Below are 80,902 nucleotides of genomic sequence, written 5' to 3'. Positions count from 1 at the left end.
CGCCGGCGCGGCCGACCGCGACGGCGGCGGCGACGACGGCGACAGCGACGAGCAGGACCGTCCCGGCGGAGAGGCCCTCCGGCGGCGACCCGACCGCGACGACCGGCACGAGCGCGGCGACTCCGAACGCGCCGCCGACCCAGCGGAGCGTCGCTGCGAACCGCGGGAGGTCGGCGGCGGTGGATTCGGGATCGTCACCGCCGGCGACGAGTCCGGCGACGTACACGAGCCCGCCGTACGCCCCGAACAGGAGCACGAACTCCGCCGGGTCGACCGCCGACAGGAGGGTCACAGCGCCGAGGACCGACCCCGCGCCGCCGATCGGCCGGGAGTCGAGCCCGGCCGCGATCGCGACCGCGACCCCGGTCCACGTCACCAGGAGCCACGTTCGGACGGCCGGGACCTCGAGACCCGGCGTCAGCTCGGCGAGCCGGAAGAGGGTCACGCCGGTGAAGAGCGCAGCGAGCAGCCACAGTCCGTGTGCGGTCCGGGGCGCGCTCCCCCGGAGGCGTGCGCCACTGCCCCCGGCAGCGACGGGTATCCCCACGAGGAGCACGACCCGGGCGAGGACCGGGACCGACTCCCAGCGCTCGTAGAGGTACGCGCCGACGCCGACCGCGACGAGGACGCCGCCCATCAGCGCCAGCGCGACGACGATCCGGTTCTCCCCGAGGAGGGTACTACCGCCGCTGGCCGACTCCTCGTCGTCAGTCGGTTTCTCGTCGTCCGTCGTTTCGGGAGCCCCGTCCTCCCGGTTCCGCTCGAACTCGCGGATCCGGGTCGCGGTCTCCGCGTCGATCACTCCCGCGTCGGTCCATCGCTCGACGGCCGCGCGGAGGGAATCGCGGTCCATGTCCCGAGGGACCGAGGGACGACTCAAGTATCTTGTCGGGGATGGGTCCGGGAGCCCGTCCCCACGGAACCGGGGGAGGGCCCCTACAGGTCCGCCACGTCCTCGATGGCGTCGGTGAGTTCCTTCACGCTCTCGACGGTGTGTTCGCCCATGTGGCCGATCCGGAACGTCTCCTCGCCCAGCTGGGAGCCGTACCCGTTCGAGAAGACCATGTCGTACTCCTCGCGCACCGCCTCGATGGTCCCGGCCACGTCGATCCCCCGCGTGTTCTCGATACAGGCGACCGTCTGGGACTCGTAGCCCTCCTCGGGGAACATCGCGAAGTGCTCGTCCGCCCACTCGTGGACGTACTCGGTCATCTCGCGGTGGCGCTCGTCGCGGGCGTGGTGGCCCTCGGCGAGCATGTGTTTCATCTGCTTGTGGTACGCCAACATGATCGGGATGGCCGGCGTCGAGTGCGTCTGGCCCTTCCGGTCGTAGTAGTCGATGGTGCGGCGGAAGCCGCCGTACCACGAGGAGGTCCCCTTCTCGACCTCGCGCTCGTAGGCGTCGTCGCTGACGACACAGACCGCGAGCCCCGGCGGCATCGCGAACGCCTTCTGGCTGGACGCGAAGATCACGTCGATGTCGTGTTCGTCGATGTCGACGTAGTCGCCGCCCAGTGACGAGACCGCGTCGACGACGAAGTAGGTGCCCGGGTACTCCGCGACCACGTCGCCGATCGCCTCGATCGGGTTCCGGACCCCGGTCGAGGACTCGTTCATCACGGTCGCGACCACGTCGTAGTGCTCGTCGCTCGACTCCAGCGCCTCGCGAATGTCCTCGGGTTTGACGGCCTCGCCCCACTCGTACTCGAGGCGATCGACGTCCTTGCCGAGCCGCTCGGCGACGTTGGCGTGGCGCTCGCTGAAGCTCCCGCACGTGGGGACGAGGATGTTCTCGTCGACGAGGTTGAGCGTCGACGCCTCCCAGAACTCGGTGCCGGAGGCGGTGAGGATCACGACCTCGTTGTCGGTGCCGAGGAACTCTTTCGTGTCCTCGACGATGGTGGTGTACAGGTCCGTCATCCGGTCCATGCGGTGGCCGAACATCGGCTGAGCCATCGCCTCGATGACGTCCTCGCGGACCTCCGTGGGACCCGGGATGTACAGCGTCTCGTCGTCGTAGTCGTCTCGGTATTCGTGTTCGGTCGTCACTGAAGTCACCCGATATCGTACACCCAGTCGGGAGGCGGTATGGTACTTTTGATACGCGGTTTCGCCCCGTTCGGGCCGATCCACGATACGGGCAACACGTACCGGACCGAAGGTGTGTTAGTGCTCGGGGCCCTCCATCCGGTAATGGGAGTCCAAGAACAGTACCCGTTCGACGTGGCGGCGATCCGCGACGACTTCCCGATCCTCGATCGGTTGGTCGGCGGCGACCCCACGTCGCCCGGGCAGGACGAGGCGGACGACGTCGGCCTCGTGTACCTCGACAACGCGGCGACCTCACACACGCCCGACCCGGTCGTCGACACGATCGCCGACTACTACCGGAGCTACAACTCCAACGTCCACCGCGGGATCCACCAGCTGAGCCAGGAGGCGTCCGTGGCCTACGAGGAGGCCCACGACGTCGTCGCCGACTTCATCGGCGCGGACGGCCGCGAGGAGGTGGTCTTCACGAAGAACACGACGGAGGCGATGAACCTCGTCGCGTACGCGTGGGGGCTCGCGGAGCTCGGCCCCGGCGACAACGTCGTGCTCACGCAGATGGAACACCACGCCTCGCTCGTCACCTGGCAACAGATCGGTAAGAAGACGGGCGCGGAGGTCCGGTTCGTCGAGGTCACCGACGAGGGGAGACTCGACATGGCCGACGCCGAGGCGAAGATCGACGACGACACCGAGATGGTGTCCGCCGTCCACGTCTCGAACACGCTCGGGACCGTGAACCCGATCCGCGAGCTGGCCGACCTCGCACACGACCACGACGGACTGATCTTCGCGGACGCGGCCCAGTCGGTGCCGAACCGCCCGGTCGACGTCGCGGAGCTCGGCGTCGACTTCCTCGCCTTCTCCGGCCACAAGATGTGCGGGCCGACCGGGATCGGCGCGCTCTACGGCCGGCGGGAGCTGCTCGAGTCGATGGGGCCGTACCTCTACGGCGGCGAGATGATCCGGAAGGTGACCTACGAGGAGTCGACCTGGGAGGACCTCCCGTGGAAGTTCGAAGCCGGGACCCCCTCGATCGCCCAGGGGATCGGCCTCACGGCCGCGATCGAGTACCTCGAGGACGTGGGGATGGAGCGGATCGAGGAACACGAGAGCCTGCTCGCCGAGTACGCCCACGACCGGCTGACCGACCTCGGCGGTGTGGAGATCTACGGCCCGCCGGGCGACGAACGGGGCGGCCTCGTCGCGTTCAACGTCGAGGGCGTCCACGCCCACGACCTCTCGAGCGTCCTCAACGACTACGGCGTCGCGATCCGGGCGGGCGATCACTGTACCCAGCCGCTCCACGACACCCTCGGCGTCGCCGCCTCCGCGCGCGCCTCCTTCTACCTCTACAACACCGTCGAGGAGGTCGACGCCCTCGTCGACGCGGTCCGCGAGGCGCGCGACCTCTTCGCCTGAGCGGACCGCTGTTTCACTCGAGTTCCAGCGGCCTCACTCGAGTTCCAGCAGCCTCAGTCGAACTCCGGCGGGTACGCCCCGACCAGCAGGTGGACCCCGTCGACGTCGTCCTCGGGCTCGAACCCGAGCGCCTCCCCGTAGAACGCGAGTTCGGCCGCGTGTGCCCGGGCGATGTTGTCGGCGTCGCGGAAGCCGTGGCGTTCCTCGGGGAACTCGACGTAGGCGTACGGCGTCCCGCCCGCGACGAGCGCGTCGATCATCGCCTCGGCCTGCGCGGGCGGCACCACCTCGTCCTCGCCGCCCTGGAGCAGCAACAGCGGCGTGGAGATCCCCTCGGCGTGGTACAGCGGGGAGCGCTCGCGGTAGATCGCCTCGGCCCCCGGGAGCGGGCCGACCAGCCCGTCGAGGTACCGCGACTCGAACTTGTGGGTCTCCGCGGAGAGCGCCGCGAGGTCGGCGACGCCGTAGTAGCTCGCGCCGGCGTCGAAGGTGTCGTGGAACGCGAGCGCGCACAACACCGCGTATCCGCCGGCGCTCCCGCCCGAGATCGCGAGCCGGTCCGGGTCGGCGAGCCCCTCGGCGACGGCGTGGCGCGCGGCGTTGACGCAGTCCAGCGTGTCGCGCACCCCCCAGTGGCCGTCGAGGGCGTCGCGGTATGCCCGGCCGTACCCCGTCGATCCCCGGTAGTTCACGTCGAGGACGGCGATCCCGCGGGTGGTGAAAAACTGCGTCGACGCCGACAGCGACACCTCCGACCGGCTGGTGGGGCCGCCGTGGACGGTGACGACGAGCGGGGGCCGAGCCGGGTCGCCCGGCGGGCTCACGTCGGGGTTGTGCGGCGGGTAGTAGTGCGCGTACGCGACGGTCCCGTCCGCGCCGACCGCGTCGCCGGTCGGGAAGACGATCGGTTCCGGCGTCGAGACGTACGCCGGGTCGATCGGGTCGTCGGTCGACTCGCGGAGGTGGCGCGGGCCGGCACGGTCGGTTTCGGACGGATTCAGGTCGTCGCCCGCGGTCGAGGACGGGTCCGGGCCGTCGCCCTCGTCGCCGGGCGTCCACGCCACCACCGCGCTCGGCGCGTCGGGTCGGTGTCCCACGAACGCGACGCGTTCCCCGTCGGACCGGATCGACGCGGGGCGAAACGAGCTGTACGGCAGGCCGGGGTCTTCGAGGTCGCCGGTGGCGGGGTCGAGCAGGCGGAGGCTCGGCTCCCCGTCGGCCGTGTACAGCGTCGCGATCCGCCCGTCGTCGAGGAAGGCGTACGTCGAGAGCCCCAACCGCCACATGGGCGCCCCGAACTCCGCGTCGACGGGGTGGAGGTTCCGGAGGCCGCTCCCGTCGCCGTCCGCAACCGCCGTGTCGGCGTCGGCTTCGATCCGGTAGAGGTTCCACCAGCCCGTCCGGTCGGAGACCGCGTGGAGGGTCCCGTCGGGGGACCACGCCGGAGAGCAGACCGACTCCTCGGGCCCGCCGGCGACGACGCGACGGCTCCCCCCGACGGGCCCGCCGTCCCCGTCGAGGTCGACGACGACGAGTTCGGTCCCGTCCCACGGCATGTTCGGGTGATCCCAGCGGAGGTACGCGAGCCGGTCGCCGTCGGGTGCGGGTCGCGGAGCTGCATAGAAGTTACGGCCGGCCGCGATCACGGTCGGATCGGGAACCGGCCCCGCGTCGCCCCCCTCGTCGTCCTCGGCCGGGAACAGCGGTATCCGGACCACCTCGTTTTCGGGCTCGTCGTCGGTCCCGGGGCCGACGTGTCGTTCGCGGACCGCGTACGCGGCCCCCGCGTCGGGGTCGACGGTCACGTCCGCGTACCGGAGCGCGAGCGGCTCCGGCGGGTCGGGGGTGATCGGCGTCGGGGCAGTGCTCCCGTCGGCCGGCAGCCGGTAGAGCCGCTGGTCGTCCATGTTCACGGCGACGAGCGTCCCGTCGGCGACGGCGAAGTCGCCGCCGCCGTACTGGTGGACGAGCGTCCGGACGTCGAACCCCTCGGGGGTGAGGTCCTCGTGAACCGACGGTTCGTCGCTGTCCTCCCGTGTCCCGCCGGCCTCCTGTGTCCCGCCGGCCTCCTGTGTCCCGCCGGCCTCCTGTGTCTCGCCGGCCTCCTGCGTCTCGCCGCCCTCCCGCGCCCGGTCGAGCGGCGCGCGACGGAGGACGCCTTGACCCCCCTCCGCGGGCCGCCGTTCGAGCCAGTACGCGTGTTCGCCGTCGATCCGGACGCCGGCGAAGTCGCGACCGCCGGCCGCGACGTCCGCCGGAGCGATCGGCGAGGGCCACTCGCCGTATGGCGTCGACATACACGGGGGTCGACGCGGATCGGCTTAAACGTACGCGGGGCCTGCTGGCCGATCCCGGACGGTGGAAACACGGGTCGCACGATACGGTGGAAACACGGGTCGCACGATACGGTGGAAACACGGGCCACACGATACGGCCGGGCACGACTGTGCCCGTCGACGAGGCCGCGTTCGGCGGCGTGACGGTCCCGACGGAACGCTTTTGAACGCGACTGGCCTACCAGGATACAGTATGGGAACCGGCTCGGACATGTACCGACAGCAGATCCTCGACCACTACAAGAACCCGCGCAACTATGGGGAACTCGAGGACCCGGACTTCACACACGTCGGCGAGAATCCCTCCTGTGGCGACACGATCAAGGTCGAGGTCGCCCTCGACGACGACGGAGAGACGATCGAGACGGTCGCGTTCACCGGCGACGGCTGTGCCATCTCGATGGCCTCCGCGAGCATGCTCTCCGAGCGGCTCCGCGGGATGACCGTCGACGAACTCGACGCGCTCGACACCGACGACGTCACCGAGATGCTCGGCGTCGACATCTCGCCGATGCGGATCAAGTGCGCGGTGCTCGGCCGACAGGTCGCCCAGGACGGCGCGAGGATCCACCGCGGCGAACTCGACCCCGACGCCGACCGGACCCGCACCGAGGAGTGACGGGCGGGCCGGCGTGCGCGGGAACCCGGGACTCCCCCGACCGGATCGCCGCCGACCGGATCGCCGCCGACCGGATCGCCGCCGACCGGATCGCCGCCGACCGAGCCCACCGGACTTTTGCTCGTGAGTCACGTTCGACCACGCATGAGCGACGAGTTCGACAAGGAGGCCGAACGCGAGAAGCTCCGCGAGAAGTTCGCGGAGGACGAGAAGAAACGCGAGCACACCCAGCGGATGTCCGAGCTCCTCTTACAGGGGGCGACGATGACGAACCGCCACTGCGAGACGTGTGGCGACCCGATCTTCCGACACGACGGCCGGGAGTTCTGCCCGACGTGTCACGCGACCGAGGACGGGTACGAGGTGCCCGCTGAGGCGGCGGACGCGGCCGGCGACGAGCCCGAGGACGCGACCCCGGCGAACGGGACCACGCCCGGGGCGGGGAGCCCCGCGACCGCGGTCGACGACGCCGTGGCCGCGGACGACGAAGCCGGCCCGCCCGCCGCGGGCGAAGCGGCCGGACGAGCTCCCGCGGGGAACGCCGACCGCGACACCGAGGTCGGCGACGTGGCGGGGACGTCCCGCGACGCGGGCGTGACCGAGGAGGCGCCACGAGACGCGGGGGGGACGCCCAAAGACGCGGGGGGGACGGCCGAAAGCGCCGACGCCGGGTCGGTCGCCGCCGGAACGAGGCCGGCTCCCGCCCCTGGAGCCGACGCCCCCGCGGGCGTGGGTCCGGCCCGGGAGTCCCTGACGCGGACGCTGACGCGCTTCGCCCGCGCTGCGGAGGAGGTCGAGGACCCGCGACGCGCCCGCGAGCACCTGCGGGCCGCACGGGAGGCGGCGGAGGCGCTCTCGGCGCTCGAGCGCTGACGCGTTTTCTGTCCGCGAACCGGTCCTATCGGCCGCTCTCGACGGCGATCCGCATCTCCTCGGCCAGCCGTTCGGCGCGGTCGGCGTCGGCGGACTCGGCGTACACCCGGATCTTCGGCTCCGTCCCCGAGGGCCGGACGAGCACCCACGCGTCGCCGTAGTCGAGCCGGTAGCCGTCGGTCGTGTTCGGCGTCGCCTCGGACGTCTCGACGAACGCCCGCGCGGCCGACAGCATGTCCTCGCGCTCGTCGGTGTCCTCGTACTCGACGTTGACGCGCACGAAGTGGTAGTCGGTGTACGGGGCGATCGCCTCGCTCACGGGGGCGTCGGCGTCGGCGAGCAGCTCGAGGAAGCGCGCGCCGATGTACGCGCCGTCGCGCGAGAGCCGGTACGGGGGGAAGAACACCCCGCCGTTTCCCTCGCCGGCGATCGGGACGCGGACGCCCTCCTCCTTCAGCTCCCGCGTCCGCGTGATGATGTTGGTCGCGCCGATAGGGGTCAACTCGAGGTCGGCGTCGTTCCCGTCACAGACGTCGACGAGCCGCTGGGAGACGTTGACGGCGCTGACGACGGCCTCGCCCGGTCGGAGGGCGTCGTCGGCCAGCGCTGCGAAAGAGGTGTCGCCGTCGACGACCGCGCCGGTCTCGTCGACGAAGACCGCCCGGTCGGCGTCGCCGTCGTGGGCGATCCCCACGTCCGCGTCGGAGGTCGCGACGAGCCGCGAGAGCGCGGTCAGGTTCTCCGGCACCGGCTCGGAGTCCCTGCCGGGGAAGTGGCCGTCCGGCGTGGCGTTCACCGTCAGCACCTCACAGCCGAGCTCGCGGTAGATCCGCGGGGAACTCGTCGACGCGGCCCCGTGGCCGGGGTCGACCGCGACGGTGAGCCCCGCGTCGGCGATGGCCTCGCGGTCGACGGCGGCGACGAGCTGGTGGGCGTAGTCGTCGACGACGCCCTCGACGGTGGTCTCGTTCCCGGCGGTCCGCCAGTCGGCGTGGTCGTACTCGTCGTCGAGCACGCGGCGTTCGACGCGCTCCAACACGTCGACGGAGAGTTCGACGCCGTCGTCGCCGACGAGCTTGATCCCGTTGAACTCGGGGGGGTTGTGCGAGGCGGTGACGAGCACGCAGGGGACGCCGGCGGACTCACAGTAGTTGCCGACCGCGGGGGTGGGGACGACGCCGAGCCGGTCGACGTCACAGCCGACGGCGGCGAGCCCGCTCGCGGCGGCGTTGGCGAACAGCTCGCCGGTGGTACGGGTGTCGCGAGCGACGGCGACCCGGTCGGCGTCCCAGCTCGACCCGGCCGCCTTCGCGATGTCGAGGACGAGCTCCGGCGTGAGATACCGGAGCGCGACCCCGCGAATACCGCTGGATCCGAACAGCTCCATGGGCGGCCATGGGCCGGCCGACGGGAAAGCGGTTCCGAACGCGTCGCTCGCTCCGTCGACGACGCGCTCCCCGTCGATGACGCGCTCCCCGTCGATGACGCGCTCCCCGTCGCCGTCACTCGCGGGGTTGAAACGCGTCCCGGCCGTATCGCACGCATGATGCGATCACGGCGGAACCTGTTATGTCGAGCCGGCACGGTCGCCGTCGCGGTCGGCGCGACCGCGACGGCCGGCTGTCTCGACGCCACCGCGGGCGACGGCCCGCAGGGGCCCGAGGGGACGCCGGAGACGCTGTCGTGTCCCGACGAGGCGTTCGTTCGGCTCGAGGCTCCGTTCGAGGACCCCGTCGAGTCGCGGATCGTGGAGACGGACGGCGAGGGCGGCGGCGGGACGCGTCTGGAGCTCTCGGCGGAGGGCACCGCAGAGACGTACGGCCAGGCGATCCGGCTCGTGCTCCGGAACACCGGCGACGGACCGGCCGAGACGCACGGCGAGTACGCGTACTCGATACAACGCCGGACGGACGAGGGCTGGCTCGACGTGCGTGGGTCGACGAGCAGTGGACCCGTCGACCTCCCTCGCGAGGACGACACGCTCGAAGCGGGCGACACCTACGACTGGTCGATCGACCTCGAGGAGTCGGCCATCTCGGCTGCCGTGCCCGGTCGCGAGCTCACGGTCTGTCCCCCGCTCGGGGCGGGAGCTCACCGCTTCGTCTACTGGGGGGCCCTCGAGGCTCCGCCGATCGGGATGGAGTTCGAACTCGTCGGCTGAGGCGTACGGCTTCGGTCAGAACGATTCCCAGCCGGAGGGCTGTCCCATCCGGTCGCGGGCTCGGAACTGCCGTTCGCCGTCCTCGATGCGGGTCTCGACGACCAGATCGAACGGCTCGTACAGCGTGTGGATCACCTGGTCGTCGTGAGTCGTCGAGCCGACGACGCCCACGAACGGCCATCCCTGTCCGGAGGACTGCGAGGCCATCACGCGGGTGAACTGGTAGACCCGGTCGGGGTCCCAATACATCAGGAGTTCCGAGAGCGAGTAGATGCCGACCGCCCGCTCGCGACCGACCGAGGCCTCGACCACGTCGGTGAACTTGACCCCGATCTCCGTGAGATCGCCCGGACCGCTCACGTACTTCGTCGTCGGCGTGTCGGCGCGTTTGTCCCCCTGCTGGTGGGTGACACAGTCGATGACGACGAGGTCGTCGCCGCCGCTCCCGACGATCCGGTCGTGATCGGCGCGGACCTTCTCGGCCGTCCGGCCGGTCGAGACGACGACGGGCGCGTCCGACCACACTGCGAGCAGTCGGTTGAACAGGTCGTACTTCCCGCTCATCGGTGGTCCGCTGACGAGGACGCTGTCGGCGGAAACGACGGCGTCGGGAAGCGGACTCATGTCTCCCACATCGGGGCGACCCCGATAAAACCCTTCCGAGGGATCACTTTCGGAGGAACCTCGGCAGATCAAGCGAGGACGGTGGCCCGGTTCGCGGGGATCGGACGAGGGTCAGCTCACTGAGGGCTCCGGGGAGCGCCGACGGTAGCGGCGGTGACCGTGGTGTCCCCGCCGCGTCGACCAGCTCCGTCCAGACGGCCTCGGGCTCTTCGACCGGGGTCTCGAGCGCCCTCGTTCGCCCCTCGTCGTAGGCGAGTTCGACCATGCTCCGTTCGTACGCGCCGGGAAACGTCGCGAGGATCCGTTCGAGTTCCTCGGGGCGCTCCCTCCCGCAGCCGGCGGCCACCCCGAGCGCGAACGCCCGGTCGATGGCTGCCTCGTGGGTCAGCTCCGTCCCCTCCCAGTCCGTTCCGAAGGTCCGGTCGTACATCACCGGGTCACCGCCGTGGCCGAGCCGACGCGGATGCCCCCGTCGGTGAACTCGACGTCCTGGATGTCGGTGTTCACGTCGGTTCCCCGCATCTTCAGCACCTGTATTCCCCTGCGCATTCCCTCGTCCTCCAGGTAGTTGTGGAGGAAGACGACGCCGTGTGCGAGGTAGTGTTCCTCGGAGTACGCGTCGGGCTCGGTCATCTCGGAGATGAGCATCGTCGTCGCGTCCGTGCGCTTCAACGAGGAGAGAAGCTGGATCATCGTGTCCTCGTCGTCGTCGAGCAGGAACCGCAACAGCATCGTCGAGTCGAAGACGACCCGGTCGATGTCACGGGAGTTGACGAACCCCGTGAGCCGGTTCGTGACGCCCGAGCGGTCCCGCCGTTCGCCCGGGAGCCCGAAGAAGCGGCGGCCGTCCGCGGAGAAGGAGTCGAGGAAGGTCACCCGGTCGGTGTCGAGCGCACGGTCGAACCCGAAGTCGTACCCCCCCATGTCGCGGCGGATCCCCTCCTTCGTCTCGTGCATGCTGACGTACAGCACGTCGTCCCCGTTTCGGGCTCCCTGGGCCGCGAACTGCGAGCAGAACGTCGTCTTGCCGCTGCCGGGCGGGCCGCTCACCACGTACAGCCGGTCGGAGGGGAACCCCCCGTCGACGAGCTCGTCGAACCCGGGAACGCCGCTGGAGACTCGCATACGTCGACCACCCCAAGCGACCGGATAAGCGTTCGTACCCGTTTCTCAGCGGTGAGAACCCGAACCGTTCCGAGACGACCGACGACGCGGCGCTGGCTCGGATCGACGAACCGGCCCGAGCGTGCCCGTCCGTCACGCCTCGACTGACTCGTCCGACGGCGGGTCGCTTCCCGCTCCGTCGATCCCGACGTCGGCGTCGACGTCCGGGGCGACCCAGACGACGAAGCGATCGTCGGATTTGACGATCCCGTGGACCCCGCCGTCGTCGGCGGTGGTTCCCTCGTCGACGTCGTCGGCAGCGACGTCCCTGACTTGGAACACCTCGTCGACGATCCAGCCGACCGTCCCGCCCTCGGAGACCCGGTCGTCGTCGAACACGACGATCCGCTCGCGCGGGCCCGTCTCCTCGATCGAGAAGAGCGTCTTCGGATCGATTATCGTGGTCGTTCGCCCCCGGAGGTCCATCACTCCCTCGACGTGGTCGGGAGAGTTGGGGATCCGCGTGAGCTCGCCGGCGTCGACGATCTCGTCGATGACCCCGATGTCCAGGCAGTACGTCCCCTCGCCGAGACCGAACTCCAGCACCTTCGTGTGTTCGGCGTCCGCCTGCGTGGCTGGCATACTCCCATTCGTACCGAGCCGACGGATAACGGTATCCCCTGGATTATCACTGGTGATTCCTAGGTCCGTGGGTTTATGCTCGTTCTGGGACCGGTTTCGGACATGAGTAGGACGACGGATCGACGTGGCGGCCGAAGCGACGCCCCGCGGGTGGTCGTCGTCGACGACTCGGCGTTCATGCGTGGGCTTATCGGCGACCTCCTGACCGACGCGGGGGTGGCCGTCGTCGGCGAGGCCGGCGACGGGGCGGAGGCGCTGTCGGTGGTCGACGAGACGCGACCGGACGTGGTGACGATGGACGTCGAGATGCCCGGGATGGGCGGGCTCGAGGCCGTCGAGCGGCTGATGGCGGAGACGCCGACGCCCGTGTTGATGCTGTCGGCACACACCGCGGAGGGCGCCGAGGTGACGTTCGAGGCGCTCGAACGCGGCGCGGTTGACTTCTTCTCGAAGCCCGGCGGCGAGGTGTCCACCGGCGTCTCGCAGGAGGCCGACCGACTCGTCGAGGCGGTTCGGTCGGTCGCGGACGCGGACCTCGAGGCTGCGACCCGCGACAGGTACCCGCCGAACGGGGCCGACACGGGGTCGCCGTCGGCGGTCGACCTCGACAGCTCCCTGACCGCCGTCGTCGGCGCGTCGACCGGCGGCCCCAGGGCGGTCGAGCGCGTGCTCTCCGCGCTCCCGATGGCCGACTGTCGGGTGCTCGTCGTCCAGCACATGCCCGAGGCGTTCACTCCGCGGTTCGCCGAGCGGCTCGACTCGGCCTCCGCGTACGACGTCCGGGAAGCGACGGACGGCGCACGGATCGGGGCCGGCGAGGCGCTCGTCGCCCCCGGCAGTAGCCACATGCGGGTCGATAGCTACCGCGCGGGTCGTCTCCGCGTCAAACTCGTCGACGAACACGCCGTGGCTGGCGATCCGTCGGTGACGCCCGCCGTCGACGTGACGATGCGGTCGGCCGCGAGGACCGTTTCGGACCCGCTCGTCGGCGTGGTCCTCACGGGGATGGGCGACGACGGTGCCGTGGGTATCCGGGCGATGGCCGACGCCGGGGCACGGACGGTCGCCCAGAGCGAGGACACCTGCGTCGTCTACGGGATGCCGAAACGCGCGGTCGGAACCGGGGCCGTCGATTCGGTGTGCGACCTCGACGACGTCGCCGGCGCGATCCTCGGGGGTGAGGCGTGATGGACTCCCACCGTTCAGCGTTCGTCGCGGAGGCCGAAGAGGGGGTCACCGACCTCAACAACGCGCTGCTCGCGCTCGAGGCGGACCCCGAGGACGACACGGCGATGGACGACGTGTTCCGGGTCGCACACACCCTGAAGGGAAACGCCGCCGCGATGGGGTACGAGGACGTCTCCTCGTTCGGCCACGCCCTCGAGGACCTACTCGACGCGGTCCGTGACGGCGACCGGGAGGTCACGCCCGAACTGATGGACCTGCTCTTCGAGGGGGTCGACACCGTCGAGGCGATGGTCGCGGAGATCGGGGAGACGGGCGAGGTGTCGACGGACCCGTCCGCCCTCGAATCACGGCTTCGTGCCGTCGAGGAGCACGGAGCCGCCGATCCCGGCGTGGGGGCGGCTCCCGACGGCGACGGCGACGCCACCGGGGACGCGGATGCGGAGGTCGACGAGACCACCGACGTCGACGGCGATCCCGGTGTCGACGTCCCCGAACCGCCGGCTGTGGCGGCCGAGTTCGCGGACGCGGTCTACGCCGAGGTGACCGTGGGCGAGACGGCGATGCCGGGCGTCGACGCGGCGCTCGTCCTCCAGGCGCTCGAGGAGCGCTTCGGCGAGTACGCCACCCGGCCGGACGCGGAGGCGCTGGAGGCGGGCGAGTACGACGGGAGCTTCGACGCCTTCGTGGCCGACGCCGACCCGGCGGTCCTCACGGACGGCCTCGAGGCGCTCACGCAGGTGGCGGCGGTCCGGACCGCGTCCGTGACCGACGAGCCCGGGACCGAACCGGACGGCGAGTCCGAATCCGACGGTGTCGACGCTCCTCCCGATACCGACGCCGACGTGGACGACGACGAACCGGACGATCCCACCGCCGACACGGCGTCCTCCGAGTCGGACGATCGCGAGCAGATCAACTCGATCCGGGTCGACGTCGACCAGGTCGACGCGCTGTACGGGCTGGTCGAACAGCTCGTGACGAGCCGGATCAAGCTCCGGCGGGAGCTCGAGGAGACCGGGACGGAGCCCGATACGCTCGACGAGCTCGACAAGCTCGCCTCCAGCCTCCAGGACACCGCGATGGACATGCGGCTCATCCCGTTCTCACAGGTGTCCGACTCGTTCCCGCGGCTCGTCCGGGACATCGCCCGCGACCTCGACAAGCGCGTGTCCTTCGACATCGAGGGCGACGACGTCGAGCTCGACCGGACGATCCTCACGGAGATGCGCGACCCGCTCGTCCACGTGTTGCGGAACGCGATCGACCACGGGATCGAGCCCCCCGAAGAGCGCGAGGCTACCGGCAAGGACCCCGCGGGACACGTCGAACTCACGGCGGAGCGTGAGCGTGACCACGTCGTCATCGAGGTCGCCGACGACGGTGCCGGCCTCGACGCCGACCGGCTCCGCGACAAGGCGGTCGCGGAGGGGGTCGAGAGCCGCGAGACCGTGGAGGCGATGACCGACGGCGAGGCGTACGACCTGGTCTTCCACCCGGGCTTTTCCACCGCCGAGGAGGTCACCGACGTTTCCGGACGGGGTGTCGGGATGGACGTGGTGCGGACGACCGCCCGGGACCTCGACGGCTCGGTCTCCGTCGACAGCGAGCCCGGCGAGGGGACGACGGTGCGTTTCCGGCTCCCGGTCACCGTCGCCATCGTGAAGGTGATGTTCGTCGACGTGGACGGCACGGAGTACGGGATCCCGATCAAGTCGATCGCGGAGGTGTCCCGCGCGGACGACGTGGAGACGGTCCACGGCGACGAGGTGGTTCGCCACGAGGACGACCTCTACTCGGTCATCCGGCTCGCGGACCGACTCGGTGGCGATACGCGATCGGGACCGGGAACGGCCCATCCGCCGGACTCCGCGGCGACCGACGGCGGGTCCCTCGACGTCGACGACACCGCGGCGACCGCCGACGAGGGGATGCTCGTCCGGATCCGCGAGGGGACCCGGAAGGTGGCGCTCCACTGCGACGGGGTGTTGGACCAGGAGGAGGTGGTCGTGAAGCCGCTCGACGGCCCGCTGTCCGGAACGCCCGGACTCAGCGGGACGGCCGTGCTCGGCGACGGCGACGTCGTGGCCGTCCTCGACGTGGTGAGCCTATGACCGGCGAGACGACCTTCGAGGGCGTGCTCGAACAGATCGACGACTCGGTGCCGTTCGAGCCCGGCTACTACAACGAGTCGTACCTCGATCGACGGATCACCGCCCGGATGCGTCGACGCGGGACTGAGTCACACCGCGAGTACCGACGCCTGCTCCGCGAGGAGGCCGCCGAGCGTGAGGCGCTCATGGACGCGCTCACGATCAACGTGACGGAGTTCTTCCGGAACCCCGAGATGTGGGAGGTGATGCGGGACGTGTTGCGGGGACTCACCGACGAGAAGCGGCGCGTCCGCGTCTGGTCGGCGCCGTGTGCCGACGGGCGCGAAGTGTACTCGCTCGCGATGCTCGCGTGCGACGACGACGCGATAGACGAGTCACGGGTCGAGGTGCTCGGCTCTGACATCAGCGAAGAGGCGCTCGATCACGCCCGTACGGGAGTCTATCACACCACTCGGACGACGGACATCGCCGAGGAGCTCGAACTGCTCTCGGATCCGAACCGCTACGTCGACCGTGAAGGTGACGCGTTCCGCGTTCGCGAGGCGCCACGACAGCTCGTGACGTTCGACACCCACGACCTGATCAGCGACGGGTCACGGGGCCCCTTCGACGTGGTGCTGTGCCGGAACCTCCTCATCTACATCGACACGGACCACAAAGGGTCGCTCTTCGATACCCTCGAGGCATCGCTCGCGCCGCGCGGCGTCCTCGTCGTCGGGATGACCGAGAGCGTCCCTCCGGACCGCACCGACGGGTACGAACCGATCGACAAACGCCGTCGGGTGTTCCGGAGGAACTGATGTCGCTGTACCAGCACGCTCGTGAGGGGAACGTCGAGCGGCTCAGGGACGCGCTGGCGAGCGACAGCGTCGCCGTTCGGAAGCGTGCGGTAGAGCTCCTCGGCGAGCTCGCCGACGAGGACGACCAGCCGACGATCGACGGACTCTTGCGCACAGCGACGGCCGACGAGGACCCGGGAGTGCGCGGTGCCGCGGTCGACGCCCTGGACGAGGTCGGACAGGAGGCGCTCGAACAGTTGCTGACGGAACTCACCGGCGGGAGTGGATCGGAAGCCGAGTGGGTCACCGCCCGGAAGTTCGCTCGCGCGCTCGAGGCGGAACGCGCCGAACTCCGCATCGCGGCGGCGAACGCGCTCGCCCGCCTCGACGAGCCGAGCACGCTACCCGCGATCGTCGACGCTCTCTCGGATCCGGATCCACGGGTGCGGCTCCGCGCGTGTCACGCCTGCGGGACGTTCGCCGACCCCCAGGCGATCCCTGGCCTGACCAGGCGCCTCGACGACGAACCGCGCGTCCGTCGGGCGGCCGCGAACGCGCTCGGGGCCGTCGGGACCGACCGCGCGCTCGATCCCCTGATCGACCTGCTCGAGGACCCCGACGAGTCGCTTCGGCGGATCGCCGCGAGTGCGCTCGGGAACGCGAGCAATCCGAAGCCGGTGGAGCCGCTCGCGCGCGCACTCGGCGACGAGAGTGCGGTCGTCAGGAACGCGGCGGTGTATTCGGTCATCGAACTGCTCTCGAACGTCCCGACCGAACACAGCCACGCGGTCCGTGACCGTGTGGTCTCCGAACTGAAGGCGGCCGACGACGAGACGGTCGTCGAGCCCCTGGTCGAGATCCTCACCGAGGGCACACAGAGCCGACAGCGCCGGAACGCGGCGTGGATCCTCGGACGCGTCGCGGACCCCGACTCCGAGCCGGCCGTCGAGGCCCTCGCTGGCGCGCTCGACGACGAGGACCCGGGGACCGCCCAGTTCGCGGCGACGAGCCTCACGAACCTCGGCGGCCCGATCGTCGAGGACCGGTTGCTCGATCGGCTCGGCACAGAGCGTCCCGACGAGGTTCGTGCGAAGGCGGTGTTCGTGCTCGGTCAGATCGGCGGACAGGAGACGCTGGATCGCTTGGAAGACCTGACCGACGACGAGAGCTCCGCGGTCCGCAAGCGGGTGTTTTCGGCGGTCTCGAAGCTCCGGGCGGGTGGTGTCTAGATGCCGACCGGCGACGGCGAGTACAAGGTCACGGACACCCAGGCGCGGTTCGCGGTCGCCGTCCGCGAGGGGAGAGCCATCAACGACGTCTCCTGGACGCCCGGCCGGGTCTTGTTGTCGAACCGGCGACTGATACTCGCGGGCAACGACGGAAAACGGACGGTCCCGCTCTCGAGACTCGAGGGATTGGGTGGCCGTCACGACGCCAATCAGTCGATCGCTCGGGTCTCGAACTACGTGAGTTTCGACCTCGGCGAGCAGGTGTTGCTCGTCGCCGCCGCCGACCACGAGTCGTTCGAACGCGACGTGTATCGCGCACTGCTCGATCAGCGGATGCTACTGGCGAAACACCCGGCAGTCGAAGGCGGCGTCGTCCAGGACACCGGCTGGGAGCAGGCCCGGGTGAAGATCGACGAGAACGGTCTCGGTGCCGCGCTCGAGGGCGGCGCGTTCGTGGAGTTCGACCTCGACGACATCAGCGGGCTCGACGCCGCGAAACGAACCGTCGACGGGGAAAAGAAACCCGTGATCGAGGTGTCACACACCGACGACGAGGAGACGAGCATCGAGACGCACCTCGCCGGGACGCCGCGGCGGATGCGGTTCGTCGAGTCGTGGCTCCGGAAGGGCGAGGAGCGAAGCTCGACGAACGTCGACCTCTCGAGTCGGGACCGGGAGGTGTTGATGGCGCTGTACTCGGGCGTCTCGCCGTTCGAGATCCCCGCGTTCCTGGGCAGCGACGTCGACGAGGTCGAGGAGACGTTCGAGCGGCTGATCGAACTGGAGGTCGTCGAGGAGGTGCGGGTTCGCCGCGAGGTGGCGCTCAACTCACGCGGCCGAAACATCGCCAGCGAGGCGATGAACGAGCAGTGAGGTCGGGGCGTCTGCGGTAGTACGGTCGCCCCCGTCGACGGCACTACCGTTGTCCCGTCGGTGGACGGGAGGCGTGGTGGCGAACAGCCGGCTGGGACGTTTCCCGGTCGGGTCGCCGGACGCCCGCCTCGCCCGATCCGGGTCCGTGGTCAACGCACGGGTCGGTTGGCCGCGTTTTCGGCCTTAAACGTGCGGAGACGTCGGCTCCGAGATCGGATCCGTCCCCGCCGTTCCGCGGCCCGGCAGTTACTTGTTGTGGGCGAGACGCGTTTCGGTCGACATGACCAGCCCCACCGCGACCGACGTCCGAGAGCTCACGACCGACGCCGAGTTCGACGCGGCGTACCCGATACTTCGTGAGCTCCGGGATCACCTCGACCGCGCCGAGATGGAGACGGTCCACGAACGAATGCGCGAGGAGGGGTACCGCCTCTTCGGCCGGTACGACGGGTCGGAGCTCGTGGCGGTCGCCGGGGTCACCGTCGGTACGAACTTCTATCTGGGAAAACACGTCTTCGTCCACGACCTGGTGACGACCGAATCCAGACGGTCGGAGGGACACGGGTCAGCGCTGCTCTCGTTCCTTCACGGGTGGGCGGACGACCGCGGCTGTGAGACGGTCGAGCTCGAGTCGGGGCTCTGGCGGGAGGACGCCCACGAGTTCTACGAGGACGTCGGCTACGAGAAGTACTGCTACTCGTTCACGTACGACCTCGACGCCGGGGAGTAGGCCCGCCGACCGTCCTCCCCGAACCACGCTTAAGTCGCGGCCCCGCGAGGGTCGGACATGGAGTACGAAGCGGTTTGTTTCGACCTCGATAACACCCTCTACCCGTACGGCCCCTGTAACGAGGCGGGCAAGCGGGCGGCGCTGTCGGCGTTCCGCGAACGCGGCTACGACTTCGACCGCGGACGGTTCGACGAGCTGTACGCGAGGGCACGCGCGGACGCCAAACGCGAACTCCGCGGGACGGCCGCCTCCCACGACCGGTTCGTCTACTTCAAGCGGGCGCTCCGGATTCACGCCGACGTCCACGACGCCGCGGACGCGTTCGCGCTCGGCGAGGCGTACTGGGACGGATACGTGGCGGAGATGGAACTCTTCGATGGCGTCGAGGCGACGCTCGACGCGCTCCGTGAGAGCGGCCTCGCGATCGTCGTCGTGACGAACCTCACGACGCGGGTTCAGCTACGCAAGCTGGCCCGGCTCGGGGTCGACGACCGCGTCGACCGGCTCGTCACCTCGGAGGAGGTCGGCCGGGAGAAGCCGAGCGCCCTCCCGTTCACAGCGGCGCTCTCCGCGCTCGACGTCCGGCCGAGCGAGGCTGTCATGGTCGGTGATAACGTCGTCGCGGACGTGGAGGGGGGAAACGCCGTCGGCATGGAGACGGTCCTCTTCACGGGCGGGACGGGCGAGGACCCGACGGCGGACGACCTGGCCGGTCCCCGGCGACCCGACCACCGGATCGACGAGTTGGCGACGCTGCCGGAGGTGCTCGCGTGAGCTTCCGTCCCGAGCGCGAGGCGGTCGTGGCGTACGCGCCCGCGCTCGCGGAGCTGACGCCGGGGCGGACGGGAAACCTGAGCGTTCGAAACGGCGACGCCTTCGCCGTCACGCCAACCGGCGTGGCGTACGACGCCTTCGACGCGGCGGACGTGCCGGTCGTCGGCCTCGACGGCGAGCGCCGGGCGGGGCGGATGGCCCCCTCGAGCGAGGTACCGATGCACACGGGGATCTACGAGCACGCGCGACCCGGCGCGATCGTCCACACCCACTCGCCCTGGGCGACGACGCTGGCGACGCTCGGGCTGTCGCTCCCGCCGGTCCACTACATGATCGTCGCGGTGGGTCGGGAGGTGCCGCTGGCCGACTACGCGCCGTACGGGACGGAGGAACTCGCTGTCAACGTCGTCACAGCGATGGCCGACGCCGGCTCGGACGCCGCGATCCTCGCGAACCACGGGCTCGTGGTGACCGGTCCCGACCTCGAGACGGCGATCGAGAACACACACCACGTCGAGGACCTCTGTCGGCTCTACGTTCGGTCCTCCGCGATCGGCGAGCCGAACCTCCTCACGGACGAACAGCTCACAGCCGTCGAGGAGCGCTTCGAGAGTTACGGTCAGCAGCCGGACGACGCCTGAGACCGGGAGCGGGCCGAGCGGGGTTATATCCGTCCCGCGGGAAACGGTATCGACATGACCGACCACCGACTCGCCACCGACGTCGAGGAGACGTCCGCGGCGATCGCGTCGATGGAGATCCGCGGCGCGGCGACGATCGCGGCCGGCGCCGCGGAGGCGCTCGGCACGCAGGCGCGGGAGGTCGAGGCCGACTCGCCCGCGGCGTTCCGTGCGTCGATGCGTACAGCCGCCAGACGGCTCCGTGAGACGCGCCCGACGGCCGTCTCGTTGCCGAACGCGCTCCGGTACGTCCTGCGACGGATGGAGGGTCGGACCGTCGACGCCCTCAGAGAGAGCGTGACCGACGCGGTCGCGGAGTTCGTCGAACAGCTCGACCGCGCCCAGGAGGACCTCGGGAAGGTGGGCGCGAACCGCCTCGCCGACGGCGACACGGTGATGACCCACTGTCACTCGACGGACGCGCTCGCGTGTATCGAGGCGGCCGTCGAGGGGGGCAAGGAGATCGAGGCGATAGTCAAGGAGACGCGGCCACGAAATCAGGGGCACATCACCGCCGAACAGCTCCGGGAGGTGGGCGTCCCCGTCACGCTCATCGTCGACTCCGCGGCGCGGCGCTACCTGAACGAGGTGGACCACGTGCTCGTCGGGGCCGACTCGATCGCCGCCGACGGCGGCGTCATCAACAAGATCGGCACCTCCGGGTTGGCGGTCAACGCCCGCGAGCGCGGCGTCCCGGTCATGACCGCCGCACAGACGATCAAGCTCCACCCGGAGACGCTGACGGGCCACACCGTGGAGATAGAGATGCGCGACGAAGCGGAGGTGATCGCCCCGGAGACGCGCGAGGGGATCGGCGACATCGCGGTCGAGAACCCCGCCTTCGACGTGACGCCGCCGCGGTACATGGACGCCATCGTGACCGAACACGGGCAGTTCCCCCCGGAGAGCATCGTGACGCTGATGCGGGAGCTGTTCGGCGAGGGGGCCGCCGAGCCGTGGGCAGAGCCGTGAGCGGTGACGCCTCCGAGGAGCGTGCCATCCCCGACGCGGGCGAGGTCGAACCCACGGACGACCCGGACCTCGAACCGGCGTCGTCGGGCGGACCGCCGGCGGTGATCTCCGCGGGCCACATCAACTGGGACGTGACGATCCACGTCGACGAGTTGCCCGAACGCGACGGGGAGACCCGGATCGAACGGCTCGAACAGTCGGGCGGCGGCAGCGCCGCCAACGTCGCGGTCGGCGTCGTCGGCCTCGGCGGACGGTCGGTCGTCTTCGGGAGCGTCGGCGGCGACGAGTCCGGCGCGCTCGCGCTCCGCGAGCTCGCGAGCGCGGGCGTCGACCCCGGCCACGTGCTCGTCGCCGCCGCCGAGCCCACCTCGGTCACCTACGTGATCGTCGACGGGAACGGCGAGCTGTTGATGCTCGCCAACGACGGCGCGAACGAGACGTTCTCGGCGGGCGACCTCGACCGCGAGACGCTCGCGTCCGCCGACCACCTCCACCTGACGGGCCAGCGACCCGAGACCGCGGCTGCGCTGGCGACGACCGCCGCCGAACTCGGCCCGACGCGGAGCTTCGACCCCGGCCGCCGGGTGACCGACCGCGGGTACGACGCGGTGCTCCACGCCGCGGACCTGATCTTCGTGAACGACCGGGAGGCGGACGCGCTGGCGGACGCGACCGACATCGACCCTCGCACGCCCGAGGACCGCGTGGTGGCGGTCAAACACGGCGGGGACGGCGCGACGGTCCACACTCCCCAGGGGGACGTCTCGCATCCGGGGTTCAACGTCGACGCGGTCGACACGGCCGGCGCGGGCGACGCGTTCGCGGCGGGGTTCCTCGGTACAGCGCTCAGGGAGCCCGAGATAGCGGGCGGCGGGTTCACCCACGACCCGCGGGAGTACCAGGTGCCGCTCCTCGTCGCCAACGCCTGCGGCGCGATCGCGGCCGGGACCGTCACCGCCCGCGCGGACCTCTCGTGGGACCGCGTCCGGTCGGTCATGGGCGACTCGCCGGAGTCGGACCTGCTGATCGAGATACGCGCGTGAGCGGGCGACGTCGAGCGCCTCGTCGGCGTCGGGCCGGGACCCGTAGTCGGTCGGGTGGACCGGGTGTGGCATAGACGCACCGAACGTGCCCGGCGGCCGTGGGGAGAGGTCCCCCGCTGGCGAGGACGGCCGGTCACGCAACCCCTAAGGTCGTAACGCGCCCACGGATCCCATGGACATCGCGATACTCGGCGGCACCGGCGACATCGGGGAGGGGCTCGCGCTCCGCCTTACAGCCGACACGTCCCACGAGGTCCTGATCGGGTCGCGCGACGCCGAGAAGGCCGAGACGAAAGCCGGGGAGTACACCACGGAGCTCGACAGCCGCGGGCTCGACCGCGAGGTGACGGGCCACGAGAACGTCGCGGCCGTGGAGCGGGCCGACGTGGTCGTACTCGCGGTCCCGCCGTACCACGTCGGCGACACGGTCGAGGAGGTCGCGGACGCGCTCGACGACGGCGACATCCTCGTCTCGCCGGCGACCGGGATGAAACGCGACGAGGACGGCTTCCACTACCACAAACCCGGCGCGGGCTCGGTGACGCGGATCGTGGCCGACGCGGCCCCCGAGGGCGTCGCCGTCGTCGGCGCGTTCCACAACCTCGCAGCTGGCCGCCTCGCGAACCTCGACGCGGAGCTCGGGATCGACACGCTCGTGATCGGCGACGACGGGGACGCGAAGGGGATCGTGACGGATATCGCCGAAGGGATCGAGGGGCTCCGCGCGCTCGACGCCGGCGGGCTCGCGAACGCTCCCGAGATCGAGGGGCTCACGCCGCTCCTCATCAACGTCGCGAGCAACAACGCGGGGTTCCACGACCTCGGGATCCGGTTCCGGTAGGTCGGCGACTCGAGGACGCCGTGACGCCGGCGTGGCCTCAGCTCGAGATCCGATCCGCTTCCCGTCCGGCCGTTCCGTTAGGCCTTTGCGCGGCCGTCCCCTCCCTTCGGTAGATGGAGTACCTGGAGCGCCGGGTCGCGCTGGTCGAAGAACGGATCGAGGCGGTCATCGACCGCGTCGAGCCCGCCGAGCTGTCCGACGAGCTCGCACACGTCGTGCTCGCGGGCGGCAAGCGCGTGCGCCCGGCGGTGACGATCCTCGCCTGCGAGGCGTTCGACGGCGACGCCGACGACGCGGTCGACTTCGCGGCTGGCATCGAGTTCGTCCACAACGCCTCGCTCGTGATCGACGACATCATCGACCGCTCGGACGTCCGCCGCGGGACGCCCTCCGCGTGGGCCGAGTTCGGCTACGGTCCGGCGATGATCACGAGCGACGGGCTCCTCGGCGAGGCGTTCGCGCTCTTCTCGGCCGACGAGCGGGCGATGCGGACCGTCGCCGAGGCGATGGTCGAACTCGGCGAGGGGGAAGCGACGGAGCTCGCTGCCCGCCCGACCACGGAGGCCGAGTACATGGAGCTCGCCCGCCGGAAGACCGGCGCGCTGTTCCGTGCTGCCGCGGAGCTCGGCGCGGTCGCGGGCGGCGCGGAGCCGTCCGCGATCGAGTCCTTCGGCGAGTACGCCGAGCGCGTCGGCGTCGCCTTCCAGATGCGCGACGACGTGCTCGACGCCACCGCCGACGCCGACGACCTCGGGAAGCCGACCGGTCAGGACGCCGAGATGGACCGGCCGAGCGTCGTCCAGGTGACCTCGCTCTCGCCGGCGGAGGTCGACGAGCGGGCGCGCAGACAGTCCGAGCTCGCGCTCGCCGCGCTCGAGGAAGCGGACCCGCCCGAGACGGAAGCGCTCGAGTACCTCCGCGATCTGGCGGAGTTCGTCGTCGTCCGCGAGCGGTAGCCGACGCGGAGTGGCCCGTTCGTGGATACCCTCGCCCGGCTGAACTTCGATGTATTCATACTTGTGCGATCGCGATCATTGGCATGAACCGCGCAGAGAAGGCGGCCCTCCAGCTACAGGCGGTCGCCGTGTTGCGGACGCTGAAGGAGACGCGGACGTACGAGGAGCTGTCGACGCTCACGGGGTTGCCGGCGGGCGACCTCAACCGGTACGTGAACGGCCACGTGCTCCCCGGTGCCGACCGGGCGCGCGAGGTCGTCTCCGAGGTCGGCCGCGACGCACTCGCCGACGAACTCGTCGCCCGCGTCGCCTTCGACGACGAGGGATACGTCGACAATAGCGGCGTCGTCTTCGATCAGTCCTTCCTCGATCTGGTCGCGCCCGTCGCCGCCGAGACCTTCGAGTTCGCCTCGCCCGACGTGGTGCTCACCGCAGCGACCGACGGGATCACCCTGGGCGCGGCGATGGCCTCCTTCTTCGACGCCCGGCTGGCGTACGCCAAGAAGTCGAAGGAGACCGCGGTCGAGGAGTTCATCGAGTCGCGCCAGCGGCTCGCCTCCGGCATCGAGCTCACCTACTACCTGCCGAAACGCGCCATCGAGGCGGGCGACACCGTCCTCGTCGTCGACGACCTGATCCGGTCGGGCGAGACCCAGGAGCTCCTCCTCGACATCGCGCTTCAGGCCGACGCCGACGTCGTCGGCGTGTTCACGCTCATCGCCGTCGGCGACGAGGGGATGCGTCGGGCCCGCGAGATCACCGACGCGCCGGTGGGTGCGCTGACCACCTTCGAGTAGGGATCGAACCCGTCTCTGTGTCGTCTCGCACGCACGTTCGGCCAATTCTTGCCGTCGAGAGGACGGATCGCGCGGGGCACTACCCATACTTGTGTATATCTGCGCATTTCAGGTAGCAATGTTTATGTTTGACACCGGGAGTATCCACGAGTAACCAATGGGGATCGCAGACACGTTGGCGACGCGGTTCGACGTCGAAGGGCACGGGTCGGACTTCCGGACCGAGTTGGTGGCGGGGCTCACGACGTTCCTCGCGATGTCGTACATCATCGTGGTGAACCCGTTCATCCTCGCCGAGGCGATCCAGATCCCGGGCTACGAGTTCTTCGAGGTGGTCCAGATGATCGCGATCGCGACGATCCTCTCCTCGGCGCTCGCGACGCTCGTGATGGCGCTGTACGCCAACCGGCCGTTCGGGCTCGCCCCCGGGCTCGGGCTCAACGCCTTCTTCGCGTTCACGGTCGTGTTGGGCCTCGGGATCCCGTGGCAGACGGCGCTGGCGGCCGTCTTCGTCGAGGGCGTGCTGTTCATGGCCCTGACCGCTATCGGCGCCCGCGAGTACGTCATTCGGCTGTTCCCCGAACCCGTGAAGCGGTCGGTCGGCGCCGGGATCGGGCTGTTCCTGCTTTTCATCGGCTTCCAAGAGCTCCAGATCGTCGTCCCCGACGACGCGACGCTCGTCACGCTCGGCGGGATCTTCGGGAACCCGTGGGCGATCCTCGGCCTCGCCGGACTCGTGTTGACGTTCGCGTTGTGGGCGCGGAACGTCACCGGGAGCATCGTGATCGGCATCCTGGTCACGTCGGCTGCGGGGTGGGCGCTCACCCTCGGCGGGCTCTTCGACCGCGGGACGGTCACTCCCGAGACGCTGCCGTCCGCCCAGTACGACATCACGCCGCTCGCGGGCGCGTTCGTCGACGGGCTCGCCGGCGTCGACCCACTCACGTTCGCGCTGGTCGTGTTCACGTTCTTCTTCGTCGACTTCTTCGACACCGCCGGGACCCTCATCGGCGTCTCGCAGTTCGGCGACTTCCTCGACGACGAGGGTGACCTGCCGGAGATGGACAAGCCGCTGATGGCCGACGCGGTCGGCACCACCGCCGGCGCGGTGCTCGGCACCTCCACCGTGACGACGTTCATCGAGTCGTCGACCGGCGTCGAGGAGGGCGGTCGGACCGGCCTCACCGCGCTGGTCGTCGCGCTCCTGTTCCTCGCCTCGCTCGCCGTGATCCCGGTCGTGGCCGCCATCCCCTCGTACGCCTCCTTCATCGCGCTGATCGTCGTCGGCGTGATGATGCTCCAGGGACTCGTCGAGGTCGACTGGAACGACCCCGCGTGGGCCGTCTCCGCCGGCCTCACCGTCACCGTGATGCCGTTCGCCTACTCCATCGCCGACGGGCTCGCTGCGGGCATCGTCGCCTACCCGATCATCAAGGTCGCGACCGGCGAGTACGACGACGTCGACCTCGGCCAGTACGTCATCGCGGCCCTGCTCGCCGTCTACTACGTGCTCCAGACGCGCGACGTGATCCTGTAGCGCGGCCGTCGGTATCGTCGGGGGTGAACCGTCGCGGTACGTCCGTGCGCGCTGGGTACACCGACCGCCGAGGTTCTTTATCTCCCCGGCCCGTATCCACGAGCGATGACGGACCTGAAACTCTACGAACTGGAGAGTTGCCCGTACTGTGCGAAAGTCAGGGAGACGCTCGCCGAACTCGGCCTCGAGTACGAGTCGGTCGTGGTCCCGCGCGCACACGGGGACCGGACCGAAGTCGAGGAGGTGAGCGGCCAGACGGGCGTTCCCGTCCTCGTCGACGAGGCGAACGGGATCGACGGGATGCCCGAGAGCGACGACATCGTCGAGTACCTCCAGGAGACGTACGGGAGCGCGAGCTAGACGCGTCGAGGGGGAGGTTCCGAAGGCCAACGTTGATACGCCCCGAGGCGAATCTACGCGTATGGACTTCCCTCGCCTCCCGAGACAGCGATGGGCGAGGGCGACGCTCGGGCTCTCGCTACTCTTCGCGATCGGTTCGGTCGGTTATTTCACGACGATCGGCGCACCCTTTCAGGGCGTCGCGCTCGGCGTGCTGATTCTCGGCGCCGGCTACTGGGAGTACAAAAAGAAGCTCCACGAGAAGCGGGTGGCGAGACAGTACGAGGCCGAAGCCGAGGAGCAACGCCGCGAGAACGGTCGCTGAGCCGTGCGACGTCCTCCAGCCGGCAGCCGTTTCGGTTTCCCTCCGGTCGCCCGCCGTTTCGACTCCGCTCCCGGAAGTCACGGGTTTCATGTGTGAGAGCGGCGATCACTCGTTCATGAGTGATGAACGCGAGGACGTGTTGGATGCGATGGACTGGTTGCTCGACAGCCTCGAGTCCGACGACGCGGTGTCGTACGCGGAAGTGGGCGGCGTCTACCAGGAGAAGACCGATATCGTCGTCACCGACGACGGTCCCCGAAACCGGACGGCGTTCACCGAGACGGGCGTGTGGCTCCGTGTCTTCGCGGACGGTGCGGCCGACTACCGCTACACGAACTCGCTCGACGAGGAGGCGCTCCGCGACGAGGCCGACCGCGCGATCCGAAGCGGCCAGGTGCTCGCCCAGGATGAGCCGGGACGCTTCGACGCCTACACCACCCACCGGGGGACCCACGGCGGCTGGGCGAGCGAGGGGATACACGAACGCGACCTCGACGAGAAGGTCTCCGTGATCGAGGCGGGGCTCGCGGCAGCCGACGACCTCGACCTCGACCGACGATGGGCCAACTACAACGACGCCCACATCGAGGAGGCGGTCGGAACCACGACCGGTAGCGTCGTCCGAACGACGCTCGACCGGGCGCGGGTGAACTTCAGCCTCACCCTCGCCGACGGGCCGAAGGTGAGCCGATACGCCGGCTCCACCGAGGGGGCCGCCTTCCTCGAGGAAGTCACGGACGCCTTCGAGGTTGCCGCCGCCGACGCGCGGGCGCTCGCGAGCGCCGACCCGGTCGATACGTCGCCCGGCGAGACGACCGTCGCGTTGAGTCCGGAGGCGGCCGGCCAGCTGTTCCACTTCGTCTCCCACTATCTCGAATGCGACACCTGCTATATGGGACTGAGCCCCTACGCCGTCGGCGACCGGATCGGTCCGGCAGAGCTCGCGATCGAGGACACGGTCCACGCCGGCTCCTGGACGGCCCGCGCCTACGACGCCGAGGTCAAACCGACCACGCCGACGCGCCTGGTCTCGAACGGGCGGATCGAGCGACTACTCCACAACACGACCACCGCTGGGGAGGAAGACACGTATCCGACGGGCAACAGCGTGCCGAGCCTCGGGTTCTCCGAACCGCCGCGGATCCACGCCCGCCACCTGGAGGTCGCCGCCGGCGACGCGGACGCCACTGCGCTCCGCGCGAACGCCGACGTGTACGTCGAACGGTTCAAGCGGCCGTGGTTCCGCGACGAGTTCGAGCGCGTCCAGCGCTCCGGCGTCTTCCCGGCGAGCGCCCTCTACGCGAAGGACATCGACCGGAAGAGCATCGACAGTCCCGACCGCGGCTCCGCCGAGTTCCCGATCGCCGAGGCGTACCGGCTCGAAGACGGCGAGCGTGCCGGCCGAGTCGACGGCATGTCGCTCGAATACACCCCGGACGCGCTCCGGACCGTCTCCCGGATCGGCGACGTTCGGCGGACGGTGACCGGCGTCTGTGACAAACACAAGTCCCGGCTCCCGTTCGCGGTGACCGCTCCCGGCGTTCGAATGGAAGCGCCTCTCACGGAGCGAAACTAGCCCTCGTCGACGAAACTAGTCGTCGTCGGTGAACCTACCCCTCGTCGGCGAAGCCGTATCGTGTTGTCGACCGGGAACGACCCGGACGGTCGACGGGAGAAACTAGTCGTCCGCGGGCGTGGATTCGGGCTCCTCGCCCGTCTCCGCCGCGCTCGGGGTTCCGGTCATCTCCTCGTAGGGGTCGTATCCCTCCGCGCTGTCGTAGAGGTGACAGGCGACGTCCTGTTCGAAGTCAGTCTTCGCCTCCAGCGGCGGGATGACCTGGTCACACACGTCGCCGATGTACTCCGAACACCGGGCCTTGAACCGACACCCGGTCGGGATGTCGATGACGTCGCCGACCTCGCCCTGAAGCTCGACCCGCTCGCGGCCGACCGAGGGATCGGGAACTGGCACCGCGTTGATGAGCGACTGCGTGTACGGGTGCTGTGGGTTCTCGATGACCTGATCGGTCGGCCCCTTCTCGACGATCTTGCCCATGTACATGATCGCCAGCCGGTCACACATGTGCCGGAGTAGCGAGAGGTCGTGGCTGATGTAGACGACCGAGAGGCCGAACTCGTCGGTCATCCGGTCGAGGAGCGATAACACCCCGGCACGGAGGCTCACGTCCAGCATCGACACCGGCTCGTCGGCGACGATGAAGTCCGGGTCGAGCACGAGCGCGCGCGCGATGGCGACCCGCTGGCGCTGCCCGCCGGACAGCTCGTGGGGGTACTGATTGAAGTACTGCTCGGGCGGGAGCAGCTCCGCGAACTCCAGCGCGCGCTGGACCCGCGCCGTCTCGTTGCGGATGTTGTGGATCCGCAGCGGCTCGGCGACGGTGTCGTACACCGTCATCCGCGGGTTCAGGCTCTCGAAGGGGTCCTGGAAGATCATCTGCGCGTTCTGACGGAACTGCTTGACCTCCTCGTCGCTCGCCTCCGAGAGGCGCGTGCCGTCGTAGACGATGTCGCCGGCGGTCGGGTCGTGGAGCTTCACCAGCGACATGCCGGTGGTCGTCTTCCCACAGCCGGACTCGCCGGCGAGCCCGAGGGTCTCCCCCGCACGGAGCTCGAAGCTGACGCCGTCGACCGCGTGAACGTAGTCGGGCGATCCCCTGCCGAAGCTCTCGACCAGGCTGGCGATCCAGCCCTGGTTGACCTTGAAGTGTTTCTTCAGGTCGTCGACCTCGAGCAGGACTTCGTTTCGGCTCATTCCTCGAGACCCCCGTCGGTGGCGGCGGCGGTCTGTCTCCACGTCCCCGGGTCGTCCGCGTACGGCCGGAGCTCGGTGTCTATCTCGTCAGCGTAGTGGCAGTACGAGCGGAGCTCGTTGTTGTAGTGTGCCTCCGGCTCCTCCTCGCGGCACCTGTCGGTCGCCATCGGACACCGTTCGGCGAACCGGCACCCCTGCGGCGGGTCGATCAGCTCGGGCGGGTAGCCCGCGATCGAAAGCAGGTCCTGGTCGGTCTTCATGATGTTCGGGAACGCACGCTTCAACCCGATCGTGTACGGGTGATACGGCTGGCCGAATATCTCCTCGACGGGGCCCTCCTCCGCGACCTTCCCCGCGTACATCACGAGGACGCGGTCGCAGGTCTCGGCCACGACGCTCACGTCGTGGGTGATCACGAGCATGGAGGAGTTGATCTCCTCCTGGATCGAGCTCATCCGCTTGAGGATCTGGTCCTGCATGATCACGTCGAGCGCCGTGGTCGGCTCGTCCGCCAACATCAACGACGGCTCGAGCGCGAGCGCCATGGCGATCATGGCCCGCTGCCGCATCCCACCGGAGAACTGGTGGGGGTAGTCGTCGGCGCGGTCCGGGTCGAGGCCGACGAGTTCGAACATCTCGGTCACGATCTCGTCGGACTCGACGCGACCGGTTCCGGGGCGGTGCGTCTCGATGGCCTCCACGATCTGTTCGCGGATGGTGTACACCGGGTCCAGCGAGTTCATCGCCGACTGGGCGATCATGGAGATCTCCTCCCACTTGAGGCGACGCCGCTGGGCGGTGGTCATCTCCGTCAGGTCCTCACCCTTGAAGTTGATGCTCCCGCCGTTGATGTAGCCGGCGTCGGGGAGGATCCCGATGATCGCCTTCGCGAGCGTGGTCTTTCCACAGCCCGACTCTCCGACGACGCCGAGGTTCTCGCCCTCTTCGAGTTCGAAGGAGACGCCGTCGACCGCCTGTGCCGGCCCCTCCTCGGTTTCGTAGTAGACTTCGAGGTCTTCGACTTCCAGTTGACTCATTGTATCTTGGGGTTAGTGATCTCTTCGTAGCCACGGCCGATGAGGAAGCCGCTGATGACGAGCAGGCCGATACAGATCCCCGGCGGCACGAACCACCACCAGGCGCCGAACGAGAGCGCCGAGTAGGCCCGGGAGGCCTGTAGCATCGTTCCCCACGAGACCGTGTTGGGGTCGCCGAGGCCGATAAACGAGATGCCCGCCTCGGCGAGGATCGCCCACGCGATCCCGAACGATCCGTAGAGGAACGTCATCGGGAGCACGTTGGGCGCGAGGTGTCTGCTGATTATGTGCCAGTCGCCGGCGCCGGCGACCTCCGCGGCCTTCACGAACGGCCGCTCACGTAACGACAGCGACTGCGAACGGATGACGCGGGCGGTCGAGCGCCACTGGAGGATGATCAGCGCGAGGATGATGTTCCAGAGGTCGGGGCCGAGCACCGCGACGAGGACGATGACCGTCGGCAGAAGCGGCATCCCGTACAGGAAGTCGACGATCCGCATCAGCGCGTCGTCGACCTTCCCACCGTAGTAGCCCGCGACGAGCCCGACGAGCGTGCCGATGCCGGCGGTGAAGATCGCGGCGATGAGCCCGACCAACAGCGCGGCGCGCGTGCCGTACACGAGCTGGCTGAAGATGTCGAACCCCTCGGCGGTCGTTCCGAGGAGGTACTCGGTGTCCCCGCCGAGCAGCGAGGGTTCGGCCCACTTCGCCTGGATGATGCCGGCGTCACCCTGGTACTGGCGCTCGAGCGGCCTGTGGGTCGCGATGAACGGCGCGAAGACCGCGATGACCATGAACGCTGCCACGGTGAGCATCGAGAGCTTGACCGACAGCTCGTCGGTCAGCTTCGCCCAGTGTTCCTTCAGGGTCTCCCGCCAGAGGCGGGCCGTCCGCTCCCACTTGTTGATCTCTTCGTCGGAGCCGCTGTCGTCGAGGTCGGTGTATATCGACCCGGTCGATTGTTCTTCTTGGGCCATTGGTCTAGTCGTAAGTCACGCGTGGGTCGAGGTAGCCGTACGCGAGGTCGGCGATGAAGTTCAGGAAGATGATGGTCGACGCGAGCACGATGAACGTCCCCTGTGCGACGGGGAAGTCGCGCCGAAGGACCGCACGGACCATCTCCCGACCGATTCCCGGCCACGCGAACACGGTCTCGATGAGGACGCTCCCACCCACGGCGTATCCCAGGGCGATCGCGGCCGCCGTGATGATCGGCAAGAGCGCGTTGCGAGCGGCGTGTTTGAACATGATCGTCCGCTCCGTGAGCCCCTTGGCCCGGCAGACGTCGATGAAGTCCTCGGAGAGCACCTCGAGCATGCTGGTCCGCATGATCAAGAGCGGGTATCCCATGTAGTAGAACGCCAGCACGGCCGCCGGCGCCATGAGGTGTTTGAGGAAGTCGACCGTGAAGACCATATCGAAGAACCCGGTGCTCTGTCCGCCCGTCCCCAGGCTGGTCATGCCGCTCATCGGGATGACCCCCAGTTCGGCGCCGAAGATCCACAGAACGATGAGCCCGACGTAGAAGGTCGGCACGCTCCGGGCGGTCAGCGCGGTGATGACCGTGCTCCGCTCGAACCGGGAGCCGCGGTACCACCCCGAGAACACGCCGAGCGTGATGCCGAGGATGTACGCGATGACGAACGCCGTCAGCATCAACACGAGCGTGTTCGGCATGTACGTCGCGATGATGTCGGTGACGGGCTGGTTCGAGTGGAACGACTGGCCGAAGTTCAACACGACGAGGTTCTCGAGGAACCTGAAGTACTGGACGTACAGCGGGTCGTTGAGCCCGTAGCTCTCGATGAGCTTGTTCCGGGCCTCCTGGGTCATCCCCGAGGAAATGACGTACGACGTCGGATCGCCAGGCATGAGCCTGAACAGCCCGAACAGTACGGTTCCGACCGCCCACAACGTCACGACGAGTTGGAGCGTGCGTCTGACAACGAAGCTAGCTTTTCCCATGTTACTTAGTCACTGGTATCCTTGTGATTCGTTTAAAGATTGCGCCGTGAGGGTCCAAAACGGTGGTTCGTCCTATTCGGGTGCCTGGAGCGCGCCGTCCTCGTAGCTGTAGCCGGCCTCCTCGAGGCGGCTACGCCCGGCTTCGACGCTCTCCTCGTACTCCGTTACGTCTTCGGTGTGGAGCGGACCGAACGCCGGCGACACGATGTTGAAGCCGGGCTCCGGGAAGCCGAAGAGGATCTGGTCGACGATGGGCGTCCGCGGGATGGCCTCGTACAGCGCCCTGCGGAGCACGGGGTCGTCGAGTCCCTCCTCGCGCTCGTTCGCGGTGAAGTGCCAGAAGGTCGGGGCGAGCTCGGACTCGACGGTTATGACGTCCTCGTCCTGGTTCTCGTTGAGCTGGCGGTCGAGCCGGCCGAACGGCTCGTAGTTGAGTTCGCCCTCGAGGAGGTTGTCCCAGACGGTCGACGCCTCGGGGATGACGCGCCAGAAGCGTCGATCGAAGTCGACGGGCGCGAAGTGGTCCTCGAACTTCGTCATGCCGAACTCACTGCCCTCCTCCCAGTAGTCGAACATCATCGGACCGCTGCCGACCGGCTCCTCGATGTCCTGCTGGCTCGGGTTGTCGCGGTCGGCCCACTTGTGCTCGGGGATGATCGGGATGAGGTTCGCGATGCCGAGCTGGAACGGTCCGAAGGGCTCGGACATGTTGATCCGGACCGTCTCCTCGTCGACGACCTCTGCGCCCTCGAGGTACTGCGTCTGCGTGGAGTAGTACGGAACCTCGTTCTCGACGATGTAGTTGTACGAGAACGCGACGTCCTCGGCGGTGAGGTCCTCGCCGTCGTGCCACGAGTGGTCCGTCCGGATGGTGTACTCGACCGTGGTCTCGTCGACGCGGTCGATCTCCGTCGCGAGACTGACGTCCAGGGCCGGCTCGGCGTCGGCGTTGAGCTGGACCAGGTAGTCGTACATCATGTTGAACTGGTAGACGTGCTTGTTCTCGCCGTTGTGGCCGAGCACGTTCATCGTGGAGAGGGTCTCCGGCCAGTACCCCTTCAGGGTATCCTCGCCGCCCTCCATCTCCAGGTTGATCATCGTCCAGTAGGAGTTGAACCCGGTCGCGAGGTCCGGCTCCCAGTTGCTGCTCTGCTCGTTGTTGTAGACGCCGAGCATCGGCATGTGCGTGATCGGCATCATCGGCGCGTCGTCCACGATGCTCCGCTGGATCTCGTGGCACTGCTCGATCCGGGTGTCCGCGTCCGGCTCGGCCAGGTAGTTGCCCATCAGCTCGTCGAGCTCCTCGTTCTCGTAGCCGGAGTAGTTGCCGTCGCCCGATCCGGTGTTGCCGGAGTTGAGCAGGTTGTCCAGCTCGGTCACCGGCTCCGTGACGAAGAACGTGTGCCACGTCGCGAAGCTGTAGTCGTACTCCTCGGAGACGCGGCTGAACAGCGTCCCCCACTCGAGCACGTCGACCTCGATGTCGAGGCCCATCTCCTCGTCGAACTGGCTCGCGATGAGGTTGATCGCGTCGTGTCGCGGCGGGTTGTAGCTCTGTGCGTTGTTGGTGTAGGTGTACGTCGGGAGGTTGCTCTCGCCGCTGGACCCGTCGTCATCGCCGGAGCCGTCGTCGCCGGAGCCGTCGTCGCCGGAGCCGTCGTCGCCGGAGCCGTCGTCGCCGCCACCGCCGCCGCCGGAACAGCCGGCGAGGGCCGTGATGCCGACCGTTCCGCCGGCGGTAGTCGCTTTCAGGAAGTCGCGTCGTCTCATGTCCGCGTCTGACCTAACCATGGATCAATGCTCCGTTTCGCTAGGAAGTATATAAATATGTGGTTCATCCACTCCGTCAGTTGTCTATTACCAGATCATGAACGTGGAGGGTAATGATCTGTGCGTATATCCTCCTCTCATGGCTATTACTACTGATTTTCTTTCCATCATGGTCGTTACTGATGAATGATCGCGATCTGAAGCCCGCGTTCGATCCCACCGGTTCAATCCCAGAACGACTGCGTTCGCGCGTACTCGCGCTCCTGCCGTAACACGTCCCGGTAGAACTCGTCTTCGTCCTCGCGCAGTCGGTTGATGATCCGGGCGGCGTTGTGGGGGCCGACGCCGCGGGCGGCCATCGCGATCACCGCCCGTTTCCCGTGTGACTGGACCAGACTCGCTGCCCGATGTGCTCGCTCGGTGCGACGCACCTCCTCGTCGTCCTTGTCCGTCGCACGGACGGCGGCGACGGTCTCCTCGTCCCACGGGTTCAACGCCGCGACCCGTGTGGAGCCGCACTCGGGACACTCCGGCCGGTCCCCGACCCGACGGACCTTCGTGGTCCGCTCCCAGTCCGTACAGTGGAGACAGAGGAGGCGGACCCGGTCGTTCCGGATCCGTTCACGGACCGTCTCGATCACGTCGGCGTCGGCGTTCTCGGGTACGAGGAACTCCGTCCCGGCCGACCGGCCGGCGGTGCCGATCGGCGTCCGTTCGCGGGCGGTCTCGAGGGCGACCCGTCCGGACCGGATCCCCGCGAGGACGTCGGCCGTCTCCGCGACCGCGAGGTCGGCGTGGAACACCTCCCGGAGCGCCTCGTCGTAGACGGGCGTCCCCTCCAACGCGGCGAGCAGGCGGTCGCCGCCGAACTTCCCGCGTCCCTCCCGGTAGCGCTTGACCGAGCCGAACTTCGCGGCGACCTGCGCGAGCGTGAACTTCAGCGCGTCGGAGTTCTTCACGGCGATCTCGAGGTACGCCTCCAGACCCGCCGGGTCGGTCGTCTCGAGGACCTCCCGGAACGTCCCGGGACCGACCCCGCTCGGCACCTCGAACTCGACGCGGTAGGGGTCGACGTCGATCCCCACCGACGACCCCGCGCGCTGGCCGACGAGCGCGGCGAGCAGGCGCGCGAGCGTCTCGTTGACCTCGTGACCGAACGCCGCGTTCACGGCGACGGTTCGCGCACTTCCCTCGATCACGACCCGCTCGTCGGTCGGCACGGGGTGGCCCGCGTCGACGTGGTCGACGACCGGTTTCAGCGCGGCAGCGATCGTCCGCTCGTCGGCCGGGTATCGCCCGGCCAGCTCGCCCGCGACCGCCGCCGGCGTCGCCCCGGCCTCGAGCGCGCTCGCGACCTCGCCGCGCATCCGCCCGACCTCCTCGGCGACCGGCTTCGGCACGGGGATCTCCCGGCCGACCCACGAGGGCACCTCCCCGGCGGGATCGGCGATCGGCGCGACCTCGACGCGCTCCTCCTCGTCGTCGACCGCCGTGATCCGCCACATCTCGCCGCGCTGGACGAACGTCTCGCCCGGCCCGGCGAAGTTCACCACGAACCGCTCGTCGAGCGTCCCGATGCCGCGTCGCGACGACATGTCGTACACCTCGTAGGTCGACTCGTCGGGGATCATCGAGAGGTTCGCGTAGAAGTACTGCCAGGTGCCGCCGGACTTCTCGAGGGTGTCCGTCCCCTCGTCGAGCCACAACAGCCGGTTCCCGTCGAGCTCGCGGACGACCTCCTGAAACGTCGGCTCCGAGAGGTCCCGGAAGGGGTACGCGTTCGTGATCGTCTCGTAGACCCGCCGGGCGTGGACCTCGCCCTCGTCCATCACCACGCCGACGACCTGGTTCGCGACCGTGTCGAGGCTGCCGTGATGGATGCTCGCGGGCTCGACGAGCCCCTCGCCGGCCCGCCGGGCGATCGCCATCGCCTCCAGCGTGTCGTCGCCTCCCCGCGTCACCACGGTCCCCTCGGAGACTCGGTCCCGCCGGTGGCCCGCCCGCCCGACCCGCTGGAGCAGCCGGGCGACCTCGCGGGGGCTCCCGTACTGGACCACGTGGTCGACGCGGCCCACGTCGATGCCGAGCTCCATCGAGGACGTACAGACGAGCCCGTCGACCGCGCCGCTCTTGAAGCGGTCCTCGACGTCGACGCGGACCTCCTTCGAGAGCGAGCCGTGGTGGACCTCGATCGTCACCGCCTCGCAGGCGGGGTCCCTCCCGGCGAGCGTCTTGAACCGCGAGCCGAGCGCCTCCGCGGTCTGTCTCGTGTTGACGAAGATCAGCGTCGACTCGTGGTCGGCGACGACCTCGCGGATCGTCCTGACGTGGCTCGCCGTCGTCTCGTCGGTCGCGAGCTCGCCCGCGAGCTGTGAGTCGCGGTCGGTGATCTCGGGGTCGAGCACCCGCACGTCGGTCCGCGTCCCGGCTGTGACCTCGACCGTCTCGAACTCGCGGTCGCCCGGCCGGTCCGGGTCGCGCCGCCCGCACCCGACGAGGAACCGCCCGACCTCCTCGGGCGAGCCCACGGTCGCGGAGAGCCCGATCCGCTGGAACGGGCCGGCCACGCGCCGGAGCCGTTCGAGCCCGACGGTGAGCTGGGCGCCGCGTTTGGCCGACGCCAGCTCGTGGACCTCGTCGACCACGACGTGTTCCACGTCCTCCAGGGCCGTCCGCATCTTCGACCCGGTCAGGATCGCCTGGAGCGTCTCGGGCGTCGTGATCAGCACGTCCGGCGGGTCGTCGGCCTGCTTCGACCGCTCGTACCGGGTGGTGTCGCCGTGGCGCACCGCGACCGCGACGTCCAGCCGGTCGCCCCACCACTCCAGCCGGTCCATCATGTCGCGGTTGAGCGCGCGCAGCGGGGTCACGTACAGCGCCGAGATCCCCTCGCACTGCTCCTCGCCGGGCGCGTCGCGCGCACGGTGGATCGAATCGAGGACGGGCAACATCGCCGTCTCCGTCTTCCCCGTGCCCGTGGGGGCCAACACGAGCGCGTTTCTCCCCGCCGAGAGCGGCGGGATCGCCTTCCGCTGTGGCTCCGTCGGCGTCGAGAAGCCCCGCTCGGAGAGCGCCTCCCGGACGTCGCCTCCGAGGTGCGTGAACGCCTCCATCCCCGACGGTTCCGACATCACCGAACGTTGGGCGCTCGGCCGATTAAGGTCGTCGGCGTCCGGGCGTCGCTCGGTAGGCGTCGTCGGCGTCCGGGCGTCGCTCGGTAGGCGTCGTCGGCGTCCGACGCGGCGGCCCGCGTCACAGCTCCAGCGTCGCCGCGACCTCGCGGAACTCGGCGTCGTACAGGTCCAGCGCGTGGACCCGCCAGCGGACCGGACCGAACTCGTCTCCGGCGTCGACGAGGCGGCTCACAGCCGCCGGGTCGCCGCCGCGCGCCAGCGTGACGTGGGGGACGTACGCCGGACCCTCGACCCCCTCGATCGTGCCGTAGTCCGCACACAGCCGACGGTGGAGCCGGACGAGCGCGTCGCTCTCGACGTCGAGGTAGACGACGGGGCCGGACCCGGACGCCGGGGCCTCGAACGCGTCGATCCCGACGACCGCGACCGCGAAGGGATCGACCGACGCGAGGAGCGGTCGGAGTCGGTCGCGGAGGCGGTCGTGGGCGGCCGGCCGCGGCGGCGGGTCGCCCGCGTCCGCGGTCACGTCCGCGACGCCGAACCGCTTACAGACCAGGGTGTGCCGGTCGCGGACCCGATCGAATCCCGAGAGTTTCGGCTGGAGATCGTCCGCGAGACGCCCCACGGCGGGCGGGAGCGGGACGTTGAGGCTGAACACGGTCGGACGCGATCAGATCCGATCGGCGAGCCGTAAGGCGATCAGGACGACGATGACGAGGACGATGAGCGTCGGTAGCGCGTCGAGCAGTGCGAAGGTCAGGTCCAACACGGTCCCGAGGATCTCCAGGAGAAGCCACACGATCGCGAGCCCGAGGAGGACCTTCAGGAGGTCGTCGACGTCGAGCGCAGCACGGTCCATGCCGACGGGGACGGTCGGACCGGGCAAAAGCCCACCGGAGCGGGTGGCGGCCGTCGACCGAAGGGGCCGGCGACGCGGCTCGGGCGACGGGGACCGATCAGGCGGTTAAAGACCCCTGCCGGACCAACGACGGGCATGAGCCTGATCGCGTTCGACTTCGACGGCACGCTCTCCGACTCCGAGATGACGGTGTTGCTCGCGGAGCGGGCGGGAGTCGCCGACGAGGTGGCCGAGATCACGGAACGGGCGATGAACGACGAGATCAGCTACGCCGAGAGCCTCTACAGCCGCGCGGAGCTACTCGGCGGACTCCCCGAGACGGAGGTGGACGCCGCGTTCGACGCGGTCCGGCTCCGACCGGGCGCGGCGCGGCTGATCGAGCGGCTCCGGGCCGACGGCCATCACGTCGCGGTGCTCACCGGCGGCTTCGATCACGGGGTCGAGCGCGCGCTCGAACGCGAGGGCGTCGAGGCCGACACGATAGTCGCCAACCGGCTCCCGGTCGCGAACGGGACGCTCACCGGCGAAGCGGAGGGACCCCTGATCGAGGGCACCAAGGACCACGCGCTGGAGGACCTCGCTGCGGAGCTCGGCGTCCCCATGGCGTCGACGGTCGCGGTCGGCGACGGCGCGAACGACCTCCCGATGCTCGAGGTCGCGGGCCTCTCGGTCGGGTTCGTCCCGAAACCGGCCGTCAGACCGGTCTGTGACGCGGTGGTCGCCTCGATGTACCGCCTCGGGAAAGTGTTGGAGGCGCACGGCGTGCTCTCGGAAAACGCCTAAGCTTAATCGCTGTGGGGCCGAAGGGGTTGACATGGTCGTCGTTTCGTGGAGGCAACGGTGATCCCCACGCTGACGTACTTGCAGTTCCATCTCGTTTTCACCCTTCCGCTGGTCGCGGCCCTGTGGTACCTCACGCCGGAGTACGATCGCGTCCGTCGGCGACGCGCGACCGTCGGCATCACCGTACTCGTCGCCATCGCCTACGCGTACACGACGCCGTGGATCAGCTACATGATCCGGCGGGGCGCGTGGAGCTACGGCGAGGGTGCCGTGTTCGTCCGCGCGCTCTCGATCCCGCTCGGCGAGTACCTCTTTTTCGGGATCCAGACCGTGATCGCCGGGTTCGTCCTCCACCGGATCGGGTTCGATCCGGCGTTCCGGGAGGGCGACTTCGACCGCCGACCGCGAGTCGCCGGGGTGCTCGTCGGACTCTCGATGGTGGCGGGCGGCCTCTGGCTCGTCTCGCTCGACGACGCGTTCCTCTATCTCGGCGGCCTGATCGCGTGGGTGGGTCCCGTGCTCGCTCTCCAGTGGTCCGTCGGCGGGGGGTACCTCGCCCGGACGCCGCGGGTCTGGCTGACGGTGACGCTCGTCCCGGCCGTGTACTTCTGGATCGTCGACCGGATCGCGATCGGGATGGGGACGTGGGTCCTCTCGACGGAGTTGACGACGGGCGTCGCCGTCCTCGGCCTGCCGATAGAGGAGATGCTGTTCTTCGCGTCGGCCAACCTGATGACCGTGAACGGGCTCGTGTTGTTCGAGTGGGTACTCGACTGGAACGACCGCCGGACAGCTGTCGAGGGGTCGATCGCGACGGTCCCCGACGATGTCGGTCCCGGCAATGACTGACGCGGAGGCGCTCCGGCTCGCCGACAGGTGGTTCACACGGTACCCCGCGGTCGCGATGGCGGCGTTGGTGCCGTTCGGGGCCATCACCCCCTTGCTTCCGGTCGAGTTCGGCGTCGCGACGTTCGTGCTCGGCACGCTGGTCGTCGGGATGGCCCACGGCGCGGTCGATCACTTGGTTCCGTTGCGCACAGCCGGAGGGGACGGGGTGTCGCTCCGGCGGTCGGTCGCGGCCGTCTCGGTCACGTACGCGGTTCTCGGCAGTGCGGTCGTCGTCGCGTTCTTCGCCGCGCCCACAGCCGCGTTCGTCGGGTTCGTCTGTCTCACGTGGCTCCACTGGGGACAGGGCGACGTGGCTGTGCTCGTCCTCGCCGGCGTCGACCACCTCCCGACCCCCGGCGAGCGGGCGCTGACGCTTTTCGTCCGCGGCGGGCTGCCGATGGGCGTCCCGCTCCTGAGTCGTCCCGATGAGTACCGGCTGGTGGCCGAGTGGGTGGTCGGCCTGTTCGTCGCCGACGCGGCCGCCGCCGTCGCCCCGGTCTTCACCCCGTCGACGCGGCTGGCGGTCGGCGCGTCGATGGCGGGGGCGACGTTGCTGTCGGCGGGGCTCGGCTACGGTCGCGTCCGGGCCGGCGCGGACCGGCGGGGGTGGCTCCGGGACGCGGGCGAGACCGCCGTGCTGTGGGCGTGGTTCCTGCTCACTGCGCCCGTCCTCGCGATCGGCGTCTACTTCGCTGCCTGGCACTCGCTCCGGCACGTCGGGCGGCTGACGCTCGTCGACGCGGCCGCCGCGGAACGGCTCGCCGAGGGGGACGTCCGCGGCGCGCTCTCGCGGTTCGCTCGCGACGCCGCGCCGCTCACGCTCGGCGGGTTCCTCGTCGTGGGGGGCGTGGGGCTGGCGGTCCCGTCCGGCGTCGCGGCTCCCGGCGACGTCCTCGCCGTCTCGCTCGTCGCCATCGCGGCCCTGACGCTCCCGCACGTCGTCGTCGTCGCGTGGCTCGACGGGAGACAGGGGGTGTGGCGGCCGGACGGGTCCCGCTGACATGCCCGGCGCGGGCTCACGCGAGGTCGTCCCACCCCGGCGTCCCCGGCGCGCCGACGTCGTCCTCCACCCCGCGAACCAGCCGTTCGCGGGCGTCGTCGTCGAAGTCGACGACCTCCCCGTCGGCTCCCGCCCGCTCGTGCCAGTCGCGGATCGCGTCCCCGGCCCACGAGTCGGCGTCTCCGGCCCGCGACCGCGCGTCGGCCATCCGATCGGGGTCGACGGAGAGCGAGCCCGGACGCGAGCCGGCGGCGGCCCCGACGAACCGGGCACGGTCGTCGTCGGTCGCCTCCTCGTCGCGGAGCAGTGCTACCACGCCCTCGAGGTCGGCCGGGTCGGGGTACGCGAAGACGGTCGATCCGAGCGCCTGCGGGCCGAACGCCGGCGCGGGCAGGTCCGCGGGCGGGGTGTCGTCGAGGAGGCGCTCGCCGCCGCCGCCAGCCTCGACGCGTTCGCACTCGGTCTTCGCGTCGAGCGCGAGGTTGTGACCGGGATACGACGAGCACGTCCGGGGATAGACGTCGTCGCCGTGGATCCGACACTGTAGGGTGGTCGGGTCGAGGAAGACGCAGGCGTCGAGCCAGCGGACGGTCCCGGTACCGATCGGCGCGACGGGCTTCGGCGGCTTGCGGAGGCCGACGACGAAGACCGGCCGGCCCCCGACAGCCGCGAGGTCGATCCCGTCGATCCGGACGCGGTCGTCCCCCTCGGCGGGTTCGAAGAGCCGGGGAGTCATCACGTCGCCCAGTCCGCGGTCGAGGAAGGACACCACCTCGTCGCGGGTGAGCGGCGCGAGGCCGTAGACGTCGTCGAGCGGCGGCCGCCGGCCGCCTCGGCCGGAGCCGGCGGCCTCCGGAGCGAGCGGCCGCCAGTCGACACAGCAGCCGGCACACCCCTCACAGCGGAGCTCCATGGGTCACGTGTGTGGACGGTTCGCACGGCTAAAAGGGATCGGGCGAGGGGTGGGCCCGCGGGGCTGGGACGGAGACGGATCCGCCGGGGGACGGAGACGGATCCGCCGGGGGACGGAGGCGGGTCGGCCGGGAGCTGGGACGGAGACGGATCGGTCGACGAGCCTAGTGGATCCCTTCGGAGATCCGTACCGAGCCGTTGATGATCTCGACGACGATCGTCCGGTCCGGGTCGTCGGAGACGCGAACCGTCGCCGTTTCCGGCTCCGCATCGTCGACGGCGGCCGTGACGGCGTACTCGCCGGGCTGGAGGAGGTTCACCGAGCTGCCGGACTGGTCGGGGAGCAGCCGGTACTCCGCACGGTGGCAACGCTCGCCGTCACGGCGGATCGTCAGCCGGACGTCGTGTGCCGTTTCGGGGTCGTGGTTGCGGACGTGGAGGTCCTCGCTCTCCAGCCGCCAGCGGGTGGTGGCGTCGGTCGTCGCGGACGTCCGGAGGAGGCCGGACGGGGACAGTCTGACCATACGCGATCGTTCGGCGGGAGGGGACATGGGTGTCCCGGAGGCTGAAACGCGCGTTTGTGAGAGCCGGTGACAAACGGCGACCCGCGTCCCCGTGGCGCGCTAGAGTGCGCCCTTCGTGCTCGGCGTGTCGCTCCGTCGCCCGTCGATCCGCGTCGCGTCGTCGAGGGCGCGCGCGAGCGCCTTGAACAGCGCCTCGACCTCGTGGTGGGCGTTGTCGCCCGTCTCGACCGCAGTGTGGAGCGTGAGTCCGGCGTTGTGCGCGAGCGAGAGCGCGAAGTGGTCGGCCATGACGCTCGTGAACCCGCCGATCGACTCCTGGGAGAACTCGCCGGAGAAGTCGTAGTATGGCCGTCCCGAGACGTCGACGACGACGCTCGCGACCGCCTCGTCGAGCGGGACCCGCCGGTCGGCGTACCGCCGGATGCCGCGTTTGTCGCCGAGCGCCTCCTCGAACGCCTCGCCGAGGCAGATCGCCACGTCCTCGACGGTGTGGTGGTCGTCGATGTGGGTGTCGCCGTCACAGCGGACGGTGAGGTCGAAGAGGCCGTGTTTCGCGAACGCCTCGAGCATGTGGTCGTAAAAGCCGATCCCGGTGTCCACCTCGCTCTCCCCGTCGCCGTCGAGTACGAGTGTCAGGTCGATCGTCGTCTCCGCGGTCTCCCGGGAGACGGCCGCGGTCCGGTCGTGCTCGCCCATACCGGCCCGTCGGCGGCGGCTCTTAAGGCGGTTGCGGGTGGGACGACGATGGCTATTTGGCCCGCGCGGGAGTGGGTGTTCGCGGGATGGTTGCTCCAGACGGTTCCGAGGCCCGCGACGGCTCCTCAGCAGAGGTGGGGGGCCCGCCGACCGACCCCGCCGGCCCGGACGCGATCGCCGAGATCGTCGACGCCGACACCGGCGAGGGGGAGCTCGAACGGACGATCGGGCTCTCAGGCGGGCTCGCGATCGGGATCGGGACGATGATCGGCGCGGGGATCTTCGTGTTTCCCGGGATCGCGGCAGGGAACGCCGGACCGGCCGCGTCGCTGTCGTTCGCCATCGGCGCGGTCGTCGCACTGCTCGTGGCCCTGCCGACCTCCGAGCTCGCGACGGCGATGCCGCGCAGCGGCGGCGGCTACTTCTTCATCTCGCGGGGGCTCGGAACCGCGCCGGGCGCGATCGTCGGGATCGGGCTCTGGCTCGGGCTCGTGTTCGCGTCGGCGTTCTACCTCGTCGGCCTCGGGAGCTACGCCGGACAGGTGTTCCTGGAGGCGGGGATCGACCTGCCCGTCGACCCCGCGGTGCCTCTCGGGGTCGCGTTCGGAGCCGGCCTCACGGCGCTCAGCCTCTTCGGGACCGAGAACACCGCGTCGCTCCAGAACGGGATCGTGGCTGTCCTGCTCGTCATCCTCACGCTGTTCTTGAGCTACGGGAGCCTCGACGCGCTCGGCGTGTTCGGAACGGAGAGCACTCCGGAGCGGTTCTTCCCGCCCGGCGGACTGCTACCGGTGCTCCAGACGGCGGCGCTCGTGTTCACCTCGTACCTCGGCTTCGCACAGGTGGCGACCGTCGCGGGCGACATCGAGAACCCCTCGCGGAACCTCCCGCTGGCGATGGTCGCGTCCGTCCTCGTCGTCGGCGTCTTCTACGTCGTCACGGTCTTCGTCGCGACGAGCGCGTTCGGTAGCGCCCGTCTCGGCGAGTTCGGCGAGACAGCCATGGTCGAGGTCGCCCGCGAGTTCGTCGGGTTGCCGGGGGCGATCGCCATCGTCATCGCCGGCCTGTTGGCGACGTTCTCGAGCGCGAACGCGTCGATACTCAGCGCCTCGCGCGCGGTGTACGCCGTGAGCCGGGACGACCTCATCCCCGCGACCGCGAGCCGGATCAACCTCCAGTACGGGACGCCGCACGTCGCCTTGGGGCTGGCCGGCGGGCCGATCGTCGTCCTCACGGCGACCGGGCAGGTGGAGCTGCTCGCGGAGGTCGCCTCCTTCCTCCACCTCGTGATGTACGGACTGATCTGCGTCACGCTGGTCCGGCTCCGTCGCGAACGGCCCGACTGGTACACGCCGTCGTTCCGCTGTCCGGCCGGCCTCGCGGTCGCCGGCGTCGGGGCGCTCGCGAGCTTCGCGCTCATCGCGTTCATGCGTCCGGCCTCGATCGGCGTCGGAGTCGCCGTCATGGTTACAGCCTACGGCTGGTACCGGTACTACGCGACGGACGTCGAACTCGAGGGGAGATTCGAACATGACTGACACGACACGACCGGACGACCCGACAGGAACCGAGACCGACCGCCCCGCGGTGCTCGTCCCGCTGGAAGTGCTGGAGGGCGAGTCGCTCCCGACCGGCACTGCCGAGCTACTCGCGAACGCCCACGTCGTCCTGTTGGGGTACCACGTGCTCCCCGAACAGACGGCCACGGAGCAGGCGAGAGAGCAGTTCGGCGGGACCGCGATGTCGAAACTCGAGGAGTTCGCCGGCGCGCTGGCGGACGCCGGCGCCACCGTCGAGACGCGCCTCGTGTTCACTCACGACGAGCGGACGACGATCGATCGGCTCATCTACGAACACGGCTGCCTCGCCGTGCTCGTTCCGAACGGCACCGAGCGCGTCGAGTCCGTCCTCGTCGCCGTGCGCGGGACCGTCGGGATCGACCGAAACGCGCGGCTCGTCGCCGGCCTGTTCGCCGGCACCGACGTCGCGGTGACGCTCTACCACGTCCTCGCCGACGACGAGACCGTGGACGACGCCGAGACCCTGTTGAACGGGGTGAAGACGGAACTCGTCGAGCGCGGCATGGACCCCGACGGGATCGGGACCCTCGTCGAGGACGCCGAGGTACCGGTCGACGCGATCGCCCGCCACGGCGAGGCCCACGACGCGGTGGTCATGGGCGAGACTGACCCGTCGGTCACGACGTTCGTCTTCGGGATGCCCTCCGAACAGGTGGCGGAGCGGTTCCTCGGCCCGGTGCTGGTCGTTCAACGCGAGCGACCAGCGGACGCCGCCGGCGAGTGACGGGCCGACCGGATCGCCGTCGTCGCCCACGGATCGCCGTCGGCTTCCACGGGTCCCGGTCGACCTCGCACCCGACGCTCAGGCCTCGTCGGCGGCAGCCTGCGCCTCCCGCAGCGTGAACTCCCCCTCGTACAGCGCAGTCCCCACCACGACCGCCGCCGCGCCCGCCTCCTTCAGCGCGACTACGTCGTCGACGCTCGCGACGCCGCCCGAGGCGATCACGGGGACGTCTACCGCCTCGACCACGCTCTCGACCGCCTCGCGGTCGATCCCCTCGAGCTGGCCTTCGACGTCGACGTTCGTGAAGAGGATCGCGCCCGCGCCCAGCCCCTCGTAGCGCGCGGCGGCCTCGGCGGGGTCGAGGCCGGTTCCCTCGGTCCAGCCGCTCACGACGACCTCGCCCTCCTTCGCGTCGAGGCTGACGACGACGCTGCCCGGATGCGTGTCGTCGATCGTTGCGACGATCTCCGGGTTCTCGACCGCCGCAGTCCCGAGGATCACGCGGTCGATGCCCGTATCGAGGAGGCTGTGGGCGTCGTCGGCGGTTCGGATCCCGCCGCCGAGCTGGAGCCCGATCCCGTCGCCGACGGCGTCGATCACCGCCCCGATCGCGTCCGCGTTCGCTCGTTCGCCCTCGAACGCGCCGTCGAGGTCGACCAGGTGGAGCGTCCGTGCGCCCGCGTCGGTCCACCGCGCCGCCGCCTCGACCGGATCGCCGTAGCGTTTGCCCGTGCCACGCTCGCCCGCGACGAGCTGGACGACCTCGCCGTCCTGGACGTCGACTGCCGGGATCACCTCGAACTCGGAAAAGTGGGCTCGATCCATACGGGAACCCAGTCGCGGCCACCGATTAACGTTTGCGAGGCTGTGTCCTCTCCCGGGGGTATCGCGGTCCACGAGGCGTGCGGCTTCCCGCCGACAGCTTCTCGTCGCTCGTCATGTTATGGGATGTCATGGATGACGACGAACACGCGCCGGATCGCGATCTGCTCGTCGGACAGCTCCGACGGCGGCTCGACGTGTCGGAGGGGACGTTGTCGGCGATCGCGGCCGTCCCTCGCCACGAGTTCGTCCCCGAGGCCGAGCGCGACCACGCGTACGAGGACCGCCCGCTCCCGATCGGTCACGGCCAGACGATCAGCGCACCGCACATGGTGGCCGTCATGACCGACCTCCTCGAGGTCTCGGCCGGCGACCGGGTGTTCGAGGTCGGGACCGGTTGCGGGTACCACGCTGCGGTCGTCGCCGAGGTCGTCGGCGACGGGAACGTCTACAGCGTCGAGTACGTTCCGGAACTCGCCGAGGCTGCCCGGGAACGGCTGGACCGTCTGGGGTACGACGTGACCGTTCGGGCCGGCGACGGCCGGACCGCGTTCGCTGACCGGGCACCGTTCGACGCGGCGTACCTGACCTGTGCCGCTCCCGGGGGAGTCCCCGACGAGATCGTCGGGCGGGTGCGCGAGGGCGGCCGTGTCGTCGCCCCCGTCGAGGCCGGAGGTGGCGGGGGTGGGCTCCTCGGTGGCCGGATCGGCGGCGGACAGCGGCTCGTCCGGCTGACGGTCCGCGCGGACGGCGTCGACCGCGAGGACCACGGCGGGGTCAGGTTCGTCCCGATGAGGTGACGACGGGCCCGCACGGAGCGTGCGGTTTTAGACCACCGACCGCCGAGGACGGTCATGGACGAAGCGGCGCTCCGGGCGGACATGATCGAGGGGCTCGAACACCAGCTGGGCGAGCCCCTCGGTGCGTCGGTGCTCGCGTCCCTCCAGGCGGTTCCCCGCAGTGCGTTCGTCGACGACGCGCCGTACGCGAACGACACGCGCGAGGGCGCGGAGACGCGTGCGCTCGCTCCCGCCACGGTCGCGCGGATGCTCACGGCGCTCGACGCCGACGAGGGGGACGACGTGCTCGTCGTCGGCGCGGGGATCGGCTACACCAGCGCGGCGCTCGCGGAGATCGTCGGGGCGCGTCACGTCCACGCGGTCGACATCGACCGGCGTGCCGTCCAGCTCGCGCGGTCGAACCTCGGGGACGCGGGCTACGACGCCGTCCTCGTCGACCGCCGTGACGGGGCGCGCGGGCTCCCCGAGTACGCCCCGTACGACCGGGTCCTGATCGAGGCGGCGGTCGTCACGCCGCCGCGGGCGCTGTGTGACCAGCTCGCCGACGGCGGCCGGATAGTGTATCCCCGCGGCACGGCGGTCCAGACGGTCGTCGCCGTCGAGCCCGTCGGCGACGGTGACCCAACGCCCCATGACAACCCCGCCCCCGACAGCGACCCCGCCCTCGACAGCGACCCCGCCCCCGACAGCGACCCCGCCCCCGACGGTTTCCGCACGGTCGAGGAGCTCGGCCCCGCTCGGCTCCGGCCGATGCTCGTCGACGGCGAGCAGGGTTGGAGGGAGCGGAACCGGACGCGTCGGGAGGACGCCGAGTTCGCGGACCGGGGGTACTTCGCGACGTCGGGGTGGGAACAGGACTGGATCGACTGGGACGACCGGCTCTAGCCCGCGGCGGTCGGCCGGAATCGCCGGACGTCCAGCGTCACTCCGCGACGACGAGCACCTCGGTGTTTTCGCGCTCGTCGACGAAGTCGCTCCCGGCGGGCGGTTTGATGTCGACGGTGAGCGTCCCGTCGAGCTGGTTCGGCCCGAGCTCCGGGGATACGTCGACGTTCGCGACCCCGTCAGACCCGGATTTCGCGGTCGCGAGCCCGTCGATCTGCGCGGATCCGCTACGGACGATCACGGTCGCGTCGGAGACGCGGTTCCCGTCGGGGTCGACGACCGCGATCTCCAGCGTCTGTGACCCCGTGGTCGTCACCTCCGGTTCGGGCCGTGCGTCCACCTCCGTCGACGAGAGGCCGTCGATGTCGCCGATCATTCCCATCATCACGCTGAGGCTCGCGACGCCGACGACGAGGGCGATCACCAATCTGATCGGCAACCCTTCGATCGCACGGCTGTCCGCGAGAAACGCGCCGATACTCGTGTCCGACTTCGAGTCGAGCATACGACCGGTGGCCGCGGATTCGTATATAAGGAGTCGGACGGCATGGGGGCCACCTCGTCACATCCACACGTCGCGTCCTCACGCCGCACCGTGTGCGGTCGACCCGCCCTCCGACACCTTTTATCGGATATCGCGCCATCCCGCGTATGAACGTTCTCGGCCGTGTCGACGGGGAGGGCGGATCGGAGACTCGATCGCCGGCGACCGTCCACCTCGGCTCGTTCCTGGCGCGGGACGGGAGCGACGGGGCGACCGTCGGGATCGACGCGGACGAGCCGCACGCGGCCGTCGTCCTCGGGAAGCGCGGCACCGGAAAGTCGTACACGCTCGGCGTCCTCGCGGAGGGGCTTGCGGACGCGACCGGGGTGGCTCCGGTCGTGGTCGATCGGATGGGCGTGTTCGGCGGGCTGACCGAGGCCGGCGGGCGGGTCCTCGAGCCGGTCATCCGGCCGACCGCGATCCCGGCCGTGGTCTGGCCCGACCTCCTCGGCCTCGATCCCGCGGGCGGGCCCGGAAGCCTGCTGTGGCGGGTCGTCGCCGACGCGGTGGGGACGGCGGGAAGCGACGACGGCTCTCCGTCGATCGAATCGCTCCGGTGGGCCGTCGCCGAGGCCGACGCACCCGATCGAACGCGCCGAGCGGTCCGGAACCACCTCCGGTTGGCCGAGTCGTGGGGCGTCTTCGACGCCGCGGCCCCCCCGGTCGCGTCCCTCGTCGCGAGCGGCGCCCCGACGGTGCTCGACCTGTCCGGCGTTCCCGACGTCGCCGCCGGGGCGGTCGTCCGGGCGGTCGCCCGCGGGCTGTACGACGCGAGAGTGGCGGGAACCGTCGACCGGCTTCCCTGGCTACTCGTCGACGAGGCCCACGCGTTCTTCGACGGCGTCGCCGACCCGGCGCTGCGGACGTTGCTGACGCGAGGACGGGCGCCGGGAGTGTCGCTCGTCTGTGCGACCCAACGACCGAGCGCGCTCCCGGACGTCGCCGTCTCGCAGTCCGACCTCGTCGTGGCACACCGGCTCACGGCCGGTCCGGACGTCGACGCGCTGGCGACGGCGGAGGCGACGTATCTCGCCGGCGACCTCACCGATCGCCTGCCGACCGGAACCGGCGAGGCGCTCGTCGTCGACGACGCGAGCGAGACGGCCCACACGGTCCGTGTCCGGGAACGACGGACGCCACACGGCGGGGGGAACCCGCGCGCGGGCGACACGGAAGCCGCCCGGAACGAGCGGACGGCACGGGCCGACCGACCGGGTCCGTGACCGACGGACATCACAACACCCAACTCGATCCGTCCGGAGACACGGTCATGGAGCGAACGGCCCTCGGCGTCGGCCTCGTCGCGCTCGGTGGGTTCGTCGGCGCGCTGGCGCGGCACGGCGTCGACGTGCTCGCCGGCGACGTGACCGGGCTCGGCACGCTCGCCGTGAACGTCGCCGGGTCGTTCGCCCTCGGATTCCTGATCACGCGGTCGGTCGGCGCGCGGACGCGACTCCTCGTCGGGACCGGCGCGATCTCCTCGTTCACCACGTACAGCACGTTCACGGCCGACGCGGTCGCGCTCGGCACGCTCGGCGGGACGACCTACGTCGCCGTCACTTACGGGCTCGGGTTCGCGGCCGCGCTGTCCGGGCTCGCCGCCGGGAGGCGATCGTGACGCCGACGAACCCGCTCGTCGGAGCGCTCGCGGTCGGCCTCGGCGGCGCGGCGGGCGCGACGTGCCGCCACCTGGTCGGGCTCGCGGTTTCCGGCCGTCGCTCGCTCGTCGCCGTCAACGTCCTCGGGAGCCTCGCGCTCGGCGGCGTGCTCGCAGCACCGGTCGGCTCCGCGACCGCCCTGGCGCTCGGCGTCGGGTTCTGTGGCGCGTTCACGACGTTCTCGTCGTTCGCGGTCGAGACGGTCACCACTGCGGAGAGTGGGGAGTCGGACGTCGCCGCCACGTTCGCCCTCGGCGTCCTCCTCGCGTCGATCGGCGCCATCCTCGTCGGGTCGACGCTCGTGACCGCGTGGACGTAGGAGCGAGACACGGGACTACCGGCCACGACCCGGACGGAGCGACAGTTACAGGACGGCCGGGACCGTACGGCACGGCGTGAACGACGACGCAGCCGCATCGACGGGACCGCCGAGGGAGGACGGCGGGTCCGACGTCGCCGATCCGGCAGAGACGGACGCACCGAGGGACGCCGCCGATGTCGACTTCGCGGACCTGTCGCTACCACAGCGGCTGTTCGTCGCGGCCGTCCAGAACCCGACGCGGGGTATCGTGATCGCGGTGCTGTTCGCGTTCGGGTTCTCCTTTTACGTCGCGCTCTGGATGGCGTTCCCTCGAGTCAGTGCGCTGTTTTCGGCCGTCGGCGTCGTCGTCGTCCTCGTCCTGCTCGGGCTCTATTACCTGCTGGCTCGCCTCCTCGATTGATCCGGGGCGTCCGTAGTCGATCGAGGTCCCGTCCGCGATCTCAGGGGTGCGGTTCGTAGAACTCCCGGAGGTCCCTCCCGAACCGGTCGGCGAGCGTCGCCACGGCGTCGCCGACGAGGACGTCGCGGTCCGCGAACGCCGGCTCGATCCGGGCGCCGAGCGCGATGTCGCCGGCGGCGTCGCTCTCGAGGTACTCGCGGACCGTCGTGAACTCCCGTTCGCGCTCGACGACGTAGCGGTTGCCGTCGATGAACGGCCCGTACGTGTCGGGGTCGACGTCGTCGGCGTACGACTCGTAGAAGCGGTCGGCGTGTTTCCGTACGGCGACCGGCGGCCCCTCGTGGCGCTCGACCGCTGGCCGTCTCGGCGTCTCGACCTCGACGTACAGGACAGCCCGTTCCCGGTCGGTGCCGACCATCGCCCGCGCACGAAGCGTCTCGAACCCGCGGTCGTCCAGCCCGCGAACGGTCCCGTCGAGCGACCGGCGGAGCTGTGGCCACAGCTGGTCGTCGACGACGTCCGGGGCGTCGAAGACGACGGCGACCGGCGTCGTCTCACGTCTGTCGAGGTGGTCGCGAACGGCTCCCGCATCGAGCGGCTCGGTCGTCCCCGGTTCGAACAGCTCCTCGCGGGGGGTCGCGAGCAGGTCGCGGGCGTAGTGTTGAAACCGCGCCAGGTTCGCCGTCGACAACACCGCCGCGACGTTGCGCGTCGGGTCCGTCGGGTCGACGACGACGAGCGGGTCCTCGAACGTCCGTTCGGCGTGCCCCTCGGGGTCGAACTCCATCGGCGGGTGCCAGCTCCGGGCGGACTCGACGAGCGGACGGAACCCGCCGAGTTCGGCGACGAGTAGCTCGGTGAGGTATCCCGAGAAGCCCTCGGTCCGGAGGTCGCTGCCGTACGCGCCGATCCCCTTCAGAAACGCCTTCGCGACGACCACGTCGTCGGCGAGGTCGTCGTCGAGCCGCGCCGAGAGGTACGCGTCGTGGAAGGGGGTGCGGTCGACGGCGGAGATCAACTCACCCGCCTCCGCGACGTCGTGACAGGGGACCAGATCGACGTCGAAGCCGTCGTAGGTCCCCTTCACGTAGGGGTGTTCGGCGTACTCCTCGTGGCCGTCGGGAAGGACGGCGTGGCCCACCGCGAGCCCGTACTCCTCGAGTTGCTCGCGGTCGAGATCGGCCGGGAACCGTACGAAGAGGTCGATGTCGCGGTCGCCGGAGACCCACGTCCCGCGCGCGGTCGAGCCCACCTGGACCACGTCGGCCGTGACGGGGAGGTCGTCGATCGCTGTCCGCGTGCGCTCGGTCAGCTCGGCGGCCGTCGCTCGCAACCGTTCGCGTTCCGCCGCGTCCGGGAGGACGCGCTCGCGGACGCGCGACAACACCGCGTCGAGGTCGGCCATACGCCGGCTTCTCGCGGTCCGGCCGAAAGCGTGTCGGTCGGCGGGTGGGGTATCGGCGTTCCCGGACGGGGCGGGCGGAAACGAAAGCCCTATCAAATCCAGTCGAGTACCTCGAACCGAGCCGAAGTAGCTCAGTTGGTAGAGCGCCTCGCTGTTACGACGGTCGGCGGACGGTCCCCCCGAACGTCACAGTCACGAGGCGGTCCCAGGTTCGAGTCCTGGCTTCGGCGCCTTCTTCCGCGTTTCCGAACTCGACCATGCGTTTTGTACGATGACGACTCAGCCCGTAGTATGTCGCGTTTCGAGCAGTACGATCGACTCGAAGAACCACAGAAGCGGGGGCAGGCCACGGAAGCGATCGTGAAAGCGGAGTTGGTGACTCGCGGGGTGCCGGTTCTCGTGCTCGAATACGACAACGAACCGTACGACTTCGTGATGGAGATCGACGGCTGGTTTCATCGTGTACAGTCGAAGACGGCGTTCGAAGCGACCACGAGCGGCGCGGTACGGTTTCGGACCCGAAGCGTCCGAACGAAGAGTTCCGGATACGAACGAGAGGGGTACGAGGGGAAGATCGATCTCTTCGCGGTGTTTGCGCCGATCCGTGAGGAGATCTACCTGATCCCGATCGAGGACGTCGGTGAGACCCAGATGACGATCCGGTACGCGGCGGCCGGAAACGGGAACACGAAACGCGTCAACTGGTATGAAGAGTATCTGCTCGACGAAGTGCTTCCGTCGCTCGGTTGGAACCCGGTAGGCTAAAGGGCAAACAGGGGTTACCCGTCGAGCAGGGCCTTTAGCTTAGTCCGGCTCAAAGCGATTCGCTCATAACGAATTGATCGCCGGTTCAAATCCGGCAAGGCCCACTTCTCGCGGCGAGCGGTTTCGCGAGCCGCGAATGCGGAGTGGCGGATTTGAAGCAGGGAGTGGAGCGAAGCGGAACGACTGCGGTTCAAATCCGGCAAGGCCCACTTCTCGCGGCGCTATTCGAGGAGTGTCACCAGTCCGTTCACGTCCTCGAGGACCGCGTCGGCCCCCGCCTCGGTGAACGCTCGGGTCCCGTCTTCGCCGGTCAGTCCGCCCGTCAGGACGCCGATCGCGTAGTAGACCCGGGCGTCGTCCTCGCGGTCCGCGTTGCGGGCGGTCCGCACGTCGTCGAGGGTGTCGCCCGCGAACGCGACCCGTTCGGCGTCGAACCCCTCGGCGAGTTCGACGAGCGCCCGCGGGTGCGGTTTCCCCTCCTCCCAGTCGTCCATGGTGAACCGGTGGCGGTCGGGGACGTCGAGGCCGACGCGGTCGAGCGCGATCTCGGCCTCCGCGGCGGGCCGTCCCGTCAACACGCCCACGTCGAACCGGTCGGTCAGATCCGCGAGCGTCGCCGGCTCGACGAGCGTGGGTTCGTCGTGGATGTAGCCCGTCGTCGTCACCGGCGGGTCACTGCCCTCGAGCTCGCGGTACAGCTCCTCGCCGAGATACAGCGCTTGGAAGACGGCGTGGAGGCGGTCGGTGTCCCACTGGTCGCGGACCCGCGCCTGCGCGACGTTGGGGAGGTCGGCGACGACGCGTTTGGCCGCCTCGAGGCCGCCGCCGCCCGCGGCGATCCGGTCGGTGAACGCCCCGACGTCCATCCGGAGCCCCTCTCTGCGGGCCACCACGAACAGCGCGGCCGCGTACGTCAGCTCCCAGTCGTTGTTGAACCCGCCGGCGTTCTTGAACGACTGGATCGCCTCGTGGTCGATCGTCTTGCCACACACGCGGTCGACCGACTCGACGATCGCCCGGCGGTAGGAGTCCGCGACGTCGACCAACACCCCGTCGATATCGAGCACGACAGCGTCGACCTGCATACCCGTAGGCCGGCAGGGGGAGAAATGAACGTTCGGGTTCCCGCGGTCCGCCCCGCGACCGGCGAGCCTGCCAGGGAGCGCTCCGACCCACGGAAGCGGATCACGGGGATGGGGGCGTACTCGTGCGTGCGACGTAGAGCGTCGAGTCGGGGAGCGACCGGCGCTCGACGGGGACGACCGGCTCCTCGAACCCCAGCGTGGTGAACAGACAGGCTGCGTCGAGCCGGCGCGCCAGCTCGACGGTCGGCCGTTGAAGCTCCGCCGGGAGGCGGCGGGCGTACACCGCGTCGATCCCGCCGTCCGCGCCGATCGCGTCCGACGGGTCGTGTGCGTCCGCGAGCGCGATCACGTCGCCGTGGCGGGCGCGGAGCGATCCGGCGGACCCCCCGGTACCTCCGTCGTCGCCGTCGTCGACCGCGACGTCGATGGCGATCACGTCACGACCGCGGTCAGCGAGGGCTTCGGCGACGCCGAGACGGTCGCCGCTGCCGACCTCGAGGAGTCGATCGAACCGGTCGAGTTCGGCCACGAGCGCACGACGCGAAGGGGATTCCACGGCGGGGGGTTTATGACCGCGGCGGTCAAAAGCCGTTCCATGCTCGTGGACATCGTGCCCGTCGGGGAGGTTTCCCCGCGAGTGAAGCGGGAGGCCTCCGGTGTGTTACGGTCGGTCTACGACTGTGACGTAACGGTCCACGACGACCAGGACGTCCCGGAGACCGCCTACGACGCCGGACGGGGACAGTACCGCGCGGAGGAGCTCATCGAGGTCGTCAGCAGGGTCGGCGGCGGCGAGAAGAACATCGGGATCACGCCGCGCGACCTCTACTACCGGCGACGGAACTACGTGTTCGGGCTGGCGTACCTCAACGGTAGCGGCTCGGTGATCTCGACGCACCGCCTCCGAACCTCCTCGGACGGCGGCGTGTCGACGAAACCCGCGATCGACGTGTTCGCCGACCGCGTCCGCAAGGAGGTCGTCCACGAGGTCGGCCACACCCTCGGTCTGGAACACTGCGACAACAGCAAGTGCGTGATGTCGTTTTCGCCCACGGTCCGCGAGGTCGACGTGAAAGAGGAGAACCTCTGTGGGACCTGCTCGCGGTTCGTTCGCTGAGTCGGCCGCCAGGCGGTCGCAATCCCGGCAGTCAGTGAGTCGTCTCGACCCGTACCGCCGGTAGAGGTAAACCCCGTCCGATCCATATCCGGAGTATGGCCGCAAAGCCGGAGTACCGCGACCGACCCGACGTCCAGGTCGCGCTGCTCGACGCGCTGGTCGACCGCGGCGACGAGGGAATGACGGTGTTGGAGCTCCGGGCAGCCGTCGACGCCGACATCGACGCGGTCGAGGACGCGCTCTCCGCGCTGAAGGAGGACTCGCTCATCACCGTCGAGAGCGGCGACCGCGTCCGCGTCTATCCGCACGACCGGGTCGTTCCGGACCCCGATCCCGACACGGAGCGACCGACCGGTGGGCTCCTCGAGACCATCCGAAACCGCCTGGGACTGTAGCCGCTCGACGGCTCTTCCCCGAACCCACGAACCGCGGCCTTTTGACCGTGCCGCGACTCGGTACGGCCATGACGCTCGTCTCCGACGCCCACGCCGGTCACGGTGCGGTCTACCGCGATCGCGGGGGCAGACAGGTCGTCGACCACTACGGCAAGCCCGCCCGCGTCGGGAAGGCCGTCAGAAACGTCGTCGGTACGATAGAGATGGGTTACGGGGTGCTCTCGGTCACGGGCGACGACCGGGTGGAGTTCGTCGACAACGCCGTCAGCAACCGCGTCCCCGGGACGGACGGCCACGGGGTGTACGCGCTGTTGTGTGACCCGCAGGGTGGCATCGAGACGGACATGTACGTCTACAACGCCGACGAGCGCCTGCTCGTCTTCGTTCCCCCCGAGCGCGCGGCTCCCGTCCTCGAGGACTGGTCGGGGAAGGTCTTCATCCAGGACGTGGCGATCGCGGACGTCTCCGAGGAGTTCGGGGTGTTCGGCGTCCACGGTCCCAAATCGACCGAGAAAGTCGCCTCGGTGCTCGGCGGGCCGGGCGCGCCCGAGGAGCCGCTGACGTTCGTTCGGGGGTCGATGGTCGACGCCGGCGTCACCGTGATCGCGTCCGACTCGCCGCTCGGCGAGGAGGGGTACGAGGTGGTCTGTACGGCTGCCGACGCCCCCGACGTGTTCGACACGCTCGTCAACCGCGGGCTCAACGCCGCCCCGTTCGGCTACCGGACGTGGGACGCGCTCAGCCTCGAGGCGGGCACGCCGCTCTTCGAGCACGAACTGGAGGGAACGATCCCGAACGTCCTCGGGATCCGGAACGCCCTCGACTTCGAGAAGGGGTGTTACGTCGGTCAGGAGGTCGTCTCCCGCGTCGAGAACCAGGGTCGGCCCAGCCGGCGGCTCGTCGGGCTCGCCCTCGACGGCCTCGTCGACGCCCTCGCCGACGTCGACGGCGACGCGGACCCCGACGGCGTCACGGACCGCCTCCCGAGCCCCGGCGCGGCCGTCTTCGAGGGCGACTCAGCGGTCGGGGAAGTGACCCGCGCGGCGGTCGGCCCCGCGCTCGAGGAGCCGATCGCGTTCGCGCTCGTCGACTTCGACGCCGTCGCGGAGGCGGCCACCGTGCGCGTCGACGGCGCGGAGGTGGACGCGACCCGGGTCGACCTCCCGTTCGTGGAGGGGAGCGCTCGATCCGGACGGTTGCCGACGTACCCGGACGAGTGAGCGTCGATCCGGGGCGGTCGGCGCGCCTCCGAGCGCCCTGCCGGGCGCTCGGAGCCCGCGAGGGAGTCGGTGGTCCGACGCGAAGCGGAGGACCACCGACGAGGCTGGGGAGGCGTGAGGTGCGGTGCCGTACGATCGATGAGACTTCGGCCACGTTCCGATCGGCGCGCACGTCGACGGTTCGACGCGGCGTGACGACTCGGGAGTTCGGGAGACGGTCGAAGTGCGTCGTGCTCACAACACGAGCCGTACCGCGGAGTAGACGCCGAACCCGAGCACCAGCGACCCGACGAGCGACGCGACCCACGCGAGCACGGTGTAGCCCATCTTCGAGCGGCTCACGCCGGCGTCGCCGGCGGCGTACCCCGCGCCGACGATCGCCGAGACGATGATCTCGTTGAACGAGACGGGGATCCCGAACGCGACCGCGGCCTGGGCGATGGCGAACGACGGGATGAGCGCCGCGATCGACCGTCTCGGCCCCATCGAGGCGTAGTCCTGTGCGATCGCCTTGATCATCCGCGGCGCCCCGGTCCACGACCCGGCGAGCAGGCCGACGCCCCCGCCGACCAGTAGCGCCCAGAGCGGCACGCCCACGTCGGAGAAGATCGGCACGAGCGGCCCGATCGCGAGGCCGACCTGCGAGCCGCCGGCCGAGAACGCCACGAGCCCACCCATCGCGAGCAGGAACCGGCGTTGTGCGCCCGCACGGTCGCGTCCGACGTCCACGTAGACCACGGTGGCGACGATACCTGCCACGACGGCGGTCACGGCGACGACGCCGACGGAGCCGGAAACGCCGAGCGCGGTCCCCACTGCCTCGGCGATCGACGCCTGCTCGCCGTCGGGGGCGAGCAACGCGAACCCGACGTTGGCGACGATCACGCCCACCACGCCGGCCAGCGCGGCCGTGAGCGCGCGCTCCGGGAGGCGGTCGCCGATCAGCGTCCGGGCGACGCCGTAGGCGATCCCGCCGCCGACGAACGGGGTGAGCACCCACAGCGTGAGTATCTCGGTGTACTTCGGCCACGCGGGGTCCCCGCCCATCGCGAGGCCGACGCCGACGACCGCGCCCGTGACGGTGAACGCGGTCGCGATCGGGTAACCGGCGAAGACGCCGATGGCGACGAGCACCGCGGCGGTGACGAGCGCGACGATGGCGGCGCTGGCGGTGAGCGTGACCCCGCCGATCAGTTCGGTGCCGACCGCCTCTGTGACGTTCGCTCCCTGGAGGACCGCCCCGAGGAGCCCGAGAACGCCGACGACGAGGCCGGCGCGCATCACCGAGATGGCGTTGGCTCCGACGGCCGGGGCGAACGGCGTCGATCCCGAGGAGCCGGCGCCGATGGACCACGCCATGAAGAGGCTGGCGGCGCCGGCGACGAGGAGTGTGAGCGTCGTGGTGACGACCATCGCTATCGCCGCCCGTCCTCGTACCCTTCACGCAGTCCCATCAGGGTGCGCCGGACGAGGAGGAAGCCGAAGAAGAACAGCCCGAGGAGGCCGACTAAAACGAGCACGAACAGCGGCTCGACCGATATCATACACGGACATCCGTCGGAACCGAGTTAGGCGTTTCGACCCGCCGGCCGGTCCGGAACGGGACGGAACGGGAGGGAACTCGGAGATCCCGTCGGTCACTAAAACGCGTTTTTGTGTCTCGGACACCTATAATACGAGACCGCTCCGATACACGGATGCGACCCCCGCTTCGGCCCTCCGCCGAGTACCGATCGCGATCGGTACCCGGTCCCCGCAAGCGAGACCCACCCCGCCCTCCGTCCGTTCGGACGACCCCCCGTCTTCCGGGCGGTCGACGCCCCCGAGACGACGGTCGTTCCCCCGACGACCGTCCGACCGGGCCGAAGCGGGGAGTCGCGGCCGTCCGTCCCCACCCGTCCGACCGATCCCCCCCTCCGTCGAGACGCGGGACGGACGCGTGTGCGCTTCCTCCCGATACGGACTCGATTACGTCGTCCCGATACGGACTCGACTCCGTCGCTAGCGCTCGATCCGGAACCGCTCGAAGACCTCGCCGTCGGGCGTGACGAGTCGGCCGTCGAGCCCGCCGTCCGCCGACTCGAGTTCCGCGTGGGCCGGCCGGTTCCCCCGCGGCTGGGCGTGGCTTCCCGGGTTCAGGATCGGGACCGCGGTCGAGTCGTCGAAGCGCGGTCGGTGGGTGTGTCCGCAGATCACGGCGTCGGCGTCGCGGCCGCGAGCGAGCATGACGAGCCCGGTGTCGCCGCTCCGGTGTTTGTGTGTCACCGCGAACCGGACGCCGCCGAACTCGACGGTCCGGACCTCCGGCAGTCGGTCCCGGATCGTCACCCCGTCGTTGTTTCCGAACACGGCGCGGAGCGAGTCCGCAGTCCGTTCGAACTCGTCGAGGACGGGTTCACGATAGAAGTCGCCCGCGTGGACGACGAGGTCGGCACCCTCGACCGCCTCGCGGGTCCGTTCGCGGAGCTTCGTGTCGTCGGTGCTGTGGGTGTCGGAGAGGACGACGAGCATGGCGTCCGTTTCCGGCGCACGGCGGTTAAGCGTCGCGGGCGGGCCGAGCGATCGGACCGTCGAGTGCCGGGAGCGGGGACCCTCCTCACCGGATCGTCAACAGCCGGCGGAGGATGTCGCCGTACGCGGGACGCGTGACCAGCACGCCGATGAGCACGCCGAGGATGGTGAAGATGGCGAACCCGGAGAGGTCGCCGAGGCTCAACACCATCAGCGGCGACATGGCGACGATAGTCGTCGCCGCGGCCGCGCCGATCACCCAGAACGCCCGGCGGAACCGCGAGTCGAACACCGTCCGGGAGTTGACCTCGCCCTCGCTCATCACCTCGTCGGCGATGATCACGAGGTCGTCGACGCCCGTCCCGACCACGGCGATGAAGCCGGCGATGACCGCGAGCTCGAGCGGGTAGCCCACGAGCGCCGCGAAGCCGAGGAGCGCGTACACCTCCGCGAGCGCAGTGACGATCATCGGGAGCGCCACCTTCGGCTCGCGGTAGCGGAGGAACACCATGCCGGCGACCGCGAACACGGCGAAGACGCCGGTTATGGCCGAGTAGAGCCGGAAGTTCTCCCCCTGCGAGGCCGAGATGGTCGACGACGTCCCCTGCCCGCTGATGTCGAGTTCGGCCGGGAGCGCGCCCGCACGCAGGTTGATCGAGATGGTCTGCGCGTCGGAGAAGGAGGTGGTCGTCAGCCGGAAGTTGCCGCTGTCGGCCCAGCTCCCCTCCGCCATGCTGCGTGCGAGCCCGTCCTCCATCCCGAACGCGTTGACGACCTCGCCGTCGACGACGAGCAGGAGACAGGAGTCGCTGCCCTCGCCGAGCGCGTCGGCGTCCATGTCGTAGTCACAGCGCGCCCCGCCCGAGGCGCTCGCGACCTCGTACTCGACGGCCGCGTCCTGGAAGCGGTGGGCGGGCGACTGTTCGCCCTCGGGGGCCTCGTTGACGACGGAGACGGGGACGTACGCCCCCGGACCGCCCTCTTGCCTGCTCGCGGTGCCGATGTCCTCGAAGTCGTCCTGGATCAGGACGTTCTCTTCGACAGCGGTCCCGTCCTCGGCCGACGAGTCGGGGTACGCGATGGCGATCTGGACGGTCCCGCGCTCCTCGAGGAGGTCGATCACGTCCTGGCGGCCCTGTCCGGGCACCTCGATCAGGAGGAAGTACTCGCCGGTGACCGACTGGACCTGCTGGACGCTCCCGCCGGAGAGCCCCGCCTCGTTGATCTTGTCCTGGATGACCTGCTCGGCCGCGTCGCGGCTCTCCTGTGTCACGCCGCTTCTGATCCCGTCGTAGGCGTACCCCGAGGCGTCCATCGCAGCGCGGAACTCCTCCTCGCTGACCGAGGAGTCCGTGACCTCCACCTCGCCGCCCTCCTCGGTGGTTTGGACCGCGCTGACGTCACGCGCGGAGGTCTCGTCCAACTCGGCGGCGACGTCGCTCGCGACCTGCGACGGGTTCTCGCCGTCGAACTCCACGTTCGTCGCGGTGTAGCCGAGAAGCGGCGCTCGGACCCGCGTCCCGCCGGCCAGGTCGAGCCCGTACTGGAGGTTCGTGACGCCCTGTGTCGCGTCGCCCTGTGACTCGCCGGGCGCGGTCTGGGGGGCGAACTGCGGGGCGAAGAGCGCGACCGTCGCACCGAGCACGACCACGACGAGGAGCAGCACCCGCCAGTTCTCCTTTATCGGTTCGAACATCAGCGTTTCACCCCCTCGAACTTGTACCACCGCAGCAATGCCACGTTCAACAGGTACGTGTTCATCAGGTCCGCACAGAGCCCGATCGTGAGGATGATCCCGATGTCACGCAGAAGGCCGATCCCGAAGACCGTCGCGACGATCGCCATGACGACCATCGCGGCGATAGAGGTCACCGTCATCGTCACCCCGGTCCGCATCGCGCGGTTCACGGACTCGTAGAACTCGCCCGTTCGGCGCAACACGGAGTTGTTCAACAGGATGTCCGAGTCGACGCTGTACCCGATGATCATGAGGAGGGCCGCGACGATACCCAGCGTCATCTCGATGCCGAGCAGGTTCATCGCGGCGACGGGGATGACCAGGTCGGAGAACGCGGACGCGACGACCGCGATGGAGGGGACGAACGTCCGGAACAGCGCGAACACGAGCACGCTCATCCCGAGGAACGCGAGCCCGATCCCGAAGACCGCCGTCCGCGCGGTGTCGGTGGCGAAACTCGCCGACACCTGGTCTATCGCCTCCGTCTCGAGGTCCGCCGCGTCCGCCTGTTCTTCCAGGTCGCTCGCGAGCCCGTCCGGGTCGTCGTCGCCCGCCCGGAAGGTCACGACGTACACGTCGTCCGCGGGGATCGCGCGGATCGAGTCGGGTTCGCGGTCGAACGTCGTCTCGATCCGCTCCTCGACGTCCCCGCTACCGTCGTCGGCGATCCGGAGCTCGACGCCGCCGGTGAACTCAAGCCCGAGCGTCGCCGGCGCGCCCGTGACGGCGTACCACCCGCCGATCACGACGATCGCCAGCACGAGCACCGCGAGCGGCACGAGCACGAGCTGGCGGTTCGAGTACTCGGTGTAGTCGACCTCCGGTACCTCGATCGCTGTCATGGAACGGGTTCGTCCGTGAGCCCGAATAAGCCTTCTTATCTCCGGGATCGCTCGAAAACGACGCTCCGGCTCGATCCCGAGTTCAGGGCAGATACCGCACGCTGAGCACGCCCGGTTCCGCCCGGACCTCGACGCGGTTCACCCCGAGCTTGGCGGCCCGCGAGAGGGTGCCCTCGCGGTCCTCGAGCACGTCCACTGCCGCCTCCTCGGTCGCGTCCTCCGGCGGGGACAACACGTGGATCTCGCCGATCCCGGCCCGCGGTTCCCGGGTCAACTCGCCGGTCGGGAGGTCGGCGGCGAGTTCGCGTTCGTGGACCGTCGGGGGTTCCTCGCTCCGCTCGAGCGAGAGCGGCCGCCGGTCTTCGACCTCGACAACCCGGTAGGTGACCTCCATCGGCGGCTCCGGCGCGACCGTCGCCTCGACGGCGTCGAAGAGCGCCAACCCGGGGTTCGAGCTCAGGGTGTGGACCTGGCCGTCGTGGGCGTCCTTGAGCACCGCGGTGTCCGCCTCGACGTGGGTGACGAGGAACGTCCCCTCCTTTTCGTCGGTCATTATCGCCGCTAGGTCGTCGAGCCATTTCCGGGTTTCGAGCCGTCCTCGCCGCCGCTCCGGAGACGGTAGTGGGTCCAGAACACGACCGCCGCAGTGACGACGGGAAACAGCGCCCCGGCGGGGCGGGGGAGCGCGTACAGCGCCGAGAGCAGCACGGACTCGGTCGGATCGCGCAGGTCCGCGGGAGCGGTGACGATCAGGCCGAGGTACAACGAGGAGAGGAACAGGAACCCCGCGTACGCCAGTTTCCGGTCGTACCCCGCTGCGACGGGGAGGTTCCGTCGGTGCCGTCGCGCGACGAAGAGGAGCGGTGCCAGAAGCGGGGCGACCGCGGCGAACCCGAGGATCACGTACAGCGACCGCGTGAACAGGTACGTCCCGCTCGGGACGCCGGCGGTCTCGGCCATCCAGACGACGAGCGCGAGCGAGACGACGAGCGCGATGGCCGCGGCCGCCAGCGCGCCGACCACCCCGTAGACGCGCATCGTCCAGGAGTCGGTGGTGCGGATCGCGTACGGGATCGCGCCGAACACGCCCCGGTAGCTGTCGGTCATCAACCCCCCTTGGACCGACGGTCGATTAAACCCCTCGTCCGCGGGGTTTTACACCCCGGAAAGCGATCGACGATCGTGGGCCTCTACGACGCGTACCTCGCCGTTCGCCACCGACTCCACGAGGGTGACCCGCCCGAGCACGTCGCGATCGTCATCACCGAGCGCGACCTGCTCGCGGACGGCGCGTTCGACACCCTCACTGCGGCGCTCGGCTGGGCGTTCCAGTACGGCGCCGAGCGCGTGACCGTCTCCGTCTCGGTGCTCGACGAGGCGGTCGTCCCCTCGCTCGCGCGGGAGTTCCATGACCTGGACGCGCCGCGTCCGATGTCGATCCGCGGCCCGGACGGCACCGAGTCGGCGGACGCCCCGATCCGGGTGAACGTCGGCCTCGGCGGGAAAGCCGAGTTCGCCGCCGCCGTCCGCGACCTCGCTGCCGACGTCGACGCCGGCGAGCTACGCCCCGAGGAGATCGACGAGACGGCCGTCACGGACCGACTGGTGTTCCCGACCGAGCCCGATCTCGTGATCAAGACCGGCGCGGAGCGGCTCTCCGACTTCGCCATCTGGCAGTCGGTGTACGCCGAGCTCTACTTCACCGACGTGAACTGGCGGGAGTTCCGACGCCGGGACTACCTGCGGGCCGTCCTCGATTTCCAGGACAGACAGCGACGGTTCGGGCGGTAGCTCGATATCCGTCCAATCCGACGAACCGGCTCCCGTCTCGTCGACCGGGCTGGAACCCGTCTCACCAGACGTACCGGAAGAGGAGTCCGAACGTGCCGAGGGCGCCGAGCGTCGACAACAGCGGGACGACGTTCTGTAACACCACGATCCGGGCGGTCGTCGACGGGTTGAACAGGTCCGCCGCTGCCGGGATGTCCGCGGGGTCCTCCTCGCCGATGTCCTCCGGCTCGTCGCCGGGTTCGTCCGCCTTCAACGCGCCGACGGAGACGTTCGTCTCCGCGCCGCCGCGGATCCCCTCCCCGACGGTGACCGTGCGCGTCGCGCGACCCCAGCCCAGCCCGACGATCGACATCGTCGCGATGATCACAAAGGAGGCGGGGATCCCGATGGCCGAGAGGCCGACGACGATCCCCGAGGAGACGACGGCGACGACGATCGCCGCCGTGAGCGGGAGGTCGGTGATATCGTTGCCGAGCGTGTCGAGGGTGCGACGCGCGATGGTGAACGCGCCGACCGCGACCGCGGCGCTCCCGAGCACGATCATGGGGTTCATGTCGACGACGCCGGCACCGACGAGCGGCGCGACGGCGTTCGCGATGTTCGAAGTTCCCGACGAGAAGGCCATCAGACAGCCGATGGCGACGACGGTGACCGCCCCGCCGACCTCCCGACGCGTCGTGTTCGGCCCCAGCGTCGGCTGTGGGACGACCCCCGACCGGTCGAGTTCGATGAGGGCCCCGTCGCTGGTCTCGACCGCGACCCACTGGTTGATCCGCGGATAGAAGTACCGGCCGATGACGCCGGAGACCCAGAAGCCGATGATCGGTGCCACGATCCACCAGACCGCGATCTCGCCCATCACGCTCCAGTCGAGGCTCCCGGTCGCGACGCCGAGGCCCGCTATCGCGCCGACCGCCGTCATCGACGTCGACGCCGGGACGCCGTAGTAGTTTCCGATGAAGAGCGCCCCGCCGATGAAGAACAGCACGACGATGCTCGTCTCGAGCGTGAAGACGCCGCCACGCGTAACGAGGTCCCGACCGAGCGTGTCGACCACCCGCCGTCCCAGCGTTCCCGCGCCGATGAAGAAGAACACCGACATCAGGGCGGCGGCCCCGACCTTCGAGAGCACGCCGGAACCGACCGCGGGCCCGAACGCCGGTCCCGTCGTCGAGCCGCCGACGTTGTATCCGACGAAAACCGTGACGGCGAGACCGACGATGAGAAGCAGCTCGACCATATAGTCCAACGAAGCACACTGTCACGGTTAAGGCGTCCGTTTTCCGGAAAGATACGCCGCCTGAAACGGGAGGAAACGAGCGATCGAGAGGTCCTCGATGGCGACCGGCGGAACCGCGAGCAGTGAGCGGGAGCCGGTGGATTTTCTCGTTACGCTCGAAAGTCCACCGGCCGAGAGTTTGAACTCAGAATCAGACGTGCTCGCTCACGGCTCGCTTCGCTCGTCCGTTCGCTACGCGCGACTGATAGCGTTCAAACTCTCGGTACATTTCGATCACTACGTTCACAAAAAGCACCGGCCGAGACTCCCGCGAGCGTAGCGAGCGGGAGTCAGGCCGGTGGATCTTCGAGCGGAGCGAGAAGATGCACCGGCCGAGATTTGAACTCGGGTTGCAACCATGGCAAGGTTGCGTGATACCACTACACTACCGGTGCGTGCTTCGCGTTCGGAGGTGGTCGGGTCGGATATTTAAATCTGTCACATCGCGTCGGCGGCCGAGCGGTCGATCCGACTCGGAACGACCGGGCGGGTCGTCCGTGAGACGTGGTCGGTCGATGGACGGACCGCTGTCCGGATCGTCGCTGTCGCGTGGGTGGTTTCCAAAGGTCTTTGCCCTTCCCTGCCGAACAGTTCGGTAATGGACGATGTCGCGCGGGCGCGTGACGCCGCACGCGAGGCGCTCGCGAACGTCGAGCCCGAACGCCTCCGAGAGACCCTCGACGACCGGCTCGCCGACGCCGCGGTAACCCCCGGCGTCCTCTCGCTCGTCACCGCCCGCGCGCTCGACCCCGAAGTCGACCTCGAGCAGGTCGTCGACCGGGCCGCCGGCGTTCAACTCATCTACGAGGGGCTCCGGCTCACTCGCCGGCTCGCCCACGAGGAGCCGTGGGCGACCGCCGCCACCCACGAGTCCGACATCGAGGCGGACATGGACGTCCTCGCAGCGGACGTGCTCGTCTCCCGCGGCTTCTCCCTTCTCGCGCACACCGGCGCGGCGGGTGCCGCCGTCGAGGTCGTGCGGGCGTTCGGCCGCGACCAGACGCGACGCGACGCGCCGGGCCTCGACTCCGACGAGGCGACGGCGCTCGACCGGAACCTGGAGGTGGACGCCCTCGAACTCGCCGTCGTCGCGGGGACGACCGCGGTCGGCGGGGACCCGCCGGCGGAGCTACTCGAGTACGCCCGCGAGCTCGCTGCCGACTGCGACCGGGAGTTCCCGCCGCCGGGACGCGCCCTCCCTGAGGCGACTGCCGACCGGATCGCCGACATCTCCGACCGGGCCGTGAGCGCGGCGGACCGGTAAGGAAGCCGGGAACCGACCGACGACGGACGGCCCGGATCGAAACCCCTAAAGTCGGCTCCGGTCAATCCCGTATTGCGCGCCTGGGTAGCTTAGCGGTAAAGCGCGTCCTTGGTAAGGACGAGAGCCCGGGTTCAAATCCCGGCCTAGGCTTCCTCCGTTTCGTCGATTTCCTCGCTCGAGTCTAGAGCTCACTCCCTCTCCGAGGACTCTGGCGGTGCGTTCCACTCCTCGCCGTTGTCCTCGGGTTCGTACCCGATCGTGTCGCGGGCGTACCGCAGGTCGTCGAGCCAGCGCCGGTCGTTGGCGCTCACGCCGTAGAAGTGGTCCCACTCGACGGTATCGTCCCGCAGACAGCACTCGACGAGGTGGGCCAGGTCGCGTCGGGACTGCCAGAGGCCTTTCATGCGTGCGACCTGTTCCTCGTAGGCGTCGCTGCCGCGTTCCCAGCGTCCCGCGTCCACGCCGCGTTCGGCGTCGCCGTACGGGTGGTCGTACTGGGGATCACGAACGGCGCCGATCCTGAGCCCGTAAAACCGGACCCCGTGTGCTTCGGCGGCGAGGCGCCCGAGGTCCTCGCCGTAGCTCTTCGAGAGCCCGTAGCGGGAGTCCGGCCGATGCGGCTCGTCGTGCCCGGCGACGATCCCTTCGTCGTGGTAGACCGCCGGGCTGTTCCGTACTTCGACCATTCCGACGGCGTGGTTCGAGGAGGCGAAGACGAGCGACTCGACGCCCGCGTCGATCGCGGCCTCGTAGACGTTGTTGATCCCTTCGAGATTGGACTGGAGATCGGCCGACCACCCCACCCCTCTGGAGTCGGCGCCGAACTCGTCGCCCTCCCGGATCAACGCGAGGTGAACGACCGCGTCCTGTCCCTCGAAACTCGGGCGGATGGCCTCGTACTCGCGGACGTCCGCGACGACCGTCTCCCCGGGACCGTCGACCTCGGTGACGTCGAGGAGCGTGAAGTCGTATTCGTCGTCCGAGAGGTGGTCCGTGATCGCCGTCCCGACCCTCCCACCCGCACCGGTAATGAGCACGTCCATGCCGCCGCTTTTGGTGTACCGGCGATTTAGTGTTACCTCACCCCCGAACCCGCAACGTTATATGATGGCTCGGTGAGTACTCCGTCCATCGATGGGAGACGTGACGGTCTGTCTCGGGTTCGACTTCGACGCGGTGTCGGTGTGGATCCACGGATACGGTGCGGAGAACAGTCCGACCAAACTGTCCAGAGGCGAGTACGGCGCGACCGTCGCGGTTCCACGCATACTCGACCTCCTCGATAAACTCGACGTCGAGGCGACGTTCTTCACGCCTGGGCACACGATCGACAGTTTCCCGGAGCGAGCGGGCGACGTCCACGACCGGGGCCACGACGTTCAACACCACGGGTGGAGCCACAACCACCCCGGGAGCTTCGACTCCAAGGCGGCGGAGAGAGCCGACATCGAGCGCGGCATCGAGAGCATTCGCGACCTGACGGGCGAGAAACCGTCCGGCTATCGTTCGCCCGCCTGGGATTTCTCGACGAACACGCTGGAGATCCTCCGGGAGTTCGACTTCGATTGGGACTCCAGTCAGATGGGCCACGACTTCCGCCCGTACTACGTCCGCGAAGGCGGGTCGTCCGCCCCCGACGAACCGTACGAGCGGGGAGAACCGACGGACATCGTCGAGATCCCCGTCTCCTGGAAGCGCGACGACTGGCCGCCGTTCCAGTACGTCTCGGGGGCGGATTCCCAAGGGGGAGCACCCGACGAGAAGCAGGTATTCGATATGTGGAAAGAACAGTTCGATTGGACGTACGAGCACGTCGAGAACGGCGTCTTTCCGCTGACGTTCCACCCGCAGGTGGTCGGCCAGGCCCCGCGCCTTCGCTATCTCGAATCGCTCATCCGATGGATACAGGAGAAACCGGGCGTCGAGTTCGCGACGATCGATTCGGTCGCTCGACGGTTCTCGGCCGGTTCGTTCTGAGCGGACCCTACACGGTCGCTATCGGCCGAGATGAGCCACACTCAAGACGGTCGCGGACGTACGATCGGACGACAATGGCGGACTCGTTGCGCGCGTTCTTCGGGGAGATCGGGGCCCCCGATCGGTCCCTCGTCGTGCTCAACCGGTCGTCGCCGGACCCGGTCCGGAACCTGCTCGACGCGTTGCTCGAGGGGGGATCCGTGTCGATACGCGACGAGGAGGTCCCCGACGGCGACGCGGACGTGGTCGCGTTAGTCGAGGACGGCGAGGTGATCGCACAGTCGACGCTCGACAAGCTGTTAGAATCGGTGCTCCTCATCAACTCGGACCTGTACAAGACGGGCACGATCGACCTCCGCGATGTCGAATTACCCGCCGTGCTCTGCGGGCTCGACGAGGTGCCGTTCAGGGTGCGGGGGTATCCCGTCTCCCACAAGGAGAAACTGCTTCTGATCGTCATCTCGCGGGTGATAGAGCGGGTCGCGAGCGAGACGGGCAGTGGGACGCTCCGGTCGTCGTTCCAGCAGCTCTCGAGGCTCAGGGACGAGCGCGGGACCTACGACGTGTACGAGGCGATCGCGCGGACCGGCGTCGACGTCCACGTCTACGGCGTGGGCGACATCGATCCGTCGGCGACCCCGCCGGTGACGGTCCACACGGGATCCTCGCATCCCTACCGTCGGTCGTGGTTCGTCGTCTTCACGCCGCCGGACGGGAGCGACGCCGGGGGTGGAGAGCGCTCCGAGACGGGAGCGTACTCCGAGACGGGAGCGTACTCCGGGACCGGAGAGCGTTCCGGGAGCGGAGATCACGCCGCGCTGGTCGCGATCGAGGACGAGCCCAACGTCTGGGACGGGTTCTGGACGTTCCGCCCGGAACTCGTAGAGCGGATCGACCGCTACATCGCCGAACACGTGTAAACTACCCTACCCTACTCCCTCGGCGCTCTGCGCCTCGGTCCTTGAGGGTATCGTCAGAAGCGAAGCTTCTGACTGCTAACCAGAACCGAAGGTTCTGGTGATGGGGCTTTGATGTGGACTCCCGGCAATCAGTCCCCAGCAATAGGCTGGTAACTCTCGCCGGTCAACATCCCACCATTCAAACGCACGTCTACTGGTGCGTCTCCGCTCCCCGACTTGGGCGAGGAGCGGAGTCTGTGTTTCCGCTTCCGAGCGTACCGCACGGCAATATTCTTTGCAGCGTTATAATCCGCGTTCACTTCATACCCACACTTCTGGCACTCGAAGTGTTCTCCGTGGCGGTTGTTCTCATGCGTAAAGCCACAGTCCGTCCGAGAACAGCGTTGCGACGTGTGGTTCGACTCGACTTGCTCCACGGAGACACCTTGTTCTGGTGCCTTGTAGGAGACGTACTCGGCGAGGCGTCGGAACGCCCAAACGTGGTGCCATTTCGCCTGTGGGAGACGCTCGCGGATGTCCGTTAAATCCTCGAACGCGATCACGTCGCAGTCGTGTTCGACGGCTTCCGTAACGATCTCATTGGCGACTGTGTGGATGTACTGCTTCCGCCACGCTTCTTCACGCTTGCCGAGGCGAAGCAGGGCGTTGTGTGCGGCTTGCGTGCCGCGCTGTTGTATCTCCCCACGCCGCTTCTCGAACTCGCGGCACCAATGGTCGTAGTCGTCTCCCTGCCAGAACGTGCCGGTCGAAGCTACTGCGAGGCTGTTGACGTCCTCAGAAATCTTCGATTTCTGATGGGCTGCACGAGAACTCCGTTCTCGTGAACGCCGAGATCGATACCGAGGACTGTTTGGTGCCCGGTATCTGCCGAAACCTCGGACTCGTCGTTATTGTACTTCCGGGTCGTGATGTGGAAGTAAAACTCGTCAGTCGCCTTGTCGTATTGGAGTGTACTCGCCCGGAACTCGTACCCCTCCGAAAGAACGTACTGTTCGTAGGGCGTTGGGCTGTCCGCCGGGAGTTCAAAGTCGCACTCAACACGCCCGTTGACGGTTGAAAGCGAGACTTTGTTTCGATAGAACGTCGCGCTTCGCTTGTCATAGACCATGCTCCACGAGGTGAACTCCGGTTGGCTCACACGCTTGCCCTGTTTCCACCGTTCGACGCATCCTTTCGTCGCTTGGACGGCACGTCGGATGGCCTCTTGAACAAGGTTCGCGGTGAGATCGGTTTCCTCTCGCAGTTGTTCGTAGAGCGCGTCCCGTGCGGTCGAGTTCGCCGTAACGCAGTTCGTGTAGGAGTCATCGTCCCAACAGAACTCGGCAGCGCGATTCGCGCAGTAGAGGAACTGTTGCGCGGATTCGTGGAGGTCGTCGCGCCGCTCATCGGGAACGACGAGTTTGACCGGCGCAGTTCGACGCACCTCCATATCTCAGATTACTACTTGACGGTTCTTATAACCTTGGGAGTCGGGTAGCTACCGTCGTGCGGTTGCGTCGTCCTTTGTCGGTTTCCTCTCCGACCTACTCGCTCGCTACACTCGCTCCTTGAGGTCGGAGGCTCCACCTCGAATTATGCTGAACGGCGGGACCACGACGCGGACGGGGCCACGACGCGGACGTGTCGCTTCGTCGGGGACGGCCGGCGGTCGGGTACTCCTCCGTAACATATTATACCGGCGGGGGGATGTTTCACCGCATGGCAGACCGACACAGAGTCGCCGACTGCAGTCGGCGACTCGACCGGCGGAACCTCCTCGCGACGATCGGGGCTGCGGGGTCCGCCGGGTTCGCCGGGTGTGGTGGGCAGGGGGCCACCGAACCCTCGGAGTCCGCGGAGTCCGATGACGACGGCGATCTCTTCCCCCTCTCGGTTCGTCTCGAGACCGGCGGGACGGACGAGCGCATCCGGATGGTCGAACTCATCGCGGAGTCGCTTCAACAGACTGGGTACTTCGAGACGGAGGTCGAGACCTACGAGTGGAGCGCGTACCTCGACCGGGTGATCAACCCCGCGTACCAGGACAACGGCTACCTCCCCTCGATCGGGCTCTCCGGGACGTTCAACCCCCACAGCTTCTGTAACGCGATCCACAACTCGGCGAATATCGGCGCGTGCTGTAACCTGGGCGGGATCGCCGACCCCGAACTCGACGAACTGCTCGACTCCGCCCGGTACGGGATCGAGGTCGTCGAGGACTCACGGCTCCGCGCGGAGACGTACGACGAGATATGGCGGACGCTCGCCGAGGAGCGGTACACCTCCTTCACCCACTTCGGCGTGGAGACCGCCGTGACCACCGCGGACGTCCACGGGTTCGCGGTGTGGCCGTTCCCGGAGGGCGTCCTCGGCTACGGCCTGTTCTCCCCACAGGACGAACAGGTCGCCTGGATCGACAGGGAACGCCCGGCGGGCGACTCCGACCTCGCGGACCTCACGTCGGGCGGGACGCTGACGGCCGCGGTCTCGACGAACCCCGACTCCTTCGATCCGCCACACAGTAGCGACACGACGTCGACGGTCGTCCAGAACCTCCTCTTCGAGGGGCTCGTCGCGAACGACGTCGAGGGGAACGTCTACCCGTGGCTCGCCGAGCGCTACGAGCTTCGCGACGTTCGGGACGTCGACCGCACGGCCTATGAGGGGTACATGCGTTCCGTGGGAACCACGGCGGAGGGCGCGGTCGACGTCGACGAACAGGTGATCGTCCGCCACCCCGAGGACGACCCCACAGCCGACGACGAGGTCCGCGTGCTGTTGCCCGACGACGCCCGCGAGGCGGCCGCGGACGGAACCTACGGGATGTGGTTCCGATACGAGCTCCGGGAGGGTGTCGAGTTCCACGACGGGAGCGAGCTGACCGCCGAGGACGTCGTCGCGAGCTACGGGTACTACGAGAACTCGACGACCGCCCCGCAGACGTTCGACTCCGTGCTCGCCGTCGTCGCCGTCGACGAGTACGTCGTCGACGTGTACGCGCAGGTCCCCGACGCGGAGGCGGAGCGCGAGCTACCGGGCGTCTACGTCCTCAGCGCGGACCAGATAGCCGACGTGGAGAAGGGGAGCATCGACCCCCGCGAGGGGGTCACGCCGGTCGGGACCGGCCCGTTCGAGTTCGTCGAGTTCGCCGACGAGGAGTACCTCGAGGTCTCGCGGTTCGACGACTACTGGGTCGGGAAGCGAGGCGTCGCCGAGGCGTTCGAGTGGTTCGACGGCCCCGACGCGTTCCCGGACGGTCCCCTCGTCGACGCCGTCGAGGTGGAGGTCGTTCCCGACGACGCGACGCGGGCGGGCGCGCTCCGGAGCGGCGAGGTCGACCTCACCTACGACGTCGCGAGCGCGACGCTCGACGAGTTCGCCGACGACGACGGCTTCCTCGTCCACGCCGTCGCGTCCGGCGGCTACGACTACCTCCAGTACCCGGTGAACGTCGAGCCGTGGGACGACCCGCGGCTCCGGGAGGCGGTCAACCACCTGATCCCCCGACAGCGGATCGTCGACAACGTGTTGAACGGCTGGGCGGAGCCGGCCTGGACGCCCATCCCGCGGATCGCCCGGGGGGCGGGGACGGCCGACTACGAGGCGCTCGAGACGGCCGTGAGGCCGCTGAACGAGTACGACGTCGAGCGCGCGGAGGAGTTGCTCGAGGAGATGGCTGGCGAGTACGACGAGTCCTCGTGAACACGGAGCCCGTCCGATGAGTCTCAGACGGTTCGTCCTCCGGCGCGCGCTCTCCGTGGTTCCGGTCCTGTTCGGCGTGTCGGCGATCACCTTCGGGCTGTTCCATCTGACCCCCGGCGACCCCGTCTCACAGCTGGTGGCGTTGAACCCGGACGTGAGCGCCGCCGAAGAGGCGCGGCTCCGCGAGCGCTGGGGGCTCTCGGGGCCGGTGTGGCGGCAGTACCTCGCGTGGCTCTCGAACGTGCTCGTCGGCGACTTCGGGCGGGAGCTCCGGACCGGGCGGGCGGTCTCGGCGATCGTGTGGCGGCGGCTTCCCGAGACGGTCGTCTTGGGGCTCTTCGGGTGGACGTTCGCGATCGCGATCGCCATCCCGGCGGGGATCTACGCGGCGGTACACGAGGGACGACTCGGCGACGTCGCGAGCCGGGTGCTGGCGCTGTCGGGCGTGTCGGTCCCGAACTTCTGGCTCGGTCTGGTTTTGATCCTGGTCTTCTCGCTGTACCTCGGGGTGTTCCCGGTGTTGCCCCCGTCGCGGCTACCGCTGTACCACCCGGAGACGCTTCGGTACCTCCTCCTGCCGGGGGTGACTATCGGGACCGCGGCGGCCGCGAGCGTCACCCGCGTCCTGCGGACGGCGATGGTCGAGGAGCTGAACGAGGAGTACGTCACCGCCGCGCGAGCGAGGGGGCTACCCGAGCGCACGGTCGTGTTCAAACACGCTCTGCGGAACTCGCTCGTCTCCGTGGTCACGCTCGCTGCCACGCTGACCGCCGGCATCGTCGCCGGCTCGGTCGTCGTCGAGAGCGTGTTCAACTGGCCCGGGCTCGGTTCGGAGTTCGTCCAGGCGATCGATCGACGGGAGGTCAACGTCGTGATGGCGATCACGCTCGTGACCGCCGTCGCCGTCGTCATCGCGAACTTCCTCGCGGACGTCCTGTACGCGGCACTCGACCCGAGGATCGGCTATGACTGACGGTGACGATCGGGCGACTGACTCGGGGGAGAGTCGGGCGCGCCGTCGGACCGATCGACGGGGACGGCTCCGAGTCACCGGGTTCGACGCTGACCGCGTCCGCGACCGCGACCCGCTCTCGGAGCGAGGCGACGGACCGGACGGCGAGGCGGACGGACCGGACGGCGGGGCTGACGACGGGACCGATGGGACGGACGACGGGACCGATGGGACGGCAGGCGGAACCGGCGGCGCGACCGCCGGCCGGTGGCGACGCGGGCTCCGCCGGTTCCGACGGAACCGCTCGGCGACGGTCGCGCTCGCGGTCGTGGTGGCGATGACGACCGTCTCGGTCCTCGCGCGTCCCGTCGAGGTCTTCGGCGTGGTCGTCCAGCCGTTCGCGCTCGCGCCCTACGACCCGACGACGATCCTCTACCTCTCAGTCGACCCGAGCGTGAGCCCGTACGACCCGCCGTCGTGGCGGTTCCCGATGGGCGTCGACGGCTCGGGACGCGACCTGTTCTCCCGGGTCCTCGTCGGCGGACGGTACAGCATCTCTATCGGCTTCGTCGTCGTCGGGCTGACCGCGTCGTTCGGGCTGGCGTACGGGGCCGTCTCGGGGTACTACGGCGGCGTCGTCGACGAGGTCATGATGCGGATCGTCGACGTGATATTCGCGTTCCCCGGGCTCGTGTTGGCGCTCGTCGTCGTCGCCACCCTCGGCGGCGGCTACTGGCAACTGGTGGTCGCGTTCACCCTCTTCGGCTGGGCCGGGTACGCCCGGATCGTCCGCGGGGAGGTGTTGTCGATCGCGGAACGTGAGTACGTGCTGGCAGCGAAGGCGATCGGCGCGCGCGACCGTACCGTGATCGGGCGGCACGTCGCGCCGAACGCGCTGTCGTCGCTCGTCGTGTTGGCGTCGCTCAACGTCGGGAGCGTCGTGATCGGGGTCGCCGCGCTCGGGTTCCTCGGGCTCGGGATGGACCCGAGCACCGCCGAGTGGGGAACGATGCTCGACGCGACGCGCGAGACGCTGATACAGGGCCCGGGCGGACGGATCCCGTGGTGGGCGACGGTGTATCCCGGCGCGGCGATCTTCGTCTTCGTGCTGTCGATGAACGTGATCGGCGACGGGATCAACGACGCGCTGGACGCGAGATCGGCCGGCGTTGGCCGCGACGGGCGAGGCGGAACCGGGAGGCGGGAAGCCGGCGGAGACCGTGGGGATCGGGGGGGTAACGACCCGTGACGGCCCTCCTCGAGGTCGAGGACCTGACGGTCCGGTTTCACACGGAGGCGGGGGTCGTGACCGCCGTCGACGGGCTCTCCTACCGGGTCGAGGCCGGCGAGACGTTCGGCGTCGTCGGCGAGAGCGGCGCGGGAAAGAGCGTTACTGCGCTGTCGGTGCTCGGGCTGATCGACGACCCCGGGCGGATCGAGGGCGGCGAGGTCCGGTTCAAAGGCGAGGACCTCCTCTCGATGGACGAGTCCGAACGCCGGTCGGTCCGGGGCGATCAGATCGGGCTGGTCTTTCAGGACGCCCGCGCCGCGTTGAACCCCGCCTACACCGTCGGCGAGCAGATCGCCGAGACGATCGAACACCACCTGGGATACGACCCCTCCGCGGCCCGCGACCGGGCGATCCGCCTGCTCGACCGCGTCGGGATCGCCGAGGCCGAGACGCGGTACTCGGATCACCCGCACGAGTTCTCCGGCGGGATGTGCCAGCGGGCGGGTATCGCGATGGCGCTGTCGTGTGACCCGGACCTGGTCGTCGCCGACGAGCCGACGACCGCCCTCGACGTCACCGTCCAGGCGCGGGTCCTCGATCTGCTCGCCGAGTTGGCCGACGAGTTCGACGTCGCGGTCCAGCTCGTCACCCACGACCTCGGGGTGATCGCCGGGACCTGTGACCGGGCGATGGTGATGTACGCGGGCGAGGCCGTCGAGACCGCGCCGACCGAGGAGCTGTACTACGACCCCAAACACCCGTACACGGCGGGGCTGCTGGGTTCGATCCCGCGTCTCGGCGACGACGCCGATCGGCTCTCCACGATCCCGGGGACGCCCCCGGACCCGACCGATCCGCCCCCCGGCTGTCGGTTCCATCCCCGGTGTCCCTTCGCCGAGGAGGCGTGTACCCGGACCGCTCCCGCCCTCGTCGACCCCGAGACCGGCGAACCGGCGACGCTCGACGGCGACCGGGCGGCCGCCTGTCTCGAGTATACGCAGGGCCTCTCCGGCGGGCTGGAGTACTCGGTCGAGGTCGTGGACGAGACCGACGGGCGCGACGGGGGTGGCCCCGATGAGTGATCCCGTCGAGCCGCTCCTCCGCGTCGAGGGGCTGAAGACGCACTACGACTCGACCGACGGCTTCCTCGACCGGCTGCTCGGGCGGTCTCGGCGGGTGCGGGCGCTCGACGGCGTGAGCTTCGAGCTTCGGGAGGGCGAGACGCTCGGCGTCGTCGGCGAGTCCGGCTGTGGGAAGACGACGCTCGCCCGAAGCCTGCTCCGGCTGATCGAGCCGACGGCGGGCTCCGTGTACTACCGAGGTGAGGACCTGACGACGCTGTCGAACGCCGAGCTCCGCGACCGCCGGAGGGACCTCCAGTACGTCTTTCAAGACCCGCTCTCGAGTCTGAACCCCCGGCTCACCGCCGGCGAGATCGTCGGCGAGCCGCTCGACGTCCACGGGCTCGCAGGGGGGGCGGACCGCGCCGGGCGGGTCCGAGAGCTGTTGGAGACCGTGGGCTTGAACGCGAGCCACGCCGGCCGCTACCCCCACGAGTTCTCCGGCGGACAGCGTCAGCGCCTCGGGATCGCCCGCGCAATCGCGGTCGAGCCCGAGGTGATCGTCTGTGACGAGCCCGTGAGCGCGCTCGACGCGAGCGTCCAGTCGCAGGTCCTCAACCTGCTCTCGGACCTCCAGGAGCGGTTCGGCATCTCGTACGTGTTCATCGCCCACGACCTGCGCGTGGTCGAACACGTCTCCGACCGCGTCGCCGTGATGTACCTCGGCGAGTTCGTCGAACGCGGGCCGACCGACGCGGTGTTCCGGCCGCCGCACCACCCGTACACCGAGGCGTTGCTCTCGGCGATCCCCGAACCCGACCCGCTGTGGGACGGCGACGGGATCCGCCTCGCGGGGACGGTCCCGTCCCCGATCGACCCGCCCTCCGGCTGTCGGTTCCACACCCGGTGTCCGCGGCTCGTCCCCGACGCGGACTCAGACCTCCCGGCGGACCTCTGGCGGTCCGTGACAGCCCTGGCACGGCGGGCGGCGAACGCCGACGACGTGACGTCCCTGACGGCGACGAGGGGGGCGGTGCGGGCGCATGACCCGACGGGGAGGGCGGACGACCCGACGGGGAGGGCGGACGATCCGACCCGAGCCGAGTCGGCGGCCCGGCCTGACCCCACGGAGGCGTCACGGGAGACGTTCGACGGGCTGGTCCGCGAGGAGTTCGGCCTCCCGGGGACGCTCCCGGACGCCGACGCGGAGGAGGTGCTCGCCGAGGCGATCGACGCGCTCTACGACGATCGGATAGGGGCGGCCGGGGAACTGCTCGGTTCGGCGTTCGTCTCGCCGTGCGAGCGCCACCGTCCGCCGGAGTACGCGGTCGGTCCGGACCACGGGATCGCGTGTCTGCGGTACGACGACGGGTTCGACGAAGAGACCGGGACGTTGGAGGACGACTCGGAACCGGCCGGACGGTCGTGATCCGTCGCGGTCGACGGCCGGAGGGGGTATCGACCGTTCTCGCTCCCCGGTCGCCGCGGCCAACGTTTAGGTACGTCTCGCCCTCACTCGACGTATGCGTTCACCACGTCGTCCCGACGGACGGACGGATCGACCACGGAGCCGGGCGGTCGATCTGACCGACCCCGACAAGCGGGGTCGATCCCGGCGATGACCGCGCGTCGGCTCCGGTTCACCGGACCGCGGACGGTCGAGGTCGAGTCGTTTCAGGCGCCGACGCCCGCGGCCGACGAGGTCCGCGTCCGGACGACGGTCTCGGCGATCAGTTCCGGCACGGAGCGGCTCGTCTACCGCGGCGAGGCCCCGACGGACCTCCCCGCGGACCCGGCGTTGGAGTCGTTCGACGGCGACCTCTCGTTCCCGCTGTCGTACGGCTACGCGGCCGTCGGCGAGGTCGACGCGGCCGGCGACGCGGTCGACCCCGGCTGGCACGGACGGCGGGTCTTCGCGTTCGAGCCGCACGCGAGCGCGTTCACGGCGTCCCCGGAACGGCTCCAGCCCGTTCCCGAGGGGATCACCGACGCGCAGGCCGCGCTGTTTCCGACCGTGGAGACCGCGGTCAACTTCCTCATGGACGGGAACCCCCGGATCGGCGAGCGCGTCGGCGTGTTCGGCCAGGGGATGGTCGGGCTCGCGACGACGGCGTTGCTCGCCGACTCGTCCGCCTCGGAGCTCGTGACCGTCGACGCGTGCGACGCGCGGCGGGAGCGCTCCGAGCGTCTGGGCGCGGACCGGAGCCTCCCGCCGGGGGCGGACGCGGTCGACCGGCTCCGCGAGGGCGACCCGCCGGGGCGGGACCTCGTCTACGAGCTGAGCGGCGCGCCGGCAGCCCTCGACGACGCGATCGCGGCCGCCGGCTACGACGGGCGGGTCGTCGTCGGCTCGTGGTACGGGACGAAGCCCGCGGAACTCGCCCTCGGGGGGAACTTCCACCGCGGGCGGATCGCCGTCGAGAGCAGCCAGGTGTCGACGATCGAGCCGGCGCTTCGGGGTCGGTGGTCGCTCGAGCGCCGCCGGGAGGTCGCCTGGGATCGGCTCGCACGGATCGACCTCGACCCGATACTCACCCACCGGATCCCGCTCGCGGAGGCCGGGGACGCCTACGAACTGCTCGAGGAACAGCCGGAGGAGGCGGTGGGCGTCCTGTTGACGTACTGAGCGAGGATCGACGACTGAGCGAGGATCGACGACTGAGCGAGGATCGACGGGAACGCCGGCGGAACGCTCACCCCTCGAGGGTCGTCCCGTAGCTCGCCGAGGCGGTCTCGTCCTCCCACATCGTGACGGTCGCCGACTCGATGCCGTCGGTGTCGATCCCGTCCTCGCCGAGCAGGCGGTCGCAGAACACCCGGGCGAACCGCTCGACGCTGGGGTTGTATCCCTCGAACCGGGGCCGGTCGTTGAGCGTCGTGTCGGCGTACTCGTCGACGAGTTCATCGATCCGGCCGGCGAGCTCGTCGATGTCGACGAGGTAGTCGTGCTCGTTCAACTCCGGACCGGCCACCTCGACGTCGACCTCGAAGCGATGAGAGTGGAGCTCGTTCTCCGGGCCGGCGTCGGGGACGGTCAGGAAGTGCTGGGCGATGAACCGTCGCGAGACGCGAACCGTGTACACGGGATCACCTCGAACCGAGCGATCAAAAGCGTATCCCCGGCGGGAAGACGTCGCGTGCTCTCGCGATCGCGAGAGTTTTTATCGGACCGCGGGGACCGGAACGGTGATGGACCCAATCGTGATCGTCGGCGGCGGCATCGTCGGCACGGCTCTCGCGCATCGACTGCGCGATCGCTCCCGACCGGTCGTGCTCTACGAGCGCGACGCGCTCGGCTCCGGGACCACCGGCGACTCCGTCGCGATATTCGTCAGACACCAGTCGAGCCCGGACCGGCCGAGCCAGGCGCTCCGCGAGCGCGCGTGGGAAGCCTACGAGCCCCTCGTCGAGGACGGAACCTTCTCGTTCGAGCGGATCGGGACGCTCGACGTCGCCCGAACCGACGCGGAGCTGGCCGACCGCCGCGAGGCGACCGCGGCCCTCTCGGGGTTCGGCGTCGAGGCGTCGCTGCTCGAGCCGGCCGCGCTCGCCGACCACGGGCTCGACCCCGACGCGGTCGCCGGCGCGATGTGGACGCCGAACGACGGCTACCTCGATCCCGCGGAGATCGTCCAGCACTACGCCCGCGAGGCAGCCGAGTCCGGCGTGGCCGTCGAGACGGGGACCGCGGTGACGGACGTCCGCGTCGAGGACGGGTCCGTCGTCGGCGTGGAGACGGCGGACGGGACACAGCCGGCGGCCGCCGTGGTGAACGCGGCGGGGCCGTGGGCCCCGACCGTGAACGACATGGCCGGCGTCCCCCTTCCGTTCCGGCACAACCTCGGGCCGGTCGTCGTGCTCGGGAAGGACGAGCCCTTCTCGTTCCCCTTCGTCCAGTTCGGCGACGGGCTCTACGTCCGCGGCGAGGGGCGGAGCCAGGCGTTCGCCGGGAGCTTCGGGGCGAGCTACGACGAGGCGGATCGGCTCGATCCGACCGACTCCCGGTCGGTCGACCACGACTTCTACCTCGAGGTCGGCGACCGGATCGAGGAGGCGATCCCACGGCTCGAGGGGGCCGAGGTCGTCTCCGACTGGGTCGGCGTCCGGACGCTCACGCCCGACGGCGTCCCGGCCGTCGGCGAGACCGCAGTCGACGACTTCTACGTCGCTGCCGGCATGAACGGCCTCGGGGTCACGGTCGCGCCCGCGATCGCCGACTTCCTCGCGAAGCGGATCGCCGGCGAGGCCGTCGACCCGGAGGTCGCGGCGTACCTGGCCCCGAGCCGGTTCGCGTAGGCGCGCCTCGACGTCGATTTCCCGCGCTGTGACCGTTCCGTGCTACCCGGGTCGCCCGTCGAAAGCGGTTTTTGCGCCGGCCCCCTCGTGGGATCGATGGCTCCGACGGACCGCGTCGCTCGCCGGCTCCCGGCACGCGGCGGCTGGCTCCCCCTCACTGCGCTGTGGGCGGTTCCAACCGGGCTCGGCACGGCGGGACTGCTCGCCGTCGGGGCACCGGTCGTCGCGCTCGGCGGCGTCGCGCTCGGCGGGGCGGTCGCGCTCGCGACGATCCGGGTCGCGGTCGGCCGAG

82 protein-coding genes, 4 tRNA genes and 1 pseudogene are annotated in these 80,902 nt (G+C 69.6%); 51 read left to right on the top strand and 36 right to left on the bottom strand.

Features of this window, described 5'->3' with window-relative positions:
- Positions 1 to 853 (bottom strand): DUF2157 domain-containing protein (locus DQW50_RS11405; protein WP_114526142.1); only part of this gene is annotated, 853 nt, incomplete at its 3' end.
- Positions 854 to 936: 83 nt separating this feature from the next.
- Entirely contained in the window at positions 937 to 2,049 is a 1,113-nt protein-coding gene (locus DQW50_RS11400) for an alanine--glyoxylate aminotransferase family protein (RefSeq protein ID WP_112079397.1), read from the bottom strand.
- A 144-nt stretch (positions 2,050 to 2,193) separates the two neighbouring features.
- Between DQW50_RS11400 and DQW50_RS11395 the strand changes: the two genes are divergently transcribed.
- On the top strand, positions 2,194 to 3,471 hold the full coding sequence (locus tag DQW50_RS11395) for an aminotransferase class V-fold PLP-dependent enzyme (RefSeq protein ID WP_112079405.1): 1,278 nt from the start codon (positions 2,194 to 2,196) through the stop codon (positions 3,469 to 3,471).
- Positions 3,472 to 3,524: 53 nt separating this feature from the next.
- Here the strand turns inward: DQW50_RS11395 and DQW50_RS11390 are convergent, their stop codons facing one another.
- A complete protein-coding gene (locus tag DQW50_RS11390; protein WP_112079396.1) occupies positions 3,525 to 5,768 on the bottom strand; it encodes a S9 family peptidase in 2,244 nt (747 codons plus the stop codon).
- A 232-nt stretch (positions 5,769 to 6,000) separates the two neighbouring features.
- Between DQW50_RS11390 and sufU the strand changes: the two genes are divergently transcribed.
- Together sufU and DQW50_RS11380 are read left to right on the top strand one after the other, a co-directional pair.
- Complete coding sequence (sufU, locus tag DQW50_RS11385) at positions 6,001 to 6,426, top strand: Fe-S cluster assembly sulfur transfer protein SufU (protein WP_112079395.1); 426 nt, start codon at positions 6,001 to 6,003, stop codon at positions 6,424 to 6,426.
- A gap of 144 nt (positions 6,427 to 6,570) precedes the next feature.
- The gene (locus DQW50_RS11380; protein WP_112079394.1) at positions 6,571 to 7,299 is read left to right on the top strand and encodes an Sjogren's syndrome/scleroderma autoantigen 1 family protein; all 729 of its coding nucleotides are present in this window, start codon (positions 6,571 to 6,573) and stop codon (positions 7,297 to 7,299) included.
- 25 nt (positions 7,300 to 7,324) lie between these two features.
- Here the strand turns inward: DQW50_RS11380 and glmM are convergent, their stop codons facing one another.
- Positions 7,325 to 8,686: a phosphoglucosamine mutase gene (gene glmM / locus DQW50_RS11375; protein ID WP_112079393.1), complete on the bottom strand. Its 1,362-nt coding sequence runs from the start codon at positions 8,684 to 8,686 to the stop codon at positions 7,325 to 7,327.
- A 156-nt stretch (positions 8,687 to 8,842) separates the two neighbouring features.
- Between glmM and DQW50_RS11370 the strand changes: the two genes are divergently transcribed.
- Positions 8,843 to 9,460 (top strand): hypothetical protein, encoded by a 618-nt coding sequence (locus tag DQW50_RS11370; protein ID WP_112079392.1) that lies wholly within the window; start codon positions 8,843 to 8,845, stop codon positions 9,458 to 9,460.
- Positions 9,461 to 9,475: 15 nt separating this feature from the next.
- Here DQW50_RS11370 and DQW50_RS11365 read toward each other — a convergent pair whose 3' ends face one another.
- The 4 genes from DQW50_RS11365 to DQW50_RS11350 all read right to left on the bottom strand — a co-directional run bounded on the left by DQW50_RS11365 (position 9,476) and on the right by DQW50_RS11350 (position 11,830).
- Positions 9,476 to 10,084, bottom strand: coding sequence for a hypothetical protein (locus tag DQW50_RS11365; protein WP_112079391.1), 609 nt, complete (start codon positions 10,082 to 10,084; stop codon positions 9,476 to 9,478).
- Between the two features lie 43 nt (positions 10,085 to 10,127).
- Complete coding sequence (locus DQW50_RS11360) at positions 10,128 to 10,514, bottom strand: hypothetical protein (RefSeq protein ID WP_112079390.1); 387 nt, start codon at positions 10,512 to 10,514, stop codon at positions 10,128 to 10,130.
- Complete coding sequence (locus tag DQW50_RS11355; protein WP_112079389.1) at positions 10,514 to 11,209, bottom strand: ATPase domain-containing protein; 696 nt, start codon at positions 11,207 to 11,209, stop codon at positions 10,514 to 10,516. The genes DQW50_RS11360 and DQW50_RS11355 overlap by 1 nt, the downstream gene beginning before the upstream one ends.
- A 132-nt stretch (positions 11,210 to 11,341) precedes the next feature.
- Positions 11,342 to 11,830 carry a chemotaxis protein CheW gene (locus tag DQW50_RS11350; RefSeq protein WP_112079388.1) on the bottom strand — a complete coding sequence of 163 codons (489 nt, stop codon included), beginning with the start codon at positions 11,828 to 11,830 and terminating at the stop codon, positions 11,342 to 11,344.
- Positions 11,831 to 11,932: 102 nt separating this feature from the next.
- On the opposite strand from DQW50_RS11350, the gene cheB reads away from it, so the two are divergent.
- From cheB to DQW50_RS11265, 17 genes are all read left to right on the top strand, one after another.
- Positions 11,933 to 13,018, top strand: coding sequence for a chemotaxis-specific protein-glutamate methyltransferase CheB (gene cheB / locus DQW50_RS11345; protein WP_241964404.1), 1,086 nt, complete (start codon positions 11,933 to 11,935; stop codon positions 13,016 to 13,018).
- Positions 13,018 to 15,129, top strand: a complete 2,112-nt coding sequence (locus DQW50_RS11340) for a chemotaxis protein CheA (RefSeq protein ID WP_112079386.1) — start codon at positions 13,018 to 13,020, stop codon at positions 15,127 to 15,129. The genes cheB and DQW50_RS11340 overlap by 1 nt, the downstream gene beginning before the upstream one ends.
- Complete coding sequence (locus DQW50_RS11335; RefSeq protein WP_112079385.1) at positions 15,126 to 15,929, top strand: protein-glutamate O-methyltransferase CheR; 804 nt, start codon at positions 15,126 to 15,128, stop codon at positions 15,927 to 15,929. Before DQW50_RS11340 ends, DQW50_RS11335 begins: the two co-directional genes overlap by 4 nt.
- Positions 15,929 to 17,137: a HEAT repeat domain-containing protein gene (locus tag DQW50_RS11330; RefSeq protein ID WP_112079384.1), complete on the top strand. Its 1,209-nt coding sequence runs from the start codon at positions 15,929 to 15,931 to the stop codon at positions 17,135 to 17,137. Before DQW50_RS11335 ends, DQW50_RS11330 begins: the two co-directional genes overlap by 1 nt.
- Positions 17,138 to 18,010, top strand: coding sequence for a CheF family chemotaxis protein (locus DQW50_RS11325; RefSeq protein ID WP_112079383.1), 873 nt, complete (start codon positions 17,138 to 17,140; stop codon positions 18,008 to 18,010).
- A gap of 280 nt (positions 18,011 to 18,290) precedes the next feature.
- Positions 18,291 to 18,740, top strand: a complete 450-nt coding sequence (locus DQW50_RS11320) for a GNAT family N-acetyltransferase (protein ID WP_112079382.1) — start codon at positions 18,291 to 18,293, stop codon at positions 18,738 to 18,740.
- 57 nt (positions 18,741 to 18,797) lie between these two features.
- The gene (locus DQW50_RS11315; protein ID WP_112079381.1) at positions 18,798 to 19,514 is read left to right on the top strand and encodes an HAD family hydrolase; all 717 of its coding nucleotides are present in this window, start codon (positions 18,798 to 18,800) and stop codon (positions 19,512 to 19,514) included.
- Positions 19,511 to 20,155, top strand: a complete 645-nt coding sequence (locus DQW50_RS11310; protein ID WP_112079380.1) for a class II aldolase/adducin family protein — start codon at positions 19,511 to 19,513, stop codon at positions 20,153 to 20,155. The genes DQW50_RS11315 and DQW50_RS11310 overlap by 4 nt, the downstream gene beginning before the upstream one ends.
- A 54-nt stretch (positions 20,156 to 20,209) precedes the next feature.
- On the top strand, positions 20,210 to 21,166 hold the full coding sequence (locus tag DQW50_RS11305) for a ribose 1,5-bisphosphate isomerase (protein ID WP_112079379.1): 957 nt from the start codon (positions 20,210 to 20,212) through the stop codon (positions 21,164 to 21,166).
- Complete coding sequence (locus DQW50_RS11300) at positions 21,163 to 22,209, top strand: carbohydrate kinase family protein (protein ID WP_241964403.1); 1,047 nt, start codon at positions 21,163 to 21,165, stop codon at positions 22,207 to 22,209. Before DQW50_RS11305 ends, DQW50_RS11300 begins: the two co-directional genes overlap by 4 nt.
- Positions 22,210 to 22,381: 172 nt before the next feature.
- Positions 22,382 to 23,050, top strand: a complete 669-nt coding sequence (gene npdG, locus DQW50_RS11295) for an NADPH-dependent F420 reductase (protein ID WP_112079377.1) — start codon at positions 22,382 to 22,384, stop codon at positions 23,048 to 23,050.
- Positions 23,051 to 23,163: 113 nt separating this feature from the next.
- The gene (locus DQW50_RS11290) at positions 23,164 to 24,006 is read left to right on the top strand and encodes a polyprenyl synthetase family protein (protein WP_112079376.1); all 843 of its coding nucleotides are present in this window, start codon (positions 23,164 to 23,166) and stop codon (positions 24,004 to 24,006) included.
- Positions 24,007 to 24,089: 83 nt separating this feature from the next.
- The gene (locus tag DQW50_RS11285; RefSeq protein ID WP_112079375.1) at positions 24,090 to 24,803 is read left to right on the top strand and encodes a phosphoribosyltransferase family protein; all 714 of its coding nucleotides are present in this window, start codon (positions 24,090 to 24,092) and stop codon (positions 24,801 to 24,803) included.
- A 157-nt stretch (positions 24,804 to 24,960) separates the two neighbouring features.
- Entirely contained in the window at positions 24,961 to 26,340 is a 1,380-nt protein-coding gene (locus DQW50_RS11280; RefSeq protein WP_112079374.1) for an NCS2 family permease, read from the top strand.
- A gap of 105 nt (positions 26,341 to 26,445) precedes the next feature.
- Positions 26,446 to 26,700 carry a glutathione S-transferase N-terminal domain-containing protein gene (locus DQW50_RS11275; protein ID WP_112079373.1) on the top strand — a complete coding sequence of 85 codons (255 nt, stop codon included), beginning with the start codon at positions 26,446 to 26,448 and terminating at the stop codon, positions 26,698 to 26,700.
- A gap of 61 nt (positions 26,701 to 26,761) precedes the next feature.
- Positions 26,762 to 27,004 (top strand): hypothetical protein, encoded by a 243-nt coding sequence (locus DQW50_RS11270; protein WP_112079372.1) that lies wholly within the window; start codon positions 26,762 to 26,764, stop codon positions 27,002 to 27,004.
- A gap of 115 nt (positions 27,005 to 27,119) precedes the next feature.
- Positions 27,120 to 28,580 carry a metallopeptidase TldD-related protein gene (locus tag DQW50_RS11265; protein ID WP_112079404.1) on the top strand — a complete coding sequence of 487 codons (1,461 nt, stop codon included), beginning with the start codon at positions 27,120 to 27,122 and terminating at the stop codon, positions 28,578 to 28,580.
- Positions 28,581 to 28,682: 102 nt separating this feature from the next.
- Here the strand turns inward: DQW50_RS11265 and DQW50_RS11260 are convergent, their stop codons facing one another.
- The 8 genes from DQW50_RS11260 to DQW50_RS11225 all read right to left on the bottom strand — a co-directional run bounded on the left by DQW50_RS11260 (position 28,683) and on the right by DQW50_RS11225 (position 38,542).
- Complete coding sequence (locus DQW50_RS11260; RefSeq protein ID WP_112079371.1) at positions 28,683 to 29,777, bottom strand: ABC transporter ATP-binding protein; 1,095 nt, start codon at positions 29,775 to 29,777, stop codon at positions 28,683 to 28,685.
- Complete coding sequence (locus DQW50_RS11255) at positions 29,774 to 30,814, bottom strand: ABC transporter ATP-binding protein (RefSeq protein ID WP_112079370.1); 1,041 nt, start codon at positions 30,812 to 30,814, stop codon at positions 29,774 to 29,776. The genes DQW50_RS11260 and DQW50_RS11255 overlap by 4 nt, the downstream gene beginning before the upstream one ends.
- Positions 30,811 to 31,791: an ABC transporter permease gene (locus tag DQW50_RS11250; RefSeq protein ID WP_112079369.1), complete on the bottom strand. Its 981-nt coding sequence runs from the start codon at positions 31,789 to 31,791 to the stop codon at positions 30,811 to 30,813. Before DQW50_RS11250 ends, DQW50_RS11255 begins: the two co-directional genes overlap by 4 nt.
- Before the next feature lie 4 nt (positions 31,792 to 31,795).
- Positions 31,796 to 32,779: an ABC transporter permease gene (locus tag DQW50_RS11245; protein ID WP_112079368.1), complete on the bottom strand. Its 984-nt coding sequence runs from the start codon at positions 32,777 to 32,779 to the stop codon at positions 31,796 to 31,798.
- 72 nt (positions 32,780 to 32,851) lie between these two features.
- Positions 32,852 to 34,549 carry an ABC transporter substrate-binding protein gene (locus tag DQW50_RS11240; protein ID WP_241964402.1) on the bottom strand — a complete coding sequence of 566 codons (1,698 nt, stop codon included), beginning with the start codon at positions 34,547 to 34,549 and terminating at the stop codon, positions 32,852 to 32,854.
- 224 nt (positions 34,550 to 34,773) lie between these two features.
- On the bottom strand, positions 34,774 to 37,680 hold the full coding sequence (locus DQW50_RS11235; RefSeq protein ID WP_198664661.1) for a DEAD/DEAH box helicase: 2,907 nt from the start codon (positions 37,678 to 37,680) through the stop codon (positions 34,774 to 34,776).
- A gap of 121 nt (positions 37,681 to 37,801) precedes the next feature.
- On the bottom strand, positions 37,802 to 38,341 hold the full coding sequence (locus DQW50_RS11230; protein ID WP_112079367.1) for a 2'-5' RNA ligase family protein: 540 nt from the start codon (positions 38,339 to 38,341) through the stop codon (positions 37,802 to 37,804).
- 12 nt (positions 38,342 to 38,353) lie between these two features.
- Complete coding sequence (locus tag DQW50_RS11225; protein ID WP_112079366.1) at positions 38,354 to 38,542, bottom strand: hypothetical protein; 189 nt, start codon at positions 38,540 to 38,542, stop codon at positions 38,354 to 38,356.
- 135 nt (positions 38,543 to 38,677) lie between these two features.
- Between DQW50_RS11225 and serB the strand changes: the two genes are divergently transcribed.
- The 3 genes from serB to DQW50_RS11210 are packed head-to-tail and all read left to right on the top strand — an operon-like array spanning position 38,678 to position 41,213.
- Positions 38,678 to 39,325 (top strand): phosphoserine phosphatase SerB, encoded by a 648-nt coding sequence (serB, locus tag DQW50_RS11220; RefSeq protein ID WP_112079365.1) that lies wholly within the window; start codon positions 38,678 to 38,680, stop codon positions 39,323 to 39,325.
- Between the two features lie 57 nt (positions 39,326 to 39,382).
- Complete coding sequence (locus tag DQW50_RS11215) at positions 39,383 to 40,174, top strand: lycopene cyclase domain-containing protein (RefSeq protein WP_112079364.1); 792 nt, start codon at positions 39,383 to 39,385, stop codon at positions 40,172 to 40,174.
- The gene (locus DQW50_RS11210; RefSeq protein WP_112079363.1) at positions 40,167 to 41,213 is read left to right on the top strand and encodes a Brp/Blh family beta-carotene 15,15'-dioxygenase; all 1,047 of its coding nucleotides are present in this window, start codon (positions 40,167 to 40,169) and stop codon (positions 41,211 to 41,213) included. The genes DQW50_RS11215 and DQW50_RS11210 overlap by 8 nt, the downstream gene beginning before the upstream one ends.
- 16 nt (positions 41,214 to 41,229) lie before the next feature.
- Here DQW50_RS11210 and DQW50_RS11205 read toward each other — a convergent pair whose 3' ends face one another.
- From DQW50_RS11205 to hisB, 3 genes are all read right to left on the bottom strand, one after another.
- Entirely contained in the window at positions 41,230 to 42,126 is an 897-nt protein-coding gene (locus DQW50_RS11205) for a YkgJ family cysteine cluster protein (RefSeq protein ID WP_112079362.1), read from the bottom strand.
- 163 nt (positions 42,127 to 42,289) lie between these two features.
- Positions 42,290 to 42,649 (bottom strand): hypothetical protein, encoded by a 360-nt coding sequence (locus DQW50_RS11200; protein ID WP_112079361.1) that lies wholly within the window; start codon positions 42,647 to 42,649, stop codon positions 42,290 to 42,292.
- 99 nt (positions 42,650 to 42,748) lie between these two features.
- The gene (hisB, locus tag DQW50_RS11195) at positions 42,749 to 43,345 is read right to left on the bottom strand and encodes an imidazoleglycerol-phosphate dehydratase HisB (RefSeq protein ID WP_112079360.1); all 597 of its coding nucleotides are present in this window, start codon (positions 43,343 to 43,345) and stop codon (positions 42,749 to 42,751) included.
- Positions 43,346 to 43,431: 86 nt separating this feature from the next.
- On the opposite strand from hisB, the gene DQW50_RS11190 reads away from it, so the two are divergent.
- Together DQW50_RS11190 and DQW50_RS11185 are read left to right on the top strand one after the other, a co-directional pair.
- A complete protein-coding gene (locus DQW50_RS11190) occupies positions 43,432 to 44,883 on the top strand; it encodes an APC family permease (protein ID WP_112079359.1) in 1,452 nt (483 codons plus the stop codon).
- Complete coding sequence (locus DQW50_RS11185) at positions 44,876 to 45,649, top strand: universal stress protein (RefSeq protein ID WP_112079358.1); 774 nt, start codon at positions 44,876 to 44,878, stop codon at positions 45,647 to 45,649. Before DQW50_RS11190 ends, DQW50_RS11185 begins: the two co-directional genes overlap by 8 nt.
- A gap of 78 nt (positions 45,650 to 45,727) precedes the next feature.
- Here the strand turns inward: DQW50_RS11185 and hisA are convergent, their stop codons facing one another.
- Entirely contained in the window at positions 45,728 to 46,474 is a 747-nt protein-coding gene (hisA, locus tag DQW50_RS11180) for a 1-(5-phosphoribosyl)-5-[(5-phosphoribosylamino)methylideneamino]imidazole-4-carboxamide isomerase (RefSeq protein WP_112079357.1), read from the bottom strand.
- Between the two features lie 128 nt (positions 46,475 to 46,602).
- On the opposite strand from hisA, the gene pcm reads away from it, so the two are divergent.
- Positions 46,603 to 47,271: a protein-L-isoaspartate O-methyltransferase gene (gene pcm, locus DQW50_RS11175; RefSeq protein ID WP_112079356.1), complete on the top strand. Its 669-nt coding sequence runs from the start codon at positions 46,603 to 46,605 to the stop codon at positions 47,269 to 47,271.
- A gap of 54 nt (positions 47,272 to 47,325) precedes the next feature.
- Positions 47,326 to 48,156 (top strand): protein-L-isoaspartate O-methyltransferase, encoded by an 831-nt coding sequence (locus DQW50_RS11170; RefSeq protein ID WP_112079355.1) that lies wholly within the window; start codon positions 47,326 to 47,328, stop codon positions 48,154 to 48,156.
- A gap of 37 nt (positions 48,157 to 48,193) precedes the next feature.
- Here the strand turns inward: DQW50_RS11170 and DQW50_RS11165 are convergent, their stop codons facing one another.
- Complete coding sequence (locus DQW50_RS11165) at positions 48,194 to 48,661, bottom strand: carboxypeptidase regulatory-like domain-containing protein (RefSeq protein WP_112079354.1); 468 nt, start codon at positions 48,659 to 48,661, stop codon at positions 48,194 to 48,196.
- 146 nt (positions 48,662 to 48,807) lie between these two features.
- Between DQW50_RS11165 and DQW50_RS11160 the strand changes: the two genes are divergently transcribed.
- From DQW50_RS11160 to DQW50_RS11145, 4 genes are all read left to right on the top strand, one after another.
- The gene (locus DQW50_RS11160; RefSeq protein ID WP_112079353.1) at positions 48,808 to 49,923 is read left to right on the top strand and encodes an ATP-binding protein; all 1,116 of its coding nucleotides are present in this window, start codon (positions 48,808 to 48,810) and stop codon (positions 49,921 to 49,923) included.
- 47 nt (positions 49,924 to 49,970) lie between these two features.
- Entirely contained in the window at positions 49,971 to 50,318 is a 348-nt protein-coding gene (locus DQW50_RS11155) for a CrcB family protein (RefSeq protein WP_112079401.1), read from the top strand.
- Positions 50,315 to 50,677 carry a CrcB family protein gene (locus DQW50_RS11150; protein WP_112079352.1) on the top strand — a complete coding sequence of 121 codons (363 nt, stop codon included), beginning with the start codon at positions 50,315 to 50,317 and terminating at the stop codon, positions 50,675 to 50,677. The genes DQW50_RS11155 and DQW50_RS11150 overlap by 4 nt, the downstream gene beginning before the upstream one ends.
- A 76-nt stretch (positions 50,678 to 50,753) precedes the next feature.
- The gene (locus DQW50_RS11145) at positions 50,754 to 51,080 is read left to right on the top strand and encodes a hypothetical protein (RefSeq protein WP_112079351.1); all 327 of its coding nucleotides are present in this window, start codon (positions 50,754 to 50,756) and stop codon (positions 51,078 to 51,080) included.
- Between the two features lie 40 nt (positions 51,081 to 51,120).
- On the opposite strand, the gene cca is transcribed toward DQW50_RS11145, so the two are convergent.
- Positions 51,121 to 52,485, bottom strand: a complete 1,365-nt coding sequence (gene cca / locus DQW50_RS11140; RefSeq protein ID WP_112079350.1) for a CCA tRNA nucleotidyltransferase — start codon at positions 52,483 to 52,485, stop codon at positions 51,121 to 51,123.
- Positions 52,486 to 52,605: 120 nt separating this feature from the next.
- On the opposite strand from cca, the gene DQW50_RS11135 reads away from it, so the two are divergent.
- The 3 genes from DQW50_RS11135 to DQW50_RS11125 all read left to right on the top strand — a co-directional run bounded on the left by DQW50_RS11135 (position 52,606) and on the right by DQW50_RS11125 (position 53,354).
- A tRNA-Asn gene (locus DQW50_RS11135) sits at positions 52,606 to 52,715 on the top strand.
- Between the two features lie 61 nt (positions 52,716 to 52,776).
- Positions 52,777 to 53,250: a group I intron-associated PD-(D/E)XK endonuclease gene (locus DQW50_RS11130; RefSeq protein ID WP_112079349.1), complete on the top strand. Its 474-nt coding sequence runs from the start codon at positions 52,777 to 52,779 to the stop codon at positions 53,248 to 53,250.
- Positions 53,251 to 53,278: 28 nt separating this feature from the next.
- Positions 53,279 to 53,354: transfer RNA gene (locus tag DQW50_RS11125), tRNA-Ile, on the top strand.
- A gap of 117 nt (positions 53,355 to 53,471) precedes the next feature.
- On the opposite strand, the gene DQW50_RS11120 is transcribed toward DQW50_RS11125, so the two are convergent.
- Together DQW50_RS11120 and DQW50_RS11115 are read right to left on the bottom strand one after the other, a co-directional pair.
- Complete coding sequence (locus DQW50_RS11120) at positions 53,472 to 54,335, bottom strand: TIGR01548 family HAD-type hydrolase (RefSeq protein ID WP_112079348.1); 864 nt, start codon at positions 54,333 to 54,335, stop codon at positions 53,472 to 53,474.
- 100 nt (positions 54,336 to 54,435) lie between these two features.
- Entirely contained in the window at positions 54,436 to 54,891 is a 456-nt protein-coding gene (locus DQW50_RS11115; protein WP_112079347.1) for a UPF0146 family protein, read from the bottom strand.
- 39 nt (positions 54,892 to 54,930) lie between these two features.
- On the opposite strand from DQW50_RS11115, the gene DQW50_RS11110 reads away from it, so the two are divergent.
- From DQW50_RS11110 to DQW50_RS11100, 3 genes are all read left to right on the top strand, one after another.
- Entirely contained in the window at positions 54,931 to 55,452 is a 522-nt protein-coding gene (locus DQW50_RS11110; RefSeq protein ID WP_112079346.1) for an archaemetzincin family Zn-dependent metalloprotease, read from the top strand.
- Positions 55,453 to 55,547: 95 nt separating this feature from the next.
- Positions 55,548 to 55,847: a DUF6432 family protein gene (locus DQW50_RS11105; protein WP_112079345.1), complete on the top strand. Its 300-nt coding sequence runs from the start codon at positions 55,548 to 55,550 to the stop codon at positions 55,845 to 55,847.
- A gap of 68 nt (positions 55,848 to 55,915) precedes the next feature.
- Positions 55,916 to 57,067, top strand: coding sequence for an aminomethyltransferase family protein (locus tag DQW50_RS11100; protein WP_112079344.1), 1,152 nt, complete (start codon positions 55,916 to 55,918; stop codon positions 57,065 to 57,067).
- A 234-nt stretch (positions 57,068 to 57,301) separates the two neighbouring features.
- Here the strand turns inward: DQW50_RS11100 and DQW50_RS11095 are convergent, their stop codons facing one another.
- The 7 genes from DQW50_RS11095 to DQW50_RS11070 form a co-directional block, all read right to left on the bottom strand.
- Positions 57,302 to 58,480: an inorganic phosphate transporter gene (locus DQW50_RS11095; protein WP_112079343.1), complete on the bottom strand. Its 1,179-nt coding sequence runs from the start codon at positions 58,478 to 58,480 to the stop codon at positions 57,302 to 57,304.
- A 2-nt stretch (positions 58,481 to 58,482) separates the two neighbouring features.
- Entirely contained in the window at positions 58,483 to 58,611 is a 129-nt protein-coding gene (locus tag DQW50_RS18640; RefSeq protein ID WP_255417636.1) for a hypothetical protein, read from the bottom strand.
- Positions 58,612 to 59,068: 457 nt separating this feature from the next.
- A complete protein-coding gene (locus tag DQW50_RS11090; RefSeq protein ID WP_112079342.1) occupies positions 59,069 to 59,578 on the bottom strand; it encodes a metallophosphoesterase in 510 nt (169 codons plus the stop codon).
- Positions 59,579 to 59,663: 85 nt separating this feature from the next.
- Positions 59,664 to 61,274 (bottom strand): preprotein translocase subunit SecD, encoded by a 1,611-nt coding sequence (locus DQW50_RS11085; protein WP_112079341.1) that lies wholly within the window; start codon positions 61,272 to 61,274, stop codon positions 59,664 to 59,666.
- Positions 61,274 to 62,158 (bottom strand): protein translocase subunit SecF, encoded by an 885-nt coding sequence (secF, locus tag DQW50_RS11080; protein WP_112079340.1) that lies wholly within the window; start codon positions 62,156 to 62,158, stop codon positions 61,274 to 61,276. Before secF ends, DQW50_RS11085 begins: the two co-directional genes overlap by 1 nt.
- Before the next feature lie 82 nt (positions 62,159 to 62,240).
- A complete protein-coding gene (locus DQW50_RS11075; RefSeq protein WP_112079339.1) occupies positions 62,241 to 62,711 on the bottom strand; it encodes a DUF5812 family protein in 471 nt (156 codons plus the stop codon).
- Between the two features lie 8 nt (positions 62,712 to 62,719).
- Positions 62,720 to 63,265 (bottom strand): hypothetical protein, encoded by a 546-nt coding sequence (locus DQW50_RS11070; protein WP_112079338.1) that lies wholly within the window; start codon positions 63,263 to 63,265, stop codon positions 62,720 to 62,722.
- A gap of 75 nt (positions 63,266 to 63,340) precedes the next feature.
- Between DQW50_RS11070 and DQW50_RS11065 the strand changes: the two genes are divergently transcribed.
- Positions 63,341 to 63,949 carry an undecaprenyl diphosphate synthase family protein gene (locus DQW50_RS11065; protein WP_112079337.1) on the top strand — a complete coding sequence of 203 codons (609 nt, stop codon included), beginning with the start codon at positions 63,341 to 63,343 and terminating at the stop codon, positions 63,947 to 63,949.
- Positions 63,950 to 64,010: 61 nt separating this feature from the next.
- On the opposite strand, the gene DQW50_RS11060 is transcribed toward DQW50_RS11065, so the two are convergent.
- The gene (locus tag DQW50_RS11060; protein WP_112079336.1) at positions 64,011 to 65,189 is read right to left on the bottom strand and encodes an inorganic phosphate transporter; all 1,179 of its coding nucleotides are present in this window, start codon (positions 65,187 to 65,189) and stop codon (positions 64,011 to 64,013) included.
- Between the two features lie 363 nt (positions 65,190 to 65,552).
- Positions 65,553 to 65,623 (bottom strand) — tRNA-Gly (locus DQW50_RS11055).
- 203 nt (positions 65,624 to 65,826) lie between these two features.
- Here DQW50_RS11055 and DQW50_RS11050 point away from each other — a divergent pair.
- Both DQW50_RS11050 and DQW50_RS11045 read left to right on the top strand, forming a co-directional pair.
- Positions 65,827 to 66,492: a hypothetical protein gene (locus tag DQW50_RS11050; protein WP_112079335.1), complete on the top strand. Its 666-nt coding sequence runs from the start codon at positions 65,827 to 65,829 to the stop codon at positions 66,490 to 66,492.
- A 78-nt stretch (positions 66,493 to 66,570) separates the two neighbouring features.
- Positions 66,571 to 66,642 (top strand) — tRNA-Thr (locus DQW50_RS11045).
- Between the two features lie 38 nt (positions 66,643 to 66,680).
- On the opposite strand, the gene DQW50_RS11040 is transcribed toward DQW50_RS11045, so the two are convergent.
- Entirely contained in the window at positions 66,681 to 67,535 is an 855-nt protein-coding gene (locus DQW50_RS11040) for an NAD(P)-dependent oxidoreductase (protein WP_112079334.1), read from the bottom strand.
- A 91-nt stretch (positions 67,536 to 67,626) separates the two neighbouring features.
- Between DQW50_RS11040 and DQW50_RS11035 the strand changes: the two genes are divergently transcribed.
- Both DQW50_RS11035 and DQW50_RS11030 read left to right on the top strand, forming a co-directional pair.
- Positions 67,627 to 68,469, top strand: coding sequence for a polysaccharide deacetylase (locus tag DQW50_RS11035; protein ID WP_112079333.1), 843 nt, complete (start codon positions 67,627 to 67,629; stop codon positions 68,467 to 68,469).
- A 74-nt stretch (positions 68,470 to 68,543) separates the two neighbouring features.
- Positions 68,544 to 69,389, top strand: coding sequence for a DICT sensory domain-containing protein (locus DQW50_RS11030; RefSeq protein WP_112079332.1), 846 nt, complete (start codon positions 68,544 to 68,546; stop codon positions 69,387 to 69,389).
- A gap of 128 nt (positions 69,390 to 69,517) precedes the next feature.
- Here DQW50_RS11030 and DQW50_RS11025 read toward each other — a convergent pair.
- Positions 69,518 to 70,818: pseudogene (locus tag DQW50_RS11025) on the bottom strand (RNA-guided endonuclease InsQ/TnpB family protein).
- A gap of 482 nt (positions 70,819 to 71,300) precedes the next feature.
- Here DQW50_RS11025 and DQW50_RS11020 point away from each other — a divergent pair.
- The 6 genes from DQW50_RS11020 (at position 71,301) to DQW50_RS10995 (ending at position 78,940) form a co-directional block, all read left to right on the top strand.
- Complete coding sequence (locus DQW50_RS11020; protein ID WP_112079400.1) at positions 71,301 to 73,070, top strand: ABC transporter substrate-binding protein; 1,770 nt, start codon at positions 71,301 to 71,303, stop codon at positions 73,068 to 73,070.
- A 16-nt stretch (positions 73,071 to 73,086) separates the two neighbouring features.
- A complete protein-coding gene (locus tag DQW50_RS11015; protein ID WP_112079331.1) occupies positions 73,087 to 74,043 on the top strand; it encodes an ABC transporter permease in 957 nt (318 codons plus the stop codon).
- Positions 74,036 to 75,271, top strand: coding sequence for an ABC transporter permease (locus tag DQW50_RS11010; protein WP_112079330.1), 1,236 nt, complete (start codon positions 74,036 to 74,038; stop codon positions 75,269 to 75,271). Before DQW50_RS11015 ends, DQW50_RS11010 begins: the two co-directional genes overlap by 8 nt.
- Positions 75,268 to 76,335 (top strand): ABC transporter ATP-binding protein, encoded by a 1,068-nt coding sequence (locus tag DQW50_RS11005; RefSeq protein WP_112079329.1) that lies wholly within the window; start codon positions 75,268 to 75,270, stop codon positions 76,333 to 76,335. The genes DQW50_RS11010 and DQW50_RS11005 overlap by 4 nt, the downstream gene beginning before the upstream one ends.
- Positions 76,328 to 77,743 carry an ABC transporter ATP-binding protein gene (locus tag DQW50_RS11000; protein ID WP_112079399.1) on the top strand — a complete coding sequence of 472 codons (1,416 nt, stop codon included), beginning with the start codon at positions 76,328 to 76,330 and terminating at the stop codon, positions 77,741 to 77,743. The genes DQW50_RS11005 and DQW50_RS11000 overlap by 8 nt, the downstream gene beginning before the upstream one ends.
- 189 nt (positions 77,744 to 77,932) lie before the next feature.
- The gene (locus DQW50_RS10995) at positions 77,933 to 78,940 is read left to right on the top strand and encodes a zinc-binding alcohol dehydrogenase (protein WP_112079328.1); all 1,008 of its coding nucleotides are present in this window, start codon (positions 77,933 to 77,935) and stop codon (positions 78,938 to 78,940) included.
- A gap of 67 nt (positions 78,941 to 79,007) precedes the next feature.
- On the opposite strand, the gene DQW50_RS10990 is transcribed toward DQW50_RS10995, so the two are convergent.
- On the bottom strand, positions 79,008 to 79,397 hold the full coding sequence (locus DQW50_RS10990) for a 6-carboxytetrahydropterin synthase (protein ID WP_112079398.1): 390 nt from the start codon (positions 79,395 to 79,397) through the stop codon (positions 79,008 to 79,010).
- A gap of 106 nt (positions 79,398 to 79,503) precedes the next feature.
- Here DQW50_RS10990 and DQW50_RS10985 point away from each other — a divergent pair, with 106 nt between their 5' ends.
- Complete coding sequence (locus tag DQW50_RS10985; protein ID WP_157964861.1) at positions 79,504 to 80,610, top strand: FAD-binding oxidoreductase; 1,107 nt, start codon at positions 79,504 to 79,506, stop codon at positions 80,608 to 80,610.
- A gap of 96 nt (positions 80,611 to 80,706) precedes the next feature.
- Positions 80,707 to 80,902, top strand: a 196-nt coding sequence (locus DQW50_RS10980; protein ID WP_198664660.1) for a hypothetical protein, incomplete at its 3' end; no start/stop codon positions are given.

Source organism: Halorubrum sp. 48-1-W (assembly GCF_003287355.1).
Classification (GTDB): Archaea; Halobacteriota; Halobacteria; order Halobacteriales; family Haloferacaceae; genus Halorubrum.
The sequence above is the reverse complement of the archived record's forward strand: the minus strand, read 5'-3'. Positions and strand labels throughout refer to the sequence as shown.

Bases quoted from the DNA above. Each gene is read 5' to 3' on its own strand.
- DQW50_RS11395 (WP_112079405.1), top strand. From the start codon at position 2,194: ATGGGAGTCCAAGAACAGTACCCGTTCGACGTGGCGGCGATCCGCGAC.
- DQW50_RS11390 (WP_112079396.1), bottom strand. From the start codon at position 5,768: ATGTCGACGCCATACGGCGAGTGGCCCTCGCCGATCGCTCCGGCGGAC.
- sufU (WP_112079395.1), top strand. From the start codon at position 6,001: ATGGGAACCGGCTCGGACATGTACCGACAGCAGATCCTCGACCACTAC.
- DQW50_RS11380 (WP_112079394.1), top strand. From the start codon at position 6,571: ATGAGCGACGAGTTCGACAAGGAGGCCGAACGCGAGAAGCTCCGCGAG.
- glmM (WP_112079393.1), bottom strand. From the start codon at position 8,686: ATGGAGCTGTTCGGATCCAGCGGTATTCGCGGGGTCGCGCTCCGGTAT.
- DQW50_RS11370 (WP_112079392.1), top strand. From the start codon at position 8,843: ATGATGCGATCACGGCGGAACCTGTTATGTCGAGCCGGCACGGTCGCC.
- DQW50_RS11365 (WP_112079391.1), bottom strand. From the start codon at position 10,084: ATGAGTCCGCTTCCCGACGCCGTCGTTTCCGCCGACAGCGTCCTCGTC.
- DQW50_RS11360 (WP_112079390.1), bottom strand. From the start codon at position 10,514: ATGTACGACCGGACCTTCGGAACGGACTGGGAGGGGACGGAGCTGACC.
- DQW50_RS11355 (WP_112079389.1), bottom strand. From the start codon at position 11,209: ATGCGAGTCTCCAGCGGCGTTCCCGGGTTCGACGAGCTCGTCGACGGG.
- DQW50_RS11350 (WP_112079388.1), bottom strand. From the start codon at position 11,830: ATGCCAGCCACGCAGGCGGACGCCGAACACACGAAGGTGCTGGAGTTC.
- cheB (WP_241964404.1), top strand. From the start codon at position 11,933: ATGAGTAGGACGACGGATCGACGTGGCGGCCGAAGCGACGCCCCGCGG.
- DQW50_RS11340 (WP_112079386.1), top strand. From the start codon at position 13,018: ATGGACTCCCACCGTTCAGCGTTCGTCGCGGAGGCCGAAGAGGGGGTC.
- DQW50_RS11335 (WP_112079385.1), top strand. From the start codon at position 15,126: ATGACCGGCGAGACGACCTTCGAGGGCGTGCTCGAACAGATCGACGAC.
- DQW50_RS11330 (WP_112079384.1), top strand. From the start codon at position 15,929: ATGTCGCTGTACCAGCACGCTCGTGAGGGGAACGTCGAGCGGCTCAGG.
- DQW50_RS11325 (WP_112079383.1), top strand. From the start codon at position 17,138: ATGCCGACCGGCGACGGCGAGTACAAGGTCACGGACACCCAGGCGCGG.
- DQW50_RS11320 (WP_112079382.1), top strand. From the start codon at position 18,291: ATGACCAGCCCCACCGCGACCGACGTCCGAGAGCTCACGACCGACGCC.
- DQW50_RS11315 (WP_112079381.1), top strand. From the start codon at position 18,798: ATGGAGTACGAAGCGGTTTGTTTCGACCTCGATAACACCCTCTACCCG.
- DQW50_RS11305 (WP_112079379.1), top strand. From the start codon at position 20,210: ATGACCGACCACCGACTCGCCACCGACGTCGAGGAGACGTCCGCGGCG.
- npdG (WP_112079377.1), top strand. From the start codon at position 22,382: ATGGACATCGCGATACTCGGCGGCACCGGCGACATCGGGGAGGGGCTC.
- DQW50_RS11290 (WP_112079376.1), top strand. From the start codon at position 23,164: ATGGAGTACCTGGAGCGCCGGGTCGCGCTGGTCGAAGAACGGATCGAG.
- DQW50_RS11285 (WP_112079375.1), top strand. From the start codon at position 24,090: ATGAACCGCGCAGAGAAGGCGGCCCTCCAGCTACAGGCGGTCGCCGTG.
- DQW50_RS11280 (WP_112079374.1), top strand. From the start codon at position 24,961: ATGGGGATCGCAGACACGTTGGCGACGCGGTTCGACGTCGAAGGGCAC.
- DQW50_RS11275 (WP_112079373.1), top strand. From the start codon at position 26,446: ATGACGGACCTGAAACTCTACGAACTGGAGAGTTGCCCGTACTGTGCG.
- DQW50_RS11270 (WP_112079372.1), top strand. From the start codon at position 26,762: ATGGACTTCCCTCGCCTCCCGAGACAGCGATGGGCGAGGGCGACGCTC.
- DQW50_RS11265 (WP_112079404.1), top strand. From the start codon at position 27,120: ATGAGTGATGAACGCGAGGACGTGTTGGATGCGATGGACTGGTTGCTC.
- DQW50_RS11260 (WP_112079371.1), bottom strand. From the start codon at position 29,777: ATGAGCCGAAACGAAGTCCTGCTCGAGGTCGACGACCTGAAGAAACAC.
- DQW50_RS11255 (WP_112079370.1), bottom strand. From the start codon at position 30,814: ATGAGTCAACTGGAAGTCGAAGACCTCGAAGTCTACTACGAAACCGAG.
- DQW50_RS11250 (WP_112079369.1), bottom strand. From the start codon at position 31,791: ATGGCCCAAGAAGAACAATCGACCGGGTCGATATACACCGACCTCGAC.
- DQW50_RS11245 (WP_112079368.1), bottom strand. From the start codon at position 32,779: ATGGGAAAAGCTAGCTTCGTTGTCAGACGCACGCTCCAACTCGTCGTG.
- DQW50_RS11240 (WP_241964402.1), bottom strand. From the start codon at position 34,549: ATGAGACGACGCGACTTCCTGAAAGCGACTACCGCCGGCGGAACGGTC.
- DQW50_RS11235 (WP_198664661.1), bottom strand. From the start codon at position 37,680: ATGTCGGAACCGTCGGGGATGGAGGCGTTCACGCACCTCGGAGGCGAC.
- DQW50_RS11225 (WP_112079366.1), bottom strand. From the start codon at position 38,542: ATGGACCGTGCTGCGCTCGACGTCGACGACCTCCTGAAGGTCCTCCTC.
- serB (WP_112079365.1), top strand. From the start codon at position 38,678: ATGAGCCTGATCGCGTTCGACTTCGACGGCACGCTCTCCGACTCCGAG.
- DQW50_RS11210 (WP_112079363.1), top strand. From the start codon at position 40,167: ATGACTGACGCGGAGGCGCTCCGGCTCGCCGACAGGTGGTTCACACGG.
- DQW50_RS11205 (WP_112079362.1), bottom strand. From the start codon at position 42,126: ATGGAGCTCCGCTGTGAGGGGTGTGCCGGCTGCTGTGTCGACTGGCGG.
- DQW50_RS11200 (WP_112079361.1), bottom strand. From the start codon at position 42,649: ATGGTCAGACTGTCCCCGTCCGGCCTCCTCCGGACGTCCGCGACGACC.
- hisB (WP_112079360.1), bottom strand. From the start codon at position 43,345: ATGGGCGAGCACGACCGGACCGCGGCCGTCTCCCGGGAGACCGCGGAG.
- DQW50_RS11190 (WP_112079359.1), top strand. From the start codon at position 43,432: ATGGTTGCTCCAGACGGTTCCGAGGCCCGCGACGGCTCCTCAGCAGAG.
- DQW50_RS11185 (WP_112079358.1), top strand. From the start codon at position 44,876: ATGACTGACACGACACGACCGGACGACCCGACAGGAACCGAGACCGAC.
- hisA (WP_112079357.1), bottom strand. From the start codon at position 46,474: ATGGATCGAGCCCACTTTTCCGAGTTCGAGGTGATCCCGGCAGTCGAC.
- pcm (WP_112079356.1), top strand. From the start codon at position 46,603: ATGGATGACGACGAACACGCGCCGGATCGCGATCTGCTCGTCGGACAG.
- DQW50_RS11170 (WP_112079355.1), top strand. From the start codon at position 47,326: ATGGACGAAGCGGCGCTCCGGGCGGACATGATCGAGGGGCTCGAACAC.
- DQW50_RS11165 (WP_112079354.1), bottom strand. From the start codon at position 48,661: ATGCTCGACTCGAAGTCGGACACGAGTATCGGCGCGTTTCTCGCGGAC.
- DQW50_RS11160 (WP_112079353.1), top strand. From the start codon at position 48,808: ATGAACGTTCTCGGCCGTGTCGACGGGGAGGGCGGATCGGAGACTCGA.
- DQW50_RS11155 (WP_112079401.1), top strand. From the start codon at position 49,971: ATGGAGCGAACGGCCCTCGGCGTCGGCCTCGTCGCGCTCGGTGGGTTC.
- cca (WP_112079350.1), bottom strand. From the start codon at position 52,485: ATGGCCGACCTCGACGCGGTGTTGTCGCGCGTCCGCGAGCGCGTCCTC.
- DQW50_RS11130 (WP_112079349.1), top strand. From the start codon at position 52,777: ATGTCGCGTTTCGAGCAGTACGATCGACTCGAAGAACCACAGAAGCGG.
- DQW50_RS11120 (WP_112079348.1), bottom strand. From the start codon at position 54,335: ATGCAGGTCGACGCTGTCGTGCTCGATATCGACGGGGTGTTGGTCGAC.
- DQW50_RS11110 (WP_112079346.1), top strand. From the start codon at position 54,931: ATGCTCGTGGACATCGTGCCCGTCGGGGAGGTTTCCCCGCGAGTGAAG.
- DQW50_RS11105 (WP_112079345.1), top strand. From the start codon at position 55,548: ATGGCCGCAAAGCCGGAGTACCGCGACCGACCCGACGTCCAGGTCGCG.
- DQW50_RS11100 (WP_112079344.1), top strand. From the start codon at position 55,916: ATGACGCTCGTCTCCGACGCCCACGCCGGTCACGGTGCGGTCTACCGC.
- DQW50_RS11095 (WP_112079343.1), bottom strand. From the start codon at position 58,480: ATGGTCGTCACCACGACGCTCACACTCCTCGTCGCCGGCGCCGCCAGC.
- DQW50_RS18640 (WP_255417636.1), bottom strand. From the start codon at position 58,611: ATGATATCGGTCGAGCCGCTGTTCGTGCTCGTTTTAGTCGGCCTCCTC.
- DQW50_RS11090 (WP_112079342.1), bottom strand. From the start codon at position 59,578: ATGCTCGTCGTCCTCTCCGACACCCACAGCACCGACGACACGAAGCTC.
- DQW50_RS11085 (WP_112079341.1), bottom strand. From the start codon at position 61,274: ATGTTCGAACCGATAAAGGAGAACTGGCGGGTGCTGCTCCTCGTCGTG.
- secF (WP_112079340.1), bottom strand. From the start codon at position 62,158: ATGACAGCGATCGAGGTACCGGAGGTCGACTACACCGAGTACTCGAAC.
- DQW50_RS11075 (WP_112079339.1), bottom strand. From the start codon at position 62,711: ATGACCGACGAAAAGGAGGGGACGTTCCTCGTCACCCACGTCGAGGCG.
- DQW50_RS11070 (WP_112079338.1), bottom strand. From the start codon at position 63,265: ATGACCGACAGCTACCGGGGCGTGTTCGGCGCGATCCCGTACGCGATC.
- DQW50_RS11060 (WP_112079336.1), bottom strand. From the start codon at position 65,189: ATGGTCGAGCTGCTTCTCATCGTCGGTCTCGCCGTCACGGTTTTCGTC.
- DQW50_RS11050 (WP_112079335.1), top strand. From the start codon at position 65,827: ATGGACGATGTCGCGCGGGCGCGTGACGCCGCACGCGAGGCGCTCGCG.
- DQW50_RS11040 (WP_112079334.1), bottom strand. From the start codon at position 67,535: ATGGACGTGCTCATTACCGGTGCGGGTGGGAGGGTCGGGACGGCGATC.
- DQW50_RS11035 (WP_112079333.1), top strand. From the start codon at position 67,627: ATGGGAGACGTGACGGTCTGTCTCGGGTTCGACTTCGACGCGGTGTCG.
- DQW50_RS11030 (WP_112079332.1), top strand. From the start codon at position 68,544: ATGGCGGACTCGTTGCGCGCGTTCTTCGGGGAGATCGGGGCCCCCGAT.
- DQW50_RS11020 (WP_112079400.1), top strand. From the start codon at position 71,301: ATGGTCGAACTCATCGCGGAGTCGCTTCAACAGACTGGGTACTTCGAG.
- DQW50_RS11015 (WP_112079331.1), top strand. From the start codon at position 73,087: ATGAGTCTCAGACGGTTCGTCCTCCGGCGCGCGCTCTCCGTGGTTCCG.
- DQW50_RS11010 (WP_112079330.1), top strand. From the start codon at position 74,036: ATGACTGACGGTGACGATCGGGCGACTGACTCGGGGGAGAGTCGGGCG.
- DQW50_RS11000 (WP_112079399.1), top strand. From the start codon at position 76,328: ATGAGTGATCCCGTCGAGCCGCTCCTCCGCGTCGAGGGGCTGAAGACG.
- DQW50_RS10995 (WP_112079328.1), top strand. From the start codon at position 77,933: ATGACCGCGCGTCGGCTCCGGTTCACCGGACCGCGGACGGTCGAGGTC.
- DQW50_RS10985 (WP_157964861.1), top strand. From the start codon at position 79,504: ATGGACCCAATCGTGATCGTCGGCGGCGGCATCGTCGGCACGGCTCTC.